This is a genomic window from Brevibacillus invocatus, assembly GCF_003710915.1.
GTDB lineage: Bacteria > Bacillota > Bacilli > Brevibacillales > Brevibacillaceae > Brevibacillus > Brevibacillus invocatus.
Window position 1 is genome coordinate 115,343 of record NZ_RHHR01000003.1, and the last position, 114,642, is coordinate 229,984.

Here is a 114,642-nt window from a genome sequence, read left to right on the forward strand (position 1 = left end):
TGGGTTGACTTGCACCCACCGTCAACTCTCTTTTGGTCACAGAACGATTCCTACTATTCCTCTTTTAACGCGTCGATTTTTGCAGTTATAACACGATTATAGTCAATCCTAACCAGTCGTGTCAATCTTTCGGCCGACGAGCCACAAAAAAGTGCCGTTCACTGTCTGCTTGCGGCGGAAGATCGGTAAAGTCTGCTGTCAGCACAACATCCGTAAATCCTGCATCCTGCAGCCAGCGAAAGATCTGCATGGGCTGATACGCACGCTGCCAATGCTCCTCTTCTACCCGCTCGTACAAGCCCGAGGGCTGACGGATGAAGAAGGTGAGCTGATGCTCCACCTCCAAGCGAAGCGGATCGCAGAACGCATTCCAAATATACGAGACATCTTCTTCTACCAGGGTAAACGTCTCATCTCCAAAGACGTGCAGCATCTTATAAGGACTGTGAACATCAAATAAAAACGAGCCACCCGGGGTCAAATGAGCAAATACGCGGCGGAATGTCTCCTGTACGTCTTCCTCTTGTGTCAGATAGCTCAAGGAGTCGCACAAGGAAATGACCGCATCAGCGGGTGTCATCTCAAGCTCACGCATGTCCTGCTCAACCCAGGAGATATCCACTTGCTCCTGCCTCATTTTGTCATACGCGATAGCGAGCATCTCTGCCGACAAATCAACGCCAGTCACCCGATATCCTCGCTTGGCTAACGGAATGGCAACGGAGCCTGTACCGCAGCCCAGATCAATCACATGGAGCGGTTTTTCTCCCTTGCTCCACGTGCGATCCACCCATTCCAGCCATTGATCGTAAGGTGTGTCCGCCATTAATTTGTCGTATATCGCGGCCATGTGCGAATACGCCATGTCGATTACTCCTGCGATGAGAAGGTAACCACTTCGGCATCCTTCCACAGACGCTCAAGATTGTAAAACTCGCGCTCTTCCCGATGGAAGACGTGAATGATCACATCCTCGAGGTCTACGAGTGCCCAGCGACCTTCCTCCTCGCCCTCGATACCACGCACGTTGTAGCCATTTTTATGTGCCTGGTCGCGGATTTCACGGACAATGGCCTGTACCTGACGCTCGTTGTTTCCGTGGCAGATCATGAAGTAATCTGCGATCACGGTCAGGTTCTTGATATCGAGCACCGTAATATTCTCTGCCTTTTTTTCCTCTGCTGCTTTAATAACCAGGCGAGCCAAATCATCAACTGTTCTAACCATTAAACCCTCCTTCTCTCCCTCTGCGGGAAATCAAGTCGTTGTATGCCATCAGTGTCAACGGGAAGACCGTTTTCTGCTTTTCTATCAAGAACTGGATCGTCCCCCCCAATGCCACGGAAAGGGCTGTATCCAAATCCTTTTGAGCCAGATCGCGAATTTGCTCCACGCCTGGATACTGTCGGTTTGGTTCTATATAGTCTGCCACACAAACTACTTTTTCTAACAGCGTCATTCCAACTCTGCCCGTCGTATGGTAGCGTACCGCCTGCAAAATCTCAGGATCCGTCACGCCGATCTCTGTTTGAATGACAATTGCACCAGCAAAAGCATGCCACAGCTCTTTTTCACCTTGGAGAAGCTCCTGCGGCAGGTCATGGCGAACGAGAATGTCGTGCATTTTATCGATCGACCAGCATTTGCAGTAATCATGAAGAAATCCGGCCAATTCGGCCTTTTCTGGATCTGCTCCGAATCTTATTGCCAACTGACGTGCGGTTTCCGCTACGCCGAGTGTATGCTGGTACCGCTTGTCGTGCATTTGCGCTCGCACGCGGGCAAGCAGTGTCTCGCGGTCCATTCGCTCATTCATACAATCGGTTCTCCTTTATATAACGTTCCACTGCGTCCGGTACTAAATAACGAAGACTTTTTCCCTCCGCTACTTTCTGGCGGATCAGGGTGGAAGAAATATCCCATACCGGCATGTTCACGAACTTCACATGTTCTGGATCGGACAGGTCGAGGTCAAAGCCAGGACGTGCCAAGCCGATAAAATCGGTCAAGCCCACCAGCTCCTCGTAGCGATACCAGGTAGGCAGCGTCTTTACCATGTCTCCACCAATGATAAATGAGAAGCGATTGTCCGGATGTTTTTTCACCAGTCGGACCATTGTATCGTAAGAATAGGACGGCCCCTCTCTGTGCAATTCTTCATCAGAGACGCGGAAAGCCGGATGATCTTCAACCGCTAGCCGCACCATAGTCAAGCGATGATGAGCGGGCGTAAGACCTTCTCGACTTTTGTGCGGAGGAATATGTGTCGGCAAGAACCAAATTTCATCCAAGCCTGCCTGCTCACGCGCTTGTTCTGCAGCCAGCAGATGCCCACAGTGAATGGGATCAAAGGTGCCGCCTAGTAAGCCAATGTGTTTTGATTCACCTTTCATAACGGTTCGCCTAAGGCAGCTGGATCGTTTTGTTCTCGCGCGATTCTTTGTACAAGACGACAGTGTGACCAATCAGCTGTACCAGCTCCGCACCAGCACCCGCGGCCAAATCTTCTGCCACTTCGTGCTTGTCATCCAGATTGTTCTGCAGGATCGATACTTTGATCAGTTCACGCACTTCCAGCGCTTCTTTGATCTGGGTAATCATATTTTCATTCACTCCGCCTTTTCCTACTTGGAAAATTGGGCTAAGATGATGGGCTTCTGCGCGCAAAAAGCGCTTTTGCTTGCCGGTTAACATCGGCACGCCTCCTCTATTCAATCAAATCTTATTTTTTCAGTTGTTCCAGTACAACGGCACGCATGGTTTCACTCGGAGCTGCCTGACCTGTCCACAGTTCAAAGGCAAGGGCTCCCTGATTGACGAACATGCCAACACCGGAGTGCACGCGGGCTCCGAGCTCACGAGCCTCTCGCAACAAACGCGTCTCCAAGGGATTGTAGATGAGATCGCTCACGACCAAACCGCTGTGCAGCCACGCCGATGGTACTGGCATATCCTGTACATGCGGAAACATGCCAATCGATGTCGTATTAATCAAAAGCGTCGAGTCTGCGATCGCTGACTCGCCACTTTCCTGCTCCACCACTTGTGTGGGAACGATCGTTCCGACATGCTCAGCCAGGAAAGCTGCTTTCTCCCGTGAACGGTTGATGATGCGAATCTCTTTTACACCTTGTTCGGCAAGAGTAAATGCGACAGCTCTTGCAGCACCACCCGCTCCCAGCAGTGTCACCACTTGCTGGTCCAAGGAAATGCCGGTATCTTCTACAAGCGAACGAACATAGCCCAGTCCATCGGTATTGTAGCCGATCAAGCGGCCGTCTTCGTTTACAACCGTATTGACGGCGCCAATTTTTTTGGCTAATGGATCTATCTCGTCGAGCATCGGCATGATGGCGACCTTGTGCGGGATCGTCACATTCACCCCTTTGATTCCAAGTGCTCGAATGCCTTCCACAGCATCCTCGAGCGCTTCCGGAGAAACATCAAATGCTGCATATGCAAAAGCCAAGCCCGTTTCCGCAAACGCCGCGTTGTGCATCAGTGGCGACTGTGAATGGGAAACGGGATGACCGAACAAACCTACCAGTTGCGTTTTGCTTGTCATCATGATACTCTCCTACCCCCCAGCTTCTCTCTCTATCATATGGCAAGGACTACGGGCTAACCAACCCTTCTTTTTTGCGGGTTTAGATCAATCCTTTGCGCATTCCCACACTGACCCCTTTTGGTGCATGCACAACGACATTCGCCTCGTGTTTGCCTTGCAGGCTGACCCAACCCAACCCGGAGATGACGATATCGGTCGTCATGCCTGTCGGTTTGATTTTAAACGAATGCTTCGCGAAAGGCGGGAGAGCCTTTACCGCTTCCTCACCTGTAGGCGGATTGAGCAGCGTGCCGTGGTGCTTCTGCATCACTTCTTCTGCTTTTTCCAGCTTCGTTCGGTGAATGTACAGATCGTTATCTACATACACAACCAAAGGCTGTCTAGGGCCACGAACAAAATCAACGCGGGCCAGCCCACCCAGGAATAATGTTTGCTCAGGATCAAGCTGATACACCTTGGAATTGATCCGGCTCGTAGGCGTAATTTTACGCAAATCAGCAGGTGAAATCATATGGCCAATCTGCTCGCGGTTGATGATGCCCGGCGTATCGTAGATCGAGCGACCGTCCTCCAAAGGAATCTCGATCTTGTCCAGCGTCGTTCCTGGAAACGGCGAAGTGGTAATCTCCAGCTCTGCCGCACCGTAGTCATGCAAGATGCGGTTGATCATCGTTGATTTTCCAACGTTGGTTACACCGACAATGTACACGTCTCTTCCCTTGCGCAGCTCTCCTATACGAGCGAGCAGCTCGTCGATGTGCAGTCCTTTCTGGGCGCTGATCAGCACCACATCCTCCGGACGCAGGCCACGCTCCTTGGCCTCGTGCTGCATCCAGTTGCGCACGCGATTGAGGTTGATATTGCGCGGCAGCAGATCTACCTTGTTGCCAACGAGCAGGATCGGATTCTTTCCGACAAAGCGCGGCAATCCCTTCAGCCAGGAGCCTTGGAAATCAAAGATATCCACGACCATGACGACGAGGGCTTGTGTAGAGCCGATTCCGTCCAGAATACGCAGGAAGTCGTCGTCACCCATACTGACTGGCGCCACTTCATTGTAATGCTTGATGCGATAGCAGCGCTGGCAGATGACTACTTTTCGGTCAAGTGCCGATGCCGGTGCATAACCGGGCTTTTTGATATCCTCCGTCTGTATCGCGATTCCACAGCCAGCACAGGAGCCAACCGCCTGTTCATTTATGCTTTGCTCTTCCACGAAACCATTCCTTTCCGCTCCATCCAATATAGGGCTACTCGCTCCATCCTGCGATTAAAGCGCGTCCAAAATCCGTCTGTCTGAGCAACGGGCACGACCAAAATCGTATGAAACCCAAGTCGATTGCCGCCCAGTACATCTGTAAACAATTGATCGCCTACGACCACTGTTTCCTCGACCGTCACACCCATCTGGCGAACAGCCTGCAAAAAGGCTTTGTTAGTCGGTTTGCGTGCCGCACAAATAAAAGCGATCTGAAGAGGCTGGCAAAAGCGTTGTACACGTTCCTGATTGTTGTTGGATACGACTGTGACCTGGATACCGGCATCACGCATACGCGCAAGCCAGCGTTCTACCTCCGGTGTAGCCAGCGGCCTGTCCCATTCAACCAATGTATTGTCAAGGTCGGTAATCACCGCTCGTATGTTACGCTGTTTCAACTGTTCTATATCAATGTGGTGGATCGAATCCACGAACTGGCTCGGCATCAGCTTCTGTAAAAGCACGTGGCACCTCCAAACGGCATGAAGCAAAATAACCGTGATTTCGGCACCTACTATACCATATTCAGCCGTACTGTTGCAAAAGAAAACGGATAACGCCCGTACCAATGGCATGGGCGTTTTGACCTCAATGATCCTTTTTCTCTCTTTTCTCCATCAGCCGTAGGACACCCTCCTTTGGCGTCCAGCACTGGAAACGATAGTCGGGGCGTGTCTCATAGGTGAGACGGGAACAGCGATACCCCACTTTGTCCCGCTCCTTTTCTACGCGAAAATGGATGCAGGTCGCACAACAGTGAAATGGATTGGTCTGATCCACGGTTCTCCCCTCTTACTTTAGCGAATTCCAAGTGAACATCGACAGCTGCTCGTAGCGCACTTGCTCGGGCTCGGCAAAATTGCTGAAACCGACGCCTACCAAGCGCACGCCTGCACTGTATGAAAACACGTCAAGCAAATCGTCCAGCAGCTCTTGCCAATTGGCATCTGTCGTCGCTTTGCACTGACGCGTGCGTTGGGTAAAATCGGCGTATTTGATTTTCAGGATAATGGTTTGAGGATGGACATTCTCCTGCCGGATATCTTCCTGCACTTCCTGCAAGATTGAATAAGCAATCTGTGCAACAGCATCCCGATCATACAAATCAAAGGGAAGTGTAGTTTCCCGACTGATCGATTTCGGTGCTCGTTCCATCTCAATATCCCGCTGGTCTTCTCCTCTGGAGCGGTCATACAACGCGCGTCCCCACTTGCCAAACAGCTGGACTACTTCTTCCAGCGACAGCTTCCAGAAATCTTCTACGGTTTCAATTCCTTTTTTTGCGAGCACCTCTTGGGATTTCTTCCCTACCCCATGCAAGGTACCGATCGGCAATGGGCGCAGGACCTCTAAAGCCTGCTCCGGTCGGATAATCACAAAGGCGTCCGGTTTTTTCAAATCACTCGCGATTTTGGCCAGCGACATATTGTAGGAAAGGCCGATACTGCAGGTCAATCCCGTTTCCTTGTGAATACGCCGCTTGATTTCACGTCCGATTGGAACAGCGTCCTCGTAGCTGCTGACATCCAGATACGCCTCGTCCAGCCCGACTGTCTGGTAACGATCCGTATATTGGGCCAGGATCTCTCTGATCTCGGCAGACTTCTCCACATAGCGGGAATAACGGACTGGCAGAAAAATGCCTTGCGGACATTTCTTGCGTGCCAGAGCTACGGGCATCGCCGAGCGCACACCGAACTTACGCGCCTCATAGCTGCATGTGGAGACCACGCCACGATTTCCAGTCCCCCCCACAATGACCGGCTTGCCCCGCAGATGCGGTTGGTCGAGCTGTTCCACGCTGGCGAAAAAAGCGTCCACATCCATGTGCAGGATTTTTTTCATAACGGAGATACCACCAAACATACATTCTCATTTCAACTATTATCTCCGATCTGTGCTTCCTGCGCAAGTAGCGGCAGCCTTTCCCACTAAGATTGGGCAGATATGACCTGCATCAGCTCCGACACAGGAGGATTTCCTTTTTTGGCGTATCGTATCTTTTGATCTTTTCCGATGATGTAAACGATTCGCTGCTGGAAGAAAAGGCCCAGAATCTTGCCTACATCATACGACTCGCGAATCTTCTCCTGCTCATCGACAACCAGCGGAAAGGAGTAGCTGAATTTGTCCGAAAAAGCCTGGTGCTTATTCAAATCAGCTGGGTTGATCCCCAGTACAATCGTATCCAGCTTTTCCAGTTCGCTGTATCGATCCTGGATTCCGCAAAGCTGCTTGGTGCAGACGGGTGTATCGTCACCTGGGTAAAAGATCAGCACGATGTTTTTTTGACCCAAATAATCTTGCAGACGAATGGTTCCTGCTGTGCTTTCCGCAGTAAAGGCGGGAGCAGACATTCCTGGTTTTAGCATCACAATCACCTCTCTCGTAGTATACATGCCATTGAAAAAAGAAAAAACTGCCCCATTTAACATGTGGACAGTTTCTTGCTGCAAGCTTGCTCAGTTGGCTTGTTCTTTGGTTTGTTTGACCTTCGCGACAAACGCTTCGGCAATTTTCAGCATCGTGGAATCATGGCCCCACATGCGCTCAGGGTGCCACTGCAATCCGATATGCAAACCGTCCAGGCTCTCGATCGCCTCGACTACGCCATCTGCTGCCACACCAGTGATCTTGAAGCTTGGCGCGACATCCTTGACAGATTGGTGGTGAGAGGTGTTCACCAGAATCTCCGTGGTACCCAGTGCATCTGCGACCATGCCCGGCTGAAGCTGTACCTTGTGCGCCCCGTATTGACGAGAGCCTTTCTGGGCGTGCTGGAAGGCACCTGGCACTTGACTTGGGATATCCTGAATCAACGTACCACCGCAAGCTACGTTCATGATCTGCATCCCTCTGCAGATCCCCAGCATCGGTTTTTTCTGCTCCAAAGAAAGCTTGATAATGGCAAGCTCTGTCAAATCCCGCTCGTACTCCACTTCTCCCAGACGCTGCAACGGTTCCTCACCGTACAGGTGCGGAGCAGGGTCTTCGCCTCCGGTCAGAATGATTCCATCCACAGCTTCCATCATGGCTTGGAACGGCGGCTCCTGTATACCTAACAACGGCATGATCAGAGGAATTCCTCCAACACGGGCAATCCCGTCCACATAGCCGGAACCCACATAAAAATACTGGTCGAGATTGTTGTTGGGCAAATACATTTTTGAACATACGACACCAATTACCGGACGCACTCAGGTCACTTCCTTGTCTTCAAAGTAGGTAGCTTTTTTAACATGATTCCTGAAAAACTTCTTGCTGTTCAGAGCTTGACTACATACTATTATAGTAAGAAAATTTTGTCTATATTAAAAGGAGTTGTTTTCTATGCTATCCAGCCTCTCCCCCTCTATCGCGCCATTACTGGAAGAATCAGGTGGTGAATGGGGGGTTTATCTCGAAGATTTGCATACCGGTGAACAACTTTCTTTTAATCAAAATGAACGTTTCTATGCAGCAAGTGTGATCAAGGTTCCGATCATGGCAGCAGTCTTTGCCGAGGTGTCTGCAGGCAAATTTGCTTTGGAAACGATAATCAGGCTGCGCCAGGAGGATCAGGTCGGAGGGGCAGGCATTTTGCAGCATATGACGCCTGGTTCTGAGTGGACGGTACAAGATCTGGTCACGCTGATGATTATTCAAAGCGATAATACAGCGACCAACATGCTGATCGATCTCGTCGGAAAAGAGTCGATTCGCAGTATCATGCAGGCGACCGAGATGACCAACAGCCACTTTTACAACAAGCTGATGATTGTACCTGCACAAGTAGAGGGATACAACGAAGTGACAGCTGCCGATCTGGGCAATCACTTGCGTTATCTGGCAAAAGGCAAGGTCATCTCCTACGACAGCTGCGCAAGAATGATGGCCATTTTGAAACAGCAGCAGCATCGCGACCGGATCCCGCTCCACTTTCCTTATCCCAGCGGCGATCTGATTGGCTCTCTGCCCAGCTGGGAGCTCGCGAACAAGACGGGTTCTGTTACCAATATTACACATGATATAGGCATTCTCTACGTCGGTTCGAGCGCTGTCACGATCTGTGTACTGAACAAGGGATTGCCTCAAAAAGCCGCTGTGCAGACCATCGCCAGCATCGGGAAACTGGTATTCGACCTGTACAGCAAGTAATCGACCAAACCACGCCCACCCTCAGCAGGTGGGTCTTTGATTTTTATGACATAAAAAAGCGTGTACGCCATCCTTGCGGGTACGTACACGCTTTTTAGATCGATTATTCTTTTTCCAGGATCAGCTTGCTTACTTCCATGGCACTGGAGAACGAGAGCTCAGACAGCTGTCCTTGTCCTTCGCACCAGTCTCCAGCAAAGAAGAGGTTCCGGTAATCCGGGAGAGAGGTCGGCATCGGTTTTTGTGTCATCGTCCATTTGATCTCCTGGACAATCGCACGCGTGGAAACACGTGGCACCACCAGTTGATCTCTCCAGCCAGGGAAGTGCTTGTCGTACAGATTTTCGATTTCCTGCTTGCGCTGTTCCACGATCTCTTTGTTACCAACCTCGGATTGGCGCAGGTAGGCAGTGGCCTGAAGCAATTGACCGCCTTCTGGCACACAGCTGTGGTCGTAGTACGAGATATCGGTAATAAAAATGTTGTTTTGCTTGTCGTAAATATAGGAATAAGGCACGTCAATGCGTTCCTTCAAGCCTACGTCATACACGACAACGACTGTCGGTTCGTACTCGGCATATTGGGCAATGGCATGCTCCAGACGAGTTTCGCTGAAGACCTTCACCATTTCCTTTGGTGGGATACAGCTGACGAATTCATCTCCTGTAATCTCACCATCCGGTGTCACGACTCCTACAACCCGTTCGTCTTCTACGTGAATGGACTCGACCTTGGTTTTGGTCAAAATCGTACCATTGTTCGCCTCGATGACACGTACAAACTCCGAAATCAGCGCTTGCCAGCCTCCACCGATGTATGCAACCGGTTTGTTCGTCATAAACAAGCGGCTGTAATAATTGAAGAATACATCCGATGGAATCTTTTCAGGTTCACGGGTGAAGAAGTTGGAGGATGCCAGCGTCAGCATCATTTCCTTGACTTCCTCGTTGATGTGCTTTTTCTCCATCCACTTTTGAATCGAGAGATGGGGGTGTCCCTGCTCCATTTTCAGCATCGTTTTTAAAATTTCAAACGTAAACAATACTTTGTCCAAGCCTTTCAACAGCCTGGTTTGGAAAAGGCCCTGCACATTCGCCGGAACCGCTGTCAAGTCGCTTCCGATATCGTACTTTGCCTTGGTTGGATTGAAGTCTTGCCAATCAATCTTCAAATCCAGTTCTTTTTCAAACGTTCTCAGAACAGAACTGTCACGTGCGTAAATCGCATGTGCCCCGAAGTTAAAGTTGAAGCCTTTGATTTTCAAAGTTACGGCACGGCCACCCAATTGTCCGCGCTCCAATACAGCTACTTTTTTGCCTTTCGACGATAGATAGGCGGCTGTAGAAAGACCCGCAAGTCCTCCGCCTACGACAACAACGTCATAGTGATTGGTTGTCATACACAATCTCCCCTACGCGCTAGCGATGTTGATCTACTATATGATTTACGTCAAACCCAATCATTAGAATACTGGATATACGAAGCAGAAGTCAATCATTATTGAACTCTGTCTATTTTTATACTGGTATATACCATTTTTTACCTGACAGTGTTGTCATACGAAGTGGATTCCTTTTCCAAATCAGGTGGGTAAAGATGTGTCTGCTCTCCCCTTGTCGGAGATCTGAACTAGTATTCCCTTCCAACCAACGGATATCCAGCATCAACTTGATTGACAGGATACGATCGTACATGGAACTTGAAAAAAAATAAACATCCCTTCGTCGAACGGTTCTACCCACATCTTTGCACATGAACCCGCAAAAAAAGGACTTGATCAGGCATATCATGTAAGCAAGCTGTACGACAAGTAGCCGCTGCCCGTCTCGCAGAGGATTTGCCCGATGCTGAGATCGAGCAGTTGCTGCGATGGCCGGTCAGCGGCATGAGATCAAGAATTCTTGACTTCTTTAGTTCTGTTCATTTCGTCGCGTCATCTGCTGCCAAACTGTACCGCTGGCAGCTTCTCCGCTCTCAATCCGCTCCAGAGCCATTTTCACCTGCAGGCTCACTTCAAATTCCGGATCGTTCTGCGCCTCCTGCAAGGCTTCTAGTGCCGATTCGTCCCCAACCTCAAAGAGAAAGCGGGCCGCACGCCAGCGCACCAGCTTGTTCCGATCCTTGAGCGCCTTGCACATTGCCGGGATTGCTCGGGGATCTCCCAAATCAGACAAGGTATCGCCTGCCGTGCGCCGTACAGAGACGGAATCATCCTGAAGTGCCTGATACAAGAGCGGATATACCGCCTCTGTCTCAACCATCCCTAGATAGACTACGGCTTGTCTGCGGATTGAGGATTTGGTATCCTGCAAAGCTTTTTCTAAAACAGGCAGATCATCCACTGTCGGCTCCATCCGATCAAGAGCTGCATATCGTTTTTGCCAGTCCGGATCGTCAAGCATATCGAGAGTGACAACCTTCTTCTCACGACGGATCGGCTCCGGAGCTTCTCCCGGCCCTTGCTGCATCGCTCGTGCGACGAGTTCCTCTACCCGCTCAGCTGGGTAAGAAGCATCGATTTCCTGAGCCACTTCTTCTCCAATCTCGCGCAAATCCCCGTATCGTACACCGTGCTCCACCCATTTTCGTTCCATCAGCAAATTAGGCGAAGCTGAACCAGCGCGAACAGCCGCTTGCCCAAATCTCTCCGGCAGAGCGGCACGAATCTGCTCGTTCCCCATCGTCACCTTTACTTGCATCGGTACATCGCGGAACATCTGGATATACACCTGCGCTTCACCAAATGCTGCACTGCTATCTTCTGCGCCAAAATCAGGAACTGCCAGATCCGTGCCTGCGTGTAAAATCTCGCGAGCTTGAGTCAGGATCTTTTGCCAATCAGCATTCGACTTGCGTTCCAGCGCAAGAAAATCTGCAGTATGAAAAATGGAGACAACTCCATCGATAGACAACAGCTTGCCCATCATCGCAGGAGCCTGCTCCGATTTATCTTTTGTATAGACACGTTGAACACCATCTGGCAAACGCTCGTCCACGTTCAGCTTCATCACATTTGGACTTGGCGTCGGCTCAATGGATAACAGTTTCATGCTTCGTCACTCCTTTTCTCAGCGCTACTCCCAGCTTCCCCTTCATGGTAGCACGGAATTCAACGGGAGTTCCAATGTACAGCTTCAATACCTGCACTTTGCCCTTCTCAGATAGGAAGCTTGTAGTAGTCGTTGGCAGACTTGACAAAAAATCCGCACGATTCGTATAGCGATAAGGCCCCACTATTCACACAGGCCATCTGAAAACCGTGGACATTCAGCCAAATCAATGTCTCCATATCTTCCTCTTCGGCCAGTCGCAATTGGACAGATCCGAGATGGGGACTGATCTTTTATTGGGCTGAAGGTCCATCCAGTATTCGGAAAATGAATATTCGGCACCCAGGCTTTCTACAAACGCCTTGCCTGATGCGGATTCCCGCTGAACAATAAACAGCTGATGTGGTATGCTCCGCTTTTTGCATTCATCAGCCGACATCTCCTGAAGTGTACGGAAAATACCAGCTCGCCGGTAATCAGGATGAACCATTCCACTAACTTCTGCTTCTCCTCCATGAAAGGAGTAGAGTGTCAGGGTTCACTTTCAGATCGATTCCGTCATGCTCGTTGCAAAGCTGGACCAGCTTCTGGATGGCAGCCAGTTCGTCGGCCTCCAATGTAGCTTTTGCTACGAAAAGTGGTGAGATCATGCTCTTCCCCCTCTAAAAATAATGGCGTCTTAACTCTTGCACAATCTCCTCCAGATTATTGGCGACCTGCGGAATCGCGTATCCGACGTAAAGCGGAGAGGTCACGAATCGCGGAACGACCTTTGCCACCAGCTTCTGGCCCCAATGATAGAAGAAAAAGTTGTAGCTTTGAAAACGCGGATTGACGTGATGTAGGATCCAGTGAGCCAGTATTTGCAAGTAATCCGCCATTTTCCCCATCTGACCCCAATCGGAAAGGACGACATTGTACTCAAAAAAACCGGCTCTAGGCAAGGTGGAGAGAGTAAGCTCCACTCCGGTATCCCGATCAATCACTATCCCAGTAAAATCGGAATCCTTTACCTGCTGGAGATAATCGTATTGGTTCAGGCCCACAATCTGCATATGGGGATGACGAATGCTGCCACCCGAATACGGGCCGTGGTTTTTGAAGAATAGAACGGACTGATATACGCCGCTTCGCTCCATTTCGAGCCATTTCTCCACCCCAAACGCCAGCAAAGCGCGAACATGCTCTTTGGAGTAAACAGACCAGTCACCCTCACACTGATCTGACTCTACCAGGACGGTTTGATGTGTTTCCTTCAGCACGGGATACTTATTTTTCAGCCAGATCATCGTGCCCCGTTTTTCCAGCACATCCGTCAAGCTGTTTCGATCGCAAAATGGGCATGCTGTCTCGCGGTTATGGACACTTTCGGGCTTTTTTCTGCCAATGTGTATGTCAAAGTGCAAATGCGTCTGTGTCATCCCATTCCCTCCTGTTTCCCACTCCTTTTACTTTACATGGAAACTCCGTAGGCGTAAATCGTTCCACTCTTTCTTGATTTGCAGGTTATTCGCTTCACAAAAGGATATCCGTGTTTTACGATTACAGCAGATCCACTACCCTGAGGAGGTTTACCTATGATATCCATACACAAAGCTGCCTCCCGTTACACAGCCGATCACGGATGGCTAAAGAGCAACTTCAGCTTTTCATTCGCAGAATACTACGACCCATCGAACATGAGCTTCGGACCTCTGCGCGTTTTCAATGATGATACGGTTCAGCCGAATATGGGATTTGGCGCTCGGCCATCGAGACAGTACGGGTAGACAAGAAATCGTTCGCCCCGGCGAAGTTCAGCGGATGAGTGCCGGTACAGGGATTGTCCATTCCGAGATGAATCCTTCGTCTACTGAGGACGTACAATTCCTGCAGCTCTGGTTTGAGCCTGCCCAGTACGGCTTGACCCCATCCTATGAACAAAAGGCCTATGACCCTAGCAAACTGACGAATCGGCTACACCCTGTTGTTTCTGCCAAGGGTGGCGAAGAGACTGCCTTGATTCATCAGGATATGACTCTCTATTTGTCAAAGCTGGAATCTGGACAGACGCTTCAATTCGAGCAAACCGCCGGACGTCGAATATACCTGTTCGTCATGGAAGGGGAGCTTTTGCTTAATCAAGAGGAACTGCTTCATCGCCGGGACGCAGCGCGAATCACGGAGCAGCCCAGCCTTGAGATTGCCACATCATCCGGTGCCTTCTTCATGCTGATCGATTTGCCCTAACATCGAATAGACGACATGACATCCGCAGCTTAAGTACGGATCTAGGCTGCGGCTTATTTTTTGTCTCAATTCCATCGTTTACAATCGTAGTAGTGAATGACAAAAAGGGGTTGGAGGAGCATGGAAAGATCGTTTTACTATCCGGTTAGCTGGAGTGAAGCTCACCGGTATAAACTTCTTCTGGATGAGGAAGGCGTACCCTATGAAATCCTGACCCCATTGGATTTGCCTGTGCTGGAAGAGGGCATGCTGGCCATCGTCTTTCCTTCCATCCCACTGCGCCTGTATGCATCGGTACGAAACCTGTTTTACCGGGATGGATTGCGATACCCCGATCCGATGTCTCGAGATATCTGGATCCGCTGACTGAACAGTGTCATGAGGTACATCTGCGGACGGCGAACATAGGATGTGGTAGTACGGGAGGTGGAGGAGATGCCGTCCTACAACATCCGCATTTCGATTACTGATCTCAGGCTTGACCTTTTTGATGGTAGCAAGCTAGTTCGCTCTTTTCCTGTTGCTCTAGGAAAGATCGCCACTTCTACCCCGCGAGGAGATTTTACGATAATCAACAAAGTTCCTTATCCGAATTCCTACCCCGGCGGCCCACTCAGTGTGTTCGGCACCTTTTGGCTAGGGTTGAGCAAGCCACATTATGGAATTCACGGAACCAATAACCCTGCCTCTATCGGTCATTATGTATCTCACGGATGCATCCGCATGTACAATCAGGACGTGAATGAGCTAGCCAAGCTTGTTCCTATCGGGACTCCCGTCCGTATTCGCCAGAAATAGGCCCAAGGAAAACCAAAACCCGCACTCTTCAGGAGAGGCGGGTTTTGCCATGACTCAAATTTTCGGTTGTGTTGGTTGTATTGGTTTCGTCAGATTCCAGGTAAACAATATAGCGCCTGGCTTGCTTGTACATAATCGACAAAGTCAATTCCCGGATTTTGTTCATGATCTCTTCTTTTTGTTCCGGCACATCCGTAACCAGTGCTTCTTCTTGAGTAGCCAGATAGGACATTACCCACTCTGGGTCCAGTTTGTATGCAGGCAAAGACAGCGACTCCTCTACTCTGTAATCCTCATTAGTCTACATGAAGGAAGCTGTCGTTCACAGCATCAATAACTGGCTGTATAAGCATAGTTTGACAACAAGTCCATTATTTCGTTGCTCAGGATCTTCCTTCAAGCCCCATCGCACAAGGTTACAAACTCACCTGGATTGGACCGAATCGTGCGACCTATTCTGAGCAAAGTACCTTCACTCAGCTCTTGATATCTTTGATAGAGTCGGCTGGCTTCCTCTATCAAGCTGGGATCCTCCTCCAGATCCAGGACAGATATTTGCGACATCTGAATGCCTAATCGCTGATTCCGTTCTTCTAGCACTACTTTCATTTCTTCTAAAAGGTGGAGGATATCTTCCTGCTCAAAATAGCGCAAGCCTGCCTGTATTCCGATCCAGTATGAAAAATGGTCCAACGTATAGGCGATCCAGCTGACGAACTCGGCAACAGATGGATGTGCGTGATCATGCAAGACATGAAACATGAACAACGCCCGCTGTCCTGCGGTTAACTCCTTATACACTTCCATCTTGACCTGTGGGCTTTTCCCCTGAACCTGCTGCTGCACATGCTCGATACACGCACGTCCCAGCAGCTCAGTCTGCCAGGCATCAAATTTTTCCCGTTTCATTTTCGCCAACATAGAATCACACTCCCTTCCATGATTATACAGGAAAAAATCCAAGGATAGCTTTTTCAGTTGGGGGATTCCACCTTTAAACATACCGAAAAAAAGTGATAGAATTGGAAATATTGTTGTGGAAAGGGGCAAAAGATGAAGAGTGCTGTGATCAGGAGGCCAAAAGCTTATCTGAATCAAGACATTGTGAGTGACGGCAAAGAAAGATACTTTCTCATCGCTTGCGATGGAGATAAAATAATCGGAACTATCGAATACGGCCCTCAAGCGAGCTGATCCATTCTTGTACGGAACATGCCTATAAAGAACTGCCTGAACTGGGTACCGTCTTCGTCCATCCAGCCTATCAAGGGCAAGGGGTTGGCAATCAACTGTTAATCGAGATGTTCGCAACCTTTAAGAACAAAGGTATAGAAGAAGTTTGTTTGGATAGCGGCTATACTCGGGCACAAAAAATCTGGCAGCATAAATTCGGTGAGCCTGCTTATCTGTTGCAGGATTACTGGGGTGAAGGCGTTCCTCACATGATTTGGCGAGTCAACGTGAATGACTTCGTATCCGAGAAATCACCCATGGAAGCAAGAAAGGCAGTGGCCGCCTTAAGCTCCACTGCTTTTACATGCTCATCTGATTACTTATGATTTTCCCTGCTCCAATTCTTCGACCAAGGAAGAAAGCACTGCCCACCGTTCGACGGCTGCTTCCAGGTCGGCAGCCACCTGCTGTTCCTCTGCGAACAGCTTCTCCACCTTGGCGTAGTCACTGCCAGATGCGGCGATTTCCTGTTTTAACACAACAAGCCGTTCTTCGAGAGCAGCAATTCTCCCTTCGATCCCATCCCACTCCTTTTGATCCTTGTAGGACAGCTTGCGGGTTCGGTTATTCCCTCTGTTGCCACTGCTTTTCTCCGTATTATCCGTCTGATTTTTGGCTACCTCTGGGGACGGTTCCTCGCTTTTTTCCATCCGTCTGATCTCCAGGTATTCGGAATAATTCCCGAAGAAGTGACGGATGCTTCCTTGTCCTTCAAAAGCGAAGAGGTGTTCAATGGTGCGATCCAGAAAGTAGCGATCATGCGAAACCGTAATCACGGCACCAGGAAACTGCTCCAGATAATCCTCCAGAATGCTCAGCGTCTGAATATCCAAATCGTTCGTCGGCTCATCCAGGAACAAGACGTTCGGCTCGCCCATCAAGGTACGCAGCAGGTAGAGACGGCGCTTTTCTCCACCAGAGAGCTTGGAAATCGGCGTCCACTGCATATGGGGTGAAAACAAAAAGCGTTCCATCATTTGCGAGGCGGTAATGGTCTGCCCGTCACTTGTCGAAATGACCTCAGCTGCTTCTTTCACATACTCGATCGCTCTAAGCTTCTCATCCATTTCCACATTATGCTGGGTGTAATAGGCGATTTTGACCGTCAACCCCACGTCTACCTGACCAGAATCCGGCTCTATGCGCCCTGCCAATATGTTTAGCAAGGTAGATTTCCCGCTTCCATTTGGCCCAATGATGCCTATACGATCACCCGGAGCGACGATGTAGCTAAAATCTTCAATCAGTTTGCGGTCCCCGAAGGATTTGCTCACTTTTTCAATTTCAATTACTTTTTTTCCTAGACGACTGGCTCCAAGCGCCATGTCCATTTTCGCCGATGGACCTTCTACCACACGATCGCGCAGCTCCTCAGCCCGTTGAACGCGAGCTTTTTGCTTGGTAGTCCGCGCTTTGGCTCCTCGCCTGAGCCACGCCAGTTCCCTGCGAAGCAGATTTTGACGTTTGCTCTCTGCTGCAGCCTCGTTTTCTTCTCTCTCCGCTTTTTTCTCCAGGAATGTCGCGTAATTGCCCTCGTAGCTATACAGCTTACCGCGATCCAGCTCAAACGTGCGATTGGTTACCCTGTCGAGAAAATAGCGATCGTGGGTGACGAGCAGCAGGGCTCCTTTATAGCGGGTCAGATACTCCTCCAGCCATTCCACTGTCTCGTTGTCGATGTGGTTGGTCGGTTCGTCCAAAATGAGCAAGTCTGCAGGTTGGATCAGGGCTCGAGCCATTGCCACTCGCTTGCGCTGCCCCCCGGACAGTTCGCCTACTCGCTGCGAAAAATCATGGATACCCAGCTGAGTTAGAATCATTTTTGCCGTCGTGTTGCTCTCCCATGCATCTGCAGCATCCATTTTGCTTTGCAAGGAAAATACGCGGGACTGCTTTTTCTCATCGTCTGGTGCTTTTTGCAGGTCCGCCAGTGCCTGCTCATACTCACGCAAGAGCTGAATCAGTGGAGAATCTCCATAAAAGACCTGATCCAGTACAGTAGAGTTCTCGTCAAAGCTTGGGTTCTGCGGCAGATATTCGACGACGAAGCGATTGGCGTGTACAACCTTGCCGCTGTCAGCCGTATCCAGGCCAGCAAGTATTTTGAGCAGCGAGGATTTTCCAGTCCCATTTACCCCAATCAGACCAATTCGCTGCTGTTCTGCAATATGAAAGGAAATGTTATCAAACAATACTTTTTCTCCGTAGCCTTTGGAGAGGTTTTCCACAGATAGTATTTGCATATTCGTCTCCTGTACGTTTCGATTCACCAGTACCATTGCACATCACGCGCACATGAACAAATGGTAACATGTTTTGGCTGTTAGCTCTAGTTGGTTGTCTGCTGCAGTACGATTTTCAATGGAAGGAAAATTTCAAATCTAGCGCTTTTACGGCAAGAGTGGGAGAAGCCTTATCCTCCCACTCTTTTTTGATGAATGATCGTCCTATTCGTGTATCCTGGCTAACACCTCGCCAATCCTCTCCCCATGTATCAACAAATCCGCCCAATCATCGAGCGGTGTAGGATCATGATTGACTATCACCAGCTTGGCACCCCCCTCTTTTGCACGCTGAGGAAACCAATTGGCCGGACTAACCGCTAAGGAAGAGCCTAGAACAATGAATAAATCTGCCTGATCTGTCCACTGCTGCGCCTGTTCCACTTCCTGATACGGCAATGATTCTCCGAACAAAACAACAGAAGGTCGCAGAAAACCGCCGCAGGCACACGCTGTCCCCCCTTGCTCCAGATACCGTGAACTGGGGTATACCTTTGCACATGTGCTGCAATGCACAGTCTCCAAGGTTCCATGTAGCTGAGCTACTTTTTTGCTGCCTGCCCGTTGGTGAAAACCATCTACATTTTGTGTAATGATTCCGCAGATCCTGCCTGACTCCTCTAAACCTGCCAAGATCTCATGTCCGCGATGTGGCTTGCAAGCCAGCAAGCCCTCCACTCGTGTACGGTAAAAAGTAATGAAATCATCCCGGTGATGAAGCATGGCCTGGGTACTGGCCAGCCTCATCGGGTCTTTTCCTTGCCATAATCCTTTTTGCGAGCGAAAATCCGGCAAACCGCTCTCTGTCGACATACCCGCTCCTGTGAACACAACCACAGATGCTGCTTCCCGCAGCAAATCGCCCAGTCTGTTCATCATGGATCACTTCCTTTCACCCCGGCCTTATTTGTACATATTGTAAAGGAAGGCATTCCATTCTGTATAGGAAGGAGGGGTTGAATGACCACCTATTTCGTCTCAGATATTCACGGGCAATACCCGACCTTTCAGCAAGCTCTTCAAAACACTTCTTTTTCCCTGCAAAATGGAGATGCGCTCTACGTTATCGGCGACATGGTGGACAGGGGCCCAAAATCAAAAGAAGTGCTGTTCCATTTGCTGGAGATGCGACAGGTTTATCCGGATCAAGTATTTTTGATTAAAGGAAACCATGAGCAGATGCTGCAGGATTGGCTGCAAGGACAGGGTAACCCTGAACTCTATCTGCGCTATAACGGCGGAGATGCGACTATCCGATCTCTTCTGGATGACCACCCCTTGCGACGCGCTTTTCTCGGTCGTATGCCCACACAGGAAGAACAAGATCATGCCCGTCAAGTCATCATGAGCCGCTACCCGCAGCTGCTTCCTGCGCTTGCTTCGCTTCCGCTGTATTTGGAACTGCCCGCTGACCCACGAACCGATTCTCCCCCAGTCTTGCTCGTCCATGCAGGGATCCGTCCCCATGTCCCACTATCCGCACAGAGACCGGAGGATTTACTCTGGATACGCCAGCCTTTTTACGAGCATTATGACGGAAGCCTGCCTGTGATATTTGGACATACGCCTGTCGATCGCCTTCCTGACTATAGCGGGAAAGGTCCCTGGAAACGAAACAATATCATTGGGATTGATGGCGGTGCCGGCTATCAACGCGGAGTCCTTTTGCTGCAATGGCCGACTCTGGAATACTGGTATACGCCCGTCCAGAATGTGCAAAGCGTCTTTACGTTTGCAAATCCAAATGAAAAAGGATGGAAAGTATAGTGTTTTTGGCAATTGAAAAATGTACCAAATGGCAATTAACAATATTCATTACAATGACTATTCATGCATTTATTAGCCTGCTTGACATGGAGCCGACACGGGCATGACTCCAGGCAAAAGACTGCAGATTATCATGTCTACAGGCATGTAAGCCTAAGCCCGCTGTGAATGTCAATCAAAATGTTGACCACCGTGCTCATCAAAAAATTGACCACCATGGCAAAAATCAATCCACCCGTCGGGTGGGTAACTTTATGTTGAGCAAAATGGTCAACATTTTGGCGAGCGTTCACAATTATCCTCTATATAATACAAAAATACTCGTCGACGGATCTTAAATGTGTGCTGTCTATATGTCTTTTAGTTGGATACGGGTGGTGTGCATATGCAGTCATTTCAACTAGCAATAAAATTAACATCAATAAAACAAAAGAAAAACTTTTAAAAACTCTTTTCATGAAATAGTCCCTCCTAAAAACTAGTTTAATAGAGTAACAAATAACAACCCTTAAATTGTTTTTTATACAATATATGGAAATTAATGTATGATTATATTATTATTGATGAGACGAAATTTCAATAACTTTTTTTGAGGGAGGTTTTTATGGGTAGATTATCTATTGTTTTAGAATTAGTTTTAGTTACGTTATTATTAATTGGGTGTGAAGAAAGAGACAGCATGAGTTCTCATTCTATCGTCGATCGTGACATGTTAGTTGAACAATTTCATTTAATTCATGACTTTAATTCTGGTGAGGAGTTCAATACGGAAGAGTTAAAATCGATACAGACCCATACTCAGAGAAGCAATTATAAACTTGTTCTTTTACATTTTTTTACTCACCAATTAAAACAAGATATTGAGTCATTTCAAACAATAAATGAAATCGACAATATCCGTCACATTTTAGTTTTAACTAAAGAAAACTTTGTCTATCGAGTGGATTTAAAACAGTGGCGGGAGTTTAATAATATTTGGACTGTAGATATGTATGGAAATGCCCCACTTTCGATTGTCGAAAAATAACAAAGATTTGGCCCTAATTCCAGATAATAGCAAAGTGGATTAATTAGGGACTTGACCCTTGAAAAAATTCTACTAAGTATCATTTGCTTAATTTTGTTGACTTGAATCACTTTAACGGAACTTTTGTCGAGTCTCCCAAATATAAAAGGGACATCAGCCCTTTTTTAGTGAAATTGACGGTATTGAAACCAATTTCCACAATAAGGGGTATGTACAACTTCCATGTTACCTTACACTTGGCAATAATCTAGCTCATTCCGGGACTTCAGTTGGAGTTCGAGGGTACCAGTTACGTTATTTAGATACTTTCGTTCACGGTATGATTCTTTGCTAGGGGCAGGGAACATATCCAGAATCTCAACGCATCCTGGAACCATCGACTTCTTTGTTGTATCACACGCTTCTTCAACAGGTTCACCTGGAGACCGTTGTCCGTATTTCCGGGAGAACTAGTGTAACGAGGATCAGCGTGTGTTCATGAGTAAAGACTAGCTTGCGATTGACATGATCGACTCATTTCCGGCAATCAAAGAGGAAGTCGTCTATGTGCTAAAGGACCTGTAATTTTCGCAGCTTCCATATCATCCGCCGTGAAAATCAAACCATAAAATCTTGGCTTAACGAAAGCAAATTTACAAGAGTCAAGTTAATATTCCTTTCACAAATTGTTACTTTTTATAATCCGCTTTCAATTCGTAATTATGGTAGAATATTAAACGAGGTGTTGATATGAAACGCGAAAAAATCCTAGAGCAAGGCATGTTTTTCTCCTGGGGAATCTCTCTGATCGCGACATCAGGAAGTCTCTTTTTTTCCGAGGTTCTCAAATACATACCCTGTGAGTTATGCTGGTACCAGCGCATCTTGATGTACCCGCTTGTGATCTTGCTAGGTGTGGCGTCTGCCAGAAAGGATTACAAGATGTCCCTGTACGGATTGATTCTTTCCGTGATAGGCGGCTTGATCTCGCTCTACCATTATGCCATTCAGAAAATCCCTTTTCTGCACGAGATGGGAAACTCTTGCGGTATCGTGCCGTGTAACACCGCTTATATCAACTGGTTTGGCTTTATCACGATTCCTTTTCTGGCACTTGTAGCCTTCATTTTGATCGGAATCATGCAGTACATCGTCCTAAAAAATGTAAAGGAGAAATAGGCTTTGAAAAAAATTATCTTCCTATCTGTTCTTGTTGCAGCTTTGCTGATTGGCGCGATCGTGTACTCCGACATCTCCAATCGCGAAATAGCAGCAGGAAACCCTTACGGAAAATCTACGCTGCATCCTGCAACACTGGAACAATTGAACGATCCTCTTTACGACAATCAAATCCTGCCAGACGATCTAAAAACACGCCTGGAGAATCAGGAAGATCTATACGTTTACTACTTCAGTCCAACGTGTGAGCACTGCATCGCTACGACACCTGTCCTGGTTCCGATTGCCAAAGACATGAACATCGATATGAAGAAGCACAACCTGCTTGAATTTACTTCCAGCTGGGATACGTATCAAATCACAGCTACTCCAACTCTCATCCACTACAAGGGCGGTAAAGAAGTTGCTCGTCTGGAAGGCGGAAGAGATGGCGAGCTGTGGAAAAAATGGTTTGAAGAACAACAGCAAGGCTCGTAATAAGACGCTTCGGCCTCCCGTTTGGATGAACGGGGGGCTTCTCTTATGATGGCGGCGTGACAGATGTGTGAACACTTCGGCTTTTCTCGTGTAAAAATAGCCCTTACGAGTCATTAGGCTTATCCTGAATCATGCCTATAATAGGTAATGGGGAACATCATTGGAAAACGGAGGTAGTACCATGAATCTCACCTATCTGACGGAAACTTTTGGCTTTCGCGGGACATGGAACCCTGAGCTGATCGTGCTTACCGTTTTGATCGGAGTCGCTTATTATTCATTTATCGGTCCCTTGCGTCACACCTTTCCAGACGCAGAGCCAGTTTCATTACGACAAAAAATCATGTTTTCGGCGGGACTGCTCCTTTTTTACTTTAGTCTGGGAAGTCCATTAAACGTGAGCGGTCATTTCTTGTTCAGCGCTCACATGCTGCAGCAGTCACTCTTGTACTTGGTCATGCCCCTGCTGATTCTGGCCGGCACACCCAAGTATTTATTCCGTTATCTCGCGAGTTACGGTTGGATTCGGATGATCCTGAAAATCTTCACCCACCCGCTTCCAGCCGTTATCCTGTTTAATGCTCTGTTTTCGTTCTATCATGTGCCTTTCATTCTCGATCTGGCCATGAACAACCTGGCCATGCACAACCTGATTCATCTCATTCTCTTAATCGCCGCTTTCTTCATGTGGATGCCCGTTATTGCGCCTGTTCCCGAAATTCATCGGTTAACTCATCTGCAAAAGCTGGCCTACATTTTCGCCAATGGCGTATTGATTACTCCAGCGTGCGCACTGATCATGTTTGCTGGAGCACCTATGTACGACACCTACTTGAATGGTCCAACCATGCTTTGCGCACCATTTTTCTCTGCCCCTATCGACAAGTCTATGTTTACGATTACAATGGATCCACTGGAGGATCAACGATTGGGCGGAATTTTGATGAAGCTGATGCAGGAATTGAACTATGGCATCGTGCTCGCTTATGTATTTACGACCTGGTACCGGAAAGAAAGGGATCAGCCCGACGAGGGACTGTTGCCCCACTAATACCCACATGAGAGGGAGAGGAGTCCAAGAATGTCTGCAGCATCTGCCACTGCGATAAGAATGCGAAAATTGCTCGTCTTCTTGCCGCTTCTCGTTTTTGCCGTACTAGTGGTATCCTGGTTCTGGGGACAACCCAAAAATGTACAGGCCGCACTGCCTGATGTAACATTGGAAAACATCGATGGAGGCACCTTCCCCCTCACCAATACACACAAAAATCTAAGACTGGTGGAGCTGATCTATACGCGCTGTCCTGATGTATGCCCCACTACCACAGTGAAAATGGTGCAGCTGCAAAAGCGGCTGATGGAAGCCAACCTGATGGGAAACGGTGTTGAGTTTTTGACGGTGACCATCGATCCGCTCAATGACACACCGGATGTGCTTCGTACTTACGCGAAGAATGTGGGAATTGACCCGCAGGGGTGGAAGATTCTTCGTGGTGATGAAGCTACCATCGAGACAGTGACACGCTCACTCGGATTCTTTGCCAATCGTATGGAAGACGGCTTCATCTCTCACACGACCAGCACCTACCTGGTAGACGAAAACAATGTCGTCTTGCGCAAATTCGGCATGGGCGAAGATTTTGATCCGGATCAAATCTACCAGGAGCTGATGAACTTGAAACAGAAAGGGTAATGATCGGAAATGATTTTGAGACGCTTGATATACACGCTGCCATGTCTGCTCTTGCTCACTGCAGTGACCGCATGTGGCAATGATCAGCAACAGACGGCGATACTTCCATCGACACCTGTAGATGCAGCCTTCACTATGGAACCCAGTCAGCCTGCTGCTGGAGATACCGTTACCTTTGCCGTCACGGTGACGCAAGAAGGCCAGCCAGTGGATGATGCCAGCGAAGTCAAATTTGAGTGGTGGAAGGAAGGACAGGAGCCTCACGCCATGCTGCCTGCTACCTTCCAGAAGGACGGGCTCTACATTGCCAAGCAGCCCATTACCGAACCAGGATCGTACTTCGTCTATTATCATGTTACGGCACGTGATTTTCACACGATGAAGAAGATTCCCTTTACCGTTACTGGAGAAGACAACACAACCACTCCGGAAACGTCTCCACCATCTCCGGATGAAACGACTGCAGGCACACCACATGAACACGGAACGAATCCTTCTGCAGGAGGACAGGTAGAACTCCATTTCATGCCTCCAAAAGAGGTGCGAGCCGCGGAAGAAGCCTGGTTGGGTGTACATGTCATGCAGGAAAACGAAGTCATCGAAAAAGCGACTGTCCGTTTGGAGTACTGGCTAGGATCAGATGAGAAGCACGCTTTTCTCGACACAACGGAATCTCATCCCGGCCAATATGGGGCGAAGATTGCCTTTCCCACCTCCGGCACTTACACAGTGAAGGTTCACGTGGAAAAAGGCGAAATACACGACCACAAAGATTTTACTCTTTCTGTTCAGTAAAAAATCTCTTTCGCAGGAAGTTCAAGGATAGACAACCGCGAATTCATCAAGAAAAAGCAAAGGCGCTGGCCTCCCTTCGAAGAGAAAGGAAGCCAGCGCTTTTGTCCGTTGCTTTCAAAAGATGACGTATTGCTAACAAGTGAAATAGGCGACTCGATTTACAACAAGCTCGTCAAAGATCCACCGATTGTTACGCCAACGAAAGCCAATCACGCTATTACGTCCTATTCTTACTGGATAGAACCAAAACGTACGTCCGTTATGCAGCCAAATAAACGTATTGCGAAACAAACAAGGTGTAAAGTGCCAAGGTGCTATTCCACGCGGGCCACCACGCCCCCTAGGTCCAGGTGAAGTAGGCGCTCTAAATGGCGGCGGTCCAGGTGGAGGTGGAAAACCTCCGGGAAATCCAGGAGATCCAGGCGGAAATCCAGGGGAACCAGGTGGAAATCCGGGCGAACCGGGGGATCCAGGTGGAAACATGTATGACATGACGTTTCACCTCCTACAATTCTCCCTATAAGAGATGCAGCAAAGGCGGAACTGGTATGTGCGTTTGCCCGCGGTCAAACACCTATTTTTTCCGCTGCTGTCTGATGCACACTCGCCCTTCCCTCGTCCCTAGAGCTCCCCCATGCCTCCCCTTTAATACGGTCGACCGCCACTTATAAAGCGATACTCCCAATGTGTTCCTTTAAAATCGGTGGTTCTCACGCCTCCCGATTCTTTGGAATATGTATGGAGTAGTTTGTTGTCCCCCATGTAGATCGCGACGTGCGTTATATTTTGCTTGGAGACGTTGATCCCTTTGTAATCAGACTCCTTCCAGCCTTTATACGCCATGAAAAAGACGAGATCTCCTTTTTTCAGCTGGCTCATGTCTGTAGTCATTTCGCCATTCTTCTTCACATAGCTGGCTTGAGATTTGGCGCCACCTTTCCCCATGTCGATACCAGCTCCATCCAGATAGGCCCACATGGTAAATTCGGAGCAGTCCATCGAAGATTTGCTGGATCTAGAAGAACCGTACTGATAAGGGGTGCCCAAATACTTTTTACCGGCGGCAATCACCTTGTCTCCGATACCCACGTTGGAACCTTCCGCAATAATCCGACGAATGCCCAGAAGCTTTTGCGAATAATCACTCAGTTCTTTCAAGACAACTTTTTTCTCGCCTTGAGAAGAATAAATATATTGATCATTGCCCACATAGACGCCCATAAAGCTAGGGGATCCCTTCCCTGTCGATGAGAAGAACAAGAGGTCGCCTTCCTGCACATCCTTCGTCGATACCTTTTTCCCCGACTTGTACAGCTCGGCAATGGTATTGTCAATGGTGATTCCTAATTTCTTGTATATGTACGTAGCCAAACCTGCTGATCCAAAAGTGCTCGGACCGTTTGCGCCGTATTTGTACGCCTTTCCTACCAGGGTTTGCGCAATCGCAGCCGCTTCTGTACCTGTTGCAGCTGTCTGGACATTCGTCACTTGTGTCGCTGCTTGTCCACCTTCAGCGAACATCAACAGGCTTGTACTCAGCATGACGGCGATCGTGGATTTTTGTAGCCAATCCCGTTTAGTCATTATGATTTCCTCCTGGTTGCGTTTTTCCCAATGAAATGGGTACGCAACCAGTCTACTGGAAATCCATCAGACGGATAAGAGTGAAAATCTTTCCAAAAGCTGAAATGGTTACATAGTCAGGTGTCTATAGCCCTATCTTTCCCTATCATGACATCTGGACGAAGTAGTCCCTCTGCTAGCTATTTTTTATGATTCTTTTCGTTGCCTGCCGATAGAGAAAGTGAACCGTTTCACCCATTTTCAACCGACGGGAACCCTTCACTAAAAAATACGTATTGGGCTTCAACCGCCTCATCAGCCGCTGGTGAAGCTGACGTTTGCTCGTACAATGAACGACTCGTTCAGCCGGAAATCCTGCCCGGATGGCTCCCCTCGCGATATGTCTGGCACTTCTTCCCAAGGTGTAAAGATAGTCGATATTCTTCTCCCTCAGGTAACGACCCACATCCTCATGTCCTCTGATCTCGTATTTCCCCATCTCCAGCATGCTGGCCAACACCGCGACGCTCGTACCTTTGGAAACCTGACTCAATGCGTCAATCGCCGCCTTCGCTGCGTTGGGATTAGAGCTGTACGTATCGTCGAGGATATGGACATTGCGGGCGGTCCGATAATGCGTCAGCCGCTGCTTCTGCGGTCGAAACAGGCGCAGACCCAGCTGTATGGTAGCTGGATTGATGCCCAGAGAATCGGCGACTGCGATGGCGAAAAGGGCATTGTATATATTGTGCTCTCCCAAAACCGGGATAAAGAAAGTCAATTCGGTCTCCTGCAGGCAACAGCTGAAATGCAGTCCTTCCTCCGATTGCTGGATATTTGTCGCTCGATAGTCCGCCTCCTGTTCGATTCCGACAGTAATGAATTCACCGGCAAATCGCCCCACAAAGGGCTGTTCACGCAGCATTCGGGAATAACCACAGTCCATATTGAGAAATACCTTTCCATCCCGCTGCATATGGCGTATCAATTCCGATTTTGCCATTGCGACCCCTTGCTTGTGTCCGCCGACGTTGCCGATATGCGCCGTTCCAATGTTGGTAATCACACCTATCGATGGTCGAATGATCTGACAATGGCTCAGAATGTTTCCTCTGCGCAGCATGCCAAATTCCAAGACTGCTGCCTGATGATATTTCTTGATCCGTCGAACATGCGCCCTCGTATTGCCCAAAAAATTTTTGTTGAGCATGGACTTGTACACGCGCCAGCGTCTGGCAAGTATAGCCGCAATCATTTCCTTGGTCGTGGTCTTGCCTGCGCTTCCCGTCACTGCAATTACCGGTATTGGCAGGATGAGCGGCTTTTCTGGCACTTTAATAATCGGTTGTCTCCCGATCTTTTTCACAGGCAGCCTCTCCTTTGAGTTGATTCCATCACAAAATCGCTTCCACATTGTATGAATGTCGATGAAAGCCTGTATAGACCTTCATCTATTCAGACTTTCCACTTCTGTTCCATTCCTATGGACGTCTGTGTGAATAGAGTAGGAGGAAGAGGTGAAATCGATGAAACGAAAGATCACGATTGCCGCTGTCGGTGATCTCCTGATGTGGAAAAACCAGGTTGCATCCGCCTATGTCCCTGGCACCAAGCGTTTTTCCTTCTCCGAGCAATTCTCTCCCGTCCTTCCACTATTAAAGGGGGCTGATTTTACCATCGGCAATTTGGAGACTACGTTCTCTGGAAAAAAACAGCCCTATCAGATTGGCAGTGCTCGTACAGGCTACCCCCGTTTCAACTGTCCAGATGAACTCGCTGCAGATTTGAAGCAAGCGGGCTTTGACTTTTTGACAACCGCCAATAACCACTGTCTAGATGGTGGCCCTAATGGACTGCGCCGCACTCTAGACGTGCTGGATCACTACAATCTCGGGCACACTGGCACCTATCGGACCAAGCAGGAGTCTATCGAGCCTTTTATCCGGGAAGTGAATGGTTTTCGTATCGGGGTGCTCGCATACACATACGGGACTAATAAACAAACACTTCCTTCTGATGTGAGCTGGATGGTCAATCGAATCCATGCAGCCAACATGAAAGATCAGGTTCTCAAGCTTCGACCACATGTGGATCTTCTGATCGTCTCCCTGCACTTCGGGGTGGAATTCCGTTTTGAGCCGACGCTCAAGCAAAGACTATTGGTGCAATCCATCCTGGAATGCGGCGCTGATATCATCCTAGGGGCGCATCCCCACGTCTTGCAGCCAGTCACCACTCCCATGATTGCACGAGACAATAATGGCCTCCTTCGGAAAACCGTTGTCGCCTATTCTCTTGGCAACTTCACATCCGAGCGCATGCTTGAAATCAATCAGACTCAATGCGGTGCCATTCTTTACCTGACCGTTGAAATGGATACCGCTAATCAAACCAGCATCACCCAAATTTCGATGATTCCTACGTACTGCCAGCCTTTTCTTCATAACGGCAGAAAATCGTTTCGCGTTGTTCCGCTGCTCTACTACCTGCGCAATCCCGACCAACACCTCACACCAGCATTACGGCAGAAATTGCAGTTGATGTGGGGGCGGGTCACACAGATCGTGGATAAGCGTTTTCTATAATCCATCTAAAAAGCAAAAGGACTTCACAGCTGTGAAGTCCTTTTTGTTCTGATAATAGCTTTGCTAGCAATTTTTCAAATTTATTCACACTCAAGATTTCATGTGTAATGAATTTCCCATTATATAGCAACCCAAACGTACTCCAGATGATGGGTGAGGATTGTGCTTCTTCTTTTGTTGTGATCCGATAAGTATGAAAAGGGACATTTTTACTCTCAGCTACTTTTCTCAAGTCTTCCAGAATACCGACCGCAAAGGGACCCTCGTCAGAGACTTTCTCAGCTATCGATGAATCACTATAAACAAGCCCTAACTTTTTACTTATGATTGCCTTGCACGCTAACAGCTTCTTGCTTGCTGCATGCTTGTTTCAATACTTCAGACGCTTGCTCCTCTCCGATTCCCATGACAAGTCCGATCTCACTCACGAGAACTTGCTGGGCCGTATCCAGCATGAGTTTGTCGGAAGTTCCCAGCACTCTTGTCTTACCAAGCATCCATAAATCGCGGATCACTTCACTCATTTCATAAATATCTCCGCTTTTCATTTTTTCCATATTCGCTCTCTGGCGTTGACCGGCGTTCGGATTCAGCTCTGCCTCTCCATCGAGAATACGTGTCAATACGTCCGCCATGATTTCCCGCTCCACAATATGGCGTATGCCCAGAGTGGACATTTTCTCAACAGGAACCATAATGTCTAAATCTTTGAGCAGCATGTTCAACTCAAAATAGAGATGCTTTTCACCGAGAAATTCTTTTTCCTCCAGGGATTGAATCACTCCTGCTCCATGCATCGGGTAAAAAATCTTGTGTCCTACTTCAAACAAAACGTCCACCTCCTAGACAAACTCCTATTATTATAACACACTTTTCGATTTTTGATTTTAAATTTTAAATTTTATCACACACATTTATTTTACGTCAATATACTTTTTCCACTTTTTGACCCTTGTACACACAAAGAAACCGCTGGTGTCTTGACCAGCGGTAGCAGCCCCTCTATCAGCAGATTTCTTTGAGGAATGTGAGGATTTCTTTACTTGCAAAATGAGGCTGATCAATCGGCATCAGGTGCTTGGAATGTGGAATGATGACGACTTTTGACGTGAAATTGTCTCGTACGCGGCCGATTAACGATAGCTTCACATCCAGTTTGGGTTCGTCGGCCGCGGGCAGGAATAAAACGGGACAGGTGATTTGCTGGTACGCCTCTTCGTCATGCAGATCACACACAGTCTCCATGATCTGTACATTGATATCATTCGGAATACGATAAGTAATCTGGCCATTCTCCAATGGGTAGATCGATACGTGTTCAAACCATTTTTCATAGTAAGGGTCCCATTTTGTCCAGGTTTCCTTGGCGTGGGATGCAAACTGCTCCTTGCTGTCGTAGCCAGTTCTCTCTCTATTACGGGTATTCGTCAGCACTTCCTCTCGACTTAAGTCATGCTCCCCATTTTCTCCAATGTAATCAATCATGCCGGAATCCAAATGAATGAGTGAAAGCATGCGCTCCGGGTGTTTGGCGGCAAAGAAAGTAGCGAAGTCCCCCCCCAAGTGAATTACCTACCAGATGGGCTTTTTCAATATGTAAAGCTTCCAGCACAGCCAGAATATCCGCGCATTGTGTATCGATATCATAACCGGAGGCTGCGCGGTCTGAATCTCCTTGCCCTCTTAAATCCATACAGACCAAGTGGTAATCTTCCGAAAAATGAGGTAACATATCTCTCCAGATGGAGGAGCATCCCCCTTGTGGATGCAGAAAAAGAATTGTTTGTCCCTTTCTTTCTGACTCCCATACTTGCAATCTACATTCTTGATTCCATACATATACACTTTTCATCTATTTTGCCCACCTTTCTACCGCTTTTATTGAAATGAGGTAATTCCCTTGAAACGAACAGGTCGCTTGATTGAACTTCTCTCTTTGCTCAATACGAAAAAGAGCTTTACCGTCAAGGAATTGGCAATAGCCTTCTCTGTCTCGGAACGAACCATGCTCCGTGATTTGCATGTTCTGAGTGAATCTGGTGTGCCCTTGAGCGCCATCCCCGGTCCTGGAGGCGGGTACAGACTGCACAAACCTCATCAGCTCACTTCGCTGCCATTAACCAGTGAAGAGGCAGTCGCTCTCCTGATCTCCTACGAATCGTTTTACGATTATGCGAACAAGCCTTTTGAAAACGAAACTCTGTCTGTCATGACGAAACTGTGTGCCATCCTGCCCTCAGAAGACCTGCAAAAAATGGAAGCTCTTCGAAAAAAGGTGCGGGTGACCAACCCCAAGCGGACTGTTGACACGCCTTTCTTGCGGCCATTGCTGGATGCAGCATTGGCTGAGCAATCTGTTCAAATCGAATACGATTCCTTACAGCGTATCAGCACCCGAATCATTCATCCCCACTATCTCTACGCTTTCGATGGATATTGGTACTGCAGATGCTATTGTTTTCTACGGCTAGGCGAGGTATCCTTGCGCGTGGATCGAATCAGGCAGTTCACCACTGTTGAAGGCTATATTCCGGAGAGCCAGGATGCAGGAACAATCAATCAGGAGCTGCATACTCTTCCGTTGCGCATCCGCTTGACGAAAAAAGGCTGCAAGCTCGCAGATGGTCACCATCAACTGAGCAACCTGATTACCCCTCTTCCAGACGGTTCCGGTCTGCTTGAGACGACTATTTTGTATACGGAAATCGATTGGATTGTGCGCTTTGTCCTCGGACTCGGACAGGAAGCCCTAGTGGAACACCCCCCAGAAGTCATTGACAAGCTCCAATGCGAGCTTGCTAACCTCACTGAGCGCTATACGAGTAAGCGACTGTAGGGGCGTTTTGTGATAAGGATAACATTAAATACTGTCAAAACATGTCAGTATTTTTTCACCTGAACACAAAATAGTAGATAATATCGGTCTCTGGCAAAAGCGACCATTATCCAGTTCGTCTACTGGGAAACGGTCGTTTTTTGTCGAGCCCCACCTAATTTAAATACCACTATCCCACACACTATGACCAGCACTCCGAACAACTGCTGGAATGTAAAAGGAATTTTATCCAGACTGAACCAGCCCAGTGCTGACGAGCGATCCTGCGACAAGCGCCAATGAAAGTCCTAAAATCATACCCTTAATCTCCTATTCGTAGATATAATGACCGGCTAACACACGTAAACCTTGCCTATTTGTTACAGAGATAAACCCGTTGTTACGCTCGATCAAGCCCTTTGCACAAAAATGTTGAATCACCCGATTCAGATGCCTATGGCTGGTTCCGATCAAGTTGGCTGCATCCTTCAGACTGACAATGCTTTGTTGTCCAGGTAACAGAGATTCGGATTCATCAAAGGAACAGACAATAGATAGCTAGCCAATCTCACTTCTACCGAATGCAACAAATTAAAGCTCAAAGAATTCGATTTCATCGTGAATTTTTTCGTGATGGCATAATTGAGAATGTCCATACTCCGTACGTATTCAATATCCCCAATTACTTCAAGCGGTGTCTTAAACGAAAGGATTAGCGTTTTACCTTCAGACGAGGTTGTATAAATCTTTACCTTTCCCTCGACTAGCACATACAAATACTGTGCAGGTTCTCCTTGAGAACAAATGATTTCTCCTTGCTCAAATTGGTATACAGACAGATGCGGAAATATTTGTTCATTAAAGATCATTTCTATCTGATGAGCTTGCAAGTAATGATTCAGTTGCTGACGATCTTGAATTTCTTCCCTTCCTCCCGTAGATTTTCCATTATTAAACGATACATTCTGGTAATTGGGGAAGGACATATGTCCTCAAATACGATATCAAATACATCAGGAAATGGAGGGGATTGTTTTGATGGTAAGCGATATAAAAGTACCCACCTGTAGCATTACTGCTAAGGGTGGGCAAAAGGTTCGTTACTCTGTTTATGGCTCACTCTTTAAGGACTCGATCCAATCCGCATAACAGTCATCGCAGAGTAATTCGTCGCGATCCTGTTTGCCTTGGAAAAACGAAATTTGGTGGACGCTGTCAGTGGCGTGTTCACAGTAGTAACAGCGATACTTCCCCAAAGCGTTCCCTCCTTGAAGGTAGTCACGAGTAACGTTGTTTATTTTCCCCATTCGCTCGTGATAATAACACGCCATATTCATTTGATGTCACAAGCTCAATCATGTAAAATCTTGTCTTTCCTGATGCAACACAAATACCCGCAAGAAAGGACATTGGTTAAGTACTGTCCTTCTTGCGGGAAACCCTGACTTTCTGGCTTCATGCAAAAAATGCAAGTTACCTATTTTGTGTATGCTTGGTCCGGTAAAACTCATTAAACAGCTTCATCAATGCGCGTTTTTCAATGCGTGAAACATACGAACGGGAGATGCCCAGCTCTCGAGCAATTTCTCTTTGTGTTTTTTCCTTGTCCTGATCCAGTCCAAACCTGCCGATAATCACTTCTTTTTCACGCTCGTCGAGAATGTGGATGTGCTGGTAGATCTTGTTGGACTCCAGCTTGAGCTGTACGGCATCCACGACCTCGTCTGTTTCTGTTCCTAGGACGTCTATGAGGGTTATTTCATTGCCCTCTTTATCCGTGCCGATCGGATCATGCAAGGAAACGTCCTTCTTGGTTTTCTTCAGACTGCGAAGGTGCATGAGGATTTCATTCTCAATGCAACGAGCTGCATACGTCGCCAGCTTGGTTCCCTTATCCACCTGGTAGCTCTCGATCGCCTTGATCAGGCCGATCGTACCGATGGAAATCAGGTCTTCGCTATCCTCGCCCGTGTTTTCAAATTTCTTGAGGTTGTGAACACGAAGCGATGTCATTCCCAGGCGTAAGAAACTGCTGCTGCTTTAACTCGTCAAGCGCCCCAACCGCTGTAATCTGCACTTCATTCCCGTCGTAACGGATAATGATTTCATCAACCAGTGTCTCTACAATATGTCGCTTCTCCTCAAGGGTAAGCTCGTCGCCGGCGCTCTCGATAAAGTTTCGGACAGCCTTGGAGACCTCGGCAATCCGATTGGCCGATATTTCCTTCTCCGCTTGTTCTGACAACTGCTTTTCGTACCCGGCAAGCTCTTGCTCCAACGACTTTAGTCCGGCATTAATCTTTTGCATTTCGGTAAGCATCTCCTGCTCATCAATGACCTCCCGCTTGAACATGATTTTGATTTTTTCCTTTTCCTTCTCCTTCTGCTCCAGCTGACGTTTGATGTGGTCCGCGGCGGATTGAAGTTCCAGGTTAATCTCATTCGATTTGCTTTGCAGCCGCTCCATATAATCATCGGGATTAGACAATGTCTCCAAAATGAGCTGCCAGACGTAATGATCCAACATATCGGCGCGCAACGTTTGAGTTGGGCACTTCTCAACTCCTTCACCATACTTCTTTGGGAAGAGGTTGGGACATCTGTAGCAGGTGTAACGGATCTTTTCTCCCGTTTCTTTATTTACCCGGCCTGTATAAGTAGTTGCTTGCCACATTCTGCCGCAATGTCCACACCGGATCATGGATTTTAACAAATACTCATACTTTACATTTCCTGACCGTTTCATGTTTTTCTCTTTCTGCACCTGGGCTAATTCAAACAGTTGCGGGTCAATGATACTTGGCACGGTAACCTCGATCCAGTCCTTTTCCTCGCGAAAGGCATATGTTTTTTTCGGTGTGCCGTTCTTGGTTTTCTCCCCGCGAATCTTCCGGGTTTCTCTACGATTGTAATAGAACTTGCCGATGTACACCTCAGAAGTAAGAACCCTTCTAATGGAACTGGCGCTCCAGTTCCTGCTTTCCCCTCGTTTGGGTACCGTCCCCAACGCATAGAGTCGATCCCCGATTTCACGAAGCGTATAGTTCTCATGAACATACCAGTGGTATATCTTCTGGACAAATTCGGCTTCCTGCGCATTGATAATCAAGGTATTTTCATGAAGATCATATCCATAGGGAGCCACACGCATGGGCATGATCTTCTTATCTTTTTCCACCGCTTTGAGTCTTCCGCGTACCGTCCGCTTCTTGATTAAAGACAACTCGTATTGTGCTATGGAACTCATCAGGTTGAAAAAAAGCTGCCCTTCCGGCGTATTCCGGTATTCCGTGTCCACGAACACCAGCTCGATATTGCTCCGCTCCAGCTCACGACAAAGGATTAATTTATCCGTCAAGTCCCTGGTCAACCGGTCGGGGTGGGTAACAATCAAGCGACGGACCAGCCCTTGCGCAACATCTTGTCTGAATTCATTCATGGCGGGCCGATCGATATCTTCACCTGTGAATCCTTCTTCGCGATAAACTTTGATCATGGATTCGGGAATTCCCAAGTCTTTCGCTTTCCGCATGCAAATCTCAAATTGTGCATCAAGGCTTGTGCCCTCTGATGCTTGCATGCCTGTAGAAACCCTTGGATATATGGCCGTATACATGGAGGTTCGCTCTTCTCCTTTCTTATCACTATCACTTTCCAGTATCAAAGAGAGAAACAAAAAAACCGGCTTATTCAGTCGGTTTCAAGATCAAACGCTTTAGGATGTAATCGATAACGGCGTTTTTGGCCTCTGCAGCGGATAAGGTGTTTGAGACTTGAACTGAATCACTACATAAAGTATGAGGCACATATACGATTTTGATTGTCGGCATTCGCTCCATACTTTTCACCTCAATACACCTTATTCCATATGCTGATTGTCCTATCACAATCGCATGTCGTTTTGGATATACTTGAACATTTTCCGCTCCAATGAATGTCCAGTACCGGTGCCCAGGTACAACGGATTGACTAATAGATCCTGACCATTTGAAGGAAGTGGTTTTTAGAGTAGTCATTAGATGATCCAAACTTAATAAGTCACCATGATAAAGATCTACGACGATCACATCCGCTCGTGATTCTAATCGGATAAAACGTTCTTGATCCGTATTTGGCTGAAGAACATATCCATTTACATCTCTGCTACGATCCTTAGCCAGTCTCAATAACGGAATCCCAACTGGCAATCATGATATTAAGAGTCTTAGTTGGGAGAAGGTGCTCAACGTTCTTGAATACCATGTATGCATTTCGTTGGCCTGAAGAGGACGTCGAGATATGTTCACCAGAAAGTGGTTCTCTTGCATTAAATGAATGGATCTTTTCAACCCAGATTCAAGGCAAAATCTTTGCCCCCGTGCTACTGGATTACCTTGATAATAAAATGTCGATCAAATCCACCAGCTACTTTTCTTTGATGGAATACGCACTAGAGCTCATTGATTTTTTTAAAACCCGTTATGGGCTTGATGCTAGATCCATTCAAAACAAAGAATTGGCAAATAAAGATGCACTTATTAATTTCATTGAGCATTCTTCCTACAATTTCGTTCAACGTGACATGATTCTAGCAATAGCTCGAAAATTAATCTCTAATGGGTTCGAATTAAAGAAATCAACAAACGGTATTTCAACAAAAAAGAGGACCAAGATATAAATCATCCCGCTATCACTGCGCATATTAAAGATTTACACCGTTCAGGAGTCAAGGAAAAAAGCGTTAACGGTAAATATAAAATCAGTTACGCCCTATTTTTAAACTGGTTGAATAAAACACGCGTTCAGTTCCAGAGCACTTCATGCGACGAATTAAGCAATTGTTTTTACGATATCCGATTCCTTCTGGCTAACCTCTATAAATTGGGCTGGTTTGCTAAAGACATAACAATGGATGTTACAGGAATCCCGTACGAGAGATACTATTATCGCGAGTTACCAACAGATGCTGAACTCCAGTGTTTTTTCATAATATCCAACTCTATTCTGATCATCCCACATTGGAACTGGCAGCCTTTGGGTTGATGCTTTGTCTTGGTTTGCGAATTCATGAAGTTGCTAACATTCGCTATCAGGATATCCATGTCGAGAATAGAACCATCTCTGTCTTCGGAAAAAACGAGAAATCGGCCATTCTACCCTTACCTGATCCGCTACAGAATTACTTTCAAAAGCTTGTTGTCAACAAAAGTCAGGATGTCCATCTGTTTGGAAACAACAGCCAATCAACTATTCGCAAATTAAGGGCACAGTACAAACTTTATTCTTTTGTCTCGGGATGGAAATATCCAGGGGGGCCCCATTTACTGAGGCACACTTTCATCAGCAGGTTGTCAGAACGTACAGATTGCCCGTCACAATTGCTTATGTACTTGGCAAGGCATGATCGGCCAGAAAACACTGCACGATACGTCCACCGGAGCCCCAATCAATTAACACGTGCTGTAAACAAAATCAATTACTGAGGAGGTTCCCATGCCTAAAGTAATCAACGATACAAAGTATACCGAACTTAAAGAACAACTGAATCAGCTGTTATGTCTTTATGGTCCAGAGAAAATGCGGCAAGTTATGGAAACCTTGCCTGTCCAGACACAGACAAAACCTAATATGCCCCCGGCAGTGCGGAACGTTTCATTTCTCGAAGCCGTTGATGCTTTCTATCAAAGCAGCAAGTTTTCTGGACTTAGCCGGACCACGCAAACAACGTATCGGTCAGAGATGAAACTTTTCCAGCAACATGTGAAGGAAAAGTTTGGCGACGATCCGCAGTTTGAAAAGGTATCAAACGGCGAATTCTTGTCCGACTATATTAAGCTTAATGAGGATCCTAATACAAAAGCCAAGAAGTCTTCCTTTCTTCGAACCTTCATAAAGACCACATACAAAATATTCTTTGGTCATCAGGATCTCGGGGACTTGAAGACTATACTACGCGTTCGATGGTCAAACGATGACGCACCAAAATCCTTTACTAAAGTGCAGATCGCGGAAATCTTGCAGATCGCTCAATCTCGTAACCACGATAGCCTTTACACTGCAATTATCTGGACTTTCCTTGGGAGTGGAATTCGCATAAACGAGCTGTGCCATCTAAGGATCGGTGATATCACACCTGATACTCAAACAATCAAGGTAACACCCAAAGGGGCTGAGAATACCAAGAAAGTCCGAAAAATCAACGAGCTCGCCTTAATGATGCTCACAGATTTTATAGAGAAAAAATACAGTCGCGCTCGCGAGGTGATGCCAGATTCCGATTATCAAAGGCTCTATATCTTTTCAAGCACTGCCGGGGATAAACCCATCACATCTAGAGCCATTCAGCAATTTATGAAACGTATTATTCGCGAGTCTCGGTCGATAAAAGAGGAAGACAAAGATCATTTAGGTCCTCACTCTTTTCGTCATTCTTTTGCCGTTCAAGGCCTTGAAGCAGGGATCGATATATACACCCTCTCAAAACTTCTAGGTCACGAGTCGATCGACAGCACGATGAAGTATTTGCTTTTATTATGATACTGAATCCGAGACTTATCGCCCGATCGATACTGAATGTATTGACGGTTATATCCAGTTTCTCAAGAAGAGGTTTCAGGCAAGCAAGAATACTATCTTCCATAACATTGTTTACCTGAAACATTTTTTCACGTTACTTCACGGTCTTGGGATGATTAAACAAAACCCCATGAAGAATTTTCCGAATCCGTATTATGAACGCCGAATAATAGATCGTTCCCTCTCCATTGGTGAATGTCAACGATTATTTCAAGCAGCGCTTAAAGCCGATCCAATTGTCCGGAAGTTCTACATCCTCATATTGCTAATGTCAACGACCGCTCTTCGAAACAGGGAGATTATACAAAACCTCCTCCGAAGTCGTTTATATGCCCGATTCCCTCGTTGTCGAGTTGGAGCGTTATTTGCATCATCCGGTTGTAGAAGAATGGCGGAATTCCGAACATTCCGGACATTCCGAGGTTTTCTTTGAAAACAATCGACCACTAACAAAAGCAGCATTAAACCGAATCATCAAGAATCTTTGCCTAGAGGCCGGTATACAAAAGACAGTCACTGCCCATAGTTTTCGACATACAACGGCATACTTGATGCAGAGCAGCGGAATTGACATTATCGCTATAAAACGACAACTACGCCATAAGCAGTTATCAACAACTTTGCGATATGTTCCTCTAGTTGACGCTGCGAAGCTGCTGAATGACGCGTGTTCCGATCTTCTTCAATAACAACAAAAAGAACCCAAAGAATGCAAAGAAAAAAAGCTTCATTCGGGTTCATTATTTGAACAATTATAGTACACAAGGACAGACTACTCCCGTGTTGTCATTAATCACCATAAAGGGAATTGAATTCCGTTTGATAGACAATATAAGTTCCGTTCGCTTTTGCATCCAGTTTCGCGCGATCGCCCGTAAGTTTGATCAGTTTTTGCAAATCTTGAATACGGTCCATCATAGGTCACTATCCAACCCGACTTAATCTTGCCATTATTATAACATACTCGTTTCAGATCAAAATTACAGGCCTCGCATACCAGTTTGTCCACCCACTCACAAAAATCAAGCTATGCTCAAACCGCGTTACTTCTTATTCCCATTATAAAGTTCAAAAACGAATCTTCCCCAGCTCCTCCCGGAAAGCCGGTCTTCGCGGAAATTTGGTTAACAATTTTTGTGTGACGGTGAACGCTTCTTTCCGCCCGTCAACCTGTTGAAGCATTCGAATGATCCGGCAAACATCGGCGTAATCTCGCCTGTCCCTGGATTGATCCGCCCGGAATTCGATATATGCCACGAAAAGCGCCTTCACCTCCTCCGGGTAATGCGGAAGCAATTGCTCATAGAACGATTCAATTCGGTAAGGTGCCTTGCGGACATGTTCCAAAAGCCGTGCGTACATCTCCTCTTCCACCAGAATTTGGGTATACGTATGCTCTCCCCTCGGGCTCTGCTCTAATTGATCTAACATATCTTGCAAATACAAAGTCCATTCTCCCTCATCGGAAAATGTATCCTTCACAGAGCGATAATACGCATACTCTCCGTTCACAATCAGCTCCATCCCGAGTTTCCGCTGCTGTTCGACTTGTCCTGTGCGATGGTATGCCTCATACCGATATTTCTTCCAGCGATAGACGAGCCCCGGCAGCCCCTGATCTTGGGCTTCCCCGGCCTCCGCCAATCGGATCGCTTCCTCGGCATCGCCTTGCTCAAGCGCCGCTCGAATCGCAATCTCCCGAATTTCCGGGAAATGCAGATGTTTATACAAATAAGCTTTCGCCTGTTCTTCACCTGAACGTTCCAAAATTTGACCATATCGGAGCACAGTTACCCGCTCGTCTGTGTACTCCCGCGACCAATTAATTGTTGAAGTTCCGAAATGACCGCTTGAGCATACAGCTTAATCATCGTCTGTCTTCAAGAACGTTTCACCGGTATCCCCTGCCCAAACATTTCTTTATTACTCGAGAATCAACTTCACTTCAATGGATTCGAACCAATCAGAAACACGTTTGCGATTCTGCTCTTCAACAAACTGGTAATACCGCCCTAACTGCTCGCTGTCGGAAGATAACGCATCCTTGAATCTTCGGAATATTTTCTTGCCGCCGCTCAATATGTGAATCAAATTGGATTGCAACTTTTTATCTTCAATTGTTTCTGTAAAATCCACCATGTCCGCGTACCCTTCATCCGACTCCCGTTGTGGTATTCGAAAATAAATTTCATTAAACCCTTCCTCAATGATCTCGCTCAATTCTTCGTCCTCTTCATCCCGGTCAAACGTTCGCAACGTGACAACATCGCCAGTTTCGATATTCAGGAAGGACTCTATTCCTTCTACGTACATGTCGTATGCATCCACAATCTCCTGAAACTGCTGCTTGGTCAATTTCAATTCTTTCATAGGTTCTCCCTCAGCTACTGTCGCTTTGATCAACTCGCCGCGTTGTTCAGCCTCATATTCCTCCCACGTGATTCCATACGGGAAGCCGCCATCCGTATATCCGGCGATAAAATAGAAATTCTCGTCTTGCTCCAACAGCCCCGTGAATTCCGCTTTCTGACCGGTCCGCTTATTTTTCTTCCTTCCGCGCATTAAGTTCCCCACCTAAATCCATCTTATTTGAGCGTGCAGATTAGCCAAATTGTCATGAAAACCCCAGCCGATCCCTTCTGTTTCCGAAACCACGGCTTCGAGGCGCTCCTCGAATTCGTCGAACAACTCGGCTGTTTCATCTTTATTTACTTGATCAATGATATCGGCATACATGGACACCATGCTGTAGTAGAAGCGTTCATCAATATCCCCGTAGCTTAGGGTGAAATCAACTCCATTTTCAACGTAGACCAGCTTCAATTCCAGGGCGTACCTGGCATTTCCAGTCAATCTTTCGAATTCCGAGATCGCATGTTTCGCTTCCTGGAGTCTCAGCTTGCCAAATCCCCGCTCAGGGAAAAACTCTTTCTCAACCTTCTTGCAATACTCTTGAAAGAGAGACTCTACTGCTTCATCGCCCAGTATTCTTACAGCAAGAAACTTCTCCATATCTTTGCTGGCGCCATGACAAGCCTTCACCAAATCGATAAGCTGGTCGCTATTTAGCTGCTTCAGATGCTTATTCAGAGCAGACTTCGTCAGCTTCACAGGCTTTTTCCCTACCGGCCGCTTAACCAGTGACTTGGGGATCAGCTTGTCCTTCTGCCGCTCAAGCTCCTGATTCACTCCTTCGCAGGAGAAATGTTCGGGATCATATCCTTCTCGAACCCAGCCTATAAAATCATCCCGCTCCGGATGATTGGGAGTAAGCAGTACTTCCAGCATATGCTGATGCCCCCACACGCCTCCCACATCTTCCTGCGGACAGCCGCGGGCACCATCTAGACACAAGGGTGCCGGGTCGGATGTCGATGCGTCGATTTTGATCAACGTAACCGTGTGCTGCCAATCATCTCCAAAATCATACACGTATGTAAATACGGTGTTTTCTTCGTGAACATGCTTCTGAACGATTTCTCTTCGAGCATTCAATACCTCTCGGTCTTCCATATCTGCGAATGTCGGATCGGGCAGACCGATCACCTTTTCTTTCACATGAAACTCGTATAAATGGTAATTTTCCCATCCCATGACCGATTGGATGATTTTGTGAAGCTGATGAAACGTCACGTCCGGATGAAATTGAAACTCCCGCCAAATCTTCGGGGCAATCTCATTTAGTTCGATTCTGCATCTATAAACCATGATCGTCTGTTCTCCTTTTAGTTATTCCGGTTATATAAACAAACCCACTGTATCCCGGGCGGAATGACAATGGGTTGGCTAAATCGTGAATAGCGGCAAACCGAATGCTTCCCGAACAAAGCTCATATCGTGGTCCCTTGATACAAGACCAAGCTGGTGCTCAATAGAAGTTGCAATAATAATTGCGTCCGGAGTTTTAAGCTTCCGTCCTTTCGACTTTTGTTCCCTGCGTATGTCCCCGGCAAGTCGGGCAACACTGGAACTTACCTCAATACATCTTCGTGAATTAAACAGCTTGATTCCTTGCAAACGATAAGCGGATTCCAGCCCGCTGAACACTTCGCACTCCGTAATTACGGAGAAATAAATCGACATCCGATCGTCACTGGCCTGCCTGACAAAATCCAACGCGGCATGCTCCCCAGCCAGCAATGCGATCGCAATATTGGTATCGAGTAAATAACCGCCCATTTAGTTCCACTCTTCCTCACGCATTTTCTTGACTTCATTAGCCAACTGCTTTGCTTGTTCCGGTGTTAATACCCCCGCCGACTCAAGGATGTCATCAATGGAGTAGTCATCCTCTACTTCAATCGTGTCGTTATCCAAATTGATTTTTACTTTGCTGTGCGTAATATTCATCTTTTGCAGTATGGAGCGTAGTTCCTTAGCCGTTTGTTGATCCATCTTTTTGGGCAAAGACATTGTTTAAACACCAACCTTCCGATTTAAGATTTGCAAGATATTTCAGTATTTCAGTATTTCCGATGTACTCAAGGCCTTTCCGGATTTATATTCCATTCTGCTCTGTTCAATCATGAATTTCAGTTCCGGATTCGCTTCAACATCAGTTTGAATCGATCGTTGTTTTCCGATATCATTTCACTCCTGTCATAATCTTTCTTCTGTCATACTGGAGCGCTTAATTTCGTGTTATCAACAGTATAACATACACGGCTCCGAAACCAGAAGAAGATAAGCCAGCCCCTCGGACCGGCTGGCTTATCTCTTCATATAGCTCGTCCACCCTCACCGCACAAACCGCCCGCTGCACACAAATCGCGCTGCTTCCTGACGTCGGTTCGTGTTCACAACGTATTCACGATGTGCGCCACCAGCCGCAAATTATGCTCGATCAGCTTGTTTCGAGCGTACGGGTCACCCTTGGCCATGAGGCGGAGGTATTTTTCTTCTTCCGTGTCAGGAAGCGGCTGGGGGAACGCATTGTTCTTGACATAAGCCACAAACATCAAAAGCTCTTTGAAAACCAGAGACAGTGCTGCTAAAATGCTGGACATGGCTGCCACCTCCACGTCTGGAATAGCTTTCTCCTATCCTTATGTGGGCGGTCGCCTATTTGTGCAAGTACACATGAAAAGACGCTTGATGAAGTAGGAATTTGTTGCTTACTGGAAACTGTAATTACAGTTACTGAGGGCTTTTTTGCTTCATACTTTCTTTCATTCTGTACACATTAAGTCGTAGTGTTAAATTCTGGCCAGGCTGGAGGTAGCCCGATGGAACATGAATACATTCCCGTCACTTCATTATCTAGTGGAGTTGGGCAAACGATTATTTCGGATATATACTGCCTCTGTATTCAAGTAGTAAATGTCTGTTTTGTTGGCGATCCTGCAAAGCCGCAGGAATGGTTTCTCGTAGATACTGGCATGCCAAAATCTGCAGATACGATCCTATCGGAAGCAAATGCGCGATTTGGTACAAATAGTCGGCCAACAGCCATTCTTCTTACTCATGGACATTTTGATCATGTTGGAGCTGTCATTGAACTGGCCAAGCATTGGGATGTTTCCGTTTTTGCTCACGAATTGGAGTTCCCTTACCTGACAGGCCAAACGCCGTATGCCGAACCCGATCCCACTGTTGAAGGCGGGCTGGTAGCCAAAATGTCACCCATTTTCCCCAATGAGCCTATTCGAGTTGGAGAGCATTTAAAAATGTTGCCATCTGACGGCAGTATTCCAGGTATTCCGGGGTGGCGCTGGATTCATACTCCTGGACATGCTCCAGGACATGTATCCTTTTTTCGTGATGAAGATCGTACCCTCCTTGCAGGTGATGCATGTATTACGGTCAGACAGGATTCCCTTTTCAAGGTTTTTGCACAAATACAGGAACTGAGTGGACCCCCTCGATACTTCACAACAGATTGGGAAGCGGCACGTGAATCCGTAAAAAAACTAAAAGACTTGCACCCATCTGTAGCGGTAACTGGACACGGCTTCCCTATGTCCGGCGAAGAGCTCACTTCTGGACTAAAGCGGTTGGTTGACGAATTTGATCAAATTGCTGTTCCAGATTACGGTCGTTATGTGTAATGTACATGGTTTCGCTCTCTATGCAAAGTGCTATACAGCCATCGTCTGTTTGACGGACTTTTTGTCTTTTTTTCCGGTCAGGAAGATGCCTCCGACGATCAGAATCATTCCAAAAAACAAGCTCCAAGTAATCTCCTCATCTAGCAGGGTATACCCCCATACAAAAGCGCTCAACGGGATTAAATACGTCACAAGCGAAGCGATCTCTGGCCCGCCGTTCTTCACTAGGTAATAGTATAAAATGTAAGCAAACCCCGACCCGAATACTCCTATTCCGACCAATGCTCCTATCGTACTTCCAGAAGCAAAGGCGGAGAGCGAGAAGGACTCTACAGAAAAGGTAACGCTCCCACTCCCGATCATGGTGCTAAGCAGGGTTCCGAACGTGATTTGATACAACGATAGGGAACCAGGCAGTCGCTTGGATAGCTGTGCACCGATTGCGTAGCAACAGGTTGCCAGAATCATACACAAAAAGCCGATGATGTCCACGGAGACAAATGTTTCAGGATTTACGTCCAGCAGAACGATGATTCCGCAAAATGCAACGAGCATGCCCATCCATTGCATACGCCCTGAAACAGCTTTAAAAAAGAGAATGCCAATCGTCAAGGTCCAAAGTGGAGTGGTCGCATTCAGCACAGACGCCATCGTGCTTGTCACTTTCGTTTCACTAAACGCAATCAATGCCCAAGGAATGGCTGTGTTGACCAATGCCATTGTCGCCATAGGTATCCAAACAATCTGCTTGAATCCGAACGGTTTTTTCATGACGACCATCAATATCACAATCGTAAGGAAACCACATGCTGAACGAAGGAAGGAGATGGTCCAAGGGCCGAAATCATGGAGCAAAATCTTTACGAAGTAGAACGACCCGCCCCAGATCAGACTAAGCAGGGCTAATACGAAAAAAAGCGAGCGAGACACATGAATCCCTTCCTTCTCTGTTTTCAAACTATTCTTCCTTTTTTCACTTTCATGCAAGTATTCTAACAGTCCTTTTCTTCCTTGACCATCGAAGTTTGAATGTTTCGAATGAAAAAACAAGATTGTGATGCAAAACTTGAATAAAACAAGGAAAACCAGTCAGTTTCAGGAAATCAAAATTGACTGGTTCTAGTTTGTTCATGTTCAGACGAGAACAGGAACGTTCTTTACCATATGGTAATACAGATGCCCTGACACCAGCTTCGTAGCATCGGGACGATATCCGAATGACTCATATAGCTTCCTTGCTTTTCCATTGTCTTCATCGACCAATAAAGCGATGCGTTCATAGCCTCTGGCTTCTGCTTCCTTCTCAAACGCTTTGAGCAGGGTAGTCCCTACTCCCTTGCCGCGACAATCCGGGTGCACGGCTACAGAGTCGAGGTAAAATTCATCGTCCTGCGCTTCCTTTACGATCGTGGGAGCTTGTCCTTTTCGTTCCATCCAGCGTTCTATAAAAGGGCGATCAAGTCGCTCGGTTTGACTTCCGTGATAAAACAGGGCAATCCCGATTACGTGTTTCTGATCTGTCGCAACGACAGCATTTTCATAGCTGAGTCGATTATCTTTCTGAGCAAAAAAATAGCCGATCAGACGAATGGCCTCTTCCTTATTGGAGGCTCCTGTCAGATCATGCGCAATTTCAATACCGATTGCATCCAATATAAGAGGTGCTACTGCAACAGCATCGGTAGCCAAGGCTTTGCGAATCATCTTGGTGTCCTCCTTGCCTAGGTGTCACGCGTCCTCTACCCTATGTTTGAACACGTTTCCCTTATGGTACCTTCTCTTGAGGTTTGTCATTGCTCTTATTGTGTCACATTTTTTCACTTCAGTCAAAAAATCGCTCATAATCTGAAAATAGAAAAAACCACCCTTTTTCAAGAGTGGTTCATTTTCATCCATCTACCTCGATTGGTTATCCAATCATTTTTTCAATAGTCAGCTTTCTTTCATGACGAAGGTCCAGGAATTCACCACTACGTCGAACGAGAGGGCGCATCGGCTCGTCCTGATTGATCAGGATGACTTCCACTTCTTCGCCTGTACACAGGCGAGCTTTGGCTCCGACGTAGAGTAGAGCAATGTAGCGGACAAACTGCGCGACGATCTCAATATTGAGCGACCCATCACAGGCTTCTTTCCATAGGAATTGAGCTGCCTCAAATGGAGATGTTCTGTCTTTGTACACACGATCCGAACAAATCGCGTCGAACATATCTGCGACGGCCAAAATTTGACACTCGACCGGAATTTCGTCCCCTTTTCGTTGTTCCGGATAACCCGAGCCATCCAAGCGTTCATGGTGCAGGAGAGCACATAGAGCCAGTTCCTCTGTGCCGCCTTCCATTTGTTTGATCATCTCGTATCCGTAGACCGTGTGCATGCGCATAATTTTAAATTCCTCATCACTTAGCTTGCCGGGCTTCAGGAGAATTTCTTTTGGGACCTTCATCTTCCCCAAATCATGCAGGAAACCTGCAGTCCCCATGAAGGATACTCGTTCTGGATCCCACTTCAACAAGGAGGCGATCAATGAACAGAGAATGCCAACGTTCAAGGAATGGCGGTATGTATAGCTATCTGCTCCTTCTAGCAAGTAAAGGGAGCGAAACAGTCCCTTTTGTTTCATCGCTTGTCCAGCGACATCGCAAAAAATCGTAGAAAACTCATCCAGGCACGGTGTCCCGCGATCGGAGATTTGTTCAAACATTTCTCTGGTCTTGTCCAATGCATTTACGTACACGGCTACGGAATCGGCATCCGAACCCAATTCTGCAAGCTGGGATGAGATCTGTTCTCCTGTTCCTTCCGAGAGTATATCCATCACTTCTACTTCAAAAATCCGTTGATTTTGCAATATTTGAACATGTGTGGCTGTTATGACCGTCTCCTGAGGCAGAAGCAGGATTCCGTTCTTGGTATGTAGGTCTGAGGACAGGACACGTCCGACCAACGAGCTGTTAACAGGTGCAAAAGACATAGGATCAACCTCTCAGGCCTTTTTACTAAATTATAGAAAGAAAGGGTAGTGGTTACAATACATTTCTCGACAATTCGTAACTTTTCGCACATTCGGGACCTTTTGTTCCATCCAGACATATGATAAATGGCGAATCCTGCCGAGAGTTAGGAGGGACCAAGTTTCCAATGACTACACTGTACATTACCCCGAAAGCATGGAAGCAAATAGAAACCGCTGTACGCAAAGACCCCTCGCTGGAAACCGGAGGGGTGATGATGGGATACGCTTTAGGGGATGAAAAGTGGGTCGTGACCTATGCAAGCGACCCCGGACCAAAGGCCATCCATCGGCCAACCTCGATCTTTTTTGATGATGAACACTTGCGCAAACTGGTGCGCAAGCTGTCGCGAAACCGTCGCTGGCAATATATCGGTGACTGGCATAGCCACACGATCAGAAGGTTGTCACCCAGCAAAGGCGACAAGCGGACGATCTGGTACAAAGCCAACCAATCTGAGTATACATCCACTTCTCCTCTGATGCTCATCGTCGGTTTGGGTAGACAAAAGCAGCTGCAAGCCAGAGGCTTTATTCTGGGGAATTCCCTACGTGAAGTCGGGAAGATCGAGCTGTATGATCGGCAAGCTCATCGACAGAACGGCGAAACATCTCCATAGCCTGATTTTGTCCCCAGCTAGCTTTATTCTCAGCGACTACAGAAATCGCATAGAGCGGTTCGTCGAATGGCGCATAACCGACGAACCAATAGTGATTGGCTGACGAACCCGCTCCACCAGTCTGGGCCGTACCGCTTTTTCCAGCGACCTCCCAATTTGCTTCATTCAGCAGTTTACCTGTACCATCTGTGACCACTTTTCGCATCATTTTACGCAGTTTGTTTGCCGTCACATAGTCGATGCCTGGCATCGAGATGGCTTGCTGTGGAAACTGAAAAAAGGATTGGCCATTCTGATAAGCGATCTTGCTCACAAGACGAACCTGACCCGGCTGCCCGCCTCGCAGAATCGTCACCATCAGATTTGCTGCTTGCAAGGGCGTGACGCGAACATCCCGCTGTCCGATGGCTGTCTGAATCAAGACTCCCTCATCACGGCGGGATACGTCCTTGGCAAATACACTTCCCCGCTCTTCACCATCGATCTGTTTAAATCCGTCCAGCTTGAACAGATGTGAGGTCGTGTGTCCGACCTGCATAGACAAGCCCAAACGCTGGGCATATTCCTCTATTTTTTCTCCGCCTACCAGCTTGGCGATCTCGGCAAATGCAATATTGCAGGATTGCGCATACGCCTCTTCCAAAGTAACGCTGCCATGCCCTTCCTTTTTCCAGCAAGAAAAATGATATTTTCCATAATCCCCCGTGCAGGTAAAGCGATCTGTAGGAAGGATTACACCTTCTGCCAAAGCAGCAGCTGCAACAACGGTTTTGAATACGGAGCCCGGTGGAATTTGCTTGACAGCACGATTTTGCCAATCTCTGGACTGTACGTTCACTTTCGTCTGATCATACGCAGGTCGGCTGACCATCGCGAGGACATCGCCACTTTTTGCGTCCAACACAACAATGGAGCCTTCCTTCAACCCTACCTGGTCCGCTACCGACTCCATCCTGCGCTGAATACTTACGTCCAGCGTCGTCGTCAACGATAAGGGATAATATTCGTTTTCATGCTTGGTGTATCGAATGTCCAACCCCCGAAGAGGTCGACCCTGTCCATCTACATAATAGGAGAGCACCGAGGGCTCCACCCCTTGCAAAAAACGATCAAAGCTTCGCTCCAGACCCGACGCACCAACCGTACTTTCCTTGCTCATCTTTCCACTTGCCAACTCCTCTGCGTAAAGCGATTGAAGCAGAGTTGGGTTTTGATGAATGTAGCCTATCAAGTGTTTAGCCACTTCCTCTTGTCGATAGCGCTCCGTCACCTTCAATGCCACTACACCCGGTATCGCCAGTTTATTGATCTGAACCGTCTGCTCTTCCGTCAACACTATCAGCTTTCCGCGCTGGTTACGCAACAAAACAGGAGCCTTTGCTTTTTCCATCGTAGCTCCCAGGTACTCGCTTGACTGGCCTACCAGATCAGCGAGCTGCTGCAGGTCATCTGTCCCTGTCAAGCTGTTCCTGGCAAGTGGAAACAGAATCAGGGCAAGGTGCGGGGCACCTGTAAAGGCGTATCCGTTGCGATCCAGAATATCACCACGTCCGCTATGCAGGACGATACTTTGCTGCCTTTGCTTCACGGCACCTTTGACCAGGTCAATCCCCCTGCGGGAATAATTATGCGGAGCCCCCAGCTGAATCCACCACAAGCGCGCCAATAAGCCGATCCAGATGAAGGTCATCATGATCAATACCAGAAAATGTCGCCTTTTGATTCGTTGCTCAAGCTGCATTCCTGTTTCCCCTCCTCTGGCTCCTCTTCTCCAAGTATTGCCTGAATAGACAGAGCGAAAACGGGGAACAAGTGAAAAAACACGCCGATAAGTGGCGTGTTTGGCAGATCTTCCGTTTATGAATTGGCGAGCTGGCGCTTGTCCAACAGGATATTGCTGATTTTCGTAGACAAGAGATCAAGCGCTACACGATTGTAGCCACCCTCAGGGATGATCACATCCGCATATCGTTTGGTCGGCTCGATAAATTGCAGATGCATGGGACGAACGACGCTCAAATACTGGTTCACTACAGAATCAAGCGAGCGGCCGCGTTCTTCTATGTCTCGCACGATGCGGCGGACAATCCGCACATCCGCATCCGTATCTACAAACACTTTGATATCCATCAGATCACGAATGCGCTCATCCTCGAGGATCAGCATACCTTCCAGTATGATGACATCCTTGGGTTCCACCCTGATGGTCTCCGTCTTGCGGTTATGAACCTTGAAATCATAAATGGGCTTGTTGATTGCTCTTCCTTGCAACAGCTCCTGCAAGTGAACCATGAGCAAATCATTATCAAATGCCAAAGGATGATCGTAATTGGTCTTTACCCGATCCTCGGTACTGAGGTGGCTTTGGTCTTTATAGTACGAATCCTGCTCGATCATCGCGACACTGTCATATTGAAACTGACGGAACAACTCCCCCGCCACTGTGGATTTTCCTGATCCACTACCTCCTGCTACCCCAATAAGCACGGGGTTTTTCATCCCTCATGTCCCCTTCCTTCATGTATCCAAGGCGTTTATGCCTGTCTGTTCGTCTGCGTTGTGTTCATCAGCGCCTTTTTACACTTACGGAGAGTCCATCTCCGACTGGTATAAATGTCGTCTCCAGATCAGGGCTTGTCGCCAACTGATGATTGAATTTGATCAGCTTGTCCACCAATGGTCGCTGACGCTTGCCAGCTTCATCGGGCGAAGCCACCAGTCCGCGAAACAAGACGTTGTCACTGATAACAAGACCTCCTGTGCGAAGCATCGGCAGGTACAGCTCCAGAAACTTCTGGTACTGTCCCTTAGCCGCATCGATAAACAGGCAATCGAACTGGTAGTCCTCAGGCAAGCCCAATGTCGCATCCCGGGACAAGATTTTCACCCGTTCAGCGCAGCCCGCTTCCTGGATGTTGGCACGCGCTCTGGTCAGTCTCTCCTCATCGATGTCCATCGTGACGATTCTGGCCTCTGGTGCTGCTTCTGCCAGCCAGATAGTAGAGTACCCGATCGCAGTGCCTACCTCCAAAATCGAGACAGGACGATGCAATTGAAGGAGCATCCGAATCACCTGTGCTGAAGGAAGCTGTACAATAGGAATCCCCTCTGCTTCCGCTTCACGCTCCAACCGTTGGAGCAAGGGAAATCGTTCTGGAACCAAGCTGGAGAGATACTCGTCAACAGCCGGATTGGTTATCATCGTATCACTCCTAATTTTTCCTACTTTTCGCGTCATTCGCGTTATGTTCTTTTAAGGTTTTGGAAAAGTAGTGCTCTGCTGTGCCGTCTTTTTTGGTCACATAGAAGAAAAAGTCGTGCTTCTCCGGGTTGGCGACAGCTTCAAGCGAAGCTCGTCCTGGACTTGCGATGGGCCCAGGTGGCAAACCAGGATTGGTGTACGTATTGTACGGGTTGTCTATTTTCAAGTCCTCGAAGGTCAATCGGTCCCGCTGCTTGCCCAGAATGAATTGAACGGTGGCATCTGCCTGCAGCGGCCACTTGTCGCGCATGCGGTTGTAGTATACACCAGCTACAGTAGGACGCTCTTTGTCCACTGTCACTTCGCGCTCCACGATAGAAGCCAGGTTAATCGCCTGATCAACCGTCAGATTATTTGCCTTTACCTTTTCCGTCCATTCCGGCTTCCACTCTTTTTGGAATTGGGCCAGCATTTTCTGGACGATCTCTTGTTCAGAAGCGCCTTGCTTGATCTCGTACGTCTCTGGAAACAGATAGCCTTCCAAGCGATGCTTGCGCGCTTCGTTCTTCGGAATTTCGCCTACGAATGGAAACTCGGGAAAGCTGCCGTTGTTCACTACATCCAGAAACTTGGCTTTATCTACGAGCCCCTCTGCTGCCAAATGCTCGGCAATCTGCTCTACATTCCATCCCTCAGGAATGGTAAAACGTTCAGCTCGAACGACCGTTTTGCCTTCTACCATCGCTGCAATCAGTTGATCATGCGTCTGACCAGGCATGAATTCATATTCTCCCGCCTTGAGCTTGGGTGCCACACCTTTGTATCTCACGTAGTAGGAAAACAGATCAGCGTCACGCACCAAGCCCTGCTCTTCCAGCAGTCGGCCTATTTGCAGCACGGATGATCCGGATGGAATGATGACGTTTTTCGGCACCTGTTGTGCTTCTACTGGCTGTAATTGCTGATATACGTAGAAAGCCGTTCCACCTACAGCAAGCACTACAAGTAAAAAAAGCAGCACAAGCCAGCGAAACAGTCTGCCGCCTCTCCTGCGGCGCTGTTCCTTCGGGCTTTCGGCCTTGAAATCACGATTCTCTAACAATTGTTTCAAGGTAGGAATCCCCCTAGAGTCTCTTGTCTCAATCTTTTTTATTATACAGGAGGCACCCTGCGCTGTCACCGTGTAGGATTTTGACGAAAAAACCGTAAAGCGAGAGCTGCACTCTAGCGTTTTACGGGTCTTATTTGCCTATATTCTCCCTCTCGCCACTCTTTGCTTCCATTTTCGATGAATGAACAGCATTGTTCCCAGAAAGACACTGTAGATACCGACTGTAAGCAATATATTACGCGGCTCCGTCATCAGATTGTCCCCGACCACCGCGAACAACAGCATAGCCGGGATCTTCCCCAGTGCGGATGCGATCGCATATGTAAGAAAGGAAACTCTGCTCAATGCGCAGTAAACATTGACCACAATCGACGGGACGATGGGAATGCAGCGGGCAAAAGCGATTGTCAAAAAAGCGTTCCGCTCAAACATACCCGTGAGCTTGCCTATGCGCTCGTATCGATTCAAAATACGAGTTCCCCATTCCTGATACCCGTAACGCACAAACAAAAACATCAGGATCGATGCCGCTGTAGAGCCGATCCAAGTCACTAGTCCCCCCCATACAGGACCATATGCGGCTCCGATGACTCCCCCAACCAACGGATACGGGATGACAGGAAACAACGCCATGATGGTCGCCATGAAAGCAACCAGGGAGATATTGTCGGCTTCTTGGAACCATTTCAGGATTGCCTCTCCATACGCGTAGATCAACAAACCAATTCCCAGGTAAAAAACGGCCAGGACTATTTTTTTTATCATGTTTACTCTCCAACTATGTAATACAGCTATCTTAGCATATCCAGGTGAATCGTATTTATTGCCGTTTTATGAATATTGTCAAACAAAGAAGAGTGCACAATCTTTTGCCCAAAAAAAGAGGACCCGCAGGCCCTCTTTCCAAATATTAAATACCATCTTTTTCCAAATCTACAATCAGCGTTTCGAAGGTTGCCTCTACTTGCTCCCACTCTTCATCATCCTCGATCGGGATCAGCATGTCCGTACCATCGTAGCGCAGGAAGTGTACCTCGTACTCCTCTTCCTCTTCTTGATCGACTGGCACCAGCACCAGATAGCTGCGATCTTCAATATCAAAAATATACATGATGCGGAAATCCCGTGGTTCCTCTTTTCCTTCTTCGGTCAGGGCAATCACATCGCCCACTTCGAACTCCTCAGTCATTTCTTCACTCATCGTGGTCACCTCGATTTCGCGTCCATGTATCCTTGCAGGATTAATGTGGCCGCCATTTTGTCTATTACATTCTTTCGTTTTTGCCGGCTGACATCCGCAGAGATCAGCATTCGCTCGGCCGCCATTGTCGTCAAGCGTTCATCCCACATGTGGACAGGAAGAGAGGTGCGTTCCTGCAAAAACTGAGCGAACGATTGGCACATTTCAGCACGAGGGCCGATCGTTCCATTCATGTTTTTCGGAAGACCGACCACGATTGCCCCGACTTGATACTTGGCAATCCATTCCTGCAAGCGCGCAAGATCCTTTTCCTTGGATTGCCGCTTGATTGTTTCCAGTCCTTGCGCCGTCCAACCCAGTTCATCGCTAACGGCAACACCAATCGTCTTGTCGCCAACGTCCAATCCCAATAGTCGCGTCATGTCGTCAGGTTTACTTGCGCTCTGACAAGTAAACGGTCACCAACTCTTCTATGATTTTGTCTCTTTCCAGCTTGCCGATCAGGCTGCGTGCGTTGTTGTGCCGTGGGATAAACGCAGGATCTCCAGAAAGCAAGTAACCCACGATCTGAGTAATCGGGTTGTAGCCTTTTTCCTGCAGGGCCTTGTACACTTCTGTCAACGTCTCGGAAACATCCGCCGCATTCGCTTCCTTTGGCACCGTGAACTTCATGGTATTATCCAACGAACTCACAATCAACACCTCGATTTCCTCTGAGACTTCTTAATTGCAGGGAGAGTCTTTCTACAAAATGTATTCGACTCTCCCACTCACTACTCCTTGTCGTAAACGCAAATTTCTGGTCAGACTGTGCTATTTCGCCACTGCTTGACTTTTTACGAGTTCTTGAACAAGGTCTAACGCTTCTTGCAGCTTGGCAGGATCCTTCCCACCAGCTTGAGCCATATCAGGACGTCCACCACCGCCTCCACCGCAGCGTGTTGCTACTTCCTTGATGATTTTGCCAGCGTGGATGCCACGATCCATCAGATCCTTGGTCACACCTGCTACCAGATTCACTTTATCCGCATCCACGGCTCCCAGAACGATGACAGCAGAACCTAGCTTGTTTTTCAGCTCGTCCACCATACCACGCAGATTGTCCATATCTGATGCAGAGACGCGAGCTGCAAGCACTTGGATGCCATCCACTTGTACCAGCTGATCTGTCAGTGAAGCTGCTTCGATGTTGCCGAGCTTCGCACGCAGAGATTCGTTCTCACGCTGTACTTCTTTCAATTGCTGTTGCAGTCCTTCTACCCGTGCTGGAGCTTCTGCCAGAAGTGGGGCTTTCAAAGCTTGAGCCACATCTTTCAGGATGGAGAATTGCTGGTTCAGGAACTGATAAGCTCCACGTCCCGTCACTGCTTCGATCCGGCGTGTTCCCGCACCAATTCCGCTTTCGCTCACAATCTTGAACAATCCGATTTCTGCTGTGTTGCTTACATGGCAGCCCCCGCAAAGCTCCAGGCTGTAGTCTCCTACCTTGACGACGCGGACGATATCTCCGTACTTTTCGCCAAACAAAGCCATGGCTCCCATCGCTTTTGCTTCCGTCAGCGACTTGTTGGAAATATCGACGAGAAGATTCTCCCACACCTTCTCATTGACAATCGCTTCGATGCGCTCCAGCTCCTCAGCCGAGATCGAGCTGATATGGGTAAAGTCAAAGCGAAGTCGTTCCGGTGCTACCAGAGATCCTGCCTGGTTGACATGCGTGCCCAGCACATCCTTCAATGCCTGGTGCAGCAAGTGAGTAGCTGTATGGTTTTTGGTAATGGCGAGACGTGCATCGCGGTTTACTTCCGCATGTACCTCGTCTCCTTTGCGCAGTGTTCCTGCTTCTACCAGGACGGAGTGAACGTTTTGACCCATTGGTCCTTTTTGCACATCCAACACACGCGCTTTTACTGAATCAGAGATCAACAGTCCTTCGTCGTTGATCTGTCCACCGCTTTCTGCGTAGAACGGGGTGCGATCCAGAACTACTTGTACAGTCTGTCCTTCTTCTGCTTCGTCGACCAGCTGGTTGTTGAAAATGATCGCTTCTACTTTTCCTGTCGCTACCAATTCAGTATAACCAACAAATTGGCTCGTAACCGTCAATTCTGAGAGTGGACCACCCTGAGTCTGCATGCTGTCCACATCTTGGCGAGCTGCACGGGCACGCTCACGCTGTTCTTCCATCGCCTGCTCGAAGCCGTCGCGATCGATCGTCAGGCCTTGCTCTTCGGCAAAATCCTCCGTGAGATCTACAGGGAATCCGTACGTATCGTACATTTTAAATACATCTTTACCGCCGATTTGTGTCTGGCCATTCGCCTTCGCAGCCTTGACCATCTCAGACAGAATGTTGAGACCGTCGTTCAAGGTTTCATGGAAACGCTCTTCCTCAGCACGAATGACTTTCTCAATAAAGGAGCGTTTTTCCACGACTTCTGGATAGAATTCGCCCATCATGGTGCCTACGGTTTCCGTCAGTGTGTACAGGAACGGCTTCTCCACACCCAGCTTTTTGCCCATGCGTACAGCGCGGCGAAGCAAGCGACGAATGACGTAGCCACGACCTTCATTGGAAGGAAGAGCGCCATCGCCAATCGCAAAAACGACCGTTCGTGCGTGGTCAGCAATCACTTTCAGCGCCACGTCCATCTCCGCGCTGGTCTTGTACTTCACGCCGGAAATCTCGCTGGTTTTTTCGATCAGCGGAAAGAGCAGGTCTGTTTCGAAGTTGTTTTCCACCTCTTGGATGATGGACGCCATGCGCTCCAGACCCATCCCGGTATCGATGTTTTTCTTCGGCAGTGGCGTGTAGGTGCCGTCAGGATTGTGGTTGAACTGGGAGAACACCAGATTCCACACTTCCAGGTAACGCTCGTTCTCACCGCCCGGATATAGCTCGGGATCATTCGGATCGTTGCCAAAGCTTTCGCCACGATCGTAGAAAATCTCGGTGTTCGGTCCGCTTGGGCCCTCTCCGATATCCCAGAAGTTCCCTTCCAGACGAATGATTCGCTCTTCTGGAACGCCAATTTTTTTGTTCCACAGTTCAAATGCTTCTTCATCTTCGGGATGAATGGTCACGGACAGCAGGGCCGGATCAAAGCCGATCCATTTCGGGCTGGTCAAAAACTCCCATGCCCATTCAATGGCTTCTTCCTTAAAGTACTCACCAATCGAGAAGTTGCCCAGCATCTCAAAAAACGTATGGTGGCGAGCCGTACGCCCGACGTTTTCAATATCGTTAGTGCGAATGGATTTTTGAGAGTTGGTAATGCGCGGGTTGTCAGGGATGATGCGCCCGTCAAAGTACTTTTTGAGCGTAGCCACGCCACTGTTGATCCACAGCAAAGATGGGTCGTCTACCGGTACCAGTGAAGCGCTCGGCTCAATACGGTGTCCCTTTTCCACAAAAAAATCAAGAAACATGCTGCGAATCTGATTTCCTGTTAATTTCTTCATGCAAAATCTCCTCCTAAAAAAATAAAAAAAGCCCTCATCCCCTCAGGGACGAGAACTGTTTTTCTCGCGGTACCACCCTGCTTACAGACGGCTGTATCAAGGATCACATGCCATTCATCTGTCGCTTTTGGGCGTCTAACGGTGCCAAGCCGCCGGTTTTTTCCCGGTCTCGGGAGTAGCCTTCCGTCGCCCTTCTTCTGGCCGCCCTCTCAACCGTGGAGCGCCCTCTCTGTAAAAGGTCTGCGACATACTCGTTCCCTCATTGATCGTTTCAAAGGTTTGCTTTTCGTATTATAAATTTTTTTTGCGATCACTGTCAACTTTCATGCATCATTAAAGCAATCCGGCTGATGACGACCTTGCATACTGCGAGCAGGGGCACTGCTACGATCAGACCAATGATCCCTCCGATTGCCTCGCCGGCCAATAGTGCCATGATGATCAGGAGCGGGTGCAAATGCAGAGAACGTCCCACAATATTGGGCGATAATATATTCCCCTCCAGCACCTGGATGATCAGGTTGATCACCACGACCAAGAGAAGCATCTTCGTCGAAATCGTCAAGGCAATGACGACAGCGGGAGCTGCTCCGATCAAAGGACCGATGTACGGAATCACGTTGGTCAGACAGACGAATGCGGCCAGAACAAAAGGATACGGCATCCCGATCAGCCAATAACCGAGATAGGCGCAGATCCCGACGATGAGCGCCACCATCATTTGTCCGTGAATATAGTTGCCTAGCGATTCATTGATATCCCTCAGAACCGTCATGACCTGCTTGCGGTAAGTCGGAGGAATAACCAGCATCCCTGCCTGGTGTAGCTCCTTCATGTCCTTGAGCAAATAAAAGGCGACAAACGGGACCACCGCATAGGCTAGCAGCTTCCCGAGTGTGTTGCGAGCATTATTGACAATCTCTGTGACCGAGTGGGACATGCGCTCATGCGACTGAATGATCACCCGGTCTACTCCATGTGATATACTCTCCGGCAAAAAATACTTGTGTGCTTCCCATTCGCTCATCCATTTGGTGTACCACTCTTTTAATCGAGGCAAATCATCCGACAGCTCGGTCCATTGTGTGGTAAAAACAGGGATGGCATTGATAATAGCGATGGTAATAACCAATATAAACGAAGCATAGATAAGCAGGACGGCCATCAGGCGCGGTACCCGCCTGCGCTCAAGCAATTGCACAATCGGGTGCAAAATATAGGCAATGATAAGTCCGACCAATACAGGCACAAATACCTCGGACAACAACTGCAAAATCTGCGAGACTACAGGCCGAAGCAGCCAGAGCAAATTCCCAATGATCAATAGAGCGATCAGCCAGACCGCAGCCGCGAACCAGCGACTGCGCCTAAGTTCATCCACGCTGCCACTCCCCTTCCCTTCTGTCACGTCTATTCACTTAGCGTGTCTCAATGCCCCGAAAAACATGTATTTCTTACAAGGGGCAGCTGCACAATTTTCAACCTTACGCATAGCAACTTGCAAAAATGGCTATTGACATGTTGCCAAATAGCGAAGTAAAATTTGAACTACAAGAGGATATCTCCAAAGGGGAGTAGCTTTTCTGCAGCATAGTCGTCATTACGGGAGAAATCCCCGGCTATGTTGGCAACATTTTCGTAATGTTGTAAGCAAGACCTTTGCCTGTTAGGTAAAGGTCTTTTTCTGTTTATACACGACCTTTGCCTATCCAGGGAAAGGTCGTTTTCTTTTTCCTTCTTTAACACAAACTAAAGGGGAAGTTCGGAGAAAACGGCCACGGATACTTCACCAATCAAGGACGAGGAGGAAAAAGAGAATGGAACTATTGTTAACACCTGAGTTTTGGTCCGCACTGTTAGCTATCATCGTTATTGACCTAGTGCTTGCCGGAGACAATGCGATCGTGATCGGGATGGCAGCTCGCAATCTGCCTGCTCATCAGCAGAAAAAAGCGATTGTCTGGGGGACCGTCGGAGCAATCGTCATACGCGCCCTAGCCACCTTGGCCGTCGTCTGGTTGTTGACAATTCCTGGTCTCTTATTGATCGGGGGTCTGATCCTCATCTGGATTTCGATGAAACTCCTGATTCAGGAAGAAGGACATGAAACCATGAAGGCCAGTAGCTCATTAGGCTCAGCGATCTGGACGATCATCGTAGCAGATACTGTCATGGGTCTGGATAACGTCATCGCGGTAGCAGGTGCAGCACACGGAGATTTCCTGCTGGTCGTTATCGGCTTGATTATCAGTGTACCGATCATGGTATGGGGTAGTACACTCATTCTGAAATTCATGGAGCGCTATCCGATCGTCATCTTCATCGGAGCCGGAGTATTGGCGTATACAGCAGCAAGTATGGTGACGAGTGAAAAGTTCCTCACACCGTTCTTCACTGCCTATCCGTGGGTCAAATGGTTGTTCATCGTAGCTGTAGTCGTCGGTGTCCTGCTGATTGGCCGCATGAAAAGCCAAAAGCAAAAACGGATGGCCGAACAGTCCTAAAAAAAATCGCCCGAGCGTCTAATCGATGCTCGGGCGTTTCTATGTGCTTTGCCATGCGGGGCACTACCATACTGTTTACCTTGTCACTGCTCGCATAAGCTTGCGACTAGCCTTCACCATTCGGGAGACATCCTTCATGGAAAAAGGCATGCGTTTGAAATTCAACGAAAAACCTTTTTTCTTGCGACGAGGGGCCATCAAATAGCCAATGAAAGCCACTATTCCGCTGGTGGCGATAATCCGCATCAGGCTTCGAGTGAACAATCCTGCCACCTCCATTTGGATTTTCGGTATTGTACCTAGAAGCTACATATTGATTTGAGCCGCCACGGTTTGCTCCTCGATAAACAGATCGTTCAGCGAGTGCAGCGAACCATCCTCCTCCACCTGATAGACAGAGGCAATCTGCTCGTTGCTGACGCTCATCTCAATGAAGCAGTTCCAGCAATAGTACTGGTTGGTTCCAATTTTTCCGACGTCTTTCGAACTACAATTCGGGCAAATGACACGCATCCTACAAATCCTCCCTTTTCACGCCTGGATACGAACTCTAGTCCGGCACGATCAGGTTTTCTTCCCCGACAATGACAGTAGGTGGTGCGGAAAAGCGCTTGCGCCCCTCTGTGACATCCGCAATCCAGCCATTGGATAGTTCGTACCCTACAAGTTTCTCCCATTTCGCAGAGAAGTAAACATCTTCCACTCTGCCCAGGAGTTCTCCGGAAGCGGTAATGACCGCTTTTCCTTTTAATTTTGTCTTTCCCGTCACGATGCCGACAGGTTCGATACCGGCGAGATCAAGCAAGGGAGTGATTGCGTCTTTTCCCGAAACGGTTAGGCATGATTCACCTACCGCGTGAATCCGTTCGGAAGGAATGTAGGTACCAGGATGGAACCAGCCTTGTTCGCTCAGCAAGACTCCTCGTACATGCCAAGTGGGGTCGCAAAGAATGTCACGGACGGTGCCGAGCGTCTCTCCTGTCTGTAGACACATGACGGGCAAACCGACTACATCCATTGCCTTGCGCATGTGGGACATCCTCCTTCCGCCTACTTAGTATCGGCGAAAGGCAGAGCCTCATTCGGCGCAATTGGTTCCAGCTAGTCACTTTTCAAACGTTCTTCCAAATAACTGTAACGGATTCCTTCCTCGTCTGTCTGCACGGCTGCCTTGAATGCGTCCGGTTCACCACACATGATGAGAAATGACTTGCTGCGAGTGATGCCGGTATAGACCAGCTTTCTGCGCAGCATCCGGTAATAACTTCTTACAAACGGCATAATCACTATCGGAAATTCACTACCCTGCGATTTGTGCACGGAACAGCAGTAGGCAAGCGTCAGCTGATGATACGAAGAACGCTTGTACACTACTTCCCGACCATCAAAATTGACGACCAGCATCTCTTCATTCTCTGCATTTTCGTTTGGGAAAAAGATAGCAACAATTTCACCCATATCACCGTTGAACACATGCTCCTCAGCATTGTTGACCAATTGCAGAACCTTGTCTCCGGTGCGAAAAACCATTTCGGCGAACGTTACTTCCCGCTTTTGAGCTGTTTTTGGATTAAACAATTCCTGCAGCTCTTCATTCAACCGGTTCACACCGGCAGTACCTTTATACATAGGGGCCAATACTTGAACATCTTTGGCCGTATACCCTTTTTTTACGGCTCCTGCGCAAATTTGTTTCACCGCTTCAGGCACATCTTGTGGCGAACTTGTGAAAAATCTCCGATCGGGAGTTGTCTGGAGCAAATTTGCCGGAACCTGCCCTTTGCGAACCTCATGCGCCAGTTGAATGATGGTAGACTCCTGCGCTTGTCTGTAAATGTCCGTTAGCTGTACTCTCGGCAGCAGACCGGAAGCAAGCATGTCCTGAAGTACGTTTCCAGGCCCCACAGAAGGCAACTGATCCGGATCACCAACCATGATAATCTGCATCTCGTCAGGGACAGCGCGAAACAACTGATTGGCGAGCCAAATATCCACCATCGACATCTCGTCTACAATCAACAACCGTCCCTGAATCGGGTGCTCTGCATCGTGCTCAAAGCTCTCCCCTTTATAGCCCAACAGCCGATGGATCGTCATCGCAGGCAGTCCGGTTGTTTCTGTCATTCGCTTGGCTGCTCTTCCGGTAGGAGCTACCAGCAGTATCGGAAAAGGATTATCCTCCCCATACTTTTTCAGATCGAGAGAGACACCATGCAGTTGGGAAAAAACACGGCAAATCCCTCTGATTACGGTGGTTTTTCCAGTACCGGGTCCACCTGTCAAGAGCATCAATCCCGATTTGATGGCCTGTTCAATCGCATCGCGCTGTGTATCGGCATACGTGATAGCCAGCTCGTCTTCCACTTTTCCCAATGCACGATAAAATTCCGAGGACGGGAAGGACCCGAATTCATCCCGCTGAGCAAAATGCCGCAGCCTTTTCGCCAGACCAATCTCGGCAAAAAAGAGCGAAGGCAGATACACGCGCTCTTCTTCCCACGCTACCTTGCTTGCGACAAACAAAGACTCGACGGCAAATCTGACATCATCGATGGAAAAAGCATGTCCACCGCACTCGTCAAGCAAACGCTTTGTTTTTTCACAAAGCTCATCTACCGGCACATACACATGACCTTCCGAATAGGAGGACTCTTGCAAAACAAACAAAGCGGCTGCTTTGGCCCGATCCTCGGATGAAGCGGCAATTCCAGTAGCGCGAGCGATATCGTCTGCCCGTTTAAAGCCGATGCCTTGAATATCTTCGATCAAAAGATAGGGTTCCTCAGTCAACACCTTCATCGTTTCCAGCTTGTATGTCTGGTAGATGCGGAGCGCCATGTTGACACCGATCCCGAAATCATACAAAAAGACCATAGCGCTTTCCAGAGAGCGATGTTCGATGACGGAATCGTAAATGGTCTTGGCCCGTGCCTCCGAGATGCCTTGGACCTGCGCCAACCGCTCTGGAAATTCCGCGATGATGCTCAGTGCATCGACTCCCAGCTCCTCTACAATGCGTTTCGCCATTTTCTTTCCTATTCCCTGAAAAAGCCCGCTCGCCAGATAGCGCTCTACCCCAGCCAACGTTTTGGGTGATTCACGCTCATAGCGTTTGGCTACATACTGTTGGCCAAACCTGGGATGCGTCTTCCATTCCCCGTAAAACGTATAGAGCTCATCTGGATGTGGCCGGGGAAAGTTCCCCACAATGACGACGTCCGACTCCTTGATGTTCTCCGTAGTCTCCTCTATCTTAAGACGAATAATTCCGTACCATGTTTCTTCATTGTAAAAAATTTCTTGATTGACATACCCACGAATATATGATTCAGAAAACAAGGAGATTGTTTGCTGCTCCTCCATCGTAACGCCTCCTCATACCTGCTCCATCCAATTCCCTAAGACCGATTATCCATGGGAAGAAGAAAAAAATCCACTTCTGCGACAAAGTGGATTTACTCATAGCTTCTATCTAAATTGTAAATCGTTTTATCTGTTCTGACAACCGCTTGGCCATCTGAGCCAATGTTTCTGCCGCTGCGGCCATCTCTTCGGTGGAGGCTGTTTGCTCTTCGGAGGCAGCTGCCACTTCCTGCGTATTGCGCGCAGTCATCTCAGCCAATTCCGAGATCGTACTGGAGTTCCAGCCTCTGGCATAGCCTGCCCGAGCTGGTCTTTTGCTTTCCTATTCCTTTTGCAGACGTTTGACAATCTGTGCTACTTTACCCGCCGCTCTTGCAGCTTCTTCTACCGAATTGGTGATTCCAAAGCTGAAGCGGATCGCCGAATGAGCACGTTCATCTCCCAGATTCATCGCTTTGAGAACATGCGACAATTCCAGGGAACCAGAGGTGCAGGCAGAACCACTCGACGCCGCGATGGATGCAAGGTCCATGTTCATGAGCATGGTCTCCGTCTGTATGCCTAAGAAGCTGACATTCAGGATGTGAGGCATGACATGCTCCGGATGGCCGTTCACCTGATAACGAATACCGGCTTCCCGCCAGATCGTGAGCATGGTTTCCTTGATCTCTTTGTACTTGGCGACACGCTCTACACGCTCCTCTGAAGCGATCCGGACTGCTTCCGCAAATCCGACGATACCCGCCAGGTTTTCAGTCCCTGCCCGACGCTTTCTTTCCTGGGAGCCTCCGTGCAGCAGCGGAGAGAACGCCGTGTTTTTTCGCAAATACAAGGCTCCTACTCCCTTGGGACCGTTGATCTTGTGCGCGGATACAGACAGCATGTCAACCGGAAGCTCTCTCATGCTGAGCGGCAGAACACCGAATGCCTGGACGGCATCCGTATGAAACACAATGCTGCGTTCCTGTAAAAAACGCCCGATCTCCTCGATGGGCTGAATCGTTCCTACTTCGTTATTTCCATACATGATCGAAACGAGCACGGTATCATCACGAACAGCGTTTATCAGATCACTCATCCGTACGGAACCTGTGTCGTCCACCGGCAGATAGGTGATCTCAAAGCCGAGGTTCTGCAGATACTCACAGGCATGCAGCACGGCATGATGCTCGATCTGAGTCGTAATGACGTGTCGCCCTTTCTCCTGATGAGCGAGTGCTCCTCCGATAACCGCCATATTGTCTGCCTCTGTCCCGCCACTTGTAAAAATAAGCGACTGCGGATCAGCATCCAAATAGCGAGCGATCGCGTCCCTTGCTTGCTCCAGTGCCTGACGCGCCTTGCGACCAAAGCCGTGTACACTGGAAGGATTGCCAAACACCTGCGTGAGATACGGAGTCATCACTTCTACGACACGAGGATGCACGGGCGTAGTAGCGGCATGGTCAAAATAGATCATTTCAGACACGAACTTTCACCTTCTGATTTATGGTTTAGATGTAAAACATGTAGTTGTCCGTACGACCATCATCCTGGAAGGTAATCAGATCCTGCAGGGAAGTCGAATCCAGCACAGAGGAAATGCTGTCGCGAATACGCAGCCAAAGGTAGCGTTTTGCCGCATCTTCTTCCTCAGCAAATTCCACAGGGCTGATCGGTCCTTCCAATACCCGGATTACATCGCCAGCCGATATTTCCTCCGGTTGCTTGGCCAGGACATAGCCCCCGTATGCACCGCGGATACTTTTCACCAATCCTGCGTTGCGAAGTGGTGCGATTAACTGCTCCAGATAATGCTCGGATAAATCATGTCTTTGTGCGATGCTTCTCAAGGAAGTCGGCCCTTCTCCACAACGGTTGGCCAATTCCATCATAATCGTCAGGCCATAGCGGCCTTTCGTTGAAATCTTCACTGTCCCAACTCTCCTCTTTGTTTACATTTCCCTTCTTTCCTGCTTCCTACATGACTTCGGCAGTCCAGGATACACTACCTCTAGGGGGTGAGTGCAAGAATGGCTACGAACAAACGCTCAGAACGCGGACGCAACCATCCGTCCGAGACCTTGTATGAATATCCGGCAGGCACGATTGCTCACAAGGCACGCTACGGTGCCAGCGAGCAGAGCAAGCAGCCGAATGAAAATGGAGATTTGCCCAACAAGCCTGGCGGCAATGTCCGTACTTAAAAGCAGTCTACTCCCCCATCCATTGGGGGATTTTCCCTATTCCGAGGATTTCCCGGGCGCTCGTCGACCACTGTCCAGCTTCTGACGTTCCTCCTGAAACCGGCGTATATGCCGCTCGTAACCATGATCCTTGGGGTCGTAAAAGGATACCTGCAAGCCGTCTGGCAAATACTGCTGATGCACATACCCATAGGGATAGTTGTGCGGATATAAGTATCCTTTTCCATGGCCCAGCTTGGCTGCACCCTTGTACGCCGAATCACGCAAATGAGTGGGTACCGGTTTGTGCCCTTCTTTTTGAATGTGGGCCAAAGCCTGGTTAATGCCATTATAGGCTGCATTGCTTTTCGGTGCTGTGGCCAAGTAGGTCGTCGCTTGTCCCAAAGGAATTCGCCCTTCCGGCATGCCAACCAGCTCAACGGCCTGAAAGCACGATATCGCAACGCTGATGGCCTGTGGATCGGCGTTTCCGATATCCTCTGAGGCAGATATCACCAGTCTGCGAGCAATAAAGCGCGGGTCTTCTCCCGCGTCGATCATCCTCGCCAGCCAATAGAGAGCTGCATCAGGGTCAGAACCGCGGATCGATTTAATAAAGGCAGAAATCGTGTCGTAATGGTTATCCCCGCTCTTGTCATAGCGTACCGCGCGACGTTGGATGGATTCCACAGCTACATTCAATGTGATCGTAATCCGTCCATCCGCTCCCGGCGATGTCGTAGAGACGGCCAGCTCCAGGGCATTCAGCAGTCTGCGTGCATCCCCCTCTGCATAATGGATCAAATGCTCCATCGCTTCAGGTTCAATCTGCACGTCCAGTTCACCCAGACCTTGTTCCGTGTCCTTCAAGGCTCGTTCAATGACCTTCTCCAGCTCCTCATGTGTCAATGGTTGAAGCGAGAAGATTTGAGAGCGGGACAACAGGGCAGCATTGACTTCAAAAAACGGATTCTCTGTCGTCGCACCAATCAGAATAATGGTCCCTTCTTCAACAAAAGGCAGCAAGGCATCCTGCTGGGATTTGTTGAAGCGATGAATTTCATCGACGAACAGCGTGGTTCGTTGTCCGCCCATCACGAGCCTTTCCTTTGCCTCTTCCACCACTTTGCGGATATCGCCTACCCCAGCTGTGACAGCGTTGAGTTCCGAAAAATAGGAGCGTGTTGACCGGGCAATGACCTTGGCCAAAGTCGTTTTTCCTGTTCCAGGAGGACCGTAGAATATCAAGGAGGAAACTTGATCCGCTTCTATCGCACGGCGCAGCAGCTTTCCTGGTGCAATAATGTGCGATTGTCCAATCACGTCTTGGATGGACTGAGGACGCATCCGAGCAGCGAGCGGCTTTTGCTTGGCACCGCCCCCCTGCTGTTCATAGGCAAATGTAAATAGATCGTCCATCGCCCATTACCCTTTGGCTGGCTGCCAATCCAGCAAATCGCGTACTACGACACTCGCCAGAATCAGTCCTGCTACAGATGGGACGAAAGCATTGCTCGCTGGAGGCTGCCGCACCTTGCTGATCGGTGAATTCGGATTGCTTACGATCTGCTCCCGAACATCAGAGCGAACGACGACAGGAATTTCCCGGGAATATACGACTTTAACCCCTTTGTAAATGCCATTTTTGCGCAGCTCACGACGAATGACCTTGGCGATCGGGTCGTAGCTGGTCTGCGAGATATCCGCCACCTCGAAACGAGTAGGGTCCATTTTGTTCGCCGCGCCCATGCTGGAGATAATGGGAATGTTTCGGCGCTTTGCTTCTTGGATCACGTGCAGCTTTGCCGACATGGTGTCCATCGCATCCACGATGTAATCCACTTCGTGTGCAAAGAGCTGATCAGCTGTCTCCGCATTGTAAAACATGTTCAGTGTGACGACCTCACACTCGGGATTGATGCTCAATATCCGATCTTTCATCAATTCTGCTTTTTTCTGACCAACCGTATTCAGTGTTGCATGAATCTGGCGGTTGCAGTTGGTGATATCGACGACATCCTTGTCGACCATGACCAGCTTACCAATACCTGTACGGGCTAAAGCCTCTACAGTAAAGGAACCGACCCCGCCGATCCCCAAAACCGCGACGCGGCTATTTTTCATTTTTTCCAAACCTTCAGGACCGAAGGCCAATTCACAACGAGAAAATTGATGAAGCATGCATTCGTTCACCTTTCAAAGCGGATTTATTGTCAATCGGAAAAGTAGGAATCCAGTGAAAAAAGGAGCCCCATTATGTCGTGTACTCCTACGTTTTGAACCTGCTCATCGCAGGTGGGTGTCTGCCCAACTGTGCCAGACGTCCACTCGAGTGAGGCATGCCTTAACAGTTGGGACGAACAACTCCCAAGTCAAACTTTGTGGCTCAAAACGATCAGATATCACGGACATCGCAGGGCTTATCTACTAGTATTACCAATGTATCAAAGAGCAATGCATTTGTGCAAGTCAGCTGTTCTTAAGCCTGAACCTTCTCTTCCTCTTCTACAATGGTATCGATATGCAGTTCTTTCAGCTGTTTTGGTGCTACAACATCAGGAGCGTTCACCATCAAGTCACTTGCGCTTGCCGTTTTCGGGAAAGCGATGACTTCACGCAGGTTGGTGCGCCCAGCCAGGAGCATGATCAGACGGTCCAGGCCGAGTGCAATACCGCCATGTGGAGGTGTACCGTATTCGAAAGCATCGAGCAGGAAGCCAAATTGTTCACGCGCCTCTTCAGGTGTAAAGCCGAGTGCCTTGAACATTTTTTCCTGTACATCGCGTTTGTAGATCCGCATGGAACCGCCGCCAAGCTCATAGCCGTTCAGGACCATGTCATAGGCTTGCGCACGGATTTGTCCTGGATCGGTGTCGAACAGATGAAGGTCTTCGTCTTTTGGACGGGTGAACGGATGATGCAGGGCGACATAGCGTTTGGCTTCTTCGTCCCACTCGACCAGCGGGAAGTCGACAACCCACAGGAAAGCAAATTGGCTGTGGTCGATCAGTCCCAGCTCAGCAGCCAGCTTGCTGCGAAGCGCACCGAGTGCATCTGCTACGACTTTTGGTTTGTCTGCGACGAACAGGAGCAGGTCTCCTTCTTCGACATCCAGACGTTTTTTCATTTCATTGATCTCTTCTTCTTTAAAGAACTTGACGATTGGACCTTTCAGCTCGCCATCCTTGATGCCAATCCATGCCAAGCCTTTTGCTCCATAGCGGGAAGCGAATTTCGCCAGATCGTCTGCTTCTTTACGGGAGTAGTGTCCGCAGCCTTTGGCGTTGATTGCTTTAACCTGACCGCCACCTGCAACCACGCTGGCGAACACTTTAAAGTCGCTGTTGGCAACAACGTCAGAGACATCAGTCAGCTCCAGGCCAAAACGGATGTCTGGTTTGTCGGAGCCGTAGCGCCCCATTGCTTCCGCATACGTGAGGCGCGGGAATGGAGTAGGTACATCTACACCGATCGTTTCCTTGAATACGTGTGCCACCATTTTTTCCATCATCGGCAAGATTTCTTCCATAGAAAGGAAAGAAGTCTCGATGTCGACTTGAGTAAATTCAGGCTGGCGGTCAGCACGGAGGTCTTCGTCACGGAAGCAGCGTACGATCTGGTAGTAACGCTCCAGGCCCGATACCATCAGCAGCTGTTTGAACAGCTGTGGAGATTGCGGCAAGGCGTAGAATTCGCCAGGATGTACACGGGAAGGAACGAGATAGTCACGTGCACCCTCCGGCGTGCTCTTGGTCAGCATCGGCGTTTCCACTTCCACAAAGCTGTTCGTGTCGAGGTAGTCGCGGAAAGCTTTTGCTGCCTTGCTGCGCAGGATCAGGGAACGCTGCATTTCCGGACGGCGCAGGTCCAGATAACGATATTTCAGGCGAACCTGTTCATCGACATTCAGATCGTCTTCGATCGGGAATGGCGGTGTTTTGGCATCATTGAGGATTTGAATTTCGGAAATGTGCACTTCGTATTCGCCGGTCTGTACTTTCGGATTGATCGCTTCAGGTGCGCGGTTCACGACTTCCCCTTTTACAACCAACACGTATTCGCTTCTGACTTTGTCCGCGACTTCCCATGCTGCCTTGTTGTACTCAGGATTGAACACGATTTGAACAATTCCTGTGCGGTCGCGGAAATCAATAAAGATCACGCCTCCGAGGTCGCGTCGGGTTTGTACCCAGCCGTTCAAAACGATTTCTTTTCCTACGTGTTCTTTTGTCACTTCTCCGCAATGTACGGTTCGATATTGCCATGCCATGATGGTTACCTCCACTAGGGGTTTTTTATTTTTTCTTAAGTCAAAGTTATGACGAGGTCTTCCCGTTTCACTACTTGCTGTTCGCCTGTTCCCATCTCCTTGAGGAGAACCGTCCCATTGGCAAGCTCGGATTCGCCGATAATGGCTGTAAAACGCGCTTCCAATCGGTCTGCTTGCTTTAGCTGGGCCTTCATTTTGCGATCCAGGTAATCCAGCTCGGCAATGACTCCTGCCTGGCGCAGCTGATCGACAAGCACGAACGCTGTTGCTTTTGCTTCAGGTGTTTGCACGACGACGAAGCAATCGATGCCGCCAGTCGTCGGAAGCGAAATCCCTTGTTTTTCCAGTGCGAGCAGCAAGCGCTCGATGCTGAGTGCAAAGCCGATGCCCGGCATATCGTCTCCACCCAGGTCTGCCACCAGACCATTGTAGCGACCACCGCCGCAAAGTGTTTCCACAGCTCCGATCTCCGCCATCTTGATCTCGAATGCAGTCAATGTGTAGTAATCAAGACCACGCACCAGTCGCGGATTGACATGATACGGAATCTGCAACGCTTCCAGATAGCCTTTGACCGCGTCAAAGTGAGCAGCAGACTCTTCACTCAGGTAATCCAGGATGGAAGGAGCATCCTTGGTCAGCGACTTGCACTTCTCGTTTTTACAGTCCAGTACGCGCAGCGGATTGCGATCAATCCGGGATTGGCAGTCCTCACACAGCTCTGAGCGCACCGCGTTCAGGTGAGCGAGCAAATACTCCCGATGACGTGCCCGGTCTTCCAATGTCCCCACGCTGTTCAGTTCGACGGAGAGCCCGGTCAAGCCCAGCTCCTGGTACAAGCGAATGGCTACGCTAATGACTTCCGCGTCGATGGCCGGGTCACTGCTGCCAATCGCCTCCACGCCAAACTGCACGAATTGGCGGTAGCGCCCTGCCTGTGGACGCTCGTGGCGAAACATCGGTCCCAGGTAATACTGCTTGGTGGGCTGGTTCGGTGATCCGTACAGCTTGTTTTCCACGTAGGAGCGCACGACACCCGCTGTCCCCTCCGGACGAAGCGTCAAGGCATCTGTACTGCGCGGATTGGCGACGCTGTACATCTCTTTCTCCACGACATCCGTCGTCTCGCCAACGCCGCGAATGAACAGCTCTGTACTCTCGAAGAGCGGGGTGCGAATTTCCTGATAGTTATAGCGGCGGCAGAGATCGCGGGCTTTGCTCTCCACGTACTGCCACAGCTCCACGGTACCCGGCAAAATATCCTGTGTTCCGCGGGGAATCTGAATTTTTTTCATGAAAGTGAACCTCCATTGTTCTCCCCGTTATGGGGGAAGCAAAGAAATATGAAAAAAAGCCCCTCGTCGCCTGACATGGTGCGTACGCCACATGTCAGGGACGAGAGACTTGTTTTATCTCCCGTGGTGCCACCCTGCTTGAATGTCTTCTTGTGAAAACGAATAGACATTCCACTTTTATGCCCATAACGCGGGCCAGCGCCTGCCAGTTACTAAGGGAGTCAACACGCTCCATCCGTTCACTGCGGTCTTCGGGGATGTCATTCACCAGGTCGTCATATACAAGCACTCTCAGCCACGGTGCTTGCTCTCTGCTCTAGCGTCTCCTGATTACTCGTTCCCGTCATCAGATCTCGTTCATTTTGTTGAAAAAAGCTTAATGTGAATCATAGCAAACTCGTTATCCGTCGTCAACAGGCACATCTAAAAAACATTTTTTAACGAAGCCTCAAGACTGCACGGCCGACTTTCCTGCGTAGACTTCATTTAGATCTCGCAGCTTGTTTTCTACCAAAATCTTGTAGGTATCATTGTACGTCTTCGGATCTTTGGGATTGGGCCAGCGCGTCAATTTTCCGCTGCCTGGAGCCATCAGCTTGGAGACAGCGCCACAGCCAAGTCCCAGAATCGTCTGCACTTCTTCCATAATCATGATATTATAAATACTTTCCTGATCTGGCAGAGAATATCCTACGTTCTCTAAATTTCCCAGTATATTTTTTTGACGGTACAAATAGTAGGGTGCGTAACCATTCGCCTGCGTCCAATCCGAAGCCATCTGCATCATAGCGCTGATTTCGTCTCTGCTGGCTACCCGGTAACGTTCCTTGTTCTGCGTCATTTCCGAAGCTCGCTTAAAAGATAGGGTGTGCACGGTCAATGATGCCGGCATCAGCTTCTCTACTTCACGCAGGCTATGCGCCAGCTCTGCCAGCCCCTCATTCGGCAAGCCGATGATTAAGTCCATATTGATATTGGTCAAACCCATTTCCATCGCCAAATGGTATTTCTCGATCGTCTCTTCCACCGTATGATGACGACCGATCGCCTGCAAGGTCTCCTGGGTAAACGACTGCGGGTTGATGCTGATGCGATCTACTTCCCAGCGCTTCATCACTTCCAGCTTTTCCCGGGTAATCGTATCGGGTCTGCCAGCCTCTACCGTCAGCTCTCGAACCTTGTCCATGTGCGGAAACTTGCGATGCATGGTTTGAAACAGCATGTCCATGTCCTCAGCGGTAATACTGGTCGGTGTCCCGCCGCCAAAGTAGATCGAGGTGATCTTCTGATCGTGCTCTGTCAGCCATTCCCCGATGCGTTCCAGCTCGTAGTGAAGCCCTTCGAGAAATGGATTGACTGAAGCGGTATGGCTGCGAATGGCATATGCAGGAAACGTACAGTAGGCACACTTCGTCGGACAAAAGGGGATGCCAATATAAATGGACAGTTCCTGGTCGACTTGATAAAAGTCAGGAACAACGCGCAGCTGACGATCCACAATCTCCTGCAGGAGCTGCAGCTTGTAAGGTCGCAACACAACGTCCTGCTGCAGCCGCCGATGAGCCTCCTCCTTGCTGACTCCAGATGAAAGGAGCTGATGAAGCAATTTTGTCGGGCGAATTCCGATCAGGATTCCCCACCCTTGTTCCATACCCGTATATTCTTCCAGCACTAGCAGCAAAGCGTAATTAACGGCCTGCTTGGCGGTCTTGCGCATCGCTTTTTCCTCCAGGCTTACATAGCTGCGCTGCACCTGGTGAAAAAGCCGTTTATGCCCGTCAAACAGTTCACTGTCAGCCACGACACCATCTGCTTGCTGGCGGAGCGATAATTTGAGCTTTAGACCCGGCTCATCTGTCCAGCGACTGACGAAAGCAAGCGCCGGATCTTCGTAAAACAAGGCGAGAATCAAGGAGACTTCCCGCTCAAATGTGTGTCCTTCACACCTAATTTCAATCATTGGGTTCACCTGCTTTTTCATTTGCCACCCTTCATCTTAGCCGACCCCAAAAGTCCGGTCAACCTTCCAAGTGGCGAACCCAGACCAAAAGATAGATGGTTAAGGCTTCAGGCGTTTGCGCAAGGATTGGACATCCCTGACGCTAATATGAAATTCTCTGGACATCTCAATATCATTGAGCTGCGACTCTTTTTCCAAAAAATCGTGAAAATCGACGGAAAACAGTTTCCGGTTCAATTCTTGGGCAAAGGTCTCCTTGTGGGACTGTCTCACGTCTCTTCCTCCTAGCTGCCTTCTCTTAACTCTAGTATTGCCGCCGCGCCCGATCTGTCATACGCAGATTTCTTGCAGAAGTTTGTCGGTTGTTGCAGGAAAAAGAAGGATAGAGGGCGAATGAGGTACCTTTACCCTATGTTTTACCAAAATCATGGTAAATGCGTTGTTTGATGCATGCAAAAAATTCGGAAAGGATGTCTATCGTGTTTGTTCGTCAAAAATTCCTGAAGATGCTCCTGACTATCGTCTGTGCCGTCTCCATCCCTGTCACTTCAGCTTGGGCCGCCGGTTCTGTTCAGGTCACTGTGGACAAGCTGAACGTCCGATCTGGTCCCAGCCTCCAGGACACGATTATTACGACCCTCCCGAACCAAACTGTACTCCCGGTCATCTCGCAACAAAATGATTGGGTGCAAGTCAAATTGCCCGATGGAAAAAACGGTTGGGTAGCCAACTGGCTCGTCTCTTCGACACCGTCGTCCCAGACACAGACACCTGCTGCTAAAGCCCAGGTGGAGAGCACAACCGACAATCTGAATGTCCGTTCTGGACCGGGAACGAATCACTCTGTCGTGCAGCAAATTGGACTTGGGACACGATACTCCGTCCTGCAAAAGAACGGCGACTGGATCGAGATTCAATTATCCGGCCAAAGCAAAGGCTGGGTAGCAGCATGGTTGGTGAAAGAAGTTGGCGCTAGTGGAGGGACAACTCCAGTGGGAAGCAGCAATCCTCCTGCCGCCACTACACCAAATGAATCACCCGTTACACTGCCCACACAAGTCGTAACACCGAAGCCTGGCACCGTGCAAGGAGCTAGTCTGACACTTGACTCTGCTCCCTATATCTATGCCACGCCTGATAGCCAGACTCCGGCCATTGGCCAATTGCATGCTGGAGCGACAGTCACCGTGCTCGCCCAGCAAAACGGTTGGGTCCAGTTTCCCTATCATGGTGTGAACGCCTGGATCAAGGCCGAAGAGCAAAAAAACTCTCAGCCGGAACAAGAATCTGAACACGGGACGGGTCCTGGGCAACCAGACAGCCAGCCAGTAAGTCCTGGATCGGCAGACAAACCGGCCGTTCAGAAAGCAACCGTCAATACTGACGGACTCAATCTGCGCAGTGAAGCCAATACGTCCAGTACGATTCTGACCACGCTAGCCACCGGCACCAGCTTGACCGTGCTGGAAAAGCAAGGAGACTGGTACCGTGTCACAACACCAGACGGAAAAACCGGATGGGTAGCCGGATGGTTAGTTACCGTAGCCCAGCCCGTATTCCCTACTCCTGCTGGCCCGCATGTGACGATTATCAATCCCGATACCAATATTCGCTCAGGCCCTGGCACCCAGCATGAAATCATCAAGCGTGTACAGACTGGCGAGAAATATGAAATCGTCAAGACTGAAGGCGACTGGTTCCAAGTGAGCTTCCAAGATGGAACAACCGGTTACATAGCCGGCTGGCTCGTCTCCACCGTAGGCGTACCTGCTGTATTGAAGAGCAATGAACTGGTAAACAAAGTGATCGTCGTAGATGCAGGACACGGAGGAAATGATAATGGCGCCACAGGCTCCAGCTTTGCCACTCTGGAAAAGACGGTAAATCTGCAGGTTGCCCTCATTCTCCGCAAGAAATTGGAATCTGCCGGGGCCAAGGTCATTATGACCCGCGCCGATGACCGCAAGCTGACCCTTCAGCAAAGGGTAGACGTGGCCATCCATAACCAAGCAGATATCTTCGTCAGCATCCATCATAATACGCACCCGAATACCGCTACCAACGGAACCATTGTTTTCTATTTCAACAATGGCAACTCCAGCAAGCTGGCGTCACTCGTCCAAAATGAGATCGTCAAGGCGACCAGCTACAAAGATATGAACGCGCGTTATGGCAACTACTTCGTGCTGCGTGAGAATCCCGTCCCGTCCATCCTGGCTGAGATCGGATTTCTCTCCAACTACAACGATGAGATCCGCGTACGTTCCGAGCAGCAACAGGAGCTGGCTGCCGATGGATTGTACAAAGGGATCATTCAGTACTTTACGACACAAAGCAATCAAGGCGGTTAATAACAACTTGCCTGCAAACCAAAAAGCCCTCTGGCAAACAGCAGACACGCGTAAGTGCCTACCTGCTGCCAGAGGGCTTATTAATTTCGTTAAATCATTTTCAATAGGCTGGACGCTTTTCCCACGGCTCGACCACACCGACAATCGAAAGGGGTTGATCATTGCGAATAGCGTTTACCACTCCTTGAGCGATCTCCTGATTGGACAGCCAGCGAGCCGAATTTCCCTCCAGGACAAAACCGAGAATGACACGACGATATTGGCAATTGGCAGTCGGTACGATCTGAGGGGGCTTCTTCCAGGCTCCGCTGCCGCACACCTGGAGAAGCCTCCACTCCTGCTCCTGTCGAGATAGGGCCATCTGGATAGTCGTGAGCGCCTCAGGTGCCGTCAGATGGATCCATGACACGACCAGATCAAGCGGTCCGTTGCGTAAAAGCAAGGCTTCCATCGCTGCCCTCAGCTCGTGTGTCTGATGGTAATCCAGTTGGATATAGTCCACGGTCTCTGGCTGTGACAGTCCTTGCAGCACACGCTCAAACCTCTCGCGATTGCGTCCTACGACCGCCACCAGATACCCTTGCTCGACCAACCATCGCACCACGTCTTTCAGCATACCTGTACCGCCCACCACGAGTGCCTTTTTGCTCATGTCATCCTCTCCCTTATCAGAACTTTTAGGATTCTACGATCAAGGTAACGGGACCGTCGTTTAAGAGACGTACATCCATCATCGCACCAAAGCGGCCTGTCTCTACAAGCAAGCCCTTCTCGCGCAATTTGCTGTTGAAAAGCTCGTACAAGGGCTCTGCCTGCTCAGGTCTCGCAGCACTCATGAAATTGGGACGTCTTCCCTTCCGGCAGTCTCCATACAACGTAAATTGGGAGACAGACAAGATTTGCCCGCCTGTTTCCAGTACAGAGTGGTTCATTTTCCCATCCTCGTCTTCAAAGATCCGCAGATTTGCCACCTTGTCCGCGACAAAATCGACGTCTTTTTCGCTATCCTCGTGTGTAATCCCAACCAGCAAAAGCAAGCCGTGATCAATTTTCCCGACCATATCTCCCGCTACCGTCACACTTGCTTCTCGCGTTCGCTGAACAACAACTCTCATCCTGTTTCATCCTCCTATAGCCACACCCATTTACGAAATGAAAGAAGAACACCCGATCCTCTTGGAGATCAGGTGCTTAATATCCGGCGAACCGAATAAATATCCTTGATGCGTTTAATCCGCTCTACCACTTTTTGCAGGTGGTCGATATTGCTGATCGAGATCGTCATGTGGATCGTGGCGACCCGGTTTTTATCTGCCTTGCCACTGACCGCTGCGATATTGGTTTTGGTTTCCGCCACTACCTGCAGCACATCGTTCAAGAGTCCACTCCGATCGTTTCCAGTAATCTCGATATCGACATTGAAATTATGCTTGAACTCCGTATCCCATTCCACGTCGATCAAGCGCTCCGAACAATCCTCGGTCGCAATGTTGGGACAGTCCAGACGATGCACAGAAACGCCTCTGCCGCGTGTAATAAAGCCGATGATCTGATCACCTGGAACGGGTGTACAGCAGCGGGAGATACGAACCAGCAGATTGTCTACCCCACGAACCTTGACGCCGGATTCACTTCTCTTATTTTGAGAGGAAGGGGTCGGCTTTATTTCTGGAATGACCGGATTCTGCTCTTCACGCTCACGGCGCAACTTGTCTACCAGTCGCGTCACGATTTGTGAAGCGGTAATGCCTCCGTACCCAACCGCTGCAAACATGTCTTCAGATCCTTGAAAATTGAAGCGTGCCGCTGCTTCTTTCAGGTTGGCTTCGACCATCGCTTCCTTGACGTCAAAGCCGCGCGACTTCACTTCTGATTCAACCATTTGCTGGCCTTTTGCGACATTCTCTTCTCGTTTTTCTTTTTTAAACCATTGTTTAATTTTATTGCGGGCATGCGCTGACTTGGCCATTTTCAACCAGTCCTGGCTGGGTCCGTACGAATGCTTGGACGTGAGAATTTCGACGATATCGCCCGTCTTCATCGCATAATCCAACGGAACAATCTTTCCGTTTACCTTGGCTCCAATCGTCCGGTTACCGACCGCTGAGTGAATGCGATACGAAAAGTCGAGAGGAACAGAGCCTTTTGGCAGCTCCACCACATCGCCCTTCGGCGTAAAGACAAAGACCGTATCGGAAAACAAATCCTGCTTTAGGCTTTCCATGAATTCCTGAGCATTTGGTGCTTCCTCGGAACCACCCTCGATCATTTCCCGCAAATTGCCCAGTTTTTCGGCAAACGTGCCTTGCACGACGTTCTTGCCTTCCTTGTATGCCCAGTGTGCAGCAATCCCGATCTCTGCTGTCTGGTGCATATCCCACGTGCGAATCTGAACCTCCAAAGGCTCACCCTTGGGTCCGATGACCGTCGTATGGAGAGACTGGTACATGTTGGTCTTGGGCATGGCAATATAGTCCTTGAATCTGCCAGGCATGGGCTTCCATAAGGTGTGCACAATGCCAAGGACCGCGTAACAGTCGCGAATGTCGTTCACAATAACACGAAGAGCAAGCAGGTCATAAATTTCATTAAACTGCTTGTTTTGCTTCGTCATCTTTTTATAGATGCTGTAGATGTGCTTCGGACGCCCCGAAATTTCGGCCTCGATACTCAGTTCCCCGAGCTTCTCCCTGATCGTAGCTGAAGCTTCATTTAAGTACGCTTCACGCTCAACCCGTTTCTTTTGCATCAGGTTGACGATCCGGTAATACTGCTGCGGGTTCAGATAACGAAGGGAGGTATCTTCAAGCTCCCACTTCACAGACGCAATCCCCAAACGATGCGCCAATGGAGCGAAAATCTCCAGCGTTTCGTCGGAAATCTCCCGCTGCTTTTCCTCAGACATATGGCGCAAGGTTCGCATATTGTGAAGGCGGTCAGCCAGCTTGATCATAATGACGCGAATATCCTGGGCCATCGCTACCAGCATTTTGCGGTGGTTCTCAGCCAACTGCTCTTCTTTGGACTTGTATTTGATTTTCTCCAGCTTGGTCACACCATCAACCAGCAGCGCCACGTCCGGCCCAAACTGATCCCGGAGATCCTCCAGTGTCACCGGTGTGTCTTCTACTACATCGTGTAAAAATCCCGCAGCAATCGTCACCGCATCCATGTGCAAATTTGCAAGGATACCCGCGACTGCGATCGGATGCATGATATAAGGAACGCCTGATTTGCGTATTTGACCCTCATGTGCTTTGTTTGCCAGTTCATAAGCACGTTTAATCATGTCCAAATCATCTTGTGATAGATACGTGCTCGCCTTTTTTACTACCTCATCAATACCCGTAATCATAGTTCCCTTCCCATATCCTCTCATAGAAAAAGCGTATAATGAAGCCTTTCGAAGAAGCTGGTCCTTCCTTCATGGAAACTTTACAAAGCGGAATCAATTCTATTTCATCCTATTATCTTTTAAGTCGTTCGGGTTGTAAAGGTGATTTCCCCGGTAAAAGCAAGAAGTACGCGCGAAAAAAGCAAAAAACGGGCACAAGGCCCGCTTTCTTGGAACGATCTAGTATTGAATCAAGGATTTTACTGGGATGTCACCCATTTTGTTGCGTCCGTCGAGATAGCTCAGTTCAATCAGGAATGCTGCACCTACGACTTTTCCGCCCAATTGCTCGATCAATTGAATGGTGGTCTCGATGGTACCGCCTGTCGCCAAAAGGTCATCAGCGATCAGTACACGTTGACCCGGTGTGATCGCATCCACGTGAACGGCCAGCGCATCTTTTCCGTACTCCAGGTTGTAGTCAGCCTTGATAGACTCATAGGGCAGCTTGCCAGATTTACGGATCGGAACAAAGCCGATCTTCATTTCATAGGAAAGCGGCGCCCCTACCACAAAACCGCGCGCTTCCGGACCCGCAATGACATCAGCCTGCACTTCGCGAGCGAATACCGCCAGCTCCTGAATCGCCGCATGGTAAGCAGGACCATCTTTGAGCAGAGTCGTAATATCCTTGAAGCGAATGCCTGGTTGGGGAAAATCGGGAATAACGCGAATGTATTGTTTAAAATCCATCAATAACTCCTCCTAAGTGACAGGTTCCACCATTTGGTGAAACACTTGAATCAAGCCTTCCGATGATGACAGAAGCAGTTCTGTCGCCAGCTCGGCTTCTTCCTTCCACGATGCATAAATACGAGAGCTCTCCAGCGGTCTTTTGTCGGCTGCAGGACGGAAACGGTATTGCTCCGCTTCCGCAATAATAAATTCCAGCTCAGCGAATACGTCCAGCATGCCATCCAAGAGCGGACGCTTCCAATTCAGCTTTCTCGCGAGTGCATCCAGATGCTCATGGCGGACAACAGGCACTTGCATGAAAAACTGATAGAGCTGCTTGAAGTGCTCACGACCTGGGCAATGCAGGCGCTCCATCCCCAAATCAGGGTCGCCAAACAGGCAGTAAATGCGTTCCGCCTGATTCCAGACTGGAATAATAGCCTGCAAAGCCGAGCGTTGTCTGGGCAAATCGTAGAGTATCAGCGTGCGGCGGCCCCCCTCGCTTCCCGGCTCGCCTACATTCGCAGCAACCAGTCGAACAAAGCTCCGCTGCTCCTCCGTTATCAATCCAGACAATACTTCGTGACTTTCTTGGCGAAACACCAAGGTGAGGGAATCAGGCTCTGACATGAGCTGCTTCCATTTGTCGACCTTGTCCCTGCTGCCCCTCCAATCGAATATCTGACGGTGCGGTACAGTCAGGTCGCGGATCGTCATCTGTGGCTTGCGATTGCCGTTCCACTCATTCACGGATAATTCACCCAGTACGTGGAACGTTGCTTTGGGCGTCACCTGCTGCGTGACATGCGCCCAGTTGAAACCGATCGCATCGATGTTGTTCCCCGATCTCGTCAAGGTGCATTTCAAATGATTCTCGTCCCGTCCGATAGTGCGCATCCCTGCCGTTTCCATATCACGGAGCATGACGAGAGGCGTCGGGTTCCTCATGCCGTAGGGAGCCAGCATGGCCAGCTGCTCAACGGCATCCATGCTTACCTCCTCCGGCTCCAGGGCCACATCCACTTTCGTCAACGGTATAAAATCGTCGGCGCCGAGCCACTGACCTGCCAGCTCATTTAGCTTTTCTCGCAACAGCCCCAGATTCTCTACAGGCAAAGTCATACCTGCCGCCATCGTATGACCACCGTAATGGGGAAGCCATTCTTTACAAGCCGTTAACGCTTCATACATATCAAAGCCCGTGATACTGCGTGCTGAGCCCTTGGCAGTACCCTTTTCCGGATCGATTCCAAGCACGATCGTCGGTCGGTAAAACATCTCGACCAACCGGGAAGCTACGATCCCTACTACCCCGACATTCCAGCCCTCTTTTGCAACGACGAGGACATGGTTTTGATCAGGGGGAAATTGGCTTTTTACCATTTCAACTGCTTCTTCCGTCATCTGCTGAACCAATTCCTGCCGTTCACGGTTGAGATTGTCCAGCGTCACGGCACATTCGTCCGCTTCCTGGGCATCTTCCGTGACCAACAGCTTGACCGCCGCCGCTGCCGTCTCCAAGCGACCACTTGCATTTAGACGTGGACCTAATGCGAAGCCCACATGTCCAGCAGACAGCTCGTTTTCAGAGAGTCCGCAGGCGCGTATCAATGCCTGCAACCCCGGATTCTCCGTATGGTTCAAACGCTGCAATCCTACTTTTGCCAATATCCGGTTTTCGTCGACCAAGGGAACCAGATCGGCGATTGTACCCAGAGCAGCCAAGTCAGCCAGATGGAGCGGTGCTTCTCCAAGTAAAGCATGCCCCAGCTTGAAGGCAACCCCCACTCCTGCGAGCATGTCAAATGGATAGGTACAACCCGGTTTTTTGGGATTAATCACTGCAAATGCCTCCGGAATCACAGCCGGAGGTTCGTGGTGGTCTGTCACGATGACATCGAGACCTAACCGGTTGGCATATTCCACCTGCTCAACTGCGCTAATCCCTGTATCTACCGTGACAATCAGCTTGAATCCGCTATTGTGCAGATGGGCCAATGCCTCTTTATGTAACCCATAGCCTTCTGTAAAACGGTTGGGAATATAGTAGTCAAACACTGCGCCCATTTGGCGAAACAAGTGTACCATCAACGAGGTTGAGCTGACGCCATCCGCATCGTAATCTCCATAAATGCAGATTGGCTCTTGGCGTTTAATCGCCTGCAGGATACGGTGCACACTCTTCTCCATGCCGTTTAGCAGGTATGGATCGTAAAACATCTCCGGTCCTGGCTGCAGAAAGTCACGCGCTTGTTCTGGTGTGTGGATGCCACGAATCACCAATAGCTTGGATACGAGAGGAGTCAACTTGGTTTCTGCTGCAAGGTTCGCAGCCAGATGCTCATCGTAGCTGGCTAGTTGCCAGCGTGTTTTCGCTTTCAGCATGGGCGTTCCTCCAATCCTCATTCATTATAGTGGATCGAGAGGCAGACTGACAATAGCGAGCCATTGTTCGGGAAAAAAAGGCGAAAACCGCGGGGAGTTCCCCGCGGCATTCATAAAATCCTTTTAATTCGGACTAGAAGGCGTACGTTTTTTCTTTAACATATTGCGTTCTTTCAGGTTGACCCACACTTGAGCCGCGATAAAGATGGAAGAATAGGTACCGCTTACCAGACCAAATACCAATGCCAGCGAGAAGTTGCGAATGCTTTCGCTACCCAGGATGGCAATCGCCATAGCGGTGAAAAATACCGTTGCGACTGTGAAGATGGAACGACGCATGGTCTGCCATAGAGAAACGTTTACCAGGTGCTCCAATTCATCAACGGTTTTGGACTTCATCGTTTTTAGATTTTCCCGAATCCGGTCAAAAATAACGATTTTGTCGTTGATAGAGTAACCCAGGATGGTCAGGATCGCAGCGATGAAGGTAATGTCTACCTCCAGGCCAAGCATTGAGAACAAAGCGATCGGAATAATCACGTCATGCGCGAGACCCACTACTGTCGCTACACCAAACAGCCATTGGAAGCGGAACGCGATGTACACGATAATCCCCAGTGATGCGATCAATACTGCAATCGCAGCTTTTTTCACCATTTCTTGCGCAATACTTGGATCAACGGTCGCTACCTGCTTGGTTACCTGATCACCGTATTTATCTTTCAAAGCTTGTTCGATCACCATCATGGTATCGGATGGCACGGTCTGGTCAAAACGTGTGAACGCTTGATGCGTACCATAAGGCGTTACCGCAGAAAATTTGGCTTCCGGCACTTTTTCTTTCAAAATTTGTTCAATGTCAGCAGGGTTAAATTCTTTGCCCACGTAGATATCCAAGCGAGTCCCCGCTTGAAAGTCAACTCCCAGATTAAAACCCTGAATCAGAGAGAACAACAATCCAACGATGATAATAATACCGGAGAACAGGAAGAACTTCCGGCGATTCTTTACGATGTCAAATCGGATGACAGTGTGTTCATTATCAAAGCTCACCGATCTCACTCTCCTTTACTCCGAACCAGAACGGCTTTTTAAACATGTTGGAGCGTATTACCAGCCAGAGCAGGAATCGAGACCCGAACACGTTCGTAATAATACTTACAATGAGTGTCATGGCAAGCACGATGGCAAAGCCCTGAATGGAGCTTGTACCGAAGTAGAACAATACCCCTGTCGCAATCAATGTCGTAATGTGCGCATCAAGGATCGTCACCAAAGAGCGGCGCTCACCTGCACGGAAGGCAGAAAGGATCGTCTTGCCTGAACGAATCTCCTCCTGAATGCGCTCGTAGGTAATAATATTGGCGTCTACCGCCATCCCTATCGCCAGGATAAAACCGGCAATCCCCGGCAACGTGAGAGTCGCGTCCATCCAATCCAGTACGACCAGACAGAAATAAGTAAACCCGGCCAATGTAATATTGGCGATCATTCCTGGCATGCGGTATACGAGAAGCATGAAGATGATGATCAATGCTCCACCGATATATCCGGCATAGACTGTTTTTTCCAAGGCAATTTTACCAAGAGAAGCTCCAACAGAGGTTATCTGTTTTTCAATCAGCTTAGCAGGCATGGCACCGGAGTTGAGCAAGTCAGCTAGCTCTTGTGCCGATTCTTGTGTGTAATCGCCCGTAATCTGAGCACTACCGCCTGTGATGACAGCCTGGATTGTCGGATTGGTCTGCATGTTCTCATCCAGGTAGATTGCCATGCGCTTGTGCAGGTTTGCACGAGTTACTTCTTCCAATTTTTTCGGTTCAGAGAATTTGATTGTTACCAATGGTCGTCTCAGTTCATCATAGCCAACAGCAGCGCCGTTGGGAGCGAGATCGCTACCGCGCAAAATAATGTTTCCCGCCTCATCGCGGAAAGTAAGTACAGCGGGCTTACCAATCAGCTCCCTAAGCTTGTCCTGATCAGCAGACTGTGAAGCGATTTTTACCCGAATGCGGTTGGGTAATTCGGTTTCGATGACTGGTTCTGCAACCCCACCGATGTTAATCCGTTTCTCAATCATGTACGCAGTTGCCTTGAGCAATTCAATGTCAACTTTATGCGTAGCCTCTAGAGGCTCTACCTCGTACAAAATCTCAAACCCGCCCTGCAGGTCAAGACCGAGCGTAATGTTTCCTGCTACATCTTTGGTCGTTGTTGTCATTAACGTACCCAACAATGCCACGACCACCAAGAACAGGACGAATCTTCCCCATTTCACCATTGTAGTAATACCCCTCTTTCCTAAAAGGGTCCCGTCCTAGACGAAAACCAATATGCCCATTATAGCGAACGATGAAAAAAAGTGTCAATTATTGCAGGCTAGGCGAATCATGGTAACCATCTCCTCGTAAAGCGCATCTAGATGATGTACGAAATGGCGATTTAAAAGTTTCACTAAGAATTTTTATACATTTGGATCATCAGGTAATTCATGTACTTGTTCGGCTTCAGGGAAAGAATGTCGTTTACCATCCGATGCATGGCTGGAATCTCCTTGTACCCTTGCGAGACGCACTCCCATACATCCTGCGAAGTTACATTTTCATATCCGAGCAGAGCAAATTCTTCTGCCTTACTTTGGCAAAGACTCTCCACTTGCAAAAACCATTCCTGCTTGATCGCTTCATCCATCATCGTTTCCCCCTCAAAGTAGTCATGCCAGCATCAGCACGTCCATATTCTGTATGGAGTACATTTAACCTTGCAAAGGAGCCTTCCATGAGACAGTCCTTTTTTTACGGAACGGTTATCCTCATCCTGGCTGGCGGCGTGACGAAATTGTTCGGCTTTGCCCACAGAATTGTTCTTTCTCGCATTATCGGCGCAGAAGGAATGGGACTTTATCAAATGGTTGTGCCGCTTCTGTACTTTCTCATTACAGTGACAACGTTTGGCCTGCCAGTGGCGATTGCCAAACAGGTCGCCGAGACGGAAGCCGCCAAGGATCATCGACAGACGCGCCGCTTTTTATTTGTCTCCTTGCTGGTTGCATGCGGTATCAGCGTGGTTGTATGTACAGGGCTTCTCCTCTTCTCCCAACAGCTTGCTGCTCTCCTGTTTGCAGACAAGCGGGCTCATATTGTGATGTTGGCCGCCATCCCAATCATTCCTATCGCTAGTATCTCACTGGTGCTGCGAGGTTACTTCCAGGGCAAGCAAAACATGATCCCTACTGCTGTCTCCCAACTGCTGGAGCAAGTCGTACGCATGGCATTGGTCGCCGTAATGACTATGACCTTTCTTGATTCCGGGATTGAGTATGCAACCGCTGGCGCTGTAGCCAGTATTATTTTCGGAGAAGCGGCCGGGCTTTTGTACATCTTCTGGCAATACCGCAAAGGAAGTCGCAAAACTGCCGCGCAGATGCTGGGCAGAACGTTTTTGACCAGAGTCACGGCAAGTACATCCAGCATGCGGCAGCTGGTTCACGTGGCCTTGCCAGTCACCATGAGTCGGGTGATCGGCTCCATCGCCTACGTATTGGAACCGATGATCGTCCCGTTTGCGTTGGTTATCGCAGGATACGCCATCTCTGATGCTACAGGACTCTACGGACAGTTTGCCGGCATGGCCGTCCCACTTTTGCTGTTTCCAACGTTTTTAACCAATTCCTTGTCTGTCTCGCTGGTTCCTGCTGTTGCGGAAGCGGCCTATCAAAAAAATGCTCCACTCGTGCATCGGCGCATCTATCAAGCCATGCGCATTACACTCGTTATTGGAGCACCTTGCACGGTATTGCTGACCGTGTTCGCAGAGCCTATCTGCGCCCTTCTGTACGGCAGCCAATATCAAGAGGTAGGGATCATCTTAAAGGGTCTAGCACCCTTCTCCGTCTTTCTGTTTTTTCAGGCGCCACTGGCTGCGGCCCTGCAGGGACTGGATTACGCTCAGGTCGTATTTCGCAACACCTTGATTGGCGCGATCGTGAAGATCCTCGCCATGTTCGTCTTCACTTCTCAGCCAGGCTTTGGCATATACGGGACCGTGATCGCGCTAAACATTGGGATCACATTGGTCACATTACTGCATTTTGCCAGCCTCACAAAAAAAATCGGCTTTACGGTAGATATTTTGGAGTTCTCAAAAATTGGAGCTACCATGCTGGTCATGGGCTACTCAGGTTCCTACATCACCCATCACTGGCTGCAGGGCACAACGGTAGCCTCAAGCCTACTCGTCAGCGTGCCGGTTAGCTGCTGCCTCTATTTGCTCCTGTTGATCGCATTACGTGTTTTAGGCAAACAAGATGTTAAACGTATCCCCTGGATCGGAGAACAGCTCGCCGTATTTTTCCCACGCCGCTAAGTTATTTTCGCGGCGTGTCTTTTTTGTCCAGATAGACGATTCCCTGATCATCGATGCTGCAAAAAGAGACATCCCTGATTTCCTTGATCCCGTATTTGCGAATCTCCCGCTTCAACCACAGCTCGTTTTGACCAATTTTTTGCAACCCCTCTGGACGCACCTTGCCATCCAGAATCAAAGGAATCGGCAAGCCCTTGTACGTGACTGACTGAACAGGCTGCGCGGGCTTGATTCCGAGATCCCCCTTGGTCAATGTCTCCTGGTCATGCTTCAAGAAGACACTCATCTGCCCTGTCGGCTCCAGCATTGCAATTTCGACGTCAGCTATGCTTTTCACGTTTTTTTGTCGCAGATGGACCATCAGATCATCCATATTCAAACGGTTGCGGCGCATGGCATCTTCCCGGATTTGTCCGTTCTCGATGATCATGTCCGCAGACCCGTCCACAATATCACGTATTTTTTTGCTTTTCAGCGATAGATACGCAAAGGTGATTTCCAATAAACCAATGAGCAGCATCGGTAAGTAGAACTGTATGAGCGGTGTATTGGACTCTTCAATGGACAACGCAGCCATCTCCGCCAGCATAATCGAGATGACGACGTCAAAGACCGACATTTTACCCAATTCTCTTTTTCCCATGAGACGTAATAGCACCAGGATGAAAAAATAGGAAAAAAGGGTACGTAACAACAACCCGGTTAAATGATCCACTGCATCCGCCCCCCGCTAAGAACTTGTTCCTATTCTTGTGCGGGAAGCGTACAACTATAAGCACCAATTACAACCACTTGCGTTTTCGAAAGATGTGCAGCATGGTAAACGTCATACCCAGCATGATCGCAACACCGATCACAAGCATGTAGGGCTCTGCTTCTACTCCAAGCCAGCTAAAAGTATTCATCCCCAATAGCCCTGTAATAAAAGTCAAAGGCAGGATGATTGTAGAGATCATCGTCAGCACGCGCATCGTTTCCGTCGTCTTGGCGCTGATGATCGTGTAGTACGTGTCCAGTGCACCATTTACCAGATCGCGGAACGTCTCTGTAGAGTCTGAAATCCTCTCCAGGTGATCCGTCAGGTCTGTGTAGAACGGTACGTTTTCCTCGGATATATCAAATGAATAGCGCCCATTCACGTTGGCGAAGATCCTCTTCTGGGGCATGATAACGCGGCGAATCAAAATGATCGTCCGTTTCAATGCCAGGAACTCTTCCGTGATTTCTTCCATCTGATGCTCGTAAATCTCGTCTTCCAGCTCATCGATCCGCACGCTGATCCTGTCGATGATCGGAAAGTACTCATCCGTAATGCCATCCACAATCGCATAAAGTAGATAATCAGGCCCGCGATTCAAATAGGAATTGTTGCGGTGGCTCACAGCTGCAATCCGGCCAATGCTGTTCATCGGAGATTTATGAATGGTGACGATGTAATTCGGGCCGAGGAAAACGTTCAGTTCTACAGTCGTAATCTCGTTATCACTATCTTCATTGTAGCGCAGTGCGTGGAAAACGAAGAAGTAATAGTCATCGTACTTATCAACCTTTGCACGCGGACTAACGTGCAAGCAATCTTCAATTGCCAAAGGATGGAAGTCGAATATTTTTGCGATGAAGGGAAGCTCCTGGTTCCCCACATCATACAGATCAATCCAGAGCAAATCTTCGGGCGACTTCAACCATTCGTCTTTTGTCGATAGGTCAACATCATGAAACATTTTCTGCTCTGAGTGATTGTAAAAATAGGTTTTAATCATTTTTTCTCACTCCCGTCCGATTCCCATCCATCATACGAAAATTCCTTGCAATGTTCAACGCGAAGATGAATAGGTTGACCAAGCCTCTCATATAGATGGTACAAACTTGACCAGTAAGGGGGTAATACTGTGCGGAGTACTTCCACCTCTGTACTGACTGGACTCATGTACACGCTCGGTCTCGTCTTGACAGGAGCGCTGCTAGCCACCTTGCTTCTTAGTTTTACTAGCATGCGTGAAAGTTCCCTGCCCTATTTTACGTATGTCATCAATATCCTCGGCTTGTTGACAGGTGGTTTTGTTACGGGACGCCGACGCGGGGAAAAAGGTTGGTATTACGGTGGTTTGACCGGGCTATGCTACTTCTTGTTCGTGCTTCTGATCGGCTTCCTTGGATTCGATGCACCGATGCATTGGGAGACGCTGCTGTACTTTCTCGGCGCCTTCGTGATTGCGGGAATAGGTGGTATTCTTGGCGTCAATTCGGCTCATTCCAGTCATAAGCCGAAGGGATTCAAGCCCAAGCGTTAATCGTGATTGGCAGACGGTATAGCTATTCGGCTATGCCGTTTTGCGTTTTTCTGGTCGTCTTGGCAGCTATCTCAAAAATGGGCGTCTAGCATCATCCGAACAAATAAAAAAGGGAACGACCCACGTAGCTGGTTCTACCACGGGTGTTCCCTTTTGCATTATTTCGCTTCTTCTTTAACCTCTTCTGTTTTGCTTGGTGCTGGTTCGCTGTTATTGGAGGAAACCACGTTGTTGATCGCTCCACGATCAAACGTGACATTCACATTATGAGCTATACGCAATGTCACGGAGTCGTCGTTCAATTCCTGAATCGTTCCGTGCATGCCACCAATTGTAACGATCTTGTCTCCCTTTTTCAAGGCAGACAGCATAGCATTACGCTGCTTCGCCTTTTTTTGTTGAGGACGAATCAACAAGAAGTAGAAGATCGCAAACATGATGATAATCGGTAAAAAATTCGCCAAACTGTCCATAAATATGTAGCCCCCTCAATTAAAAAGATCTATCTCCACCCAATCCATATTGAGCGAAAAACTGGTCGCGGAAATCCTGCAAACGATCCTCGGCAATAGCCTGACGTACCTGCTCCATCAACTTCACCAGGAAATACAGGTTGTGGTAGGTGGTGAGACGAATACCAAAGGTTTCCTCCGACTTGACCAGGTGTCGGATGTAAGCGCGTGAATAATTCTTGCAGGTATAGCAATCGCAATTCGGGTCCAGCGGCGTGAAGTCACGCGCGAACTTTGCATTGCGAATCACCAATCTGCCCTGGCTTGTCATGCATGTCCCATTGCGTGCGATCCGTGTAGGAAGAACGCAGTCGAACATATCGATTCCGCGAATAGCACCTTCGATCAATGCATCCGGGGAACCCACACCCATCAAATAACGCGGCTTGCCTGTCGGCAACAGCGGTACTGTGTTCTCCAATACTTCGTACATCAAGGGGAAAGGCTCTCCAACGCTTAAGCCCCCGATCGCATATCCCGGAAAATCAAGGGATACGAGGTCACGTGCACTGATCGCGCGCAGGTCATTGAACATGCCACCCTGCACGATGCCAAACAAAGCTTGATCCTCTGGGCGTGTGTGCGCTTTCAGGCAGCGCTCTGCCCAGCGTGTGGTTCTCTCCATCGACTGCTTGACGTAATCATACTCTGCCGGATAAGGGGCGCACTCGTCGAAAGCCATGAAAATATCCGCCCCCAGAGCATTTTGAATCTGGGTCGCTTCTTCTGGTCCAATGAACAGCTTTTCTCCATTCAAGTGAGAACGGAAAGACACGCCTTCTTCGGTAATCTTGCGTAAGTTGCTGAGGGAAAACACCTGAAAGCCGCCGGAATCAGTCAAAATAGCCCGATCCCAGTTCATAAAACCATGTAGTCCGCCCGCTTCACGCACGATTTCGTGACCTGGCCGCAGAAATAGATGATACGTGTTGCTGAGAATAATTCCAGCACCCATCTCTTTCAGTTCTTCCGGACTCATCGTTTTTACCGTTGCCTGTGTACCGACTGGCATAAAGACAGGGGTATCGATCGTTCCGTGCGGGGTATGCAGCTTGCCAAGTCGTGCACCGGTTTGTTTGCAAGTTTTGATCAATTCGTAGCGTACAGCCAAATGATTGCACTCCTCGAGCTATGTATGTAAGTCTTTCCTATTATAAGAAAATCTCGCATTGAAGTAAACCCACTAGCCTGTTCAATGTATAAGCATTTAATAATATACACAATTTGTCACAGAATCAGCATGGCATCTCCAAAGCTGAAGAAACGGTATTCCTCTTTCACAGCCGTATTATAGGCATGCAGGATGTGTTCTTTTCCGGCTAGTGCGCTCACCAGCATGACCAGCGTTGACTTGGGCAGATGAAAGTTGGTGAGCATCCCGTCGATGATCGAAAACGTATAACCCGGGTAGATGAAGATGTCTGTCCAGCCACTCGTTGCAGCAAGCCTTCCGCCGTGGTCCCTTCCCACTGTTTCCAGCGTACGGCAGGAGGTAGTCCCGACAGCGATCACCCTTCTTCCCTCAGTCTTGGCAGCATTCACAAGATCAGCTGTCTCCTGTGAAATCTCGTAGTATTCTGCATGCATAACATGCTCCTCTACCGTATCGGCAGCCACTGGACGAAAGGTGCCCAAGCCTACATGCAAGGTGATCGTAGCGAGATGCACACCTTTGGCGGCGATCTGCTCTAAATACTCTTTTGTAAAATGAAGACCGGCTGTAGGGGCTGCCGCTGAACCGCGTTCCCTCGCATAAACCGTCTGATAGCGCTCCTGATCCTCCAACTGAGCATGGATGTATGGCGGGAGCGGCATGGAGCCCAGTTGCTCCAGTATCTCATAAAATATGCCTTCGTAGGAGAAACGGACAATCCTCCCCCCTGTCTCAGTTATTTCTTCACAGACACAACGAAGCAGTCCGTTGCCAAATGTCACGATGGTTCCTGGCTTCATCCGTTTACCTGGCTTTACGAGGGTTTCCCATCGGTCGTCACCCAGTGATTTGAGCAAAAGCACCTCGATCTTCGCCCCGGTTTCCGCTTTTTCACCGATCAGCCGCGCAGGCAGTACACGACTGTCGTTGAGAACCAGCACATCTCCGGGAACCAGATGGTCAATCAAATTCGTAAAGCGTTGATGCTGAATCTCTCCTGTCTCCTTGTTCAGCACCAGCAGCCTGGAGGAAGTCCGATCCTCCAAAGGATGCTGGGCGATCAGATGTTCGGGTAGCTCGAAATCAAATTGTTGCACGTCCACAAGTCGTTGCTCCTTTATTCCAGATCATGGGCGCTCGATCGCCACATCTTGATAGTAGTGTTGCAGAATTTCTTCGTAGTCATACCCACTTTCTGCCATAGCCTTGGCTCCGTACTGGGAAACGCCAAGACCGTGACCAAAGCCGGTTCCTCGGAACAGATAGAGCGGTGATTTACTGACTGTTCGCCATTCTCCATTGCCCGTATAAAGCAGGAACTGGTCATTATAGCCATTTGCCGATTGGGAGTAATAGTCATTCACACCCACGGCCTGGACATTGCCTGCTCCAGCCTGGTATCGCACCTGCTTGCCATTGGCGCCGAGAATGACGATGCTCCCCATCTGTTCCACATCGAATTTGGTGCTGCGCAGCGTGCTTCCTCCTTGCTGGAAGATAGAACGATGGGAGTCAGGTGAAGAGACGACAATGGTCTGCCCGTTGGCCTCCATCTCGATCACACGTCCCGACGGCCCTCTCTCCGTCACTTCTAAGGACTGAATCGCCCCAGGTATACGCGGAGCCTTGTTTTTATCCTGGCTCGTATTGATCATTCCAGCAACTTCTTCTGCGGTATAAGGACCTCTCGTCCAGGAGTAAGCATTTTCCTCGGCTTCTTCTGCCAGAATCGTGATCGCAGCGCCGTAGGGAAGCGTGGACAGCACGCGGTGAAAGGCTGTACTTGGGCCAGAGCGCAAATTCGTATTGTCCGTTGAAACAATCGCTTCTCTAAGCCCCATCTCGTTGGTAAAGCCGGTTTCCTGCACCAGGTCACTCCGCACATAACCCAGCTTTCCATCGGCAAGCGACACCTGATACCAACGGTTTGCTTGCACCATTGGGCCATAATCCTCGCTCTCCACAGGTCTCAGATAGGGAACCGAATTCCCCCAAACCTCACGTCCATCTGCCGTCATGCCACCCGCGTTGGAGTAGTACAAGGATTCCACTACTTTTCCACGGTAGGTAATGACTTCACCCTTGGTATCGTCAACTGCCTCCCGAATGTCTGCTGATTCTTTTCCATAGCCGTAATAAGCTTGCTCATATACGGTGTCTGACAGATTCGCGATACCGTACTTGTTGCCTAAGCTTACTGCTCTGGTTCGAGCCAGGACTGCCTGGGCCTTCAACGCCTCCAAAGGCCAGCCTGGTGCCATCTCGGAGCCCACAACTCCATATAGGTACTCCTCCATTGACAATTCGTTGACCAAAGTCAGAAAGCCTTTGTAGGAGGACAGCTCCATTTTGCCGCGATACGTACGCTGGTCACGTTCAACAACCCCCAACACCTCCACCCCGCGAGATCGCTTGGGCTCGGCAATCAGTTTGGATGTTGGAGAAAAGACGAGCTTGCTGATCGTGTCTCGAGCAGATCCGTACGCATCCTGTTTGAAAATAACGTAAGAAGAGGCATTTGCTTGCTGATAGGAAAAGCCGGGAATATCTGAAGAAACTTTTCTTTTCAGAGCTTGCAGGGCTTCGTTGCTCACCTCGTCCCCCACCCAGAGGGAATATTCTTCTCTTCCTCCGTCTTGAATGAGGACCGGATAGGCAGCGTAACCCGCATCCTCAAAGGTTTGCTTCCAATTCTCTGCCTCACGCAAGCTGCGGTATTTTCCCGCCTCCAATCGCAGAGGTCCTTTTATGACAGGCCTTTGCCCCGTCGCCTGGGCCACAGTTTGGGCTTGATTAGAAGCCGCCTGATAGGTACCAAAAGTACCGCTGACCACCTGATAGGTCGGCTGACCATTTCGATTCACCTTTTGAATGGTCCCTTCGTATTTGCGCTGGCTCAATTGCTGAGCCACTCGCTGCGCATGATTCCAATCCGCTGTCTCCGTAACGATCAAATGAAGTTGATCCAGCCGAAAGCGTACCGCATCCCCATCCATATCCGGCAGCTTCTCGCTTCCCTCCTGGCTGGAGATGGTCACATCCATTCCGCTTTCAGAGGTCAGCGTTATTGAAGGAACTACTCCCCTGTAGCCTGTTCCCGCATCAACGAACAGCGCTACACGTATATCTTTACTCTTTGCTTCCACAGGCATCTGTCCACCGAGAAGCATGGTTGTGATCAGGCCAGCGGTAAGGACTTTCCCCATCCACTTCTTCCACATGTCGTCCCTCGTCCTTCCTTTCACCTGGTTTCGTCGAAATTTGGCGTTAACTACCAAGTTTTTCGACATGCGGAGGTGTTTTCCTGCCCTCCATTGGTGATTTTCAAGGGACGCTGAGGGTTCTTCCAAATAAAAAAACCATTGAGTGCTCCCAATGGTTTTTTCTGTAAATGCGATTGCCTATTTGAACAGTCTAAACAGATACATGCCAAGTGACAGGACAATGCTAATGACAATACAGGTGACAATCGGAAAATAGAACCTTACGTTCTCCTTTTCTACCACGATGTCCCCTGGCAGACGACCCAGCGGTAAAAAACGCCCTCCCACTTGCCAAAGCAAACCAATCACGATCAGAACGGCACCGCCGATAATCAAAAGCTTGGCTATCGGATTCATGCTTTCATCTCCCGACCAAAGTGTTGATACGCGCTTGGCGTCAGAATACGTCCACGCGGCGTGCGCTGCATAAAGCCGATCTGCATCAGATAAGGCTCGCACACATCCTCAATCGTCTGAGATTCTTCCCCAATGGTAGCCGCGATGGTGTCCAGCCCGACCGGCCCTCCGTCAAAACGTTCCATAATCGCCAATAACAGCTTGTGATCGATATGATCCAGCCCACACGCATCTACCTGTAGTCTTTCCAAAGCTTCCTTTGCGATTTCCGTCGTGATGACACCTTCTCCTCTCACCTGCGCAAAATCGCGCACACGCTTGAGCAGGCGATTGGAAACACGCGGGGTTCCTCTGGATCTTTTGGCGATTTCCTCAGATCCCCCTTCGCGAATTTCCACCTGCAGGATATCTGCCGCACGCGACACGATAAAGGAAAGCTCCGGCACCGTATAAAACTCCAATCGATTGACGACGCCAAATCGATCTCGAAGCGGTGCAGACAGCATCCCTGCCCGGGTCGTTGCCCCCACCAGCGTAAAAGGCGGCAAATCCAGTCGGACACTGCGTGCACTCGGCCCCTTGCCAATGATGATGTCCAGCGCAAAATCCTCCATCGCTGGATAGAGTACTTCTTCTACACTGCGGTTGAGCCTGTGAATCTCATCGATAAACAGAACGTCCCCTTCTTGCAGATTGGTCAGGATGGCTGCCAGATCTCCTGGCCTTTCGATAGCTGGTCCCGACGTGGTGCGGATGTTGGCGCCCATTTCGTTGGCGATGATTTGCGACAGCGTGGTTTTTCCCAGTCCTGGTGGCCCGTACAACAGCACGTGATCCAACGACTCTTTGCGCATTTTGGCCGCTTCAATAAAGATCTTCAGGTTTTCCTTTACCTGCTGCTGACCGATATACTCATTTAGATAACGCGGACGAAGGCTCAGCTCCGCCGCATCCTCTTCCCAGTTCATATGCGTCGTAATGATCCGCTCATCCATGATTCTACCCCCTCATGAGCAAAGCCAGCCCTTGCTTGATGAGCGACTCTACGCCATCGCCACCCTTTGCTTTTTCAGATAGCGCGTTTCTTATTTTTTGCAGCTCTGTGTCTGAATAGCCGAGAGAAGTCAGCGCATCGAGCGCTTCGTTCAGTGCCGACACTGCCTTTTCCCCTTGCGCCAGCTCTCCAGCTGCAACGTCTAAGAACGCGGAAGGTGTATAGCCTACTAACTTGTCCTTCAGATCCAAGATCATGCGCTGTGCCGTCTTTTTGCCGATACCCGGAAACTTCGTTAAATAGGTGACGTTTTCTTGTTGAACTGCCATGACGATTTGCTCTGGGGTCGCTGCCGCTAGGATGGCCAGTGCGCCTTTTGGACCAATCCCGGTGACGTCAAGCAGCTTGCGAAACAAGTCACGTTCGTCACGGCTGGCAAAGCCGTAGAGCAGGATAGCGTCTTCCCGAACATGATGATGGGTATGAAGCCGAGTCCTGCTCCCTTCGAAACGAACAAATTGATAAGGATTGGGACAGAAGATCCGATAACCAATCCCGTTTGCCTCCACCACTATGTATTCTGAATCCAGATAGCACAACGTGCCTTCTACGAAATCAATCATCGGCGAACCCCTTCCGAAATCGAAATGAAAGCGCGGAATTGTGCATGGGTAATGGCAATTCCCAATGCGTCCGCTACATCGTCAGGCTTTGGCACTTCCTTGAGCCGAAGCAAGAGCTTGGTCATTTCCTGTATCTGTTTTTTCTCTGCTCCACCGTAGCCGGTCACTGCTTGCTTGACTTGCATGGGGGTATATTCATAGACAGGCACTCCCGCCATCTCGGAGGCAAGCAAAATGACACCTCTCGCCTGGCCGACTGTAAAAGCTGTCGTCACATTTTTATTAAAGAATAGCTTTTCCACAGACACTTCATCCGGACGGTACGTCTCGAGCAGACTTTGCATCGCCTCGAAGATCTGTTTCAGTCGAAGCGGCACAGGCAATCCTGCCTCCGTCTGGATACTGCCATATTGCACGGGGCGAAGCTGGCTTCCCTCTTTATCCACCACGCCAAAGCCGACAATGGCAATCCCCGGGTCAATTCCTAAAATACGCATAGCCCACTCTCCAACGTGCAAAAGATGCAAAGATTCTTTATCTACTGTATCACAAAGCACTGCAAAAGCGAACGTGTATTTCCATAAGATATCCACGGGTCTCCACATCCAGGATGTAGGAGGAAAAAGAAAACCCCGCTCCTCGTAAAGAGCGGGTTGTACGGCGTCACCTAGTGTTTGTTCATTCCAAGCTGATCAGCCTCATCATGCAGCATGTGTGCATAATCGTCCACATTGTCTCGCATCTCATCGCGAATCAGGTTGATTCGGCGATAATCAAGCTTGTTGTGACCTTGGTTGAGCTGGACGTACAAACGCTGGTGGAACTGGTCCTTGTAGCTTCCTCTCGGCATTGAACCCATGCGAAAAGTACCCTCCTTAGACCGCCGTATGAAATCAGTATGGCGTAACCCGCATTCGCTTATGTTGGCAAGATTTGCAGCTATTCGCCTACTATAATCAGCGCAGACTACGGAGTGGAGGTGATGCCCGTTGCGTATCGTGGCACGAGTACTTCTCTTGCTCTGTATGTTTCTTTGGGTGTTGCCGGTTGCACCCATCGCGAAGGCTAACTCGGTACTGGATGTCACCATCACCATTTTCGTATCGCCCCAGTCTTCCTTTTTATCGAGGATCACTTTTCATGCGGACAAGACTTTTACAAAGCAGGTTTTACGCGCCAGGCCTGTGAAGACTGCCTTTCATCCACACTGGATTCGCGCCTCAATGACCATGCACCATCGTACTTATCTATACGATCATGATGGACGGTTGTTTGATGCCGAGCGAAAAACCATGCTCATCATCCCGGATCAGGTCAAGCACCAGATCGAGCAGTACGTTCAAATCGTAGAACAAGCTCACTTTGGAAATCCCCTGTCGTGGGAACAGGTAAAGAAATCGTTTCAGCGGATGGGCTTTGCAAAGTCATCGACCTCGAAACCGGTCAGCGGTTTCATTAGGGCAGGCAGTCGCCATGCCGATGTTCAGCCCCTGACCCGCAACGATACGATGATCCTGAAAGCATCCGGCCACCTGCCGCAGACCCTGGCACGAGCGGAGCCTGAAGAACTCGTCGGATATTTTCTTACCTCACTGAACGAGCATGATGAGCACACGCTTCGGATGACGACTTCTGGTGAAGCGTCTCTGCCCGAAGCTCTCCTCTACGTGAAATCGATCAAGCGTCCGAAGGAAATCGCGCCTGCTGCGGCAGAAGGCCTTTCTTTCGTCGCCATTTCAGTTCCTGTTGATTACGTAGCGCAATCCGGTCGAGATAAATCAGGTCATTGGCTCTTTCTCCTGCACCGTCGGGCACCTTGGGAACGTTGGCAAATCGTTCATGTCTGAAATGGAATAACCCTGTATCAACACAAACCAAAAAGGCTGTCCAGCCTGGGCAGCCCTTTTTATTCTTCTTCACTTAGCTGAAATTCTCCATACGTAGACAAAACGCTGTTGTATTCCGCCAGATCTCGGATGCGAATACCTCGCTTCAGATTGTCGACCTCTTCCTTCGATAAGCTTGCCTCCATTTTTGCCGTGTTGATTCGATAGAAGGCTTGGACCACTTCTTGCTCCTTGGGAAGACCGTGGAACAAAGTCAGCATTCCGTCTTCATTGATCCCAAAGTGACCGTTTTCCTTGCATGCGGGCGACAGATCATGCTCCCGTTTTAACAGGATCAATTTTGACGCATCAGCCGAAACGATTTCCCAGCCCTTGTAATCAACCATTACATCCGGCAGCCGATCCAAAGAGACGGGTTTATGTTCCTCATCCCTTACTCCACACAAATACGTGCGTGTGAGGACCAATCCGTACGATTTACTCATGGCTATGGCGGATTTGTCCGCCTGACCTGACAGCAGCTGCGCGATCCCTGTTGTTTTATTTGTACCAGGTTGCACCATAAGGACAATACCCACGATTAACCCTGTGACCAAAGCGGCGGCCCAGGACGCATATACCATCCATTTTCTCTTCATATGACGATGAACCCCTTCACTAGACATTTTTCCTAGTTTTGCCAGCGAAAAGGGCTTACATACCTATTTTCCATTCAAAATTCTCATATTTACGACAAATCAATAATGAAAATCTACCAATCTTGGATTTCTGATGGTAAACTATTTTTGAATGAAATATTTGTTAATTTGGAGGTATTCAAAAAGAAATGAAGAAGCCAAGCAGAAAATCACTGGCAAGCTTTTTGCTCAGTACGACGTTGGTTGTCAGCGCTCTCGCCTTTCCTCTCACTCCGGTAAGTGCAGAAACGAGCTCTACCCTCAAACTCCGTCTGTTGCAAACAACAGATATCCACACCAACATCGTCAACTACGATTACTATCAAGATAAAGCAACCGATGAGTTTGGTCTGGCAAAAACGGCTACATTGATCAAGAAAGCTCGTGAGGAAGCAAAAAACAGCGTTTTGATCGATAACGGCGACCTGATCCAAGGGAACCCGCTCGGCGATTATGTAGCAAAGATTGACCCGTTGAAAGACGGAGAAGTCCACCCTGTCTACAAAGCCATGAACCTGCTTGGCTACGACGCTGGGAACATCGGTAACCACGAGTTCAACTTCGGTCTGGAGCATCTGGAGCGCAGTCTGGCTGGTGCAGAATTCCCGTACGTCAACTCCAATGTGTACATTGACGACAAGGACGGCAATCCCGACAACGACAAAAACAAGTATACGCCTTATTTGATTCTCGACCGTACCTTTAAAGACGAGAGCGGCAAAGATGTTCAACTGAAGGTCGGCGTGATCGGCTTCGTACCTCCAAAAATCATGCAATGGGACAAAGCGAATCTGGAAGGCCACGTCATTGCCAAAGATATGGTGGAGACAGCCAAGAAGTTTGTTCCTGAGATGAAGGAAAAGGGTGCTGACATCATCATCGCTGTTCCTCACTCCGGTATCGGCCCAGTAGAATCTGGTCTGGATAACGAAAACGCTACTTACCAATTGAGTAAAGTGGAAGGCATTGACGCGCTCTTGTTCGGCCATTCCCACTCTGTATTCCCAGGACCTGGCTACGAGGGAATCGAAGGTGTCGACGGCGAAAAAGGTACGATCAACGGAAAGCCTGCTGTTATGCCTGGCTACTGGGGTAACCACCTGGGTGTCATTGACTTGACGCTGAAGCAAGAAAACGGCAAATGGACTGTAGCAGAATCTGCAACTTCCAATCTGCCGATCTACGATAAAGCCAACAAAGCTTCTCTTGCAGATGCCGACCAATCCCTGGTTGATGCTGTGAAGGAAGATCACGATCATACGGTTGAATGGGTACGCTCCGCAGTAGGTACCACCACTTCTCCAATCTACAGCTTCTTTGCACTGGTACAGGACGATCCATCTATCCAGATCGTGACCAACGCACAAAAATGGTATGTAGAAAACAATATCAAAGGTACCGAGTATGATGGAATTCCTGTCCTCTCTGCCGGTGCACCATTCAAAGCAGGCGGTCGTAATGGTTCCAGCTATTACACCAACATCCCTGCTGGTACCATTGCCATCAAAAACGTATCCGACCTGTACATCTACCCCAATACTGTCAATGCTGTATTGGTAAAAGGTTCTGATGTAAAAGAGTGGCTCGAGCGCTCTGCTGGTCAGTTCAACCAAATTGATGCGAGTAAAACCGAGGAACAACCTTTGATCAACGAAGCGTTCCCTACTTACAACTACGACGTGATCGACGGTGTAACGTATCAAATCGACGTTACCCAGCCTTCCCGTTATGCAATCGATGGCAAACTGGCTAACGCTGACTCTCATCGTATTCAAAACCTGAGCTTCAACGGCAAACCAATCAATCCAGAGGACAAGTTCATCGTCGTGACCAATAACTACCGTGCAAGCGGCGGCGGCAGCTTCCCTGGCCTGGATGGTTCCAACATCATCATCAACTCTCCGGATGAAAATCGCCAAGTAGTGATCAATTACATTCTGAGTGAAAAAACCATCAATCCGGCTGCTGACGAAAACTGGTCTTTTGCGCCGATCACAGGCAATGTAAACCTGACATTCACTACTTCGCCTGATGCAAAACCATTCGCTGACAAAATGCCAAACCTGAAATTCATCGCTGCACAGGAAGATGGCTTTGCAAAATACTCCATCGATCTTTCCAAGCCAGCCTCCAAATAAGCAAAACACAAAAGAAGCTGATGGCCGATGCCGTCAGCTTCTTTCTTTCATCATCCAACAAAGTGATAGTTCCCCCAGGGAGATCGCTGCAGGATCTTGTCACCCGCTTCCAGGAACATGCTGCGCTGATGCTGGAGCTTTCCTTCCAGTTGCACCAGCTGTTGAACACCGCGCATATGATAACCCGGCCGATTATTATACAGACCCGTAATCTCGCGAAGCACATTATCCGGATAACGCAGCAGCTGATGAACCATCCAGATTTGCGTGTCACTGAGGTAGTTGATCTTGCTGTAGGCCTCGATTGCTTCCACAAATGATTGAAGTCGATACTCCTGCATCAAGAGCATCCTTGACATGAGCTGAACCAAATCCACGATTTGCAAATCATGTCCGACCGTATCCAGATCAATCAGGTAACAGTTTCCCTTGTTTGTTAAGAGAAAGTTGTGGCTGGCTACGTCACGATGGGCTAATGTTCCTCGCTCCATCGCCATGAACATTTCTGGTGTAAGCGGCAGCTTGTAGGCGTTATGCAAAAGCTCCTGACCTTCACGAATAACATGCTCAGCCATCTGCTGAATAATCTGTTCGATTCGGTTTTGCGGACCGTTCTGATCGATCGTCCAGGTAATGCGCTCAAAGTGCTCCAGCCGACTTTCCCATTTATCGAGCATGGCTGGTGTTCCCTCATATGCGTAGGATCTGTGTGGCACCGGAAAACCTTGCGCGGCGAGGTGGAAGCGAGCAAGCGTCTCTGCTGTTTTCTTGACATCATACAGGGAGGAATTATCAGCTTCCTGTCCGTCGATCATTTTCATAATAGTGAAAAAGCGATCACCATATGGAAATATGGCAGAACCCCCAGTATCCGATACATATTGAACCGTATGGAGGAAACCTTTCTCTCTCAATGCTTGCGCTAATTCTGTTACCCATCGAGCTTTTTCTTGATCCTTGTATCCCTTGATGATCCAGTAGCCCCGGTCCGTTTTGAGCAGATTGACGTTTCGCTTTGGCTTTACCCCCAATACTTGACAGCGAAACGCCTTTTCAAGAGAAGGTATCAGTCCTTTGTTCATAGCCGAATCAACTAATAGGAAGAAGATTCATCATGACCGTCTCCCCAGTTTGGCCATATCACCTGGTCGGACTTGTCGGTGATGGCTGATGTCGGAGAGGACGTCGTCATGCTTGCAGGATGATACTGATACGAACCGCGGCCTTTTCGGGAACGTCTGGATGACTTGCGCTTCCACTCAGGACTGTCAGGGGAACACTCACATGATGAGGATGAAGAATCATAATCGGGTCTTACCTTGCCATGCGGCATACGGTGAGAAGGTGGACAATAAGGCATCATATTTGGCATCATATTTGGCATCATATTTGGCATCACGCTTGGTCCGATTGGGTACATCGGTCTTCTCGAAGAGCCACAAGGCGGGCAGGGTGCCGGACGGTGGTGAGGCATCATCGGCATGAATGGTCTCATCGGCTGCCAGGGCATCATCGGCCGTTGCCAAGGACTCAATTGAGGCGGAGGCATCATGGGCATGAACGGTATCATGGGTTGCAAAGGTGCCATCGGTTGCTGGTATGGACTGAGCAGGTTTGGTGGCCGATTCGGCTGCAGGGGACTCACCTGACTCGGTGGTCGATTCGGCTGCAGGGGACTCACCTGACTCGGTGGCCGATTCGGCTGCAGTGGACTCACCTGACTCGGTGGCCGATTGGGCTGCAGGGGACTCACCTGACTCGGTGGGCGATTTGGCTGCAGTGGACTCACCTGACTCGGTGGCCGATTCGGCTGCAGGGGACTCACCTGACTCGGTGGCCGATTCGGCTGCAGTGGACTCACCTGACTCGGTGGCCGATTCGGCTGCAGTGGGCTCACTTGACCCGGTGACTGATTCGGTTGAATTGGACTGATCTGAGTGGGACGTACTGGTGGCTTGATTGGGCTTAATTTGGTTGGCGGCAGTGTCGGCAGAACTTGTGGACTGACAGTAGGCTTTAGAGTCGGTGCTACTGTAGGACGAATGGTTGGTGCCACTGTAGGTCGAATGTTGGGCTGCATGGTTGGTTGCAGCGGGCGTACTTGCATCGGCGGTACGGGTGGCATCATCGGTTGATTCAAGTTTGGTGTCATGTAGGGCGAGATATTGGGGCGCATTGGTGGAGGCGCCATGGGTCGAGCAGGTGGCGTGATCATTTGTGGAGACAGGGTTGGGACGGGCCGTTCTACTGCCGGACGCTCTACATGAGGAGGGAGAGCAGGCCGCATTTCCATTTCGGACTTGAGCTTTGACTTCGGCTTTTCCTCTACTTCTGGCTCGATCTCTTCTTCAATCTCTTCCTCTTCCTCCATCTGGATTTCCTGCTCCGGTTCCGGCTCTACCTCTTCTTCTTCCATCTCAATCGGTCTTCTTTCAATTTCGAAGGGGACTTCCGGCTCTTCTTTTGGTATGGGTCTTTCCTTAACTCGTGTTGATTCACCTGATTGCTGGGGGTTGGTTCTTCTCGGGCGAACAGGAACACCCTTGGCCGGGATTTTTACCCTCGCCCCAGGGTATAGGGTATCGGGAGTTTTAATTTGACTATTCAAGCGTAGTAATTCTTTGAAATCGACGCCGTATCTCTTGGCGATTTTCCACATGGTATCGCCTTTTTGTACTACATGAATTCTCACTGTTTCTCCTCCCTTGCGGAAACTCCCTACCATCGTATGCACACATGGGCGTTTTGCTCCTGATAAGCCTATCTTTGTTGGAGAGCCGGAAAAAGAAAAAACCAACTCATTAGGAGTTGGTCTGATGCAAATAAAAAGGATATGTCCCTAGCTGTCGCACCTGACAGCCGATCGCCTCGATTTCGGCAAAAGCGCCAGGGAGCAAGATTTCATCCATTTTTTGTTCGATATCAATCACAAAGTAATAGCTACCCAGGGCTTTTTTCGTCGGGCGTGATTCGATTCGAGAAAGGTTGATTTTCCGCCAAGCAAAGGCGGCCAGTACCTGATACAGCGCACCTGGAAAATCTTCAGGCAACGTAACCAGAATAGTCGTTTTTTCACGTTCGGACGCAGGCATATCCAGTGGCTCACGACCTACGAGAACAAATCGGGTATAGTTGTTGGAAAAATCCTGAATCTGCTCCTGAGCAAATTGCAACGGGTATAGCTCAACATTCAATCCTGTGCCGATGGCTGCCCACGGCTCATCAGGATGTTCGCTGACTGTTTGTGCTGCTAATGCTGTGCTGTTCACATACTCGATAGACGCCTGCGGCAAATTCTCACGAAGGAAGTTGTGGCTTTGCGCGATCGCTTGAGGATGCGACAAGACGCGTGTAATATCTGACAGCGGCAAGGGATTGTCCCTCTTTGCCACTAACAGATTTTGCGTGATCGGCAGCGCCAGTTCACCCAAAATCGGCAGGTCTACCTCGTGAATCAGCCAATCCATCGTCATATTGACGGTGCCTTCAATCGAATTTTCCATCGGGACGACACCATACTCGACTTCATGGCGGTTAACAGCATTTAAAATCTCAATAATATTAGGGTAAGGCACTGGCTTCAGCGCCTGCCCATTCGCAAAGGCACGTGCAGCTTGTTCCGTAAAAGTGCCGTGAGGTCCGAGAAAGGCAAGTTTCTTCTCCATGACGTTTCTCCTATCCAGTTGAGCTTTTGTCAGCTCTCTATCTATTGGATTTCTACCTGTACGCCATGATCGTCCGGCTCTAACACCATCATTCGGTACGAAATGCCGTGGCCTTTCATTACCCTGTCTACAAACGACTGAAGCTGCTCACGCTCCGAATCCGATGCTGTGAGACATAGAATGGTTGGTCCTGCTCCACTCAAAGCGGCACCCACCGCTCCATTGCGCGTCGCTGCTTCCAGGATTTCCTTCAGGCCGGGCACAAGCTCTGCACGGTATGGCTGATGCAGCCGATCCCCCATCGCTTGTCCCAACAGGTCCAGCCTGCCCTGTGCCAATGCGGCCACCAGCAAGCTGCTATGACCAACATTATATATGACATCCTGCTTGCTGTACACCTGCGGCAAAACGTTCCTTGCCTTTTCTGTCGACAGGGCAAAATCCGGGATGACAACCAAGGCTTTCAGTCCCTCTGGCGGTGCCAGTGTGATATACGGGATTTGTTCGCCTTCTGCCTCTGGCATTGTTGCCACGATGATTCCGCCAAAGAGGGAGGCTCCTACGTTATCGGGATGTCCCTCTTTTTTTACTGCCATCTCAAAAAGCTGATCGCGGGTAAATGGTTCACCAGCCAGGTGATTGGCTGCAACCAACGCACCAACGATCGCAGCCGCACTGCTCCCCAGTCCGCGCGTCAGCGGCGCATCACTGGATGCCCGGATAAACAGTTCCGGCGCAGCAAGCCCGGCCTTTTCAAACAAATCAACGGCGATTTCATACAGCAGGTTGCTTTTGTCTGTAGGCGTTCCCTGCAATTCTTTCCCTACGATCTCAATTTCAGTCTGATCACTCAAACGCATCTCAACAACCGAATACAATTTCAAAGCCATGCCGAGCGCGTCAAATCCAGGCCCCAGGTTAGCCGTGCTAGCTGGGATGGTTACGCGTACGAGCTTACTCATGACGACACTTCTTTCTCGTGTTGACGTACAAGGTTCATGACCGCTTCGCGTGTCGCAGGAACTGAACGCGGTTCTTCCCCAACCAGCTTCAACGCGATATTCGGATCCTTCAAGCCGTTTCCGGTCAAGACGCATGCCACCTTCGCGCCCGCTGGAAGCTTGCCTGCCTTGTGCAGTTTGAGAATCCCTGCCAACGATGCAGCAGAAGCAGGCTCACAGAACACGCCTTCACTCTTCGCTAGCAACTGATACGCTTCCAGAATTTCTTCGTCCGTAACGCTATCTACAAGACCATTTGACTCGCTGATTGCGTTTAATGCTCCATCTTTGCTTGCTGGATTACCGATGCGAATGGCAGTAGCGATCGTTTCCGGATTTGGTACTGGCTTTCCATGAACCAAAGGAGCAGCTCCTGCCGCTTGGAATCCGTACATCTTCGGCAGGCTGTTCGGTTTGCCAGCGGCGTGGTATTCCTTGAAGCCTTTCCAGTACGCCGTGATGTTACCTGCGTTTCCAACCGGAATCGCCAGAATGTCCGGAGCGTCACCAAGCGCATCCACGACTTCAAATGCTGCCGTCTTCTGTCCTTCAATCCGGTATGGATTGACAGAGTTGACGAGTGTAATCGGCTCTTCTGCCGTGATATCGCGGACGATATTCAGCGCCTCGTCGAAGTTGCCATCGATCGCAATGACTTCAGCCCCGTAAGCAATCGCTTGGGCCAATTTCCCCAATGCGATGTTGCCACTTGGAATCAGGACGATACAACGCAGGCCACAACGCGCCGCATAGGCTGCTGCTGCTGCCGAGGTATTGCCCGTCGAAGCGCACATAATCGTCGTGCTGCCTTCCTCTACCGCTTTGGCAACAGCCATCACCATGCCGCGGTCTTTAAAGGAGCCTGTCGGGTTCAGCCCTTCGTATTTGACATGCAGTTCAATTCCCAATTGTTTGGAGAGATTGGCGGCATGAATGAGAGGTGTAGTTCCCTCATGCAAGGTAACGAGCGGTGTCTTGTCTGTTACTGGGAGAAATTCCCGGTAACGTGCGATGATGCCGGATTGACGGTCTGAACTCATTATTGGTCTCCACCTTCCACACGGTAGCAGCTTTTCACTTCCGTGATGATCTCCATTTGTTCCATATCTTTTCTCACGCTGTCCATGTCACTCTTCGAAGAGAGATGGGTAATCATGATGATCTCTGCTTGTGAACCGTTATTGTACGGCTGTTGAATGACCTGCTCCAGGGAGATATTTTTATCAGCCAGCATTTGCGTGATTTTTGCCAGAACTCCACGCTTGTCGGCAACGACGATTCGCAGGAAATACTTGGACAGCTTCTGGCTGTCGTCCTTGAGAATCTTTTCTTTATAGGGAGCGACCATGCCGCGTCCGTTTACACCCAGACTCATGTTTTTCACAACTGTAACGAGGTCAGAGACGACCGCTGTTGCAGTCGGTAGCTCTCCTGCGCCGGGTCCGTAGAACATGGTCTCGCCTACTGCTTCTCCATGTACGTATACGGCATTGAATACGCCGTTGACAGAAGCAAGCGGATGCGATTTGGGTACCATCGTCGGCTGTACGCTTACCTCGACAGCCTCACCGTCGCGACGGGCAAGACCCAAAAGCTTCACTTCATAGCCCAATTGTTTACCATAGGCGATATCTTCCTTGCTCACAGAGCTGATTCCCTTTACATCCACGTCTTCCAGCTTCATGGGAACACGGAAGCCCAGCGTTGCCAGAATTGCCATTTTCCGAGCGGCATCAAAGCCTTCTACGTCAGAGGTTGGATTCGCTTCTGCATAACCCAATGCTTGCGCCTCTTTCAGAACATCCGCGTATTCAGCGCCTTCTTGACTCATTTTGGTCAAGATGTAGTTGGTTGTGCCGTTGACGATTCCCATCATTTTCGTGATGCGGTCCGAGGAGAAGCCTTCTACCAGAGCACGCAGGATCGGAATGCCGCCTGCCACACTGGCTTCATAGAACACGTCACAGCCTTTTTCCTGAGCCTTGCTCAAAATTTCTGCTCCATGCAGCGCCATCAGGTCCTTGTTGGCGGTCACTACATGCTTGCCGTGCTCCAGTGCTCCTAAAATGTACTCTTTCGCTGGCGAGATGCCACCGATGACTTCCACAATCACATCTATATCCGGGTTTTCCAGCAACTCTGCCGGATCTGTCGTAAGCATATTCTCCATGGATCTGATGCTCCGTGCTTTTTCAGCATCCTGCACCAAAATTTTCTTGATTTCAATCCCCAGTCCGGTCTGTTTCTGCAAGTCTTCTTGATGAGCGGAAATAATGCGAACGACTCCCGTACCTACTGTACCAAAACCCATCAAGCCTACTCTTACAACACGCTTCTCCATCTCTCTTCCTCCTATCCAGATCTACCCTCGTCCGACGATCATGGCTTTTCGAACACCAGGTATTTGTTGTAGCCCATCCAAAAACTCCGTGCTGGATACTCGCATATGCGCCATATCGACGGACATGGAGACAGCGGCGATTCCCTGAAGCGGAATCGTTTGATTGATCGTAAGGACGTTTCCCCCTTGATCCGCAACGTACGTCAGGACCTTGGACAAGTACCCCGACATGTGATCCAGCGAAAAGGTAATCGTCATGATCTTTTCGCTCATCATGGCATTGAAAGGAAAAATGCCGTCCTTGTACTTGTAAAAGGCACTCCGACTAAGCCCAACGCGATCCACTGCCTCATTTACTGTATCCACTTCACCGGATTCCAGCATTTTTTTGGCTTCAATCGTCTTGGTTATCGACTCGGGCAGAATGTCAGATCGAATCAAATAAAACTTTTCTTCCCGTTTCACTCGTTGTGTCCTCCTGAGAAAAACAGTTGTTTCTTCATAGAGGACATTATAACGGATCGTCTCCCTTGTGACAATCCTTACAGCTACATTTTTTCATGTTGGGCTAATTCGGTTCACTCTTGCTTACATGACAGCTGGTGCGTACGAGCACAATAGAAAACGAATCGTTCGTTAGGAGGTGAGAAAGAAATGGCAGGACGTGGAAAATCCGACAAGTCTGAGCGCCGGAATAATCATCCCGCTGCAAAACCGAGCAGTCTGGATCAATTCGGGGATGAGATGAAAGGCAAAAAAATGGCTCAGTCGCCAAATGTCGTGGAAGATCCAAGCGGCAATGGATAGTGGGCAGACTGCATACAGAAAACCCGGGATCATTCTCCCGGGTTTTCCGTTATCGTATCGAATTAGTAAGCTACAGCGAAAAGACCGTTGATATGAGCAAGATAGCGAACGTTACTCGCTTCTTTCATCAACGAAGCCGGTGTGCCCTTCAGCTTGATTTGGCTCGCACCGATGGTTCCGATCGCATCTTTGCGCCCCAAGCTACCGAGGGTACCCGAGAATACAGGAGAGAAGCTGTTCATCTTGGAGCCTTTGAAGTGAGCGAAGAGATTGTGTCCAACCACTTCACCCATTTGCCATGCCAGCTGAGCGGTTGGCGGGAACGGACGTCCCTCAGGTCCCATGACAACCGCGCTGTCACCAGCCAGGAATACTTCCGGATGGGATGTAGATTGAAGGAATTCTGTCACAGTAGCACGACCGCGATTCACTTCCAAACCGCTGTTGGCCACTACGGAGTTTCCTTGAACGCCACCTGTCCACACCATGGTTGTGGTTTCGATGCTACTGCCGTCTTTCAGGAAAACAGTCGTTTCCTTCATCTCTGTAACCGCTACGCCAGTCAGGAATTGAACACCGCGTTTCTCCAAACTTGTCTTCGCGCGTTCAACCAGCTCCGGAGCAAATCCAGCCAGGATGGAAGGACCAGCTTCTACACAGTAGAGGCTGATGTCGCTAAATTCAACGCCATTTTTTTCGCACAGACCTGGGAGCATGTCCGCAAATTCACCAACAAGCTCAATTCCAGTCAATCCGCCGCCACCGACAACAAAGGTAGCGTCCGCTTTGTTTTTGCTTTGGCTGTAAGCCACGATGCGCTCTTCCACATGGGCGCGCAGTTTGTTTGCTTCATCAACCGATTTGAGAGTAAAGCTGTATTCTTGCAGACCAGGAATTCCGAAGAATGCTGTCTCGCTACCAAGTGCGACAACCAGTGCATCGTATTTGAGGGACTCGCCGCCGGCCAACGTCACGCGGGAGTTGTCCAGGACAATATTTTCTACGTTATCCACGATCAGATTGATATCTTTGCCGCGGAGCAGCTTTTCCAAAGGCAGGGCTACTGCTTTCTCAGACAGGTTGCCTGCTGCCAAGCGATGCAATTCCGTAATGATTTGGTGCGATGGAAAACGGTTTACCACCGTAATCGTTGCTTCTTCAGCCGTCATATATTTACGTGCGGTCAATGCGCTGAGCAAACCGCCATAACCGCCGCCTAAAATTACTATATGCTTCGCCATTGCTCAATCCTCCGTCCGTCTGTCGGTCGTAATGTGGTTACGTACTACTTTTGTTGTTGCTGCTGTTGGCGCTCTGCCGAGATTTCCAAAAATGCTTGTGCAAAACGCAACGTTTTTTGCACTTGCGGATCTTTCAACATTTTCAGCAAACCAAACAGCCCTACTGTAGTCGTCTCTACCTGGGAACGGTCATTTGCTTCGATTGCTGCTTGCGCAATACCTTTTGCCTTGTCTTGAATCGGTTTGACGAACTCTTCCATGCCGCCCTTCAAATCGTCGATCAGGACGCGGTCATTTGCAACCGTTTGCACCAGATCATACGTTTTGGTCAGGACTGTCGTCATTTCCGCCAGCTTGGGCAAGTTTTCTACCAAAACGGTCAGTGATTGTTGGATTTCCGGCTTCATCAATTGGTCAAGCACATCTGTTTGCTGAGGCGTCATCGTAGCCGTGCTGGCTACTTCTGCAGCAGCTTGTTGAGTGGTTTGAGACATAGGAAAACGTCCTCCTTTGCGTTGGAATAGAGGTTGATTTCTCGAGATGCCTGTTCACGTGAGCGCAAGCCGACATTCTCCCATTATTCGTTGCAGCTTATTTTCTGTGAAAAACGTCCCCTCTGATCGGGGGATTGAAACATCTCGACGTTTTTCAAGTGGATTTGAACGCAAGCAGTCAAACACTTTGTCCCCCGAAGAAAGGGGGAAACGGTCATGACCGTTTTGTTCTTTTTTTCACAAAGGTGCACATAAAAAACGGGTCAGGCTCGATTTTTAACTCTCTATGCCTATACTATATACCTTATTCACCAGAACTTCAAAGGGAAAAACCGCTCCATTAAGAGGAAGCGGTCTCCAAGAGCTTTTTATAGTAATTTTTGATGAGCAAATGATTATTCTCATGGATGTCAGTAAAAATCATTTCTACGACAGCCTGAGAATCAGAGAAGCTCTTTTCTACGACCTTCGCCATGCCCACAACCTCTTGCTTGGTGTGCGGGACTGTGAAGGAAAGATTGATAAAATCTCCCTTGGCTACGTAACCATCTGTCCCCATGATGAGCCGGGTCGGAGAGAATTTCAGGAGGACACCCTCCCCTTTTTCCTCAGACGGTCTGGCACCCATGACCTTGTAAGGGACCTGAATAATATAATCAGGGGCGATCGGGTCTTGCTTGGCCTTGGCTGTCACTTCCACACTAACGCTAAGCGGGATCATGCCGAGAAGGACGATCGGCCATACGATCTGCTCCTGCACGACCTCAAAGTCAACGGTTTGAACGCTCGCTTCTGTTTCCCAGCGAACTCTCACATGCGAACCAAGCAGTTGCAGATTCTCTTTCTCATTGGACTCACAGGAGACAACGAGGTAGCCGGCTTTGACATGTTCCACCATGATCGGAATCGGTGACTTTACCTGTTTGGAGACGAGCATCTGCAAAACGCCGCCGCGCTGGAGTCGTTTATCTGTCAAAAAAGGATGTAAGGATGGAACATCTGCCATAGTCACGCTCACTCCACAAAATCAAACTCTAGTTTCCCGATGCGGACGGTGTCCCCATCTTTTGCTCCCTGTTTTCGCAACGCATTGTCTACACCCATGCTGCGCATGATCTTCGCGAATCGCTGTGCTGCGTCGTAGCTGTTCAGGTTTGTCATGCGTACCAGCTTTTCAATCTTCTCACCGCTGACGACAAAGACTTCATTTTCCCTGCTGATTTCAAACGCGTCCGGTTCTTTTTCAGCGCGGAATACCACACGCTCTTCGACCTCAACGACTTCCTCCACAGCCGGTTTTTCTGGCATGGTCGCCAGCATATCACCGATTGCGTACATCAATTCCTGCACACCTTGTCTGGTAGCGGCTGAAATCTCGAAGACCTGAACATCAGGAAGCTGCTCCTTGAAGCGCTTCAGATTTTCCTGCGCTTCCGGGACGTCCATCTTGTTCGCAACAACAATTTGCGGGCGGTCTTCCAGCTTCAGGTTGTACAGCTTGAGTTCACGGTTGATCTGCAGGTAATCCTCGTAAGGATCGCGTCCATCCACGCCTGCCATGTCGATAACATGCACAATCAGGCGCGTACGCTCTACGTGGCGCAGGAATTGATGCCCCAATCCGACTCCCTCATGAGCACCTTCAATCAAACCCGGCAGGTCTGCCATGACAAAGCTTTGCTCACCCAAGTCCACGACTCCGAGATTGGGGGTCAGGGTGGTAAAATGGTATGCTGCTATCTTCGGCTTGGCTGCCGTTACACTGGAGAGAAGGGTTGATTTTCCCACACTTGGGTATCCGACCAGCCCGACGTCCGCAATCAGCTTCAGTTCCATTCTGATATAGCGTTCCTGTCCTGGTTCACCATTTTCCGAGATGTGTGGAGCCGGATTGGATGGATTGACAAAGCGCGTGTTTCCGCGACCACCACGACCGCCTTTAGAAATGACTGCACGCTGTCCATGTTCAATCAGATCGGCAATCACTTCTTGGGTATCGTCGTCAATCACGGTCGTTCCAGGCGGTACACGCACCAGCAAATCTTCCGCACCAGCTCCGTGTTGATTCTTGTTACGACCATGCTCTCCTCGCGGTGCCTTGAAGTGCTTTTGGTAACGAAAATCAACCAGAGTGCGCAGCCCTTCGTCCACGACAAACACAACATCCCCGCCGCGTCCACCATCACCACCAGCTGGACCACCTAGTGGTACGTACTTCTCTCGGCGAAAGGAGACGGCTCCGTTTCCACCGTCCCCTCCTTTTACATAAATCTTGACTTGATCGACAAACATGGTGTCACCTCTTTCGTTTACGAGAATGGAACAATCAATTCCAAGATCCATTCTTCTTCCGTATGTATCCACTCGGTGACTTCCACCGCACTTTGTTCGCTTTTACGTACCAGTTTTTCCAGTTCGTCCAATCCGGATGCAGTCAATTCACCGGCCAGATCAAATCGAAAATGAACGCCAGACTCACCCGTAAACAGACTAACCTGCATACTCGCTGGCTCGTATCCATCCTGGGCTACATGTTCGTTCACAGTGCATAATATCTCTGACACCATCTGAAACAAGGACTGCTCGTCCAGCACAATGTGCGATAGATTCACCTTTTCACACACATCTACATCTAACAGCATTTCCTTGTTCAGTGCATTAAATGTCAAGAAGAAGACGGACAACAGAGAGTTACCCAGACGGGCAATCATGCTTTCTTGCATCGCCATCTCCGCGATGCGTTTCAAATGTGCTTCTCCCTGTTCAGTACGGTTCAAATGCAAATAGCCGAGCAGAACCTGAACGTGGTTCAACCAGTCGTGTCGCTGCCTATTCAGTACTGTCAGCAGTTCGTCAGTCTGTTGCGTGATCAGTCGCCGCTCGTCACCCATTACATTCACCCAAGTCGATAAGAATTTAATCTGTTCCTTATTGTACCACAAAAGGAAGCAGGCAAAAAGAAAACCCAGCAGCTATGCCGGGTTTTTTCTCTGTATCAAATTAAGCTTCGGAAGCTACTGGCTCGATCACAACTTGTTTGCGATCACGGCCCAGACGTTTGAAGCGAACAACACCGTCAGCTACTGCGAACAACGTGTCGTCTCCACCCTTCATCACGTTAGCTCCAGGATAAATCTTCGTACCGCGTTGACGAACGAGGATGTTACCTGCTTTCACGAATTGACCATCGCCACGCTTCACACCGAGGCGTTTTGCAATGGAATCGCGACCGTTCTTTGTGGAACCTACCCCTTTTTTCGACGCGAAAAACTGTAGGTCTACAGGAAAACGAAAGTTCATGTCAGACACCTCCTTGCCATTTTGGATCTTGAATGGAAACATATCGTCCGTTCGTTTCAGCAATCATAAACAAAGAGACTACCATGCTCTCAGCTAAAAGCTGCTGCTTCTCGCTTACAAGCGGGTCTTGATGACACCCAACCTTCCAGTTGATGAATCCGCCTTCTTTATCTGCAAACTGAACATCCGGATTTGAGCCGAGCAACAGATCTACTGAATTAATCAATCCGAGGCTAATCGCAGAAACCGCGGCACAGACGATATCTGAGCCATGTTTTCCCGCATTAGCATGTCCAGAAATCGTAATTTCTTCGATCCCGTTTTGCTCGTTTCGCTTTACATTTACGGTTACCATCTCATTTACCAAAGATTAAGCGTTGATCTTTTCGATCACAACTTTGGTGAACGGTTGACGATGACCTTGCTTGCGACGGTAGTTTTTCTTGGACTTGTATTTATACACGATGATTTTGCGCTCTTTACCGTGTTTTTCTACTTTGCCTGTAACAGTTGCTCCTGCTACTGTAGGAGTACCTGCTGTTACTTTACCGTCTTTGCTTACGAAGAGAACCTTGTCAAAAGTAACGGCTTCTCCTTCGTTGTCAGCCAATTTCTCGATGAAGAGAACAGAACCCTCTTCAACTTTGTATTGCTTTCCACCGGTTTCGATAATTGCGTACACTGTGTGCACCTCCTATACTCAGACTCGCCTGTACAGGTGCGCCGCGAACGACGTCTTGTCTACCTGCTTCGTGCGGTTACAGTATGCACGAGGCATATCTGTATGACAACCAATAGATTATCACAGTGACATTCATCCAGTCAAGTGATTTGCATCTGTCTGCGGTAGAGACGCTCCGCTTCCTGCTTGTCCCCAGCGTACAGGATTCGGTATTCATCGACGCACAGGGTAGATCTGTGCAGTTTGAACAGCTGGACGGGCCACTGTTTTCTTCCTGCGTTCGGATCGATATGATGATACAGTCGGGTCGGCAGCTCCACCAGTATGGCCGCTGCATCCTGAACCCTGGACAGCGCAGTCACCTCATCCCACAGCCGCTGCTCCATCTCTTCGCTCGACCAGACACTGCCGCGGCCGCCGCAGGTCTCGCATGCAATAGATATGCGTTCTGCCAGACTCGGACGAACTCTTTTGCGCGTCATTTCGACCAGTCCAAGCGCCGTCAAGCCCAGAACCGATGAAGGTACAGGGTCTTGTGAAAGAGCACGCTTCAGGGTCGTGAGCAGCCGCTCTTTGTTCGCCGGCTCCTTCATATCGATAAAATCAATGACGATAATCCCGCCAATCTCGCGCAACCGGAGCTGGATCGCGACCTGTCTGGCTGCCTCTAGGTTGATTTGGGTGACAGCCTGTTCTCGCTGCTGTCCTCCTTTTCCCGTGAAGGAGCCTGTGTTTACGTCGATCACTGTCATCGCTTCCGTCTTGTCAAAGACCAAAAATCCACCGCTAGGCAAAGCTACTTGCCTTTGCAAGGCCTGCTGCACCTGCGCTTCGATGCCAAGTCGGCTAATCAACGGTTCTTTCTCCTGGTACCAGCGAAGTT

General features: G+C 49.0%; 122 protein-coding genes, 1 other RNA gene, 4 pseudogenes and 3 other annotated features (2 of these 130 only partly in view). Of the genes and pseudogenes, 29 read left to right on the forward strand and 98 right to left on the reverse strand.

Annotation, left to right across the window (positions count from 1 at the left end; genetic code table 11):
- Positions 1–77 (reverse strand) — a binding site (T-box leader); it reaches 166 nt to the left of the window's first position.
- Between the two features lie 44 nt (positions 78–121).
- The 12 genes from EDM52_RS01385 to EDM52_RS01440 all read right to left on the reverse strand — a co-directional run bounded on the left by EDM52_RS01385 (position 122) and on the right by EDM52_RS01440 (position 8,023).
- On the reverse strand, positions 122–865 hold the full coding sequence (locus EDM52_RS01385; protein WP_122907238.1) for a class I SAM-dependent DNA methyltransferase: 744 nt from the start codon (positions 863–865) through the stop codon (positions 122–124).
- 5 nt (positions 866–870) lie between these two features.
- Positions 871–1,227, reverse strand: a complete 357-nt coding sequence (gene rsfS, locus EDM52_RS01390; RefSeq protein WP_122907239.1) for a ribosome silencing factor — start codon at positions 1,225–1,227, stop codon at positions 871–873.
- Positions 1,220–1,816: a bis(5'-nucleosyl)-tetraphosphatase (symmetrical) YqeK gene (gene yqeK, locus EDM52_RS01395; RefSeq protein WP_122907240.1), complete on the reverse strand. Its 597-nt coding sequence runs from the start codon at positions 1,814–1,816 to the stop codon at positions 1,220–1,222. The genes rsfS and yqeK overlap by 8 nt, the downstream gene beginning before the upstream one ends.
- Positions 1,809–2,393, reverse strand: a complete 585-nt coding sequence (locus tag EDM52_RS01400; RefSeq protein ID WP_122907241.1) for a nicotinate-nucleotide adenylyltransferase — start codon at positions 2,391–2,393, stop codon at positions 1,809–1,811. The genes yqeK and EDM52_RS01400 overlap by 8 nt, the downstream gene beginning before the upstream one ends.
- Positions 2,394–2,403: 10 nt before the next feature.
- Complete coding sequence (gene yhbY, locus EDM52_RS01405) at positions 2,404–2,694, reverse strand: ribosome assembly RNA-binding protein YhbY (protein WP_122907242.1); 291 nt, start codon at positions 2,692–2,694, stop codon at positions 2,404–2,406.
- A gap of 28 nt (positions 2,695–2,722) precedes the next feature.
- Positions 2,723–3,568: a shikimate dehydrogenase gene (locus tag EDM52_RS01410; RefSeq protein ID WP_122907243.1), complete on the reverse strand. Its 846-nt coding sequence runs from the start codon at positions 3,566–3,568 to the stop codon at positions 2,723–2,725.
- Positions 3,569–3,647: 79 nt separating this feature from the next.
- Positions 3,648–4,769: a ribosome biogenesis GTPase YqeH gene (gene yqeH / locus EDM52_RS01415; protein ID WP_122907354.1), complete on the reverse strand. Its 1,122-nt coding sequence runs from the start codon at positions 4,767–4,769 to the stop codon at positions 3,648–3,650.
- On the reverse strand, positions 4,766–5,290 hold the full coding sequence (locus tag EDM52_RS01420) for a YqeG family HAD IIIA-type phosphatase (protein ID WP_122907244.1): 525 nt from the start codon (positions 5,288–5,290) through the stop codon (positions 4,766–4,768). The genes yqeH and EDM52_RS01420 overlap by 4 nt, the downstream gene beginning before the upstream one ends.
- Before the next feature lie 124 nt (positions 5,291–5,414).
- Positions 5,415–5,606, reverse strand: coding sequence for a hypothetical protein (locus EDM52_RS01425; protein ID WP_122907245.1), 192 nt, complete (start codon positions 5,604–5,606; stop codon positions 5,415–5,417).
- 12 nt (positions 5,607–5,618) lie between these two features.
- Positions 5,619–6,671: a DNA polymerase IV gene (locus tag EDM52_RS01430; protein ID WP_122907246.1), complete on the reverse strand. Its 1,053-nt coding sequence runs from the start codon at positions 6,669–6,671 to the stop codon at positions 5,619–5,621.
- A gap of 86 nt (positions 6,672–6,757) precedes the next feature.
- On the reverse strand, positions 6,758–7,198 hold the full coding sequence (locus EDM52_RS01435; RefSeq protein ID WP_122907355.1) for a peroxiredoxin: 441 nt from the start codon (positions 7,196–7,198) through the stop codon (positions 6,758–6,760).
- 90 nt (positions 7,199–7,288) lie between these two features.
- Positions 7,289–8,023 (reverse strand): gamma-glutamyl-gamma-aminobutyrate hydrolase family protein, encoded by a 735-nt coding sequence (locus EDM52_RS01440; protein WP_122907247.1) that lies wholly within the window; start codon positions 8,021–8,023, stop codon positions 7,289–7,291.
- Positions 8,024–8,156: 133 nt separating this feature from the next.
- On the opposite strand from EDM52_RS01440, the gene EDM52_RS01445 reads away from it, so the two are divergent.
- A complete protein-coding gene (locus tag EDM52_RS01445) occupies positions 8,157–8,963 on the forward strand; it encodes a serine hydrolase (protein ID WP_122907248.1) in 807 nt (268 codons plus the stop codon).
- Positions 8,964–9,066: 103 nt separating this feature from the next.
- Here the strand turns inward: EDM52_RS01445 and EDM52_RS01450 are convergent, their stop codons facing one another.
- From EDM52_RS01450 to EDM52_RS01465, 4 genes are all read right to left on the reverse strand, one after another.
- Positions 9,067–10,362: a phytoene desaturase family protein gene (locus EDM52_RS01450; protein WP_122907249.1), complete on the reverse strand. Its 1,296-nt coding sequence runs from the start codon at positions 10,360–10,362 to the stop codon at positions 9,067–9,069.
- 511 nt (positions 10,363–10,873) lie between these two features.
- Positions 10,874–12,013 (reverse strand): virulence factor, encoded by a 1,140-nt coding sequence (locus tag EDM52_RS01455; protein ID WP_122907250.1) that lies wholly within the window; start codon positions 12,011–12,013, stop codon positions 10,874–10,876.
- Between the two features lie 494 nt (positions 12,014–12,507).
- Positions 12,508–12,663 carry a hypothetical protein gene (locus EDM52_RS25055; RefSeq protein ID WP_245996416.1) on the reverse strand — a complete coding sequence of 52 codons (156 nt, stop codon included), beginning with the start codon at positions 12,661–12,663 and terminating at the stop codon, positions 12,508–12,510.
- Between the two features lie 12 nt (positions 12,664–12,675).
- A complete protein-coding gene (locus tag EDM52_RS01465) occupies positions 12,676–13,434 on the reverse strand; it encodes a DUF4931 domain-containing protein (protein WP_122907251.1) in 759 nt (252 codons plus the stop codon).
- 156 nt (positions 13,435–13,590) lie between these two features.
- Between EDM52_RS01465 and EDM52_RS01470 the strand changes: the two are divergent.
- From EDM52_RS01470 to EDM52_RS01480, 3 genes and pseudogenes are all read left to right on the forward strand, one after another.
- Positions 13,591–14,242 (forward strand): annotated as a pseudogene (locus EDM52_RS01470) (pirin family protein).
- Between the two features lie 120 nt (positions 14,243–14,362).
- The gene (locus tag EDM52_RS01475) at positions 14,363–14,608 is read left to right on the forward strand and encodes a hypothetical protein (protein ID WP_122907252.1); all 246 of its coding nucleotides are present in this window, start codon (positions 14,363–14,365) and stop codon (positions 14,606–14,608) included.
- A gap of 69 nt (positions 14,609–14,677) precedes the next feature.
- Complete coding sequence (locus EDM52_RS01480) at positions 14,678–15,040, forward strand: L,D-transpeptidase (protein ID WP_122907253.1); 363 nt, start codon at positions 14,678–14,680, stop codon at positions 15,038–15,040.
- 28 nt (positions 15,041–15,068) lie between these two features.
- On the opposite strand, the gene EDM52_RS01485 is transcribed toward EDM52_RS01480, so the two are convergent.
- Both EDM52_RS01485 and EDM52_RS01490 read right to left on the reverse strand, forming a co-directional pair.
- On the reverse strand, positions 15,069–15,305 hold the full coding sequence (locus EDM52_RS01485) for a hypothetical protein (protein ID WP_122907254.1): 237 nt from the start codon (positions 15,303–15,305) through the stop codon (positions 15,069–15,071).
- 131 nt (positions 15,306–15,436) lie between these two features.
- Complete coding sequence (locus tag EDM52_RS01490) at positions 15,437–15,961, reverse strand: hypothetical protein (RefSeq protein ID WP_122907255.1); 525 nt, start codon at positions 15,959–15,961, stop codon at positions 15,437–15,439.
- Between the two features lie 368 nt (positions 15,962–16,329).
- On the opposite strand from EDM52_RS01490, the pseudogene EDM52_RS25590 reads away from it, so the two are divergent.
- Together EDM52_RS25590 and EDM52_RS25595 are read left to right on the forward strand one after the other, a co-directional pair.
- Positions 16,330–16,374 (forward strand): annotated as a pseudogene (locus EDM52_RS25590) (hypothetical protein); the annotation flags it as partial.
- Positions 16,375–16,383: 9 nt separating this feature from the next.
- Positions 16,384–16,599: a hypothetical protein gene (locus EDM52_RS25595; RefSeq protein ID WP_415783066.1), complete on the forward strand. Its 216-nt coding sequence runs from the start codon at positions 16,384–16,386 to the stop codon at positions 16,597–16,599.
- Here the strand turns inward: EDM52_RS25595 and EDM52_RS01500 are convergent.
- On the reverse strand, positions 16,594–18,516 hold the full coding sequence (locus tag EDM52_RS01500) for an ABC-F family ATP-binding cassette domain-containing protein (RefSeq protein ID WP_122907256.1): 1,923 nt from the start codon (positions 18,514–18,516) through the stop codon (positions 16,594–16,596). The genes EDM52_RS25595 and EDM52_RS01500 overlap by 6 nt on opposite strands.
- A gap of 204 nt (positions 18,517–18,720) precedes the next feature.
- A complete protein-coding gene (locus EDM52_RS01505; protein ID WP_415783067.1) occupies positions 18,721–19,431 on the reverse strand; it encodes an NAD-dependent deacylase in 711 nt (236 codons plus the stop codon).
- Positions 19,432–19,515: 84 nt separating this feature from the next.
- Here EDM52_RS01505 and EDM52_RS01510 point away from each other — a divergent pair, with 84 nt between their 5' ends.
- The 7 genes from EDM52_RS01510 to EDM52_RS01540 all read left to right on the forward strand — a co-directional run bounded on the left by EDM52_RS01510 (position 19,516) and on the right by EDM52_RS01540 (position 25,472).
- On the forward strand, positions 19,516–20,322 hold the full coding sequence (locus EDM52_RS01510; RefSeq protein WP_122907258.1) for a metallophosphoesterase family protein: 807 nt from the start codon (positions 19,516–19,518) through the stop codon (positions 20,320–20,322).
- Positions 20,323–20,926: 604 nt separating this feature from the next.
- The gene (locus EDM52_RS01515) at positions 20,927–21,349 is read left to right on the forward strand and encodes a hypothetical protein (protein ID WP_122907259.1); all 423 of its coding nucleotides are present in this window, start codon (positions 20,927–20,929) and stop codon (positions 21,347–21,349) included.
- Positions 21,350–22,078: 729 nt separating this feature from the next.
- The gene (locus EDM52_RS01520; RefSeq protein WP_122907260.1) at positions 22,079–22,507 is read left to right on the forward strand and encodes a disulfide oxidoreductase; all 429 of its coding nucleotides are present in this window, start codon (positions 22,079–22,081) and stop codon (positions 22,505–22,507) included.
- A gap of 3 nt (positions 22,508–22,510) precedes the next feature.
- Positions 22,511–22,984, forward strand: a complete 474-nt coding sequence (locus tag EDM52_RS01525) for a thioredoxin family protein (protein ID WP_122907261.1) — start codon at positions 22,511–22,513, stop codon at positions 22,982–22,984.
- 181 nt (positions 22,985–23,165) lie between these two features.
- Complete coding sequence (gene ctaG / locus EDM52_RS01530; RefSeq protein ID WP_122907262.1) at positions 23,166–24,035, forward strand: cytochrome c oxidase assembly factor CtaG; 870 nt, start codon at positions 23,166–23,168, stop codon at positions 24,033–24,035.
- Between the two features lie 30 nt (positions 24,036–24,065).
- The gene (locus tag EDM52_RS01535; protein WP_122907263.1) at positions 24,066–24,677 is read left to right on the forward strand and encodes an SCO family protein; all 612 of its coding nucleotides are present in this window, start codon (positions 24,066–24,068) and stop codon (positions 24,675–24,677) included.
- Positions 24,678–24,686: 9 nt separating this feature from the next.
- Positions 24,687–25,472, forward strand: a complete 786-nt coding sequence (locus tag EDM52_RS01540; RefSeq protein ID WP_122907264.1) for a FixH family protein — start codon at positions 24,687–24,689, stop codon at positions 25,470–25,472.
- Between the two features lie 645 nt (positions 25,473–26,117).
- Here the strand turns inward: EDM52_RS01540 and EDM52_RS01550 are convergent.
- A complete protein-coding gene (locus EDM52_RS01550; RefSeq protein ID WP_122907266.1) occupies positions 26,118–27,056 on the reverse strand; it encodes a C40 family peptidase in 939 nt (312 codons plus the stop codon).
- A 175-nt stretch (positions 27,057–27,231) separates the two neighbouring features.
- Positions 27,232–28,401 (reverse strand): UDP-N-acetylmuramoyl-tripeptide--D-alanyl-D-alanine ligase, encoded by a 1,170-nt coding sequence (locus tag EDM52_RS01555; RefSeq protein ID WP_245996419.1) that lies wholly within the window; start codon positions 28,399–28,401, stop codon positions 27,232–27,234.
- A 160-nt stretch (positions 28,402–28,561) separates the two neighbouring features.
- Here EDM52_RS01555 and EDM52_RS01560 point away from each other — a divergent pair, with 160 nt between their 5' ends.
- Positions 28,562–29,620, forward strand: a complete 1,059-nt coding sequence (locus EDM52_RS01560) for a CapA family protein (RefSeq protein WP_122907356.1) — start codon at positions 28,562–28,564, stop codon at positions 29,618–29,620.
- On the opposite strand, the gene EDM52_RS01565 is transcribed toward EDM52_RS01560, so the two are convergent.
- The 4 genes from EDM52_RS01565 to EDM52_RS01580 all read right to left on the reverse strand — a co-directional run bounded on the left by EDM52_RS01565 (position 29,589) and on the right by EDM52_RS01580 (position 31,472).
- Positions 29,589–29,852 carry a YoaP domain-containing protein gene (locus EDM52_RS01565; RefSeq protein WP_245996421.1) on the reverse strand — a complete coding sequence of 88 codons (264 nt, stop codon included), beginning with the start codon at positions 29,850–29,852 and terminating at the stop codon, positions 29,589–29,591. The two genes, EDM52_RS01560 and EDM52_RS01565, sit on opposite strands and share 32 nt — an antisense overlap.
- An 85-nt stretch (positions 29,853–29,937) precedes the next feature.
- A complete protein-coding gene (locus EDM52_RS01570; protein WP_122907269.1) occupies positions 29,938–30,450 on the reverse strand; it encodes a CarD family transcriptional regulator in 513 nt (170 codons plus the stop codon).
- 175 nt (positions 30,451–30,625) lie between these two features.
- On the reverse strand, positions 30,626–31,105 hold the full coding sequence (locus EDM52_RS01575) for an alpha/beta fold hydrolase (protein ID WP_122907270.1): 480 nt from the start codon (positions 31,103–31,105) through the stop codon (positions 30,626–30,628).
- On the reverse strand, positions 31,098–31,472 hold the full coding sequence (locus EDM52_RS01580) for an alpha/beta fold hydrolase (RefSeq protein WP_122907271.1): 375 nt from the start codon (positions 31,470–31,472) through the stop codon (positions 31,098–31,100). Before EDM52_RS01580 ends, EDM52_RS01575 begins: the two co-directional genes overlap by 8 nt.
- A 48-nt stretch (positions 31,473–31,520) precedes the next feature.
- On the opposite strand from EDM52_RS01580, the gene EDM52_RS01585 reads away from it, so the two are divergent.
- Positions 31,521–32,456 (forward strand): helix-turn-helix transcriptional regulator, encoded by a 936-nt coding sequence (locus tag EDM52_RS01585; RefSeq protein ID WP_122907272.1) that lies wholly within the window; start codon positions 31,521–31,523, stop codon positions 32,454–32,456.
- 309 nt (positions 32,457–32,765) lie between these two features.
- Here EDM52_RS01585 and EDM52_RS01595 read toward each other — a convergent pair.
- The 3 genes and pseudogenes from EDM52_RS01595 to EDM52_RS01610 all read right to left on the reverse strand — a co-directional run bounded on the left by EDM52_RS01595 (position 32,766) and on the right by EDM52_RS01610 (position 36,051).
- Positions 32,766–33,421, reverse strand: a pseudogene (locus EDM52_RS01595) (Crp/Fnr family transcriptional regulator).
- Between the two features lie 487 nt (positions 33,422–33,908).
- Positions 33,909–34,448 carry an RNA polymerase sporulation sigma factor SigK gene (gene sigK / locus EDM52_RS01605; protein WP_122907273.1) on the reverse strand — a complete coding sequence of 180 codons (540 nt, stop codon included), beginning with the start codon at positions 34,446–34,448 and terminating at the stop codon, positions 33,909–33,911.
- Complete coding sequence (locus EDM52_RS01610; RefSeq protein WP_122907274.1) at positions 34,411–36,051, reverse strand: recombinase family protein; 1,641 nt, start codon at positions 36,049–36,051, stop codon at positions 34,411–34,413. Before EDM52_RS01610 ends, sigK begins: the two co-directional genes overlap by 38 nt.
- A gap of 615 nt (positions 36,052–36,666) precedes the next feature.
- Here EDM52_RS01610 and EDM52_RS01615 point away from each other — a divergent pair.
- The 4 genes from EDM52_RS01615 (at position 36,667) to EDM52_RS25605 (ending at position 39,679) form a co-directional block, all read left to right on the forward strand.
- On the forward strand, positions 36,667–37,092 hold the full coding sequence (locus EDM52_RS01615) for a hypothetical protein (protein WP_148038722.1): 426 nt from the start codon (positions 36,667–36,669) through the stop codon (positions 37,090–37,092).
- A gap of 298 nt (positions 37,093–37,390) precedes the next feature.
- A complete protein-coding gene (locus tag EDM52_RS25600; protein WP_122907276.1) occupies positions 37,391–37,897 on the forward strand; it encodes a tyrosine-type recombinase/integrase in 507 nt (168 codons plus the stop codon).
- A gap of 10 nt (positions 37,898–37,907) precedes the next feature.
- Positions 37,908–38,951, forward strand: a complete 1,044-nt coding sequence (locus EDM52_RS01625; RefSeq protein ID WP_122907277.1) for a tyrosine-type recombinase/integrase — start codon at positions 37,908–37,910, stop codon at positions 38,949–38,951.
- 368 nt (positions 38,952–39,319) lie between these two features.
- Positions 39,320–39,679: a tyrosine-type recombinase/integrase gene (locus EDM52_RS25605; RefSeq protein WP_122907278.1), complete on the forward strand. Its 360-nt coding sequence runs from the start codon at positions 39,320–39,322 to the stop codon at positions 39,677–39,679.
- A 379-nt stretch (positions 39,680–40,058) separates the two neighbouring features.
- Here the strand turns inward: EDM52_RS25605 and EDM52_RS01635 are convergent, their stop codons facing one another.
- The 6 genes and pseudogenes from EDM52_RS01635 to EDM52_RS01660 form a co-directional block, all read right to left on the reverse strand.
- On the reverse strand, positions 40,059–40,721 hold the full coding sequence (locus tag EDM52_RS01635) for a hypothetical protein (RefSeq protein WP_245996423.1): 663 nt from the start codon (positions 40,719–40,721) through the stop codon (positions 40,059–40,061).
- Positions 40,722–40,913: 192 nt separating this feature from the next.
- Complete coding sequence (locus tag EDM52_RS01640; RefSeq protein WP_122907279.1) at positions 40,914–41,552, reverse strand: UPF0158 family protein; 639 nt, start codon at positions 41,550–41,552, stop codon at positions 40,914–40,916.
- Between the two features lie 12 nt (positions 41,553–41,564).
- Entirely contained in the window at positions 41,565–42,698 is a 1,134-nt protein-coding gene (locus tag EDM52_RS01645) for a DUF6155 family protein (RefSeq protein ID WP_122907280.1), read from the reverse strand.
- A gap of 78 nt (positions 42,699–42,776) precedes the next feature.
- Entirely contained in the window at positions 42,777–43,169 is a 393-nt protein-coding gene (locus EDM52_RS01650; protein WP_007781142.1) for a type II toxin-antitoxin system VapC family toxin, read from the reverse strand.
- Positions 43,170–43,403 (reverse strand): hypothetical protein, encoded by a 234-nt coding sequence (locus EDM52_RS01655; RefSeq protein ID WP_007781139.1) that lies wholly within the window; start codon positions 43,401–43,403, stop codon positions 43,170–43,172.
- A 395-nt stretch (positions 43,404–43,798) separates the two neighbouring features.
- Positions 43,799–43,996: pseudogene (locus EDM52_RS01660) on the reverse strand (RNA polymerase subunit sigma-70); the annotation flags it as partial.
- Positions 43,997–44,215: 219 nt separating this feature from the next.
- Here EDM52_RS01660 and EDM52_RS01665 point away from each other — a divergent pair.
- The gene (locus EDM52_RS01665) at positions 44,216–45,037 is read left to right on the forward strand and encodes an MBL fold metallo-hydrolase (RefSeq protein ID WP_122907281.1); all 822 of its coding nucleotides are present in this window, start codon (positions 44,216–44,218) and stop codon (positions 45,035–45,037) included.
- 30 nt (positions 45,038–45,067) lie between these two features.
- Here EDM52_RS01665 and EDM52_RS01670 read toward each other — a convergent pair whose 3' ends face one another.
- The 3 genes from EDM52_RS01670 to EDM52_RS01680 all read right to left on the reverse strand — a co-directional run bounded on the left by EDM52_RS01670 (position 45,068) and on the right by EDM52_RS01680 (position 48,011).
- Positions 45,068–45,994: a DMT family transporter gene (locus EDM52_RS01670; protein ID WP_338068273.1), complete on the reverse strand. Its 927-nt coding sequence runs from the start codon at positions 45,992–45,994 to the stop codon at positions 45,068–45,070.
- Positions 45,995–46,171: 177 nt separating this feature from the next.
- Positions 46,172–46,741, reverse strand: a complete 570-nt coding sequence (locus tag EDM52_RS01675; RefSeq protein ID WP_122907282.1) for a GNAT family N-acetyltransferase — start codon at positions 46,739–46,741, stop codon at positions 46,172–46,174.
- 205 nt (positions 46,742–46,946) lie between these two features.
- Positions 46,947–48,011, reverse strand: coding sequence for an HD-GYP domain-containing protein (locus EDM52_RS01680; RefSeq protein ID WP_122907283.1), 1,065 nt, complete (start codon positions 48,009–48,011; stop codon positions 46,947–46,949).
- Between the two features lie 167 nt (positions 48,012–48,178).
- On the opposite strand from EDM52_RS01680, the gene EDM52_RS01685 reads away from it, so the two are divergent.
- Positions 48,179–48,670, forward strand: a complete 492-nt coding sequence (locus tag EDM52_RS01685) for a Mov34/MPN/PAD-1 family protein (protein ID WP_122907284.1) — start codon at positions 48,179–48,181, stop codon at positions 48,668–48,670.
- Here EDM52_RS01685 and EDM52_RS01690 read toward each other — a convergent pair.
- The 10 genes from EDM52_RS01690 to EDM52_RS01735 all read right to left on the reverse strand — a co-directional run bounded on the left by EDM52_RS01690 (position 48,582) and on the right by EDM52_RS01735 (position 59,027).
- On the reverse strand, positions 48,582–50,411 hold the full coding sequence (locus tag EDM52_RS01690; protein ID WP_122907285.1) for a peptidoglycan D,D-transpeptidase FtsI family protein: 1,830 nt from the start codon (positions 50,409–50,411) through the stop codon (positions 48,582–48,584). The two genes, EDM52_RS01685 and EDM52_RS01690, sit on opposite strands and share 89 nt — an antisense overlap.
- Before the next feature lie 116 nt (positions 50,412–50,527).
- Positions 50,528–51,169 (reverse strand): uridine kinase, encoded by a 642-nt coding sequence (gene udk / locus EDM52_RS01695; RefSeq protein ID WP_122907286.1) that lies wholly within the window; start codon positions 51,167–51,169, stop codon positions 50,528–50,530.
- 67 nt (positions 51,170–51,236) lie between these two features.
- Positions 51,237–51,872, reverse strand: coding sequence for an O-methyltransferase (locus tag EDM52_RS01700; protein WP_122907287.1), 636 nt, complete (start codon positions 51,870–51,872; stop codon positions 51,237–51,239).
- Positions 51,873–51,882: 10 nt separating this feature from the next.
- Positions 51,883–52,983, reverse strand: a complete 1,101-nt coding sequence (mltG, locus tag EDM52_RS01705) for an endolytic transglycosylase MltG (protein ID WP_122907288.1) — start codon at positions 52,981–52,983, stop codon at positions 51,883–51,885.
- Positions 52,984–53,121: 138 nt separating this feature from the next.
- Positions 53,122–53,748: a TVP38/TMEM64 family protein gene (locus EDM52_RS01710; RefSeq protein ID WP_122907289.1), complete on the reverse strand. Its 627-nt coding sequence runs from the start codon at positions 53,746–53,748 to the stop codon at positions 53,122–53,124.
- Between the two features lie 145 nt (positions 53,749–53,893).
- The gene (locus tag EDM52_RS01715; protein ID WP_122907290.1) at positions 53,894–54,184 is read right to left on the reverse strand and encodes a DUF1292 domain-containing protein; all 291 of its coding nucleotides are present in this window, start codon (positions 54,182–54,184) and stop codon (positions 53,894–53,896) included.
- 5 nt (positions 54,185–54,189) lie between these two features.
- A complete protein-coding gene (gene ruvX, locus EDM52_RS01720) occupies positions 54,190–54,606 on the reverse strand; it encodes a Holliday junction resolvase RuvX (protein ID WP_122907291.1) in 417 nt (138 codons plus the stop codon).
- A gap of 10 nt (positions 54,607–54,616) precedes the next feature.
- Positions 54,617–54,877, reverse strand: a complete 261-nt coding sequence (locus EDM52_RS01725; RefSeq protein WP_122907359.1) for an IreB family regulatory phosphoprotein — start codon at positions 54,875–54,877, stop codon at positions 54,617–54,619.
- Between the two features lie 120 nt (positions 54,878–54,997).
- Positions 54,998–57,646, reverse strand: a complete 2,649-nt coding sequence (gene alaS, locus EDM52_RS01730) for an alanine--tRNA ligase (RefSeq protein ID WP_122907292.1) — start codon at positions 57,644–57,646, stop codon at positions 54,998–55,000.
- Between the two features lie 316 nt (positions 57,647–57,962).
- Positions 57,963–59,027 carry an AI-2E family transporter gene (locus tag EDM52_RS01735; RefSeq protein ID WP_122907293.1) on the reverse strand — a complete coding sequence of 355 codons (1,065 nt, stop codon included), beginning with the start codon at positions 59,025–59,027 and terminating at the stop codon, positions 57,963–57,965.
- A 436-nt stretch (positions 59,028–59,463) separates the two neighbouring features.
- Here EDM52_RS01735 and EDM52_RS01740 point away from each other — a divergent pair, with 436 nt between their 5' ends.
- Positions 59,464–60,150, forward strand: a complete 687-nt coding sequence (locus tag EDM52_RS01740; protein ID WP_122907294.1) for a TerC family protein — start codon at positions 59,464–59,466, stop codon at positions 60,148–60,150.
- 75 nt (positions 60,151–60,225) lie between these two features.
- Here the strand turns inward: EDM52_RS01740 and EDM52_RS01745 are convergent, their stop codons facing one another.
- The 7 genes from EDM52_RS01745 to cymR all read right to left on the reverse strand — a co-directional run bounded on the left by EDM52_RS01745 (position 60,226) and on the right by cymR (position 65,426).
- On the reverse strand, positions 60,226–60,423 hold the full coding sequence (locus tag EDM52_RS01745) for a hypothetical protein (protein WP_245996429.1): 198 nt from the start codon (positions 60,421–60,423) through the stop codon (positions 60,226–60,228).
- A 33-nt stretch (positions 60,424–60,456) separates the two neighbouring features.
- Entirely contained in the window at positions 60,457–60,663 is a 207-nt protein-coding gene (locus tag EDM52_RS01750) for a hypothetical protein (protein ID WP_122907296.1), read from the reverse strand.
- 37 nt (positions 60,664–60,700) lie between these two features.
- A complete protein-coding gene (locus EDM52_RS01755; RefSeq protein ID WP_122907297.1) occupies positions 60,701–61,180 on the reverse strand; it encodes a PRC-barrel domain-containing protein in 480 nt (159 codons plus the stop codon).
- 71 nt (positions 61,181–61,251) lie between these two features.
- Positions 61,252–63,513, reverse strand: a complete 2,262-nt coding sequence (gene recD2, locus EDM52_RS01760; RefSeq protein WP_122907298.1) for an SF1B family DNA helicase RecD2 — start codon at positions 63,511–63,513, stop codon at positions 61,252–61,254.
- A 109-nt stretch (positions 63,514–63,622) separates the two neighbouring features.
- The gene (locus EDM52_RS24430; protein ID WP_183184763.1) at positions 63,623–63,763 is read right to left on the reverse strand and encodes a hypothetical protein; all 141 of its coding nucleotides are present in this window, start codon (positions 63,761–63,763) and stop codon (positions 63,623–63,625) included.
- 72 nt (positions 63,764–63,835) lie between these two features.
- Positions 63,836–64,981 carry a cysteine desulfurase family protein gene (locus EDM52_RS01765; RefSeq protein ID WP_122907299.1) on the reverse strand — a complete coding sequence of 382 codons (1,146 nt, stop codon included), beginning with the start codon at positions 64,979–64,981 and terminating at the stop codon, positions 63,836–63,838.
- Positions 64,982–65,006: 25 nt separating this feature from the next.
- Positions 65,007–65,426: a cysteine metabolism transcriptional regulator CymR gene (gene cymR, locus EDM52_RS01770; protein WP_122907300.1), complete on the reverse strand. Its 420-nt coding sequence runs from the start codon at positions 65,424–65,426 to the stop codon at positions 65,007–65,009.
- 99 nt (positions 65,427–65,525) lie between these two features.
- Here cymR and EDM52_RS24435 point away from each other — a divergent pair, with 99 nt between their 5' ends.
- Positions 65,526–65,699 (forward strand): hypothetical protein, encoded by a 174-nt coding sequence (locus EDM52_RS24435; protein ID WP_183184744.1) that lies wholly within the window; start codon positions 65,526–65,528, stop codon positions 65,697–65,699.
- A gap of 36 nt (positions 65,700–65,735) precedes the next feature.
- Here EDM52_RS24435 and EDM52_RS01775 read toward each other — a convergent pair whose 3' ends face one another.
- From EDM52_RS01775 to EDM52_RS24440, 7 genes are all read right to left on the reverse strand, one after another.
- Positions 65,736–67,097 carry an AAA family ATPase gene (locus EDM52_RS01775; RefSeq protein ID WP_122907301.1) on the reverse strand — a complete coding sequence of 454 codons (1,362 nt, stop codon included), beginning with the start codon at positions 67,095–67,097 and terminating at the stop codon, positions 65,736–65,738.
- Between the two features lie 6 nt (positions 67,098–67,103).
- Complete coding sequence (locus EDM52_RS01780) at positions 67,104–67,859, reverse strand: tRNA threonylcarbamoyladenosine dehydratase (protein WP_122907302.1); 756 nt, start codon at positions 67,857–67,859, stop codon at positions 67,104–67,106.
- Positions 67,860–67,922: 63 nt separating this feature from the next.
- Positions 67,923–68,101, reverse strand: a non-coding RNA gene (gene ssrS, locus EDM52_RS01785) — 6S RNA.
- 56 nt (positions 68,102–68,157) lie between these two features.
- Positions 68,158–69,948, reverse strand: a complete 1,791-nt coding sequence (gene aspS / locus EDM52_RS01790) for an aspartate--tRNA ligase (RefSeq protein WP_122907303.1) — start codon at positions 69,946–69,948, stop codon at positions 68,158–68,160.
- A gap of 35 nt (positions 69,949–69,983) precedes the next feature.
- Positions 69,984–71,243, reverse strand: a complete 1,260-nt coding sequence (gene hisS, locus EDM52_RS01795) for a histidine--tRNA ligase (protein ID WP_122907304.1) — start codon at positions 71,241–71,243, stop codon at positions 69,984–69,986.
- 93 nt (positions 71,244–71,336) lie between these two features.
- Positions 71,337–71,599, reverse strand: a binding site (T-box leader).
- Between the two features lie 92 nt (positions 71,600–71,691).
- Positions 71,692–73,203: a coproporphyrinogen III oxidase gene (locus EDM52_RS01800; RefSeq protein WP_122907360.1), complete on the reverse strand. Its 1,512-nt coding sequence runs from the start codon at positions 73,201–73,203 to the stop codon at positions 71,692–71,694.
- Positions 73,204–73,302: 99 nt separating this feature from the next.
- Positions 73,303–73,476 carry a hypothetical protein gene (locus EDM52_RS24440; protein WP_183184745.1) on the reverse strand — a complete coding sequence of 58 codons (174 nt, stop codon included), beginning with the start codon at positions 73,474–73,476 and terminating at the stop codon, positions 73,303–73,305.
- Between the two features lie 197 nt (positions 73,477–73,673).
- Between EDM52_RS24440 and EDM52_RS01805 the strand changes: the two genes are divergently transcribed.
- Positions 73,674–75,554: an N-acetylmuramoyl-L-alanine amidase family protein gene (locus EDM52_RS01805; RefSeq protein ID WP_245996425.1), complete on the forward strand. Its 1,881-nt coding sequence runs from the start codon at positions 73,674–73,676 to the stop codon at positions 75,552–75,554.
- Positions 75,555–75,654: 100 nt separating this feature from the next.
- On the opposite strand, the gene EDM52_RS01810 is transcribed toward EDM52_RS01805, so the two are convergent.
- From EDM52_RS01810 to EDM52_RS01845, 8 genes are all read right to left on the reverse strand, one after another.
- Entirely contained in the window at positions 75,655–76,206 is a 552-nt protein-coding gene (locus tag EDM52_RS01810) for a short-chain dehydrogenase (RefSeq protein ID WP_122907306.1), read from the reverse strand.
- A 25-nt stretch (positions 76,207–76,231) separates the two neighbouring features.
- Positions 76,232–76,669 carry a D-aminoacyl-tRNA deacylase gene (gene dtd, locus EDM52_RS01815; RefSeq protein WP_122907307.1) on the reverse strand — a complete coding sequence of 146 codons (438 nt, stop codon included), beginning with the start codon at positions 76,667–76,669 and terminating at the stop codon, positions 76,232–76,234.
- Positions 76,670–76,737: 68 nt separating this feature from the next.
- Positions 76,738–78,909, reverse strand: coding sequence for a RelA/SpoT family protein (locus EDM52_RS01820; protein WP_122907308.1), 2,172 nt, complete (start codon positions 78,907–78,909; stop codon positions 76,738–76,740).
- 219 nt (positions 78,910–79,128) lie between these two features.
- Positions 79,129–79,641 (reverse strand): adenine phosphoribosyltransferase, encoded by a 513-nt coding sequence (locus EDM52_RS01825; protein ID WP_122907309.1) that lies wholly within the window; start codon positions 79,639–79,641, stop codon positions 79,129–79,131.
- A gap of 12 nt (positions 79,642–79,653) precedes the next feature.
- A complete protein-coding gene (gene recJ, locus EDM52_RS01830; protein WP_122907310.1) occupies positions 79,654–82,008 on the reverse strand; it encodes a single-stranded-DNA-specific exonuclease RecJ in 2,355 nt (784 codons plus the stop codon).
- Positions 82,009–82,131: 123 nt separating this feature from the next.
- A complete protein-coding gene (secF, locus tag EDM52_RS01835; protein ID WP_122907311.1) occupies positions 82,132–83,061 on the reverse strand; it encodes a protein translocase subunit SecF in 930 nt (309 codons plus the stop codon).
- On the reverse strand, positions 83,051–84,289 hold the full coding sequence (gene secD / locus EDM52_RS01840) for a protein translocase subunit SecD (protein ID WP_122907312.1): 1,239 nt from the start codon (positions 84,287–84,289) through the stop codon (positions 83,051–83,053). Before secD ends, secF begins: the two co-directional genes overlap by 11 nt.
- A 173-nt stretch (positions 84,290–84,462) precedes the next feature.
- Entirely contained in the window at positions 84,463–84,699 is a 237-nt protein-coding gene (locus EDM52_RS01845; protein WP_122907313.1) for a post-transcriptional regulator, read from the reverse strand.
- Between the two features lie 87 nt (positions 84,700–84,786).
- On the opposite strand from EDM52_RS01845, the gene spoVB reads away from it, so the two are divergent.
- Positions 84,787–86,373 carry a stage V sporulation protein B gene (spoVB, locus tag EDM52_RS01850; RefSeq protein WP_122907314.1) on the forward strand — a complete coding sequence of 529 codons (1,587 nt, stop codon included), beginning with the start codon at positions 84,787–84,789 and terminating at the stop codon, positions 86,371–86,373.
- Between the two features lies 1 nt (position 86,374).
- Here spoVB and EDM52_RS01855 read toward each other — a convergent pair whose 3' ends face one another.
- Together EDM52_RS01855 and corA are read right to left on the reverse strand one after the other, a co-directional pair.
- Positions 86,375–87,088, reverse strand: coding sequence for a DUF421 domain-containing protein (locus EDM52_RS01855; RefSeq protein ID WP_122907315.1), 714 nt, complete (start codon positions 87,086–87,088; stop codon positions 86,375–86,377).
- A gap of 67 nt (positions 87,089–87,155) precedes the next feature.
- Positions 87,156–88,133 (reverse strand): magnesium/cobalt transporter CorA, encoded by a 978-nt coding sequence (gene corA, locus EDM52_RS01860; protein WP_122907316.1) that lies wholly within the window; start codon positions 88,131–88,133, stop codon positions 87,156–87,158.
- A 129-nt stretch (positions 88,134–88,262) separates the two neighbouring features.
- On the opposite strand from corA, the gene EDM52_RS01865 reads away from it, so the two are divergent.
- Positions 88,263–88,664: a TIGR04086 family membrane protein gene (locus tag EDM52_RS01865; RefSeq protein ID WP_122907317.1), complete on the forward strand. Its 402-nt coding sequence runs from the start codon at positions 88,263–88,265 to the stop codon at positions 88,662–88,664.
- Positions 88,665–88,822: 158 nt separating this feature from the next.
- Here EDM52_RS01865 and yajC read toward each other — a convergent pair whose 3' ends face one another.
- The 9 genes from yajC to EDM52_RS01910 all read right to left on the reverse strand — a co-directional run bounded on the left by yajC (position 88,823) and on the right by EDM52_RS01910 (position 96,425).
- Positions 88,823–89,137 carry a preprotein translocase subunit YajC gene (gene yajC / locus EDM52_RS01870; protein ID WP_122907318.1) on the reverse strand — a complete coding sequence of 105 codons (315 nt, stop codon included), beginning with the start codon at positions 89,135–89,137 and terminating at the stop codon, positions 88,823–88,825.
- Positions 89,138–89,156: 19 nt separating this feature from the next.
- A complete protein-coding gene (tgt, locus tag EDM52_RS01875) occupies positions 89,157–90,287 on the reverse strand; it encodes a tRNA guanosine(34) transglycosylase Tgt (RefSeq protein WP_122907319.1) in 1,131 nt (376 codons plus the stop codon).
- Positions 90,288–90,403: 116 nt separating this feature from the next.
- Positions 90,404–91,432 (reverse strand): tRNA preQ1(34) S-adenosylmethionine ribosyltransferase-isomerase QueA, encoded by a 1,029-nt coding sequence (gene queA, locus EDM52_RS01880; protein WP_122907320.1) that lies wholly within the window; start codon positions 91,430–91,432, stop codon positions 90,404–90,406.
- A 24-nt stretch (positions 91,433–91,456) separates the two neighbouring features.
- Positions 91,457–93,550, reverse strand: a complete 2,094-nt coding sequence (locus tag EDM52_RS01885; protein ID WP_122907361.1) for a SpoIID/LytB domain-containing protein — start codon at positions 93,548–93,550, stop codon at positions 91,457–91,459.
- Positions 93,551–93,730: 180 nt separating this feature from the next.
- Entirely contained in the window at positions 93,731–93,949 is a 219-nt protein-coding gene (locus EDM52_RS01890; protein ID WP_122907321.1) for a DUF2905 domain-containing protein, read from the reverse strand.
- Complete coding sequence (gene ruvB, locus EDM52_RS01895; protein WP_122907322.1) at positions 93,946–94,944, reverse strand: Holliday junction branch migration DNA helicase RuvB; 999 nt, start codon at positions 94,942–94,944, stop codon at positions 93,946–93,948. The genes EDM52_RS01890 and ruvB overlap by 4 nt, the downstream gene beginning before the upstream one ends.
- 4 nt (positions 94,945–94,948) lie before the next feature.
- The gene (gene ruvA / locus EDM52_RS01900) at positions 94,949–95,566 is read right to left on the reverse strand and encodes a Holliday junction branch migration protein RuvA (RefSeq protein WP_122907323.1); all 618 of its coding nucleotides are present in this window, start codon (positions 95,564–95,566) and stop codon (positions 94,949–94,951) included.
- Positions 95,563–96,063, reverse strand: coding sequence for a crossover junction endodeoxyribonuclease RuvC (ruvC, locus tag EDM52_RS01905; RefSeq protein WP_122907324.1), 501 nt, complete (start codon positions 96,061–96,063; stop codon positions 95,563–95,565). Before ruvC ends, ruvA begins: the two co-directional genes overlap by 4 nt.
- Positions 96,064–96,233: 170 nt before the next feature.
- Positions 96,234–96,425 carry a hypothetical protein gene (locus tag EDM52_RS01910; protein WP_122907325.1) on the reverse strand — a complete coding sequence of 64 codons (192 nt, stop codon included), beginning with the start codon at positions 96,423–96,425 and terminating at the stop codon, positions 96,234–96,236.
- A 130-nt stretch (positions 96,426–96,555) separates the two neighbouring features.
- Between EDM52_RS01910 and EDM52_RS01915 the strand changes: the two genes are divergently transcribed.
- Entirely contained in the window at positions 96,556–97,413 is an 858-nt protein-coding gene (locus EDM52_RS01915; protein ID WP_122907326.1) for a hypothetical protein, read from the forward strand.
- A 59-nt stretch (positions 97,414–97,472) separates the two neighbouring features.
- On the opposite strand, the gene EDM52_RS01920 is transcribed toward EDM52_RS01915, so the two are convergent.
- Positions 97,473–98,051, reverse strand: a complete 579-nt coding sequence (locus EDM52_RS01920; protein WP_122907327.1) for a BofC C-terminal domain-containing protein — start codon at positions 98,049–98,051, stop codon at positions 97,473–97,475.
- A 188-nt stretch (positions 98,052–98,239) separates the two neighbouring features.
- On the opposite strand from EDM52_RS01920, the gene EDM52_RS01925 reads away from it, so the two are divergent.
- Positions 98,240–100,228 (forward strand): bifunctional 2',3'-cyclic-nucleotide 2'-phosphodiesterase/3'-nucleotidase, encoded by a 1,989-nt coding sequence (locus EDM52_RS01925; RefSeq protein ID WP_122907328.1) that lies wholly within the window; start codon positions 98,240–98,242, stop codon positions 100,226–100,228.
- Between the two features lie 50 nt (positions 100,229–100,278).
- Here the strand turns inward: EDM52_RS01925 and EDM52_RS01930 are convergent, their stop codons facing one another.
- The 7 genes from EDM52_RS01930 to EDM52_RS01960 form a co-directional block, all read right to left on the reverse strand.
- A complete protein-coding gene (locus EDM52_RS01930) occupies positions 100,279–101,310 on the reverse strand; it encodes a phosphotransferase (RefSeq protein ID WP_122907329.1) in 1,032 nt (343 codons plus the stop codon).
- An 11-nt stretch (positions 101,311–101,321) separates the two neighbouring features.
- Positions 101,322–102,920, reverse strand: a complete 1,599-nt coding sequence (safA, locus tag EDM52_RS01935; RefSeq protein ID WP_122907330.1) for a SafA/ExsA family spore coat assembly protein — start codon at positions 102,918–102,920, stop codon at positions 101,322–101,324.
- A 109-nt stretch (positions 102,921–103,029) separates the two neighbouring features.
- Complete coding sequence (gene pheA / locus EDM52_RS01940) at positions 103,030–103,893, reverse strand: prephenate dehydratase (RefSeq protein ID WP_122907331.1); 864 nt, start codon at positions 103,891–103,893, stop codon at positions 103,030–103,032.
- Positions 103,894–103,934: 41 nt separating this feature from the next.
- Complete coding sequence (gene thrB, locus EDM52_RS01945; RefSeq protein WP_122907332.1) at positions 103,935–104,855, reverse strand: homoserine kinase; 921 nt, start codon at positions 104,853–104,855, stop codon at positions 103,935–103,937.
- Positions 104,852–105,934: a threonine synthase gene (gene thrC / locus EDM52_RS01950; RefSeq protein WP_122907333.1), complete on the reverse strand. Its 1,083-nt coding sequence runs from the start codon at positions 105,932–105,934 to the stop codon at positions 104,852–104,854. The genes thrB and thrC overlap by 4 nt, the downstream gene beginning before the upstream one ends.
- Positions 105,934–107,235, reverse strand: a complete 1,302-nt coding sequence (locus tag EDM52_RS01955) for a homoserine dehydrogenase (RefSeq protein WP_122907334.1) — start codon at positions 107,233–107,235, stop codon at positions 105,934–105,936. Before EDM52_RS01955 ends, thrC begins: the two co-directional genes overlap by 1 nt.
- Positions 107,236–107,256: 21 nt before the next feature.
- On the reverse strand, positions 107,257–107,700 hold the full coding sequence (locus EDM52_RS01960) for an ACT domain-containing protein (protein ID WP_122907335.1): 444 nt from the start codon (positions 107,698–107,700) through the stop codon (positions 107,257–107,259).
- A gap of 189 nt (positions 107,701–107,889) precedes the next feature.
- Between EDM52_RS01960 and EDM52_RS24445 the strand changes: the two genes are divergently transcribed.
- Positions 107,890–108,042, forward strand: coding sequence for a hypothetical protein (locus EDM52_RS24445; RefSeq protein ID WP_183184749.1), 153 nt, complete (start codon positions 107,890–107,892; stop codon positions 108,040–108,042).
- Positions 108,043–108,104: 62 nt separating this feature from the next.
- Here EDM52_RS24445 and EDM52_RS01965 read toward each other — a convergent pair whose 3' ends face one another.
- The 9 genes from EDM52_RS01965 to EDM52_RS02005 form a co-directional block, all read right to left on the reverse strand.
- Positions 108,105–109,283, reverse strand: coding sequence for an NAD(P)/FAD-dependent oxidoreductase (locus EDM52_RS01965; protein WP_122907336.1), 1,179 nt, complete (start codon positions 109,281–109,283; stop codon positions 108,105–108,107).
- A gap of 44 nt (positions 109,284–109,327) precedes the next feature.
- A complete protein-coding gene (locus tag EDM52_RS01970; RefSeq protein ID WP_122907337.1) occupies positions 109,328–109,777 on the reverse strand; it encodes a helical membrane plugin domain-containing protein in 450 nt (149 codons plus the stop codon).
- Positions 109,778–110,117: 340 nt separating this feature from the next.
- Entirely contained in the window at positions 110,118–110,753 is a 636-nt protein-coding gene (locus EDM52_RS01975) for a PilZ domain-containing protein (protein WP_245996427.1), read from the reverse strand.
- A 38-nt stretch (positions 110,754–110,791) separates the two neighbouring features.
- A complete protein-coding gene (gene obgE / locus EDM52_RS01980; RefSeq protein ID WP_122907339.1) occupies positions 110,792–112,069 on the reverse strand; it encodes a GTPase ObgE in 1,278 nt (425 codons plus the stop codon).
- A 17-nt stretch (positions 112,070–112,086) separates the two neighbouring features.
- Complete coding sequence (locus EDM52_RS01985; protein ID WP_245996428.1) at positions 112,087–112,719, reverse strand: Spo0B C-terminal domain-containing protein; 633 nt, start codon at positions 112,717–112,719, stop codon at positions 112,087–112,089.
- A 58-nt stretch (positions 112,720–112,777) separates the two neighbouring features.
- Positions 112,778–113,077, reverse strand: coding sequence for a 50S ribosomal protein L27 (gene rpmA, locus EDM52_RS01990; protein WP_122907341.1), 300 nt, complete (start codon positions 113,075–113,077; stop codon positions 112,778–112,780).
- A 1-nt stretch (position 113,078) separates the two neighbouring features.
- Positions 113,079–113,432, reverse strand: coding sequence for a ribosomal-processing cysteine protease Prp (locus tag EDM52_RS01995; protein WP_122907342.1), 354 nt, complete (start codon positions 113,430–113,432; stop codon positions 113,079–113,081).
- Positions 113,433–113,447: 15 nt separating this feature from the next.
- Positions 113,448–113,759, reverse strand: coding sequence for a 50S ribosomal protein L21 (gene rplU / locus EDM52_RS02000; protein WP_122907343.1), 312 nt, complete (start codon positions 113,757–113,759; stop codon positions 113,448–113,450).
- A gap of 10 nt (positions 113,760–113,769) precedes the next feature.
- Positions 113,770–113,847 (reverse strand) — a sequence feature (ribosomal protein L21 leader region).
- Between the two features lie 52 nt (positions 113,848–113,899).
- Positions 113,900–114,642 carry the 3' portion of an Rne/Rng family ribonuclease gene (locus EDM52_RS02005; protein WP_122907344.1) on the reverse strand. It continues 733 nt past the right edge of the window, so the window shows 743 of its 1,476 coding nt (coding positions 734–1,476); the start codon falls outside the window, past its right edge; its stop codon occupies positions 113,900–113,902.

Coding starts and splice junctions, on each gene's coding strand:
- EDM52_RS01385 (WP_122907238.1), bottom strand. CDS start 865: ATGGCGTATTCGCACATGGCCGCGATATACGACAAATTAATGGCGGAC.
- rsfS (WP_122907239.1), bottom strand. CDS start 1,227: ATGGTTAGAACAGTTGATGATTTGGCTCGCCTGGTTATTAAAGCAGCA.
- yqeK (WP_122907240.1), bottom strand. CDS start 1,816: ATGAATGAGCGAATGGACCGCGAGACACTGCTTGCCCGCGTGCGAGCG.
- EDM52_RS01400 (WP_122907241.1), bottom strand. CDS start 2,393: ATGAAAGGTGAATCAAAACACATTGGCTTACTAGGCGGCACCTTTGAT.
- yhbY (WP_122907242.1), bottom strand. CDS start 2,694: ATGTTAACCGGCAAGCAAAAGCGCTTTTTGCGCGCAGAAGCCCATCAT.
- EDM52_RS01410 (WP_122907243.1), bottom strand. CDS start 3,568: ATGATGACAAGCAAAACGCAACTGGTAGGTTTGTTCGGTCATCCCGTT.
- EDM52_RS01430 (WP_122907246.1), bottom strand. CDS start 6,671: ATGAAAAAAATCCTGCACATGGATGTGGACGCTTTTTTCGCCAGCGTG.
- EDM52_RS01435 (WP_122907355.1), bottom strand. CDS start 7,198: ATGCTAAAACCAGGAATGTCTGCTCCCGCCTTTACTGCGGAAAGCACA.
- EDM52_RS01445 (WP_122907248.1), top strand. CDS start 8,157: ATGCTATCCAGCCTCTCCCCCTCTATCGCGCCATTACTGGAAGAATCA.
- EDM52_RS01450 (WP_122907249.1), bottom strand. CDS start 10,362: ATGACAACCAATCACTATGACGTTGTTGTCGTAGGCGGAGGACTTGCG.
- EDM52_RS01455 (WP_122907250.1), bottom strand. CDS start 12,013: ATGAAACTGTTATCCATTGAGCCGACGCCAAGTCCAAATGTGATGAAG.
- EDM52_RS25055 (WP_245996416.1), bottom strand. CDS start 12,663: ATGATCTCACCACTTTTCGTAGCAAAAGCTACATTGGAGGCCGACGAA.
- EDM52_RS01465 (WP_122907251.1), bottom strand. CDS start 13,434: ATGACACAGACGCATTTGCACTTTGACATACACATTGGCAGAAAAAAG.
- EDM52_RS01475 (WP_122907252.1), top strand. CDS start 14,363: ATGGAAAGATCGTTTTACTATCCGGTTAGCTGGAGTGAAGCTCACCGG.
- EDM52_RS01480 (WP_122907253.1), top strand. CDS start 14,678: ATGCCGTCCTACAACATCCGCATTTCGATTACTGATCTCAGGCTTGAC.
- EDM52_RS01490 (WP_122907255.1), bottom strand. CDS start 15,961: ATGTTGGCGAAAATGAAACGGGAAAAATTTGATGCCTGGCAGACTGAG.
- EDM52_RS01500 (WP_122907256.1), bottom strand. CDS start 18,516: ATGCAAATACTATCTGTGGAAAACCTCTCCAAAGGCTACGGAGAAAAA.
- EDM52_RS01505 (WP_415783067.1), bottom strand. CDS start 19,431: ATGAACAGACTGGGCGATTTGCTGCGGGAAGCAGCATCTGTGGTTGTG.
- EDM52_RS01510 (WP_122907258.1), top strand. CDS start 19,516: ATGACCACCTATTTCGTCTCAGATATTCACGGGCAATACCCGACCTTT.
- EDM52_RS01515 (WP_122907259.1), top strand. CDS start 20,927: ATGGGTAGATTATCTATTGTTTTAGAATTAGTTTTAGTTACGTTATTA.
- EDM52_RS01520 (WP_122907260.1), top strand. CDS start 22,079: ATGAAACGCGAAAAAATCCTAGAGCAAGGCATGTTTTTCTCCTGGGGA.
- ctaG (WP_122907262.1), top strand. CDS start 23,166: ATGAATCTCACCTATCTGACGGAAACTTTTGGCTTTCGCGGGACATGG.
- EDM52_RS01535 (WP_122907263.1), top strand. CDS start 24,066: ATGTCTGCAGCATCTGCCACTGCGATAAGAATGCGAAAATTGCTCGTC.
- EDM52_RS01540 (WP_122907264.1), top strand. CDS start 24,687: ATGATTTTGAGACGCTTGATATACACGCTGCCATGTCTGCTCTTGCTC.
- EDM52_RS01550 (WP_122907266.1), bottom strand. CDS start 27,056: ATGACTAAACGGGATTGGCTACAAAAATCCACGATCGCCGTCATGCTG.
- EDM52_RS01560 (WP_122907356.1), top strand. CDS start 28,562: ATGAAACGAAAGATCACGATTGCCGCTGTCGGTGATCTCCTGATGTGG.
- EDM52_RS01575 (WP_122907270.1), bottom strand. CDS start 31,105: ATGATTGATTACATTGGAGAAAATGGGGAGCATGACTTAAGTCGAGAG.
- EDM52_RS01580 (WP_122907271.1), bottom strand. CDS start 31,472: ATGAAAAGTGTATATGTATGGAATCAAGAATGTAGATTGCAAGTATGG.
- sigK (WP_122907273.1), bottom strand. CDS start 34,448: ATGACATCGCTTCGTGTTCACAACCTCAAGAAATTTGAAAACACGGGC.
- EDM52_RS01610 (WP_122907274.1), bottom strand. CDS start 36,051: ATGTATACGGCCATATATCCAAGGGTTTCTACAGGCATGCAAGCATCA.
- EDM52_RS01625 (WP_122907277.1), top strand. CDS start 37,908: ATGCCTAAAGTAATCAACGATACAAAGTATACCGAACTTAAAGAACAA.
- EDM52_RS25605 (WP_122907278.1), top strand. CDS start 39,320: ATGCCCGATTCCCTCGTTGTCGAGTTGGAGCGTTATTTGCATCATCCG.
- EDM52_RS01640 (WP_122907279.1), bottom strand. CDS start 41,552: ATGCGCGGAAGGAAGAAAAATAAGCGGACCGGTCAGAAAGCGGAATTC.
- EDM52_RS01645 (WP_122907280.1), bottom strand. CDS start 42,698: ATGGTTTATAGATGCAGAATCGAACTAAATGAGATTGCCCCGAAGATT.
- EDM52_RS01650 (WP_007781142.1), bottom strand. CDS start 43,169: ATGGGCGGTTATTTACTCGATACCAATATTGCGATCGCATTGCTGGCT.
- EDM52_RS01655 (WP_007781139.1), bottom strand. CDS start 43,403: ATGTCTTTGCCCAAAAAGATGGATCAACAAACGGCTAAGGAACTACGC.
- EDM52_RS01665 (WP_122907281.1), top strand. CDS start 44,216: ATGGAACATGAATACATTCCCGTCACTTCATTATCTAGTGGAGTTGGG.
- EDM52_RS01675 (WP_122907282.1), bottom strand. CDS start 46,741: ATGATTCGCAAAGCCTTGGCTACCGATGCTGTTGCAGTAGCACCTCTT.
- EDM52_RS01680 (WP_122907283.1), bottom strand. CDS start 48,011: ATGTCTTTTGCACCTGTTAACAGCTCGTTGGTCGGACGTGTCCTGTCC.
- EDM52_RS01685 (WP_122907284.1), top strand. CDS start 48,179: ATGACTACACTGTACATTACCCCGAAAGCATGGAAGCAAATAGAAACC.
- EDM52_RS01690 (WP_122907285.1), bottom strand. CDS start 50,411: ATGCAGCTTGAGCAACGAATCAAAAGGCGACATTTTCTGGTATTGATC.
- udk (WP_122907286.1), bottom strand. CDS start 51,169: ATGAAAAACCCCGTGCTTATTGGGGTAGCAGGAGGTAGTGGATCAGGA.
- EDM52_RS01700 (WP_122907287.1), bottom strand. CDS start 51,872: ATGATAACCAATCCGGCTGTTGACGAGTATCTCTCCAGCTTGGTTCCA.
- EDM52_RS01710 (WP_122907289.1), bottom strand. CDS start 53,748: ATGATAAAAAAAATAGTCCTGGCCGTTTTTTACCTGGGAATTGGTTTG.
- EDM52_RS01715 (WP_122907290.1), bottom strand. CDS start 54,184: ATGAGTGAAGAAATGACTGAGGAGTTCGAAGTGGGCGATGTGATTGCC.
- ruvX (WP_122907291.1), bottom strand. CDS start 54,606: ATGACGCGACTATTGGGATTGGACGTTGGCGACAAGACGATTGGTGTT.
- alaS (WP_122907292.1), bottom strand. CDS start 57,646: ATGAAGAAATTAACAGGAAATCAGATTCGCAGCATGTTTCTTGATTTT.
- EDM52_RS01740 (WP_122907294.1), top strand. CDS start 59,464: ATGGAACTATTGTTAACACCTGAGTTTTGGTCCGCACTGTTAGCTATC.
- EDM52_RS01750 (WP_122907296.1), bottom strand. CDS start 60,663: ATGCGTGTCATTTGCCCGAATTGTAGTTCGAAAGACGTCGGAAAAATT.
- EDM52_RS01755 (WP_122907297.1), bottom strand. CDS start 61,180: ATGCGCAAGGCAATGGATGTAGTCGGTTTGCCCGTCATGTGTCTACAG.
- recD2 (WP_122907298.1), bottom strand. CDS start 63,513: ATGGAGGAGCAGCAAACAATCTCCTTGTTTTCTGAATCATATATTCGT.
- EDM52_RS24430 (WP_183184763.1), bottom strand. CDS start 63,763: ATGACTGCGCGCAATACGCAGGAAGTGGCAGCTGCCTCCGAAGAGCAA.
- EDM52_RS24435 (WP_183184744.1), top strand. CDS start 65,526: ATGGCTACGAACAAACGCTCAGAACGCGGACGCAACCATCCGTCCGAG.
- EDM52_RS01775 (WP_122907301.1), bottom strand. CDS start 67,097: ATGGACGATCTATTTACATTTGCCTATGAACAGCAGGGGGGCGGTGCC.
- EDM52_RS01780 (WP_122907302.1), bottom strand. CDS start 67,859: ATGCTTCATCAATTTTCTCGTTGTGAATTGGCCTTCGGTCCTGAAGGT.
- aspS (WP_122907303.1), bottom strand. CDS start 69,948: ATGGCATGGCAATATCGAACCGTACATTGCGGAGAAGTGACAAAAGAA.
- hisS (WP_122907304.1), bottom strand. CDS start 71,243: ATGAAAAAAATTCAGATTCCCCGCGGAACACAGGATATTTTGCCGGGT.
- EDM52_RS01800 (WP_122907360.1), bottom strand. CDS start 73,203: ATGATTGAAATTAGGTGTGAAGGACACACATTTGAGCGGGAAGTCTCC.
- EDM52_RS01805 (WP_245996425.1), top strand. CDS start 73,674: ATGTCTATCGTGTTTGTTCGTCAAAAATTCCTGAAGATGCTCCTGACT.
- EDM52_RS01810 (WP_122907306.1), bottom strand. CDS start 76,206: ATGAGCAAAAAGGCACTCGTGGTGGGCGGTACAGGTATGCTGAAAGAC.
- dtd (WP_122907307.1), bottom strand. CDS start 76,669: ATGAGAGTTGTTGTTCAGCGAACGCGAGAAGCAAGTGTGACGGTAGCG.
- EDM52_RS01820 (WP_122907308.1), bottom strand. CDS start 78,909: ATGATTACGGGTATTGATGAGGTAGTAAAAAAGGCGAGCACGTATCTA.
- EDM52_RS01825 (WP_122907309.1), bottom strand. CDS start 79,641: ATGGATTTTAAACAATACATTCGCGTTATTCCCGATTTTCCCCAACCA.
- recJ (WP_122907310.1), bottom strand. CDS start 82,008: ATGCTGAAAGCGAAAACACGCTGGCAACTAGCCAGCTACGATGAGCAT.
- secD (WP_122907312.1), bottom strand. CDS start 84,289: ATGGTGAAATGGGGAAGATTCGTCCTGTTCTTGGTGGTCGTGGCATTG.
- EDM52_RS01845 (WP_122907313.1), bottom strand. CDS start 84,699: ATGGATGAAGCGATCAAGCAGGAATGGTTTTTGCAAGTGGAGAGTCTT.
- spoVB (WP_122907314.1), top strand. CDS start 84,787: ATGAGACAGTCCTTTTTTTACGGAACGGTTATCCTCATCCTGGCTGGC.
- corA (WP_122907316.1), bottom strand. CDS start 88,133: ATGATTAAAACCTATTTTTACAATCACTCAGAGCAGAAAATGTTTCAT.
- yajC (WP_122907318.1), bottom strand. CDS start 89,137: ATGGACAGTTTGGCGAATTTTTTACCGATTATCATCATGTTTGCGATC.
- EDM52_RS01885 (WP_122907361.1), bottom strand. CDS start 93,550: ATGTGGAAGAAGTGGATGGGGAAAGTCCTTACCGCTGGCCTGATCACA.
- EDM52_RS01890 (WP_122907321.1), bottom strand. CDS start 93,949: ATGAATCCGATAGCCAAGCTTTTGATTATCGGCGGTGCCGTTCTGATC.
- ruvB (WP_122907322.1), bottom strand. CDS start 94,944: ATGGATGAGCGGATCATTACGACGCATATGAACTGGGAAGAGGATGCG.
- ruvA (WP_122907323.1), bottom strand. CDS start 95,566: ATGATTGATTTCGTAGAAGGCACGTTGTGCTATCTGGATTCAGAATAC.
- ruvC (WP_122907324.1), bottom strand. CDS start 96,063: ATGCGTATTTTAGGAATTGACCCGGGGATTGCCATTGTCGGCTTTGGC.
- EDM52_RS01910 (WP_122907325.1), bottom strand. CDS start 96,425: ATGGGTTCAATGCCGAGAGGAAGCTACAAGGACCAGTTCCACCAGCGT.
- EDM52_RS01920 (WP_122907327.1), bottom strand. CDS start 98,051: ATGAAGAGAAAATGGATGGTATATGCGTCCTGGGCCGCCGCTTTGGTC.
- EDM52_RS01925 (WP_122907328.1), top strand. CDS start 98,240: ATGAAGAAGCCAAGCAGAAAATCACTGGCAAGCTTTTTGCTCAGTACG.
- EDM52_RS01930 (WP_122907329.1), bottom strand. CDS start 101,310: ATGAACAAAGGACTGATACCTTCTCTTGAAAAGGCGTTTCGCTGTCAA.
- pheA (WP_122907331.1), bottom strand. CDS start 103,893: ATGGAGAAGAAACTTGCCTTTCTCGGACCTCACGGCACTTTTACGGAA.
- thrB (WP_122907332.1), bottom strand. CDS start 104,855: ATGAGTAAGCTCGTACGCGTAACCATCCCAGCTAGCACGGCTAACCTG.
- thrC (WP_122907333.1), bottom strand. CDS start 105,934: ATGAGTTCAGACCGTCAATCCGGCATCATCGCACGTTACCGGGAATTT.
- EDM52_RS01955 (WP_122907334.1), bottom strand. CDS start 107,235: ATGGAGAAGCGTGTTGTAAGAGTAGGCTTGATGGGTTTTGGTACAGTA.
- EDM52_RS24445 (WP_183184749.1), top strand. CDS start 107,890: ATGGCAGGACGTGGAAAATCCGACAAGTCTGAGCGCCGGAATAATCAT.
- EDM52_RS01965 (WP_122907336.1), bottom strand. CDS start 109,283: ATGGCGAAGCATATAGTAATTTTAGGCGGCGGTTATGGCGGTTTGCTC.
- EDM52_RS01970 (WP_122907337.1), bottom strand. CDS start 109,777: ATGTCTCAAACCACTCAACAAGCTGCTGCAGAAGTAGCCAGCACGGCT.
- obgE (WP_122907339.1), bottom strand. CDS start 112,069: ATGTTTGTCGATCAAGTCAAGATTTATGTAAAAGGAGGGGACGGTGGA.
- rpmA (WP_122907341.1), bottom strand. CDS start 113,077: ATGAACTTTCGTTTTCCTGTAGACCTACAGTTTTTCGCGTCGAAAAAA.
- EDM52_RS01995 (WP_122907342.1), bottom strand. CDS start 113,432: ATGGTAACCGTAAATGTAAAGCGAAACGAGCAAAACGGGATCGAAGAA.